At 56.4% G+C, this 112,593-nt stretch carries 105 protein-coding genes, 1 tRNA gene and 4 pseudogenes (1 of these 110 cut by a window edge); 57 read left to right on the forward strand and 53 right to left on the reverse strand.

Features of this window, described 5'->3' with window-relative positions; genetic code table 11:
* Together ACZ1G5_RS16725 and ACZ1G5_RS16730 are read left to right on the forward strand one after the other, a co-directional pair.
* On the forward strand, positions 1-120 hold the 3' portion of the coding sequence (locus ACZ1G5_RS16725; protein ID WP_472733919.1) for a twin-arginine translocation pathway signal. The gene continues 369 nt to the left of window position 1, outside the view; only the last 120 of its 489 coding nucleotides appear in the window; its start codon lies beyond the left edge, outside the window; its stop codon occupies positions 118-120.
* 20 nt (positions 121-140) lie between these two features.
* On the forward strand, positions 141-743 hold the full coding sequence (locus ACZ1G5_RS16730; protein WP_472733920.1) for a ferric reductase-like transmembrane domain-containing protein: 603 nt from the start codon (positions 141-143) through the stop codon (positions 741-743).
* Between the two features lie 39 nt (positions 744-782).
* Here the strand turns inward: ACZ1G5_RS16730 and ACZ1G5_RS16735 are convergent, their stop codons facing one another.
* Positions 783-1,550, reverse strand: coding sequence for an MBL fold metallo-hydrolase (locus ACZ1G5_RS16735; protein WP_472733921.1), 768 nt, complete (start codon positions 1,548-1,550; stop codon positions 783-785).
* Between the two features lie 142 nt (positions 1,551-1,692).
* On the opposite strand from ACZ1G5_RS16735, the gene ACZ1G5_RS16740 reads away from it, so the two are divergent.
* From ACZ1G5_RS16740 to ACZ1G5_RS16760, 5 genes are all read left to right on the forward strand, one after another.
* Positions 1,693-2,838: a pyridoxal phosphate-dependent aminotransferase gene (locus tag ACZ1G5_RS16740; protein WP_472734364.1), complete on the forward strand. Its 1,146-nt coding sequence runs from the start codon at positions 1,693-1,695 to the stop codon at positions 2,836-2,838.
* Positions 2,835-3,989, forward strand: a complete 1,155-nt coding sequence (locus ACZ1G5_RS16745; RefSeq protein WP_472733922.1) for an N-acetylmuramoyl-L-alanine amidase — start codon at positions 2,835-2,837, stop codon at positions 3,987-3,989. The genes ACZ1G5_RS16740 and ACZ1G5_RS16745 overlap by 4 nt, the downstream gene beginning before the upstream one ends.
* A 268-nt stretch (positions 3,990-4,257) precedes the next feature.
* Positions 4,258-4,572, forward strand: coding sequence for an ArsR/SmtB family transcription factor (locus ACZ1G5_RS16750; RefSeq protein ID WP_472733923.1), 315 nt, complete (start codon positions 4,258-4,260; stop codon positions 4,570-4,572).
* 55 nt (positions 4,573-4,627) lie between these two features.
* Positions 4,628-5,680: a permease gene (locus ACZ1G5_RS16755; RefSeq protein WP_472733924.1), complete on the forward strand. Its 1,053-nt coding sequence runs from the start codon at positions 4,628-4,630 to the stop codon at positions 5,678-5,680.
* A gap of 90 nt (positions 5,681-5,770) precedes the next feature.
* Complete coding sequence (locus ACZ1G5_RS16760; protein WP_472733925.1) at positions 5,771-6,763, forward strand: quinone oxidoreductase family protein; 993 nt, start codon at positions 5,771-5,773, stop codon at positions 6,761-6,763.
* A 112-nt stretch (positions 6,764-6,875) separates the two neighbouring features.
* Here ACZ1G5_RS16760 and ACZ1G5_RS16765 read toward each other — a convergent pair whose 3' ends face one another.
* From ACZ1G5_RS16765 to ACZ1G5_RS16775, 3 genes are all read right to left on the reverse strand, one after another.
* A complete protein-coding gene (locus ACZ1G5_RS16765; protein WP_472733926.1) occupies positions 6,876-7,040 on the reverse strand; it encodes a hypothetical protein in 165 nt (54 codons plus the stop codon).
* Complete coding sequence (locus tag ACZ1G5_RS16770; RefSeq protein WP_472733927.1) at positions 7,025-7,153, reverse strand: hypothetical protein; 129 nt, start codon at positions 7,151-7,153, stop codon at positions 7,025-7,027. Before ACZ1G5_RS16770 ends, ACZ1G5_RS16765 begins: the two co-directional genes overlap by 16 nt.
* Before the next feature lie 95 nt (positions 7,154-7,248).
* A complete protein-coding gene (locus tag ACZ1G5_RS16775) occupies positions 7,249-8,871 on the reverse strand; it encodes a sigma 54-interacting transcriptional regulator (protein WP_472733928.1) in 1,623 nt (540 codons plus the stop codon).
* 192 nt (positions 8,872-9,063) lie between these two features.
* Here ACZ1G5_RS16775 and ACZ1G5_RS16780 point away from each other — a divergent pair, with 192 nt between their 5' ends.
* From ACZ1G5_RS16780 to ACZ1G5_RS16830, 11 genes are read left to right on the forward strand one after another with little or no spacing between them, the layout of a single operon-like run.
* Positions 9,064-10,437, forward strand: coding sequence for a CmpA/NrtA family ABC transporter substrate-binding protein (locus tag ACZ1G5_RS16780; protein ID WP_472733929.1), 1,374 nt, complete (start codon positions 9,064-9,066; stop codon positions 10,435-10,437).
* Positions 10,434-11,270: a nitrate ABC transporter permease gene (gene ntrB, locus ACZ1G5_RS16785; protein WP_472733930.1), complete on the forward strand. Its 837-nt coding sequence runs from the start codon at positions 10,434-10,436 to the stop codon at positions 11,268-11,270. The genes ACZ1G5_RS16780 and ntrB overlap by 4 nt, the downstream gene beginning before the upstream one ends.
* 9 nt (positions 11,271-11,279) lie before the next feature.
* Complete coding sequence (locus ACZ1G5_RS16790) at positions 11,280-12,170, forward strand: ABC transporter ATP-binding protein (protein WP_472733931.1); 891 nt, start codon at positions 11,280-11,282, stop codon at positions 12,168-12,170.
* A 49-nt stretch (positions 12,171-12,219) separates the two neighbouring features.
* Positions 12,220-12,672 (forward strand): cyanase, encoded by a 453-nt coding sequence (cynS, locus tag ACZ1G5_RS16795; RefSeq protein WP_472733932.1) that lies wholly within the window; start codon positions 12,220-12,222, stop codon positions 12,670-12,672.
* Complete coding sequence (locus tag ACZ1G5_RS16800) at positions 12,653-13,498, forward strand: ABC transporter ATP-binding protein (protein ID WP_472733933.1); 846 nt, start codon at positions 12,653-12,655, stop codon at positions 13,496-13,498. The genes cynS and ACZ1G5_RS16800 overlap by 20 nt, the downstream gene beginning before the upstream one ends.
* A complete protein-coding gene (locus ACZ1G5_RS16805; protein WP_472733934.1) occupies positions 13,495-14,745 on the forward strand; it encodes an ABC transporter substrate-binding protein in 1,251 nt (416 codons plus the stop codon). Before ACZ1G5_RS16800 ends, ACZ1G5_RS16805 begins: the two co-directional genes overlap by 4 nt.
* Complete coding sequence (locus ACZ1G5_RS16810) at positions 14,742-15,590, forward strand: ABC transporter permease (RefSeq protein WP_472733935.1); 849 nt, start codon at positions 14,742-14,744, stop codon at positions 15,588-15,590. The genes ACZ1G5_RS16805 and ACZ1G5_RS16810 overlap by 4 nt, the downstream gene beginning before the upstream one ends.
* Positions 15,575-16,117 carry an OsmC family protein gene (locus ACZ1G5_RS16815; protein ID WP_472733936.1) on the forward strand — a complete coding sequence of 181 codons (543 nt, stop codon included), beginning with the start codon at positions 15,575-15,577 and terminating at the stop codon, positions 16,115-16,117. The genes ACZ1G5_RS16810 and ACZ1G5_RS16815 overlap by 16 nt, the downstream gene beginning before the upstream one ends.
* A 26-nt stretch (positions 16,118-16,143) precedes the next feature.
* The gene (locus ACZ1G5_RS16820; protein WP_472733937.1) at positions 16,144-17,247 is read left to right on the forward strand and encodes an acyl-CoA dehydrogenase family protein; all 1,104 of its coding nucleotides are present in this window, start codon (positions 16,144-16,146) and stop codon (positions 17,245-17,247) included.
* A 24-nt stretch (positions 17,248-17,271) separates the two neighbouring features.
* Complete coding sequence (locus ACZ1G5_RS16825; protein WP_472733938.1) at positions 17,272-18,120, forward strand: sulfurtransferase; 849 nt, start codon at positions 17,272-17,274, stop codon at positions 18,118-18,120.
* Positions 18,110-18,706 (forward strand): DsbA family protein, encoded by a 597-nt coding sequence (locus tag ACZ1G5_RS16830; RefSeq protein WP_472733939.1) that lies wholly within the window; start codon positions 18,110-18,112, stop codon positions 18,704-18,706. Before ACZ1G5_RS16825 ends, ACZ1G5_RS16830 begins: the two co-directional genes overlap by 11 nt.
* A 60-nt stretch (positions 18,707-18,766) precedes the next feature.
* Here the strand turns inward: ACZ1G5_RS16830 and ACZ1G5_RS16835 are convergent, their stop codons facing one another.
* Complete coding sequence (locus ACZ1G5_RS16835; protein ID WP_472733940.1) at positions 18,767-19,375, reverse strand: class I SAM-dependent methyltransferase; 609 nt, start codon at positions 19,373-19,375, stop codon at positions 18,767-18,769.
* A gap of 160 nt (positions 19,376-19,535) precedes the next feature.
* Here ACZ1G5_RS16835 and ACZ1G5_RS16840 point away from each other — a divergent pair, with 160 nt between their 5' ends.
* From ACZ1G5_RS16840 to ACZ1G5_RS16850, 3 genes are all read left to right on the forward strand, one after another.
* The gene (locus ACZ1G5_RS16840) at positions 19,536-22,064 is read left to right on the forward strand and encodes a penicillin-binding protein 1A (protein ID WP_472733941.1); all 2,529 of its coding nucleotides are present in this window, start codon (positions 19,536-19,538) and stop codon (positions 22,062-22,064) included.
* Between the two features lie 77 nt (positions 22,065-22,141).
* A complete protein-coding gene (prfB, locus tag ACZ1G5_RS16845; protein WP_472733942.1) occupies positions 22,142-23,266 on the forward strand; it encodes a peptide chain release factor 2 in 1,125 nt (374 codons plus the stop codon).
* A 202-nt stretch (positions 23,267-23,468) separates the two neighbouring features.
* The gene (locus ACZ1G5_RS16850) at positions 23,469-24,224 is read left to right on the forward strand and encodes a DUF2189 domain-containing protein (protein ID WP_472733943.1); all 756 of its coding nucleotides are present in this window, start codon (positions 23,469-23,471) and stop codon (positions 24,222-24,224) included.
* Positions 24,225-24,275: 51 nt separating this feature from the next.
* Here ACZ1G5_RS16850 and ACZ1G5_RS16855 read toward each other — a convergent pair whose 3' ends face one another.
* The 4 genes from ACZ1G5_RS16855 to bcp all read right to left on the reverse strand — a co-directional run bounded on the left by ACZ1G5_RS16855 (position 24,276) and on the right by bcp (position 27,494).
* Positions 24,276-24,749, reverse strand: coding sequence for a bactofilin family protein (locus tag ACZ1G5_RS16855; RefSeq protein ID WP_472733944.1), 474 nt, complete (start codon positions 24,747-24,749; stop codon positions 24,276-24,278).
* Positions 24,739-26,046, reverse strand: coding sequence for a DUF5930 domain-containing protein (locus tag ACZ1G5_RS16860; RefSeq protein ID WP_472733945.1), 1,308 nt, complete (start codon positions 26,044-26,046; stop codon positions 24,739-24,741). The genes ACZ1G5_RS16855 and ACZ1G5_RS16860 overlap by 11 nt, the downstream gene beginning before the upstream one ends.
* 180 nt (positions 26,047-26,226) lie before the next feature.
* Complete coding sequence (locus ACZ1G5_RS16865) at positions 26,227-27,015, reverse strand: ferritin-like domain-containing protein (protein ID WP_472734365.1); 789 nt, start codon at positions 27,013-27,015, stop codon at positions 26,227-26,229.
* Between the two features lie 11 nt (positions 27,016-27,026).
* On the reverse strand, positions 27,027-27,494 hold the full coding sequence (gene bcp / locus ACZ1G5_RS16870; protein ID WP_472733946.1) for a thioredoxin-dependent thiol peroxidase: 468 nt from the start codon (positions 27,492-27,494) through the stop codon (positions 27,027-27,029).
* 101 nt (positions 27,495-27,595) lie between these two features.
* Between bcp and ACZ1G5_RS16875 the strand changes: the two genes are divergently transcribed.
* The 7 genes from ACZ1G5_RS16875 to lpdA all read left to right on the forward strand — a co-directional run bounded on the left by ACZ1G5_RS16875 (position 27,596) and on the right by lpdA (position 35,499).
* Positions 27,596-28,858, forward strand: a complete 1,263-nt coding sequence (locus ACZ1G5_RS16875) for an AsmA family protein (protein ID WP_472733947.1) — start codon at positions 27,596-27,598, stop codon at positions 28,856-28,858.
* Entirely contained in the window at positions 28,855-30,741 is a 1,887-nt protein-coding gene (locus ACZ1G5_RS16880; protein WP_472733948.1) for a hypothetical protein, read from the forward strand. Before ACZ1G5_RS16875 ends, ACZ1G5_RS16880 begins: the two co-directional genes overlap by 4 nt.
* Positions 30,738-30,890 carry a hypothetical protein gene (locus tag ACZ1G5_RS16885; RefSeq protein WP_472733949.1) on the forward strand — a complete coding sequence of 51 codons (153 nt, stop codon included), beginning with the start codon at positions 30,738-30,740 and terminating at the stop codon, positions 30,888-30,890. The genes ACZ1G5_RS16880 and ACZ1G5_RS16885 overlap by 4 nt, the downstream gene beginning before the upstream one ends.
* Positions 30,887-31,939: a tRNA preQ1(34) S-adenosylmethionine ribosyltransferase-isomerase QueA gene (queA, locus tag ACZ1G5_RS16890; RefSeq protein WP_472733950.1), complete on the forward strand. Its 1,053-nt coding sequence runs from the start codon at positions 30,887-30,889 to the stop codon at positions 31,937-31,939. The genes ACZ1G5_RS16885 and queA overlap by 4 nt, the downstream gene beginning before the upstream one ends.
* 95 nt (positions 31,940-32,034) lie before the next feature.
* Positions 32,035-33,303, forward strand: coding sequence for an MFS transporter (locus tag ACZ1G5_RS16895; protein ID WP_472733951.1), 1,269 nt, complete (start codon positions 32,035-32,037; stop codon positions 33,301-33,303).
* A 115-nt stretch (positions 33,304-33,418) separates the two neighbouring features.
* On the forward strand, positions 33,419-34,000 hold the full coding sequence (locus ACZ1G5_RS16900; RefSeq protein WP_472733952.1) for a DUF924 family protein: 582 nt from the start codon (positions 33,419-33,421) through the stop codon (positions 33,998-34,000).
* A 104-nt stretch (positions 34,001-34,104) separates the two neighbouring features.
* Entirely contained in the window at positions 34,105-35,499 is a 1,395-nt protein-coding gene (gene lpdA / locus ACZ1G5_RS16905) for a dihydrolipoyl dehydrogenase (protein WP_472733953.1), read from the forward strand.
* Positions 35,500-35,565: 66 nt separating this feature from the next.
* Here lpdA and ACZ1G5_RS16910 read toward each other — a convergent pair whose 3' ends face one another.
* A complete protein-coding gene (locus ACZ1G5_RS16910) occupies positions 35,566-38,328 on the reverse strand; it encodes a vWA domain-containing protein (RefSeq protein WP_472733954.1) in 2,763 nt (920 codons plus the stop codon).
* A 225-nt stretch (positions 38,329-38,553) separates the two neighbouring features.
* Between ACZ1G5_RS16910 and uvrA the strand changes: the two genes are divergently transcribed.
* Positions 38,554-41,412, forward strand: coding sequence for an excinuclease ABC subunit UvrA (gene uvrA, locus ACZ1G5_RS16915; RefSeq protein ID WP_472733955.1), 2,859 nt, complete (start codon positions 38,554-38,556; stop codon positions 41,410-41,412).
* A 62-nt stretch (positions 41,413-41,474) separates the two neighbouring features.
* Here the strand turns inward: uvrA and mmsB are convergent, their stop codons facing one another.
* From mmsB to ACZ1G5_RS16930, 3 genes are read right to left on the reverse strand one after another with little or no spacing between them, the layout of a single operon-like run.
* The gene (gene mmsB, locus ACZ1G5_RS16920) at positions 41,475-42,341 is read right to left on the reverse strand and encodes a 3-hydroxyisobutyrate dehydrogenase (RefSeq protein ID WP_472733956.1); all 867 of its coding nucleotides are present in this window, start codon (positions 42,339-42,341) and stop codon (positions 41,475-41,477) included.
* Complete coding sequence (locus ACZ1G5_RS16925; RefSeq protein ID WP_472733957.1) at positions 42,338-43,381, reverse strand: enoyl-CoA hydratase/isomerase family protein; 1,044 nt, start codon at positions 43,379-43,381, stop codon at positions 42,338-42,340. Before ACZ1G5_RS16925 ends, mmsB begins: the two co-directional genes overlap by 4 nt.
* Positions 43,378-44,514 (reverse strand): acyl-CoA dehydrogenase family protein, encoded by a 1,137-nt coding sequence (locus ACZ1G5_RS16930; RefSeq protein WP_472733958.1) that lies wholly within the window; start codon positions 44,512-44,514, stop codon positions 43,378-43,380. The genes ACZ1G5_RS16925 and ACZ1G5_RS16930 overlap by 4 nt, the downstream gene beginning before the upstream one ends.
* A 106-nt stretch (positions 44,515-44,620) precedes the next feature.
* Between ACZ1G5_RS16930 and ACZ1G5_RS16935 the strand changes: the two genes are divergently transcribed.
* A complete protein-coding gene (locus ACZ1G5_RS16935; RefSeq protein ID WP_472733959.1) occupies positions 44,621-45,580 on the forward strand; it encodes a glycosyltransferase family A protein in 960 nt (319 codons plus the stop codon).
* Between the two features lie 19 nt (positions 45,581-45,599).
* Here the strand turns inward: ACZ1G5_RS16935 and ACZ1G5_RS16940 are convergent, their stop codons facing one another.
* On the reverse strand, positions 45,600-47,099 hold the full coding sequence (locus ACZ1G5_RS16940) for a CoA-acylating methylmalonate-semialdehyde dehydrogenase (protein ID WP_472733960.1): 1,500 nt from the start codon (positions 47,097-47,099) through the stop codon (positions 45,600-45,602).
* Positions 47,100-47,197: 98 nt separating this feature from the next.
* Here ACZ1G5_RS16940 and ACZ1G5_RS16945 point away from each other — a divergent pair, with 98 nt between their 5' ends.
* The 4 genes and pseudogenes from ACZ1G5_RS16945 to ACZ1G5_RS16960 all read left to right on the forward strand — a co-directional run bounded on the left by ACZ1G5_RS16945 (position 47,198) and on the right by ACZ1G5_RS16960 (position 49,898).
* Positions 47,198-48,100 carry a LysR family transcriptional regulator gene (locus ACZ1G5_RS16945; RefSeq protein WP_472733961.1) on the forward strand — a complete coding sequence of 301 codons (903 nt, stop codon included), beginning with the start codon at positions 47,198-47,200 and terminating at the stop codon, positions 48,098-48,100.
* 38 nt (positions 48,101-48,138) lie between these two features.
* Positions 48,139-48,573 carry a CBS domain-containing protein gene (locus ACZ1G5_RS16950; protein WP_472733962.1) on the forward strand — a complete coding sequence of 145 codons (435 nt, stop codon included), beginning with the start codon at positions 48,139-48,141 and terminating at the stop codon, positions 48,571-48,573.
* A gap of 67 nt (positions 48,574-48,640) precedes the next feature.
* A pseudogene (gene coaD, locus ACZ1G5_RS16955) lies at positions 48,641-49,134 on the forward strand (pantetheine-phosphate adenylyltransferase).
* Between the two features lie 11 nt (positions 49,135-49,145).
* Positions 49,146-49,898 carry an alpha/beta hydrolase gene (locus tag ACZ1G5_RS16960; protein ID WP_472733963.1) on the forward strand — a complete coding sequence of 251 codons (753 nt, stop codon included), beginning with the start codon at positions 49,146-49,148 and terminating at the stop codon, positions 49,896-49,898.
* A gap of 54 nt (positions 49,899-49,952) precedes the next feature.
* On the opposite strand, the gene ACZ1G5_RS16965 is transcribed toward ACZ1G5_RS16960, so the two are convergent.
* The 5 genes from ACZ1G5_RS16965 to gap (ACZ1G5_RS16985) all read right to left on the reverse strand — a co-directional run bounded on the left by ACZ1G5_RS16965 (position 49,953) and on the right by gap (ACZ1G5_RS16985) (position 54,600).
* Positions 49,953-50,111: a hypothetical protein gene (locus tag ACZ1G5_RS16965; protein WP_472733964.1), complete on the reverse strand. Its 159-nt coding sequence runs from the start codon at positions 50,109-50,111 to the stop codon at positions 49,953-49,955.
* Between the two features lie 139 nt (positions 50,112-50,250).
* On the reverse strand, positions 50,251-52,188 hold the full coding sequence (locus tag ACZ1G5_RS16970) for an acyltransferase family protein (protein ID WP_472733965.1): 1,938 nt from the start codon (positions 52,186-52,188) through the stop codon (positions 50,251-50,253).
* Positions 52,189-52,319: 131 nt separating this feature from the next.
* Positions 52,320-53,321: a type I glyceraldehyde-3-phosphate dehydrogenase gene (gene gap, locus ACZ1G5_RS16975; RefSeq protein ID WP_472733966.1), complete on the reverse strand. Its 1,002-nt coding sequence runs from the start codon at positions 53,319-53,321 to the stop codon at positions 52,320-52,322.
* Between the two features lie 73 nt (positions 53,322-53,394).
* Positions 53,395-53,538 (reverse strand): hypothetical protein, encoded by a 144-nt coding sequence (locus tag ACZ1G5_RS16980; protein WP_472733967.1) that lies wholly within the window; start codon positions 53,536-53,538, stop codon positions 53,395-53,397.
* Between the two features lie 60 nt (positions 53,539-53,598).
* Positions 53,599-54,600: a type I glyceraldehyde-3-phosphate dehydrogenase gene (gene gap / locus ACZ1G5_RS16985; RefSeq protein WP_472733968.1), complete on the reverse strand. Its 1,002-nt coding sequence runs from the start codon at positions 54,598-54,600 to the stop codon at positions 53,599-53,601.
* 217 nt (positions 54,601-54,817) lie between these two features.
* Here gap (ACZ1G5_RS16985) and ACZ1G5_RS16990 point away from each other — a divergent pair, with 217 nt between their 5' ends.
* On the forward strand, positions 54,818-55,612 hold the full coding sequence (locus ACZ1G5_RS16990) for a phytanoyl-CoA dioxygenase family protein (RefSeq protein WP_472733969.1): 795 nt from the start codon (positions 54,818-54,820) through the stop codon (positions 55,610-55,612).
* Positions 55,613-55,615: 3 nt separating this feature from the next.
* Here the strand turns inward: ACZ1G5_RS16990 and ACZ1G5_RS16995 are convergent, their stop codons facing one another.
* On the reverse strand, positions 55,616-56,182 hold the full coding sequence (locus ACZ1G5_RS16995; protein ID WP_472733970.1) for a DUF4329 domain-containing protein: 567 nt from the start codon (positions 56,180-56,182) through the stop codon (positions 55,616-55,618).
* Positions 56,183-56,185: 3 nt separating this feature from the next.
* The gene (gene tkt / locus ACZ1G5_RS17000; protein WP_472733971.1) at positions 56,186-58,204 is read right to left on the reverse strand and encodes a transketolase; all 2,019 of its coding nucleotides are present in this window, start codon (positions 58,202-58,204) and stop codon (positions 56,186-56,188) included.
* A 261-nt stretch (positions 58,205-58,465) separates the two neighbouring features.
* On the opposite strand from tkt, the gene ACZ1G5_RS17005 reads away from it, so the two are divergent.
* Together ACZ1G5_RS17005 and ACZ1G5_RS17010 are read left to right on the forward strand one after the other, a co-directional pair.
* A complete protein-coding gene (locus ACZ1G5_RS17005) occupies positions 58,466-58,936 on the forward strand; it encodes a hypothetical protein (RefSeq protein ID WP_472733972.1) in 471 nt (156 codons plus the stop codon).
* Positions 58,923-59,309 (forward strand): cell division protein ZapA, encoded by a 387-nt coding sequence (locus tag ACZ1G5_RS17010; RefSeq protein ID WP_472733973.1) that lies wholly within the window; start codon positions 58,923-58,925, stop codon positions 59,307-59,309. The genes ACZ1G5_RS17005 and ACZ1G5_RS17010 overlap by 14 nt, the downstream gene beginning before the upstream one ends.
* Positions 59,310-59,338: 29 nt before the next feature.
* Here the strand turns inward: ACZ1G5_RS17010 and grxD are convergent, their stop codons facing one another.
* The 7 genes and pseudogenes from grxD to ACZ1G5_RS17045 all read right to left on the reverse strand — a co-directional run bounded on the left by grxD (position 59,339) and on the right by ACZ1G5_RS17045 (position 65,880).
* Positions 59,339-59,698, reverse strand: a complete 360-nt coding sequence (gene grxD / locus ACZ1G5_RS17015; protein ID WP_472733974.1) for a Grx4 family monothiol glutaredoxin — start codon at positions 59,696-59,698, stop codon at positions 59,339-59,341.
* On the reverse strand, positions 59,695-59,934 hold the full coding sequence (locus ACZ1G5_RS17020) for a hypothetical protein (protein WP_472733975.1): 240 nt from the start codon (positions 59,932-59,934) through the stop codon (positions 59,695-59,697). Before ACZ1G5_RS17020 ends, grxD begins: the two co-directional genes overlap by 4 nt.
* 17 nt (positions 59,935-59,951) lie before the next feature.
* Positions 59,952-60,188 (reverse strand): BolA/IbaG family iron-sulfur metabolism protein, encoded by a 237-nt coding sequence (locus ACZ1G5_RS17025; RefSeq protein ID WP_472733976.1) that lies wholly within the window; start codon positions 60,186-60,188, stop codon positions 59,952-59,954.
* 97 nt (positions 60,189-60,285) lie between these two features.
* Positions 60,286-62,443, reverse strand: a pseudogene (gene purL / locus ACZ1G5_RS17030) (phosphoribosylformylglycinamidine synthase subunit PurL).
* A gap of 309 nt (positions 62,444-62,752) precedes the next feature.
* The gene (locus ACZ1G5_RS17035) at positions 62,753-64,423 is read right to left on the reverse strand and encodes a hypothetical protein (RefSeq protein ID WP_472733977.1); all 1,671 of its coding nucleotides are present in this window, start codon (positions 64,421-64,423) and stop codon (positions 62,753-62,755) included.
* Positions 64,424-64,443: 20 nt separating this feature from the next.
* Positions 64,444-64,851, reverse strand: a complete 408-nt coding sequence (locus ACZ1G5_RS17040) for a hypothetical protein (protein WP_472733978.1) — start codon at positions 64,849-64,851, stop codon at positions 64,444-64,446.
* Between the two features lie 123 nt (positions 64,852-64,974).
* The gene (locus ACZ1G5_RS17045) at positions 64,975-65,880 is read right to left on the reverse strand and encodes a LysR family transcriptional regulator (protein WP_472733979.1); all 906 of its coding nucleotides are present in this window, start codon (positions 65,878-65,880) and stop codon (positions 64,975-64,977) included.
* Between the two features lie 160 nt (positions 65,881-66,040).
* Here ACZ1G5_RS17045 and ACZ1G5_RS17050 point away from each other — a divergent pair.
* The 11 genes and pseudogenes from ACZ1G5_RS17050 to ACZ1G5_RS17100 all read left to right on the forward strand — a co-directional run bounded on the left by ACZ1G5_RS17050 (position 66,041) and on the right by ACZ1G5_RS17100 (position 77,431).
* A pseudogene (locus ACZ1G5_RS17050) lies at positions 66,041-69,456 on the forward strand (indolepyruvate ferredoxin oxidoreductase family protein).
* A 72-nt stretch (positions 69,457-69,528) separates the two neighbouring features.
* Positions 69,529-70,437, forward strand: a complete 909-nt coding sequence (locus ACZ1G5_RS17055; protein ID WP_472733980.1) for a lysophospholipid acyltransferase family protein — start codon at positions 69,529-69,531, stop codon at positions 70,435-70,437.
* Complete coding sequence (locus ACZ1G5_RS17060) at positions 70,415-71,227, forward strand: glutamate racemase (RefSeq protein ID WP_472733981.1); 813 nt, start codon at positions 70,415-70,417, stop codon at positions 71,225-71,227. The genes ACZ1G5_RS17055 and ACZ1G5_RS17060 overlap by 23 nt, the downstream gene beginning before the upstream one ends.
* Positions 71,228-71,264: 37 nt before the next feature.
* Positions 71,265-72,293, forward strand: a complete 1,029-nt coding sequence (gene argC, locus ACZ1G5_RS17065) for an N-acetyl-gamma-glutamyl-phosphate reductase (protein WP_472733982.1) — start codon at positions 71,265-71,267, stop codon at positions 72,291-72,293.
* Positions 72,290-72,757 (forward strand): cytochrome c maturation protein CcmE, encoded by a 468-nt coding sequence (ccmE, locus tag ACZ1G5_RS17070; RefSeq protein ID WP_472733983.1) that lies wholly within the window; start codon positions 72,290-72,292, stop codon positions 72,755-72,757. Before argC ends, ccmE begins: the two co-directional genes overlap by 4 nt.
* A gap of 45 nt (positions 72,758-72,802) precedes the next feature.
* On the forward strand, positions 72,803-73,414 hold the full coding sequence (locus ACZ1G5_RS17075; protein ID WP_472733984.1) for a holin-associated N-acetylmuramidase: 612 nt from the start codon (positions 72,803-72,805) through the stop codon (positions 73,412-73,414).
* Positions 73,405-73,905 (forward strand): holin family protein, encoded by a 501-nt coding sequence (locus tag ACZ1G5_RS17080; RefSeq protein ID WP_472733985.1) that lies wholly within the window; start codon positions 73,405-73,407, stop codon positions 73,903-73,905. The genes ACZ1G5_RS17075 and ACZ1G5_RS17080 overlap by 10 nt, the downstream gene beginning before the upstream one ends.
* Entirely contained in the window at positions 73,892-74,089 is a 198-nt protein-coding gene (locus ACZ1G5_RS17085) for a pseudouridine synthase (protein ID WP_472733986.1), read from the forward strand. Before ACZ1G5_RS17080 ends, ACZ1G5_RS17085 begins: the two co-directional genes overlap by 14 nt.
* A gap of 84 nt (positions 74,090-74,173) precedes the next feature.
* Positions 74,174-76,147, forward strand: coding sequence for a heme lyase CcmF/NrfE family subunit (locus ACZ1G5_RS17090; RefSeq protein WP_472733987.1), 1,974 nt, complete (start codon positions 74,174-74,176; stop codon positions 76,145-76,147).
* Positions 76,144-76,584: a cytochrome c-type biogenesis protein gene (locus ACZ1G5_RS17095; RefSeq protein WP_472733988.1), complete on the forward strand. Its 441-nt coding sequence runs from the start codon at positions 76,144-76,146 to the stop codon at positions 76,582-76,584. The genes ACZ1G5_RS17090 and ACZ1G5_RS17095 overlap by 4 nt, the downstream gene beginning before the upstream one ends.
* A 70-nt stretch (positions 76,585-76,654) precedes the next feature.
* On the forward strand, positions 76,655-77,431 hold the full coding sequence (locus ACZ1G5_RS17100; protein WP_472733989.1) for an enoyl-CoA hydratase-related protein: 777 nt from the start codon (positions 76,655-76,657) through the stop codon (positions 77,429-77,431).
* Here the strand turns inward: ACZ1G5_RS17100 and ACZ1G5_RS17105 are convergent.
* From ACZ1G5_RS17105 to gltX, 4 genes are all read right to left on the reverse strand, one after another.
* Positions 77,416-77,922: a DUF2087 domain-containing protein gene (locus ACZ1G5_RS17105; RefSeq protein ID WP_472733990.1), complete on the reverse strand. Its 507-nt coding sequence runs from the start codon at positions 77,920-77,922 to the stop codon at positions 77,416-77,418. The genes ACZ1G5_RS17100 and ACZ1G5_RS17105 overlap by 16 nt on opposite strands.
* A gap of 171 nt (positions 77,923-78,093) precedes the next feature.
* Complete coding sequence (locus ACZ1G5_RS17110) at positions 78,094-78,600, reverse strand: GNAT family N-acetyltransferase (protein WP_472733991.1); 507 nt, start codon at positions 78,598-78,600, stop codon at positions 78,094-78,096.
* Between the two features lie 36 nt (positions 78,601-78,636).
* Positions 78,637-79,932 (reverse strand): citrate synthase, encoded by a 1,296-nt coding sequence (locus ACZ1G5_RS17115; RefSeq protein WP_472733992.1) that lies wholly within the window; start codon positions 79,930-79,932, stop codon positions 78,637-78,639.
* A 94-nt stretch (positions 79,933-80,026) separates the two neighbouring features.
* The gene (gltX, locus tag ACZ1G5_RS17120) at positions 80,027-81,421 is read right to left on the reverse strand and encodes a glutamate--tRNA ligase (protein WP_472733993.1); all 1,395 of its coding nucleotides are present in this window, start codon (positions 81,419-81,421) and stop codon (positions 80,027-80,029) included.
* An 83-nt stretch (positions 81,422-81,504) separates the two neighbouring features.
* Here gltX and ACZ1G5_RS17125 point away from each other — a divergent pair, with 83 nt between their 5' ends.
* Positions 81,505-83,634, forward strand: a complete 2,130-nt coding sequence (locus ACZ1G5_RS17125; protein ID WP_472733994.1) for a ComEC/Rec2 family competence protein — start codon at positions 81,505-81,507, stop codon at positions 83,632-83,634.
* Here the strand turns inward: ACZ1G5_RS17125 and lexA are convergent.
* From lexA to ACZ1G5_RS17160, 7 genes and pseudogenes are all read right to left on the reverse strand, one after another.
* Entirely contained in the window at positions 83,628-84,314 is a 687-nt protein-coding gene (gene lexA / locus ACZ1G5_RS17130) for a transcriptional repressor LexA (RefSeq protein WP_472733995.1), read from the reverse strand. The genes ACZ1G5_RS17125 and lexA overlap by 7 nt on opposite strands.
* Before the next feature lie 85 nt (positions 84,315-84,399).
* Positions 84,400-85,572 (reverse strand): molybdopterin molybdotransferase MoeA, encoded by a 1,173-nt coding sequence (locus tag ACZ1G5_RS17135; protein ID WP_472733996.1) that lies wholly within the window; start codon positions 85,570-85,572, stop codon positions 84,400-84,402.
* The gene (moaC, locus tag ACZ1G5_RS17140) at positions 85,569-86,045 is read right to left on the reverse strand and encodes a cyclic pyranopterin monophosphate synthase MoaC (protein ID WP_472733997.1); all 477 of its coding nucleotides are present in this window, start codon (positions 86,043-86,045) and stop codon (positions 85,569-85,571) included. The genes ACZ1G5_RS17135 and moaC overlap by 4 nt, the downstream gene beginning before the upstream one ends.
* Positions 86,045-86,851: an indole-3-glycerol phosphate synthase TrpC gene (trpC, locus tag ACZ1G5_RS17145; protein ID WP_472733998.1), complete on the reverse strand. Its 807-nt coding sequence runs from the start codon at positions 86,849-86,851 to the stop codon at positions 86,045-86,047. Before trpC ends, moaC begins: the two co-directional genes overlap by 1 nt.
* Positions 86,848-87,491 (reverse strand): annotated as a pseudogene (locus ACZ1G5_RS17150) (uracil-DNA glycosylase). The gene trpC and the pseudogene ACZ1G5_RS17150 overlap by 4 nt, the downstream one beginning before the upstream one ends.
* Positions 87,488-88,504, reverse strand: coding sequence for an anthranilate phosphoribosyltransferase (gene trpD, locus ACZ1G5_RS17155; RefSeq protein WP_472733999.1), 1,017 nt, complete (start codon positions 88,502-88,504; stop codon positions 87,488-87,490). Before trpD ends, ACZ1G5_RS17150 begins: the two are co-directional and overlap by 4 nt.
* Positions 88,501-89,082: an anthranilate synthase component II gene (locus ACZ1G5_RS17160; RefSeq protein WP_472734000.1), complete on the reverse strand. Its 582-nt coding sequence runs from the start codon at positions 89,080-89,082 to the stop codon at positions 88,501-88,503. The genes trpD and ACZ1G5_RS17160 overlap by 4 nt, the downstream gene beginning before the upstream one ends.
* Before the next feature lie 123 nt (positions 89,083-89,205).
* On the opposite strand from ACZ1G5_RS17160, the gene ACZ1G5_RS17165 reads away from it, so the two are divergent.
* Positions 89,206-90,807, forward strand: coding sequence for a divergent polysaccharide deacetylase family protein (locus ACZ1G5_RS17165; protein ID WP_472734001.1), 1,602 nt, complete (start codon positions 89,206-89,208; stop codon positions 90,805-90,807).
* 10 nt (positions 90,808-90,817) lie between these two features.
* Here the strand turns inward: ACZ1G5_RS17165 and trpE are convergent, their stop codons facing one another.
* The 5 genes from trpE to fabI all read right to left on the reverse strand — a co-directional run bounded on the left by trpE (position 90,818) and on the right by fabI (position 96,822).
* Positions 90,818-92,326: an anthranilate synthase component I gene (gene trpE / locus ACZ1G5_RS17170; RefSeq protein WP_472734002.1), complete on the reverse strand. Its 1,509-nt coding sequence runs from the start codon at positions 92,324-92,326 to the stop codon at positions 90,818-90,820.
* Positions 92,327-92,333: 7 nt separating this feature from the next.
* Complete coding sequence (locus ACZ1G5_RS17175; RefSeq protein ID WP_472734003.1) at positions 92,334-94,172, reverse strand: peptidyl-prolyl cis-trans isomerase; 1,839 nt, start codon at positions 94,170-94,172, stop codon at positions 92,334-92,336.
* A 64-nt stretch (positions 94,173-94,236) separates the two neighbouring features.
* Positions 94,237-95,412, reverse strand: a complete 1,176-nt coding sequence (locus ACZ1G5_RS17180; protein ID WP_472734004.1) for an aminotransferase — start codon at positions 95,410-95,412, stop codon at positions 94,237-94,239.
* A gap of 88 nt (positions 95,413-95,500) precedes the next feature.
* On the reverse strand, positions 95,501-96,004 hold the full coding sequence (gene gpt, locus ACZ1G5_RS17185; RefSeq protein ID WP_472734005.1) for a xanthine phosphoribosyltransferase: 504 nt from the start codon (positions 96,002-96,004) through the stop codon (positions 95,501-95,503).
* An 11-nt stretch (positions 96,005-96,015) separates the two neighbouring features.
* Positions 96,016-96,822 (reverse strand): enoyl-ACP reductase FabI, encoded by an 807-nt coding sequence (gene fabI, locus ACZ1G5_RS17190; protein WP_472734006.1) that lies wholly within the window; start codon positions 96,820-96,822, stop codon positions 96,016-96,018.
* Between the two features lie 152 nt (positions 96,823-96,974).
* Here fabI and pdxH point away from each other — a divergent pair, with 152 nt between their 5' ends.
* From pdxH to ACZ1G5_RS17220, 6 genes are all read left to right on the forward strand, one after another.
* Positions 96,975-97,580 carry a pyridoxamine 5'-phosphate oxidase gene (gene pdxH, locus ACZ1G5_RS17195; protein ID WP_472734007.1) on the forward strand — a complete coding sequence of 202 codons (606 nt, stop codon included), beginning with the start codon at positions 96,975-96,977 and terminating at the stop codon, positions 97,578-97,580.
* A 115-nt stretch (positions 97,581-97,695) separates the two neighbouring features.
* Positions 97,696-98,223 carry a cold-shock protein gene (locus ACZ1G5_RS17200; RefSeq protein ID WP_472734366.1) on the forward strand — a complete coding sequence of 176 codons (528 nt, stop codon included), beginning with the start codon at positions 97,696-97,698 and terminating at the stop codon, positions 98,221-98,223.
* 47 nt (positions 98,224-98,270) lie between these two features.
* Positions 98,271-98,696: a DUF192 domain-containing protein gene (locus ACZ1G5_RS17205; RefSeq protein ID WP_472734008.1), complete on the forward strand. Its 426-nt coding sequence runs from the start codon at positions 98,271-98,273 to the stop codon at positions 98,694-98,696.
* A 44-nt stretch (positions 98,697-98,740) separates the two neighbouring features.
* A tRNA-Pro gene (locus tag ACZ1G5_RS17210) sits at positions 98,741-98,817 on the forward strand.
* Between the two features lie 570 nt (positions 98,818-99,387).
* On the forward strand, positions 99,388-103,035 hold the full coding sequence (locus ACZ1G5_RS17215) for a vitamin B12-dependent ribonucleotide reductase (protein WP_472734009.1): 3,648 nt from the start codon (positions 99,388-99,390) through the stop codon (positions 103,033-103,035).
* A 258-nt stretch (positions 103,036-103,293) separates the two neighbouring features.
* Positions 103,294-105,246, forward strand: coding sequence for a cation:proton antiporter domain-containing protein (locus ACZ1G5_RS17220; protein WP_472734010.1), 1,953 nt, complete (start codon positions 103,294-103,296; stop codon positions 105,244-105,246).
* Here the strand turns inward: ACZ1G5_RS17220 and ACZ1G5_RS17225 are convergent.
* Genes ACZ1G5_RS17225 through ACZ1G5_RS17260 form a run of 8 tightly spaced genes read right to left on the reverse strand, consistent with a single transcriptional unit; the run spans position 105,243 to position 111,128 of the window.
* Complete coding sequence (locus ACZ1G5_RS17225) at positions 105,243-105,662, reverse strand: cupin domain-containing protein (RefSeq protein WP_472734367.1); 420 nt, start codon at positions 105,660-105,662, stop codon at positions 105,243-105,245. The two genes, ACZ1G5_RS17220 and ACZ1G5_RS17225, sit on opposite strands and share 4 nt — an antisense overlap.
* Positions 105,659-106,252: a GNAT family N-acetyltransferase gene (locus ACZ1G5_RS17230; protein ID WP_472734011.1), complete on the reverse strand. Its 594-nt coding sequence runs from the start codon at positions 106,250-106,252 to the stop codon at positions 105,659-105,661. Before ACZ1G5_RS17230 ends, ACZ1G5_RS17225 begins: the two co-directional genes overlap by 4 nt.
* Positions 106,249-107,526 (reverse strand): phosphopyruvate hydratase, encoded by a 1,278-nt coding sequence (gene eno / locus ACZ1G5_RS17235; protein WP_472734012.1) that lies wholly within the window; start codon positions 107,524-107,526, stop codon positions 106,249-106,251. The genes ACZ1G5_RS17230 and eno overlap by 4 nt, the downstream gene beginning before the upstream one ends.
* A 43-nt stretch (positions 107,527-107,569) precedes the next feature.
* Positions 107,570-108,460, reverse strand: coding sequence for a DMT family transporter (locus ACZ1G5_RS17240; protein WP_472734013.1), 891 nt, complete (start codon positions 108,458-108,460; stop codon positions 107,570-107,572).
* 3 nt (positions 108,461-108,463) lie between these two features.
* On the reverse strand, positions 108,464-108,880 hold the full coding sequence (locus ACZ1G5_RS17245) for a Fur family transcriptional regulator (RefSeq protein WP_472734014.1): 417 nt from the start codon (positions 108,878-108,880) through the stop codon (positions 108,464-108,466).
* 59 nt (positions 108,881-108,939) lie between these two features.
* Positions 108,940-109,791 (reverse strand): PhzF family phenazine biosynthesis protein, encoded by an 852-nt coding sequence (locus ACZ1G5_RS17250; RefSeq protein WP_472734015.1) that lies wholly within the window; start codon positions 109,789-109,791, stop codon positions 108,940-108,942.
* Positions 109,792-109,800: 9 nt separating this feature from the next.
* Positions 109,801-110,334 carry a hypothetical protein gene (locus ACZ1G5_RS17255; protein ID WP_472734016.1) on the reverse strand — a complete coding sequence of 178 codons (534 nt, stop codon included), beginning with the start codon at positions 110,332-110,334 and terminating at the stop codon, positions 109,801-109,803.
* Positions 110,310-111,128, reverse strand: coding sequence for a GNAT family N-acetyltransferase (locus tag ACZ1G5_RS17260; RefSeq protein ID WP_472734017.1), 819 nt, complete (start codon positions 111,126-111,128; stop codon positions 110,310-110,312). Before ACZ1G5_RS17260 ends, ACZ1G5_RS17255 begins: the two co-directional genes overlap by 25 nt.
* 46 nt (positions 111,129-111,174) lie before the next feature.
* On the opposite strand from ACZ1G5_RS17260, the gene ACZ1G5_RS17265 reads away from it, so the two are divergent.
* Positions 111,175-111,315 carry a hypothetical protein gene (locus ACZ1G5_RS17265; RefSeq protein ID WP_472734018.1) on the forward strand — a complete coding sequence of 47 codons (141 nt, stop codon included), beginning with the start codon at positions 111,175-111,177 and terminating at the stop codon, positions 111,313-111,315.
* Here ACZ1G5_RS17265 and tyrS read toward each other — a convergent pair.
* Positions 111,312-112,562: a tyrosine--tRNA ligase gene (gene tyrS, locus ACZ1G5_RS17270; RefSeq protein WP_472734019.1), complete on the reverse strand. Its 1,251-nt coding sequence runs from the start codon at positions 112,560-112,562 to the stop codon at positions 111,312-111,314. The two genes, ACZ1G5_RS17265 and tyrS, sit on opposite strands and share 4 nt — an antisense overlap.
* Between the last annotated feature and the right edge of the window lie 31 nt (positions 112,563-112,593).

Raw genomic sequence — 112,593 nt, forward strand, 5'->3', positions numbered from 1 at the left:
CAACCTCACGGGCATCTTGCCTATGACGATGACGCGTTTGAGTCCGTGTTCCTGCGTCCGGTGATGGCAAGTGCCAATGATACGAGTCTCGAAGCGCATTTTGTTTTGCAGCCTTCATAGCCCTGAGAACTCCGTCGCAAATGAGCCGGACACGTATGGCCCTGATATGGACAATGCTCGCCCTGGTGGCCGTTGTCCCGCTTGTGCTGGCGGCTATCAGTCCTTTGTTGGCTTGGCGTGAGCCCATCTATATTGTAGCCGGCTTTGCCGGTATTATTGCAATGGTGCTGATGTCGTTTCAGCCCTTGCTGGCCATGGGTTCCGTGCCGGGTATCGAGCGCACCAAAGGTCGCCACATGCACAGACTTGTCGGGTTCGCACTGGTTCTTTTGGTGATCGTGCATGTTGCGGCGCTTTGGATGACCAGTCCGCCCGATGTGGTCGATGCACTTCTTTTTGTGTCACCGACGCCATTTTCGCTTTGGGGTGTAATTGCCATGTGGGCAGTGTTTGCATCGGCAGCCTTGGCAGTGCTGCGTTACCGGTTGCGTTGGCGTGTGTGGCGCATGGCGCATTTGGTGTTGGCTGTTGTGATCGTGGTAGGCACCGTTGTTCATGCCGTTCTGATCGAAGGCACAATGGAAACGATGTCAAAATTTGTGCTCTGTGGGGTCTTGCTTGGCGCAACTTTGTTTGCGCTTTTGCGCCTGCGTGGCAGAGCACCGATCGCACGTGGGCGCTAAATTGCGCCGCCCCATGCTGATCGGTTATCCCTTTCGACCTTAGCCGTACCAGGCCCCCATCTTCACTTCGATGTCGCCTTCGACCATCGCTGCAAATTCTGCGGGGTCTTGTGTGCCATTGTCGCGCCCGCGGTAGTGGTAGGGGTAGACGTAAGTTGGTGCAAATTCAGCAACTGCTGATGCCGCTGCTGCTGCGTCCATCGTGAAGGGCAGGTTCATGCAAACAAAGGCCAGATCGATGTTTTCGAGGGCGCGCATTTCGGGAATATCTTCGGTGTCACCAGAAATATAGACCCGCAGCCCATCCACGGTCACGACATATCCGTTGTCGCGCCCTTCTGGGTGGAAGTTCAAACGCTCTTGGGTCAAATTATAGGCTGGGATCGCCTCGATCGAGACGCCGCCGGCATTTGCCGTTTCGCCATTTGCGATCGCGCTCGCTACGGCCTGCATGTCAGCAGGCAGCATGTCATAGACGCCGGGATTTGTGATCATGATCGTGTTTTCGCCCATGATCCCGGCAAGGGTACCGGCATTAAAGTGATCGCCATGTTCATGGGTGATCAGGATCATGTCTGCGGGCGGCATGTCGCTGTACATGTCCGCTTCGCCAACCGGATCCACATATATGGTTCCAGCCGGGGTCTGCATGACGAATGACGCGTGATTTTTTGGTGTGACGATCACCTCGCCTGTGTCAGACGCGAAGGCGTCAGCGCCGTGCCCAGCGGCACTGAGTTTGTACGGCAGCAGTGTGATGCCTGATACGGCGGCGGCATTGGTAAGAAACTTGCGGCGGGTCTGCATCTGAATACTCCTGAGCTGTTGATGGCCTTGTTAGCACAGCTAGTGCGGCATTGCGTCGCGTCCAATCACGAAGGAGCCGCGCTTGCCCATTGACGCTCTGCGGTGCGATGGGCAAACAGATGGCAAATCAAAAGGGCAGGCGATGCGTTTATCGAACCGAGGTGATGTAGATCCGTTCATTGTCATGGACGTGATGGAAGCCGCCCGCAAGGCAGAGGCGGCTGGCCGTCACATCATCCACATGGAAGTGGGCCAGCCCGGTACCGGCGCGCCTGAGGCCGCGAAGGCCAAACTGATCGCCGATATGGCGGACCCTTTGGGCTATACCGTTGCTTTGGGCCTGCCAGAGCTGAAAGAGCGGATCGCGCAGCATTATGCGGACTGGTACGGGGTCACGCTTGATCCCGCGCGTGTCGTTATCACAAGCGGGGCGTCAGGCGCGTTTTTGTTGGCATTTTCAGCCCTGTTCGACAATGACGCGCGGGTCGGGTTGGGGACGCCGTGCTATCCATCCTACCGCCAGATATTGCGTGCTGTTGGTCTGAGCCCTGTGGATATCCCCACTTCATTGGCCCAGCGGTTCCAGCCTTTGCCTGCTGATGTTGCCACACATCGTTTGGATGGCCTGATTGTGGCCTCACCTGCGAACCCCACAGGCACGATGCTGGACCGCGAAGGTCTGGCCGCGTTAGCGGCGGCCTGTCAGGCGCAGGGGGCGGCGTTGATCTCGGATGAGATTTATCATGGGATTGACTATGACGCACCGCCGGTGAGTGCGCTGCAGGTCACTGATGATGTCTATGTTGTGAACTCTTTCTCAAAGTATTTCTCGATGACGGGATGGCGTGTGGGGTGGATGATAGTGCCTGAAGATCACGTGCGACAGGTCGAACGGTTGGCCCAGAATATGTTTATCTGCGCGCCGCACGCGGCCCAGCGGTTGGCATTGCACGCGATGGATTGCGGCGATGAGTTGGAGACCAACAAGCGTGTCTACAAAGCCAACCGTGACTTGATGATTGCGGGGCTGAAGGCCGCTGGCCTGACCCGGTTTGCCCCGCCGGATGGTGCGTTTTACGTCTATGTGGATGTGTCGGCCTATACGGATGACGCGCTGGGTTTTGCCGCCGAAATCCTTGAGCATGCGGGTGTCGCTGTGACCCCCGGTCTTGATTTTGATGCAACGCGCGGTCACCACTGGCTGCGGTTTTCATATGCGCGTTCCATTGCGGACATCACCGAAGGGTTGGACCGATTGGCTCGCTTTATGCAGGACCGTCAGGTATGATCCGTTGGGTGTTGGCATTTATTTTTACCGCCACTCTGGCCGCAGCCCAGGTGTCGGTTGATCCAGATCGCACGGCCGTCCGCGACGGTTGGTGGACGCTGGAAGTGGATGTCGGGCTCAGCCAGATTACACCTTACCGGGTGTTTGCGCTTGATGAGCCGCGCCGTTTGGTTGTGGATTTCGAAGGCGTGACCTTCGGTGCGATTGAGCCGCAGAATATTCTGTCCGGTGATCGCGCGACGGACGTACGTGTTGGTCCGTTGCGCCCCGGATGGTCGCGGATGGTGATTGATCTGGCGGAGCCCTTGGTGGTGGCGCAGGCAGGCATGGTCGCCGCCCCCGAAGGTGCCGATCTGAGCATTGTGCTGGAGCGTACAACCGCCGAAGAGTTCGCGGCCAGTGCCGGCGCGCCACCTGATCCGGGCTGGGAGATTGTAACGGGGTTTGATCCGCGCGAAGCCGCCCGATTGTCGGAGAGCGAGGACTTTGTCGTTGTCATTGATCCGGGTCACGGCGGTATTGATCCCGGAGCCAACCAAGGTGGGATCAAAGAGGCCGATCTGATGTTGGTGATGGCCGCTGAAACGGCTGTTCTGCTCAATAATTTGGACGGGGTGCGTGCCGTATTGACGCGTGACGCGGATACCTTTGTGCCGCTCTCTGCGCGGATGACGATTGCGCGGCAAGTTGGGGCGGATTTGTTTATCTCGCTCCATGCGGATGCTTTGGAAGAAGATGAAGCGCAGGGCGCATCGGTTTACACCCTGTCCGAAGGTGGGGGTTCGGCGGCTGCGCGCCGGATTGTTGAACGCCATGAACGCGGTGATTTGCTTGCCGGTGTCGATCTGAACGCGGCCGGTGATCGCGTGGCGACGGCACTGATGGATTTGGCGCGGGCGGAGACGGGCCCAGCGGGCCGTCGGTTTGCCGATGCTCTGGTGGCATCAATGCGCGCCGAGGGTGTGCGTTTGAATGTGCGACCGCGCAGGGAGGGACAGTTTGCGGTCCTGACGGCTGCGGATTTTCCAAGTGTGTTGATCGAGGTCGGGTTTTTGTCGAACGCCCAAGATCGGGCTGTTTTGGCGACGGGAGAGGGCCGTGCGCAGATCGCGCGAGCAATCCGGGACACTGTCGCGCTATTGGCCCGATAGGGGAAATGCGGGTTATTTTTTGCGGTGATGAGCAGCGGTGTGAAATCTATGGGGCGCCGCGCGCAGCGGTGATGATCCGGCCCAACGCTTGTTTGGGAAGCAAATAGGCACTTCGTCTCACGTTCGGCGCACGTTTGCTTTGTTGGTCAAACCGCGTCATATGAAGCGTCGTTTGAGACAGCTTGCTCATACCCCTTTAGATTAGGACTGACTTCAGCGAAACCAATGGGGTCTTGATAATAACTATATATCTAGTTATGTAGATGGAATGAATGATTCTGCTAAAACCACTTATGCGCTCGCCGCCCTGGGTCACGAAGCCCGCCTTGATGTGTTTCGCCTGCTGGTACGAGCAGGGAATGACGGGATGATCATTGGGGACATTGCTGCCCATACGGGTTTACCGTTATCGACGCTTTCGCATCACCTTCGTGCACTTGTGTCCGCGGACCTTGTATCTCAAGAACGCAGGGGGCGAGAGGTGGTAAACCGCGCGGATTTCGCAGCCATGACTGCGGCCCTGTCTTTTTTAACCGCTGAGTGTTGTATGGGGGTGTCTCTCGTTCGAAGTGATGCGGCATGACAGACGTTCACCCTTTCTTTTGACCTAAAATAACTACAAAACTGGATATGTAGACATGACGGATACAACACAATCTCCAATCTGGCGGGGAACAACGCTTGCCCGTAGCCTTTGGTCTGACCACCGTGTTTGGCTCTTCACAGCCGTTATTTTGGTTGCTTTAACTCTCTTTGATCCGGCGCAGGGCATGGCCAGCCTTGGCTTCACAACGCGGGCGCTCTTGGGGACGAGTCCATATCTTCTTCTGTCAATCGGGGTTGCCGCATATGCGAGCGCGACAGGCGCCGATGGCCTGATCGCACGGGCGTTTGCCGGGGCACCTGCATTGATGATCCTGGTTGCGGCAGCGGTCGGTGGCTTGTCACCATTTTGTTCGTGCGGGGTCATTCCTTTGATTGCCGCGCTTTTGGCGATGCGTGTTCCGCTGTCGGCGGTCATGGCATTTTGGCTCGCCTCACCGGTGATCGACCCATCTATGTTCGCCTTGACCGTCGGAGTGCTTGGCTATGAGTTCGCAATTGCAAAGACGATTGCGGCCATCGGATTGGGGGTCATGGGGGGCTATGTGACGCTGGCGCTCACTCGGTTCGGGGCATTCGCCGATCCGTTGCGCGATGGTGTTGGCAATGGCGGCTGTGGTGCCTCCAACATTCGCGATCCAAAGCCACCGGTGTGGGTGTTTTGGCGTGAGGACGCCCGGCGCGCAAAATTCATGCGCGAGTCCGTCTCAACGACACTTTTCCTTGCCAAGTGGCTGACGCTGGCCTTTGTGCTGGAATCCCTGATGATCGCCTTTGTACCTGCCGATTTTGTCGCCCAGGCGGTTGGCGGAAATGGCGTCGGCTCGATCTTGACGGCCACTTTGGTTGGCGTACCGGCATATTTGAACGGCTATGCGGCGCTTCCGTTGGTTTCTGGTCTCGTGGAACAGGGAATGGCACCGGGTGCGGGTTTGGCATTCCTCGTTGCAGGCGGGGTTACGTCATTGCCTGCAGCTATCGCTGTCTGGGCGCTCGCCAAGCGTTCCGTATTCGTCTTGTATGTTGCGCTTGCCCTGTCGGGATCACTTGCCTCGGGCCTGTTGTTTCAAACGTGGGTCGGATCCTGAGCGACGCCACCGGATCCGCCGTCTGATTGGTTTTGGATGGCGTATCCACATGCACGGCTATGCGGCCATCTTAACCAAAAGGAAAACCCGATGAGCCAAACAACAAGAGCGTTCCGATACCAAACACATGGCGGCCCAGACGTCCTTCAGTTTCAATCGACGGAGCTAGACCCGCCGGGACCGGATGACATTCAGCTACGACACACAGCGATAGGCGTGAATTTCCTCGACATTTATCAACGCCGTGGCGCTGATCCATCCCTTAAGCTCCCGTCTGCCATCGGCGTTGAAGGCGTCGGTATCGTCGAAGCTGTCGGCGTGCACAGCACAACATTCACTGCTGGAGACCGCGTTGCTTATGTCGGAGGTCCGCCGGGTGCTTACGCGCTCAAAAGAAACATTCCAGTGTCTCGGGTGGTCAAACTACCCGACACGATAGACGACCACACAGCTGCTGCACTGATTTTCAAAGGAATGACTGCTGAGTATCTGATCCATCGATGCTTTGCGGTTCAATCAGAACACGTTGTTGTCGTCCATGCGGCAGCTGGCGGCGTTGGTTCCATTGCTTGCCAGTGGCTTCAAGCCCTTGGTGCAATGGTCGTTGGGGTCGTCGGATCTGAGAACAAAATTGAGCAAGCGCAGGGAAATGGATGCAATCATGTACTGCTTTCCAACGATCCTGCATTAAGTTCAAAGGTGCATGCGCTTTCTGGTGGCGCGCATGTGGTCTACGATTCCGTTGGTCAGCATACCTTTGAGGCGTCTTTGGATTGCTTGCGACCGCGTGGCACCCTCGTCAGCTTTGGAGCATCGTCGGGTCCTCCTCCCAAGGTCAATGTTGGCGATCTGGCTCGTCGTGGATCGCTCTATCTGACCCGTCCTTCCATTGCGCATTACACGTCGGACCCAACCGAGTATCAGCGCGGTGTAGAACGCCTGTTCAAAGCAGTCGCTGTTGGCTTGATCAAGAAGCCACAAACGACTGTCATGAAACTATCTGATGCCCAGCGGGCGCACGAGCTAGTTGAGGGCCGCAAGACGATTGGTTCAACCATTCTTGTCCCTGATGCATCTGACTAGAACGCGCTGACAACTTGGGAGACACTTTTATTTCGGACAGGTTGGGTTCAGCCTTTGACGCCTCATCAATCGACATCCGTGATACTGGTCAGCCGGACACTCGGGCGCTGTTTTAGGCTGGCCATGACGCGATGGATGAGACCATTGCTGGTCCAGCCCCCTTGAAGTTCGCAATCAGTGGACTGTGTGAGGCAGACCACTGCCCGAATGCAGAGCCATATTGCGGCGCAGTTCCGGTTGCGGGGAAAACCGACAGGCCGGTTAAGCGGCGTTCCATTCACTTTCGGCGATGTTTAAGGCTTTCAGGCGTGAATAGACCGTTGTGGCGGGAAGTCCGAGAAGCTTTGCGGCCCCGCGCACGCCAGAAACCTTTCCCCCCGCGCGGCGCATACAGCGTATCAAGTTCTCTCGTTCAAGCGCTTTCAGGTCTTGCTGGGTCAATATCGCATCAGAGGAGGTTGTCGTGGCGTTCTGGAACTCAAAACTCAGCTTGCCCCCCGCGAAAGGATCGCGGCCCGTTCAATGACATTGTTCAATTCGCGAAGATTGCCGGGCCAATTATGCTGTTGCAATGCACTGACGTTGGCTTTGGACAATTTGACCGCAGGTAGCTTCAGCCGCTTTATCGCGTCATCCAGAAAATACTGGGCAAGATGAGGGATGTCCTGCGGGCGATCTTTGAGTGGTTCGCAACGCATCGGAAAGACGTTGAGCGCAAAGAACAGGTCTTGGCGGAACCGCCCGGCCTGAACCTCTGCGGCGAGGTCGCGGGTTGTGGTCGAGATGATCCGAAGAGAGACATCAACGGGCCGGTCATCGCCGATGCGGCGATAGCTGCCACTGTGGATAACGTCCAAAAGCTGTGCCTGAAAGTCGCGCGGCAGGTCGCTGACCTCATCCAGATGCAGGGTGCCTTTGGCAGCCAAAGCAATTTTCCCAACCGTGTCGCGCATGGCGCCTGGAAATGCGCCCTTGCGGTAGCCGAAAAAGTCCTGAGCGATGTGATTAGCGGATAGGTCCGAGCAATTGACGCGGATCAGGGGACGCTTTTGCCGGGCACTTCCTTCGTGCACAGCCTCTACCACCAGCGTTTTACCAGAGCCTGCCGGGCCAGAGACCAGAACATTGGTCTGCGTGTCAGCCACCAGTGCGATCTGCGCTTCGAGGTTGCGCGTGGGTGGTGAGGTCCCGATCAGCCCTGATCGTGACCGTGCGCCCTGAATTTCGGTGAGTAGATAGGCGTTTTCCTGCTCCAGCTCGCCTCTTAGTTTTTCCACTTCCGCGAGCGCTTCGCGGAGCTTCTTTTCATTCTCGCGACGCTCGGTGACATCACGAAAGATGATCACCGCACCAGCAAGCACCCCATGATCATAAATTGGCGTTGAGACATATTCGACCAGAATTGGCCGACCATCCTTGCGCCAAAAGGCATCATCATCCACCCGCATCGTCTTGTCGCGCCGGAACGTGTCGTAGATGGGGCAGGTGTGCGAAGGGAAGTGCGAGCCATCAAGATGGGTGTGGTGGATAATCTCATGCAGATTGCGTCCGATCAGATCATCCGCTTCCCAGCCCAACATCTCTTGTGCAGCGCGGTTCATGAATGTCGCTTTGCCTTCGGCGTTGATCCCGTAGATCCCTTCGCCAGCTGCTTCGAGGATCAGGTGATTGTTGGCTTCAAGCTCTTTGAAGAAACCGTAGATCCGTTGCCAATGCAGCAACCCTTCGCGGTGGTGGGCCTGTTCTTCGTAAAATGCGTTGCGGGCGCTCTGGGTGTCGAGATCAAGAAAGGAGAGCATGATCTGGTCACTGTCCGGCACCCGCGTCCCGAAGGTTTGCAGCCGCAATGATGCACCGGCTTCGGTGTGAAATTCCAAAAAGGCATCAATATAGCGCCCATAGTGCTGCACGGCTTCCAGAAATACAGCGAAGTCGGGCGCGGGGCTGGTCAGGATGTCCGCAATATCACGCCGGGTGAGTGCGGCTTGGCCGAAAAGCTTTTCCGCTTGTTCATTCCAGTCGCATAGCTGGCCTGAGCCAAGCGTTATCTGCAAGGCGGGCAAAGGGTTGGATGCGATGTGCAGGCGGGCGGTCGCAAACGGAATCATAATCCCTTGTAACTGATCCGCACGCGTTCACACGAATACGGAAAGTCGTAAATTACGATTTTCCGTAAGTGGCGCTGAAAAAATATGCAACATTTACAGAAGGTTATTAAAATTAAGGCAGTGTCAACGCCCCCTACATCCGGACGCTGCGATGCGGCAACCTTGTCGTCAGCGACAACAGGGGTGAAGTAAATGACAATCAAAAGCCTAGGAAACCCATTTTCGAAAGATAGCGATTTGCGCCATGGCGCGGGGTGTCCCTGTGAGCCGTGTCAGACTGCGAAGCGCGAACAAGCCGGGGCACCGATGTCGCGCGAGGACATGCTGGAGACTGCTGTTGAAAGTGCAATCGTCCGTGCGATCTTTGGCCATAGCGATGTCGGTCGCCGGTCCTTTATGGGAATGGTTGGTGGTACGACCGCAGCGGCTGCGTTGGCGTCTGTTTTCCCGCTGGATCAGGCCAAAGCCGCAGTCCTTGATGATCTTGGACCACCCGAGAAGACCGATCTGAACATCGGGTTTGTGCCGATCACATGTGCCACCCCAATCATCATGGCGCGGCCGCTGGGTTTTTACGAACGCTATGGATTGAACGCGCAGGTGATCAAAACTGCGGGTTGGGCCGTCGCCCGGGACAAATCTCTCTCTGGTGAATATGATGCATCTCACATGCTGACGCCCATGCCGCTTGCAATGACGCTGGGGGCAGGGTCTGTGGCCGAACCCTACATTATGCCCGCCGTTGAGAACATCAACGGGCAGGCGATTGTTTTGTCCAACGAACACCTCGACAAGCGCGACCCGAAGCAGTGGAAAGGCTTCACTTTCGGTGTGCCGTTTGAATATTCGATGCACAACTTTTTGCTGCGCTACTATGTAGCGGAATTTGGTCTCGACCCGGATGTCGATATCCAGATCCGCGTGGTTCCACCGCCTGAGATGGTCGCCAATCTGCGTGCTGGTAACCTTGACGGGTATCTTTCGCCGGATCCTTTCAATCAGCGTGCCGTCTATGAGGGCATCGGTTTCATTCATATTCTGACAAAAGAGATCTGGGAAGGTCATCCATGCTGTGCATTTGCTGCGCCATTGTCTTTCGCGACCGAATTGCCAAATACCTACGGCGCGCTTCTTAAGTCGATTATTGATGCGACGGCTTATGCCTCTGCTGCCGAGAACAGGGTGGAAATCGCCGAAGCGATCTCTCCGACCAACTATCTCAATCAGCCGGTGACCGTTGTGCAGCAAGTGCTCACCGGGACCTATGCTGATGGTTTGGGTGAGGTGCAGCGCGTGCCTGACCGTATCGATTTCGATCCTTTCCCCTGGCACTCTATGGGGGTGTGGATCCTGACGCAGATGAAGCGTTGGGGCTATCTTGAGGGGGATGTGGATTATAAGGCCGTGGCCGAGCAGGTCTACCTTGCCTCGGATGCGCGCAAAGTCATGACCGATCTGGGCTATGATGCGCCCGAGACCTCTTACAAGTCACATGTCATTATGGGTAAGACCTTTGATCCGGAGACGCCGGAGGCTTACGTCGATAGCTTTGCGATCAAGCAATGATGACAGGTCTGTCCGAAACCCAAAGGGCCGCTATCCTGTCGGTGTTGATCCTTGTGATTGGCTGCTTGATCTGGGAGGCGGTCATTCCGGCGCAAAAAGCCGCCGGGGAACTGACGGAATACGAATTGCTGACCGGTGGGGGGCAGCCGAAGGCGGGTGTGCCCCCACCAAGCCAGGTCCTTGCCAAAGCATGGGAGCAGTTGTCGAACCCGTTCTATGATGCAGGTCCCAATGATAAGGGCATCGGCATTCAGATCGGTTATTCGATTTACCGGGTTCTGACGGGCTATGCGCTTGCCGCATTGATTGCCATACCTCTTGGTTTTTTGATTGGCATGTCTTCGGTCGCTTACAAAACATTAAATCCCTTCATTCAGGTTTTGCGTCCTATCTCGCCCCTTGCGTGGATGCCGCTTGCCTTGTTCATCATCCAAGACAGCGAGGCGAGTGCGATTTTCGTGATCTTTATCTGCTCGATCTGGCCGATGCTTCTGAACACGGCGTTCGGCGTCGCGGCCGTACGCGAAGACTGGGTCAATGTGGCCCGCACACACGAGTTGGGTGCGCTGAAAACAGCGTTCACTGTGATCTTGCCTGCCGCCGCCCCAACAATTGTAACTGGCATGCGCATTTCCATCGGGATTGCATGGCTTGTGATCGTTGCGGCAGAGATGCTCGTCGGGGGGACTGGCATTGGCTACTACGTCTGGAACGAGTGGAACAACCTCGATCTGACCTCGGTGATCTTCTCTATCCTCATGATCGGCGTCGTGGGCATGCTGTTGGACTCAATGTTCGGCCTGCTGCAACGCGCCGTTGCCTACGAAGAATAGGGGACCGGAATGTCGACACCATTTCTAAGTATCGAATTGCTGACACAGCGTTATCCCGACGGGGCCGGCGGCGCGTTCACCGTCTTTGAAAATGCGAGTTTCGGGATCGAGAAGGGTGAGTTTGTCTGCATTCTTGGACATTCTGGCTGCGGCAAATCCACGATTATGAACATCCTCGCAGGGCTGTCAGATCCAACCTCTGGTGTGGTCAAGATGGACGGGTTTGCGGTGTCTGGCCCGTCGCTTGATCGGGGGGTGGTGTTTCAGAACTATTCTTTGCTGCCATGGCTCACCGCTTTGAAAAACGTCACATTCGGCGTTGCCGCGCGTTTCCCGGATTGGCGCAAGGACCGCGTGATTGAGCATTCCACCAGCTTTTTGGCAAAGGTTGGGTTGGAGGGCGATGCGATCCACCGAAAGCCAAGTCAGCTGTCTGGTGGGATGCGCCAGCGGGTTTCGATCGCGCGCGCCTTCGCCAATGAGCCAAAATTGCTGTTACTGGATGAACCTTTCGGTGCGCTTGATGCACTGACGCGCGGCACGATCCAAGACGAGTTGATCAAAGTGTGGAGCGGGACCGATCAAACGGTGTTCATGATCACCCATGACATTGATGAGGCGATCCTTCTGGCCGACCGCATCCTGCTGATGACCAACGGCCCGATGGCGCACGTTGCCGAAAGTGTCGAGATCACAATTCCACGTCCGCGCCACAGGACGCGCATTGTGGAGCATCCCAACTATTACGCGATCCGTAACCATCTGGTGCAGTTCCTGGGCCAGCGTTCTGCCGAGATGGCGGGGCAGGAAAACAGCGCAAGACGCCCGATTTCAGTTCGGATCGACAACATGGCACCAGACAAAAGCACTGACGATACCGCGCCGTTGCGCGCGGTCTAACCGGGGGCTGCCCCGAAGATGAAAAGACACGACAGAAAGGACAAAGTCGATGACTGAGATGCTCACCAAAGAGGATGTGACCGCAATGATCCTGTCGGCCAAGAGGACGGCCGGCATGACCTGGGAAGAGATCGCCGGGAAAATCGATATGTCACCTGTCTGGACCCACTCTGCGGCGATGGGCATGAATGCCTTTCCGCCCGAAAAGGCGGCCTTGATGACAAAGGTCATGGGACTGCCACAAGAGGCCGAAAGCGTCTTGGCGGAAAGCCCGACCAAGATTTGGGCGCAGGCCGTTCCGACAGACCCTTGTATCTACCGTTTTTACGAAATCGTCGGTGTATATGGCCCGACGCTGAAGGATCTCATCCAAGAGAAATTTGGCGACGGCATCATGTCAGCGATTGACTTCGATATGTCCATAACGCGTGTCGAGAACCCAAAGGGTGATCGGGTCAAGGTCGAGATGTCTGGCAAATTTCTTGGCTATAACAGCTGGTAGTCACCCGATGTATCCGCGTCCACCTGATCCTAGAGATGCACAACCCGCGCCGGCTTTGGCGCAGGCGGATTTGCGCATCGCCGGTGTTTGCCACACCTACAAGGCCGGCGACGGACCGGTGCTCTGTGGCATTGATCTGGACGTGGAGCCCGGTGAGGTTTTGGCCCTGATCGGACGGTCGGGATCGGGCAAGTCGACCCTGCTGCATATTATTGCCGGGCTGATCACGCCAAGCGCGGGCGCCGTGCATATCCGCGGGACGCGGGTCAACGGCCCAAGCCCAAGATGGGTGATGATGTTTCAGGCACCATCGCTTTTCCCATGGATGAGTGTGGCGCAGAATGCAGGGCTTGGCCTGCGCTATGCTGGCCAAGACAATGCAGCGCGAGTCGCTGAAGTGCTTGATTTGGTTGATCTTGCCGCCTTTGCGGACCGGAATGTGCAGGATCTGTCCGGCGGGCAGCAACAGCGCGTGGCACTGGCCCGTTCGCTGGCCCCCAGCCCGGAACTGCTGTTGCTTGACGAGCCGTTTTCAGCGCTCGACATGTTCACGCGCCAAGCCATGCAAACTGATGTGCGCGCCATTGCAAAGCGGCTTGGCCTGACCTTGGTTTTGGTGACGCATGATGTCTCGGAGGCTGTGCTGATGGCCGACCGGGCGGTGTTTTTAAAGTCCGGGTCGGGCGTAATTGAGGCGGATACCGTTATCGCACTTGGCGCTGACCAACGCCATGCGGCAGCGCCGGAATTCCACGCTGAGCTGGCGCGTCTCAACGACATATACACAGGCCTTCAGCGGCCGGATCACATAGGGGCCATCACATGACACAGGACAGTCAGGATCTACACGCCGCATGTTGCGGACATGACGGCGTTGACGCGCTGGACCACGACAAAAGACGCACGTTGGATACACTGGCAAGGGGCGGCCTGGCGGCAATGTTGGCCGGCAGCCTGCCGCAAATGGCGCAGGCGCAAGATGATGATGTTGTGCGTATTGGATACCTTCCGATCACGGACGCCACGCCGCTTTTGGTGGCTCATGCCAAAGGCTTTTTCGCCGATGAAGGTCTTGACGCCGAACGCCCCACACTGATCCGGGGCTGGGCACCGTTGATTGAGGGGTTTACGTCGAACAAGTTCAACCTTGTGCATTTTCTCAAGCCGATCCCGGTTTGGATGCGTTACAACAATGACTTTCCCGTAAAAATAATGGCTTGGGCGCATACCAATGGCTCGGCTCTGGTTGTTGGCGGACATACTGACATTGCTGATTTTTCAGGGCTTGGTGGCAAGCAAGTAGCGGTGCCGTTTTGGTACTCGATGCACAACATCGTTCTGCAATATGCGCTGCGTGCCTCGGGCATCAAACCGGTGATCAAACCACAAGGTGCGCCACTTGCAGCGGATGAGTGCAATCTTCAAGTTTTGCCGCCTCCGGATATGCCGCCGGCGCTCGCGGCGCGAAAGGTTGATGCCTATATCGTCGCAGAGCCGTTCAATGCTTTGGGCGAACTGCGTGCGGGCGCGCGGATGCTGCGTTTTACCGGTGACATCTGGAAGAACCACCCCTGTTGTGTGGTCTGCATGAATGAGCAGGTCACAACGGCAAAGCCCGAATGGACACAAAAGGTCATGAACGCAGTCGTAAAGGGTGCGATTTATGCCAGCCAGAATAAGGTGGAGGTCGCAGCTCTTCTGTCTAAAGACGGTGAGGGGTATCTGCCCGCGCCGGAGCAGGTCGTCACCCGGGCGATGACGCTTTATGAGCAGGATCAGGGCTATCTCGACAGTGGTGCAATCCAGAATCAGGCCGAATTTCAGAACGGCCGTATCGACTTTCAGCCATGGCCCTATCCAAGCGCCACGCGTCTTATCGTTGAGGCAATGACCGAGACGGTTGTCTCTGGCGATACAACTTTTCTGGCGGGGCTTGATCCCGATTTCGTCGCCGAAGATCTGGTTGATTATACCTTCGTCAAAAACGCCTTGGACGCAAACCCAAGCTGGCTGAACGATCCGTCCGTCAACCCCGGCGATCCCTTTGTGCGCGAGGAGGTGTTGAAGCTATGACCGCCCAAGCCGATCCTGTCAGCGCGTTCCCGGCGTTTTCCTTTGGTCGCTTTCGCGGTCTTTTAAACGCGGTGGTGGGTATGGGGCTGCTGCTGTCGCTGTGGTGGATCGGCGGCAGACTGGTGGCGAACAGTCCAGATTTGTTTGCGTTCTCGAGCTTTGCACCCGGCCCGACGCTGATGCGCCTTTGGGACATGATCGGTTCTGGCGAGGTGCTCGAGATGGCGGGTCCGTCGCTTTACCGTGTTGGGCTGGGTATGTTGATTGCCGCTGTCATTGGCGTGCCAATGGGCATTCTGGTTGGTCGCGTCGCGCACCTGCGTGAGATTACAAATATTCCCTTTCAGTTTCTGCGCATGATCTCACCTCTGAGTTGGATGCCAATTGCCGTTATGGCGTTTGACACATGGGATGGCGCGATCGTTTTCCTGATTGCTGTCGCGGCGGTCTGGCCCATTCTGTTTGCGACCGCCGCAGGTGTGCGACGCATTGATCCTGCCTGGATCAAGGTGGCGCGCAATCTGGGGGCCAGCCGCCGCCATATGCTGCAAACCGTGATTTTACCTGCGGTCGCTACGGATATTCTGACCGGGGTGCGTCTGGCGCTTGGGGTGGCGTGGGTCGTGCTGGTGCCGGCTGAATATCTGGGTGTCACCTCTGGGCTGGGCTACGCGATCAACGATGCGCGCGACACGCTGGACTACGACCGGCTGTCGGCCACTGTCGTGGTGATTGGCGTGATCGGCTTTGCGCTCGATCTCTATCTGCCAGAAGGCGATCAGTCGCCTCAACTGGACCCGTTCAACCTGACATCAATGGAGGAAACCAAATGTCTGAACCTGTAACCGCAATGACTGGCTGCCTTGCGCCAATCGACAAAGAGGGGCTCAATTCGCTGATCGAGACCGGCAAGGCCAACCCAGAGGTCATCAAGACGCTCAAGTGTAAAACCGTAGCCGAGGGCAAGTTTCGTCACGCCAACTATATCCGCAATCTGGAGCCCTACATCGTCGACGAGCCACCAGGTCTTTTGGGCGATGACACTGCGCCAAATCCGTCAGAGGCCTCTTTGGCCGCATTGGGCAGCTGCGTTGCTGTCGGCCTGCATGCCAACGCAGTTCACAAGGGGCTGACCGTTACCAAGCTTGAATTGCAGCTGGAAGGCGACCTTAACATCACCGCCGTTTGGGGCACAGGCGACCTGAACGACGCCAAGCCAATTGGTTTCACAGATGTCCGCATCAAGGTCGATATGGCGTGTGAAGATACGGCCCAATCAGAGATCGACGCGCTTGTCGCCCATGTCATCAAATATTCGCCGGTGTTCAACACCTTCTCGCGCCCGGTGAACATGGTTGCCGAAAGCGTCTGACCCATATCAAGCATAAGGACATCGCAATGACCCTACAGGAAAAGATCGCTGATCCCTTGGCCATGCTGACCCGCGTAGATGCGGTGGCCTCAAAACAACTGATGCCTTTGGCGCGCGAGATTGACGCGGGGCTTTACCCCGAAGAGATCATGCGCGCTTTGGGTGCGGCTGGCGCGTATGGTGCCCATGTGCAGTCCGAAGCGCTGGACATGGGCGCCACGATTGAGGCAATCGCGCGCAGCGGCGAGGAATGCATCTCTACTGCGTTTTGTATGTGGTGCCAGAATGCGCTGGCATGGTATGTCGCCTCCTCCGAGAATGAGACCTTGAAAGCGACCCTGTTACCAAAGGTGGCAAGCGGCAGGGTGCTTGGCGGTACCGGTCTGTCAAACCCGATGAAAACCTTCTTTGGTATCGAAAAGATGCGCCTGAAGGGAACGCGCGTCGCCGGTGGCTACACTGTGCGTGGGGCGCTGCCTTGGGTGTCCAACGTTGGCCAAGATGGATATTTTGGCATCGTTTTCTCGGTGACAGAGGGCGAGACAACCAAGAATATCATGGCAGTGGCGCGTGGTGATCAGCCGGGTGTCAAAACCGTTCTTGACCATGACTTTATGTCGATGGCGGGCACGGCGACCCGTGCGGTGCAATTCCGCGATGCCTTGATCGAAGATACCTTTGTTCTGGCTGATCCAATTGATGATTATCTGCGGCGCATTCGCCCGGGCTTTGTCCTGATGCAATGCGGTATGGCGTTGGGTATGATCCGCTCCTCCATCAAGTTGATGGAGCAGGTCAAGGACCAGCTGGGTCACGTGAATAAATACCTCGAAAAGCAGCCCGAAGACTTTGCGATGTTGCTGGCTGAGCTTGAGGCCGAAGTCATGAACCTCGCGCAGACACCCTACGATACGTCGATCCCGTTTTTCCGCCGTGTTATTGCGGCTCGCTTGCGCGGTGGTGAGGCTGCGGTCGATGCGGCACATTTTGCCATGCTCCATTGCGGTGCGCGCGGTTTTGTCAGCCAGGGTGCTGCCCAACGACGGTTGCGCGAGAGCTACTTTATCGCGGTCGTGACCCCCGCCACAAAACAACTCAGAAAAATGCTCGCTGAACTGCCTGTTGACTGAAACTCCCATATGAAAGGAATATTCATGACCTCCGTTCTCATATCTCCAGAAGAACTCCCTGCACTATCTGATGCGGTCATCATTGACACGCGCGCCCCCGAGGCCTTTGCCGCAGGACATATTCCTGATGCCGTGAACCTGCATGACATCTTCACATTTCTTGCGACATCAGACGCGGATGGTATGGCCGCGGTGACGGAGAAGTTCGCCGAAGCTTTTGGATCTGCCGGACTTGATGGATCCAAGACCGCTGTGATCTACGAACAGTCGATGAACACGGGGTTTGGTCAGTCCTGCCGTGGATATTTTTTGCTGAGCTATCTGGGTTATCCGTCAATCAAAGTGCTGCACGGTGGTATGGCCGCCTGGGAGGCCGCGGGTATGGTGGTGTCGACAAAAGCCAGCATGCCTGAACCTGCAACCTTCCCCGTTGATCCTGCCTCGGCCAGCCTGATGTTGACCGTTGATGACATGAAAGCGGCGCTTGGGTCGCCCGTTATCGCGCTGTTGGATGTCCGCGACGTTGATGAATGGGTGGCGACCAGCTCTTCACCCTATGGCGTGGATTTCTGCCCGCGCAAGGGCCGCATCCCCGGCGCAAAATGGATTGAATGGTATCGCATGATGAAGCCCGGTGCGGATGGTCCTGTCATGAAGTCCGCTGAAGAGGTTTTGGCCGAATGCGCTACCGTCGGCATCACACCAGATACGCCCACCTATATCTATTGCTTCAAAGGCGCGCGCGCATCCAACACGTTCCTTGCGCTGAAAGAAGCCGGTTTTAAGGATGTGCGCATCTATTTCGGCTCTTGGAACGAGTGGTCGCGCGACCCTAACCTGCCGATCGAGGAAGGTTTGCCCTATGCCGGGTAAACCGGCCATTGATTACTATTTCGCGCCGATGTCGGGATATGCCTATCTTGGTCATCAGCGCTTTATGGCTCTCGCCGATGCGGCGGGGGCTGTGGTGCGTTATCATCCGCTGGATATGTCGCAAGTGTTTGCAGCGGCTGGATCTTTTCCGCCCGCGAAATACCCAGAGGTCCGTCAGCGCCACCGCAAGGCAGATATGGCCCGTTGGGCAGAGAGGTTTGGCCTCCCGATCAATACGACACCTGCCTTCTGGCCGGTGCCGATGGGCTTGGCATGCCGTGTAATTGCTGCGTCAGGCGACGCTCGGGCCCATGTAACGCAGGCCATTCTGTCAGCCGTCTGGAAGTATGACCTGAACATCGCAGAGCCAGCCAACCTTCAGGTCGCTCTAACTCAGATCAACCTTGATGCTGCTGCGCTGCTAGAGGCGGCCGGCCTGCCTGAGACAGAAGCGCGTGCCAGTGACATCACGACCCGTGCCATTGACATGGGTATCTTCGGATCACCCACCTATGTTCATGCGGGCGCCTGGTATTTTGGACAAGACCGGCTTGATTTTCTAGAAGCAGCCTTGGTGGGCCAATGAACAAAGGCGGGTCCATTTTTGCCCTTTGGGACGATTGTTCCGACCTATCACCGCAGCAATCTAAGGACGGTATTGCGCGAGCCAAACAGTGTGCTGTCCGCAGTCAGGGTCTTCGGGGATGTAGTACAGGATTTTGAAGCCAGCGTCGGTCAGCAGGTCCCGGTATTCTGCAGGGTCAAGCGATGCATGATAAATCGGCGCATCACCGACAGATCCGATCGCTTCGCCGGCGATATGACCTGAGGTGAACATGAGCGCCGCGCGCGGGGCGGCGTGGGCGGCAAAGGTCGCGAACATGGGCCGCTGATCGTCTGCTGACAGATGGAAAAAGCTATTCCATGCTAAAATCGCGTCAAACTGGCGGTCGAGGGCAAGGCCGCGCATGTCGGCCTGCACGACTTCGGCCTTTGGCAGCGCTGTGCCATAGAGACCGACCATTGTTTTCGCCGCATCAACACCTGTGAGCCTTGCGCCGCGTTCGGTCAGATAGGTTGCCATCGGTTGCCCTGATCCACAGCCCAGATCCAGAACGCGCACCGCACCCGTGCTGCGTGGTGCTGTGGTCATGAACCGATCAAGCCACTGTTTTTCCATCAGATTACGATTGCGCCGCTTTGCCCAAATCTGGCCGACACGTTCGTAGGTGGGAATGACATCTTCTGCATGCATGCCGCCTGAATGGAGCGTCGTGATACCCTGCGCAAGACCTCATCAAAAAGTGACGACCCAAGCGGCATCATCTGGCCGAACGCGGCATTTGGCCTTTTGACGCTGGCACGTTGGGCGCGTATACCGTTCTTAAATAATCCAGGCTGGGGCCAGTTTTTCCGTGTTTCGTTTCATCATCTCATTTTTCGGCGGTCTTTTCACGCTGATGACACTTGGCCTGATCATGGTGGCGCTGGGGATTGGCGGTGTGCTGTTCCTCTATGGCCGTGATTTGCCAAGCTACGAAACACTGTCGCAGTACACGCCCAAAACCATCAGCCGGATTTATTCTGGCGAAGGCCAGATTATTGATGAGTTTGCTGTCGAGCGGCGTTTGTTCACGCCAGCCCCTGAGATCCCTGATATTGTAAAGCAGGCGTTTATTTCGGCGGAAGATAAGAACTTTTACGAGCATTCCGGTTTTGATGCGATGGGAATGGTTTCGGCCGTCGTTGATGCCGTGCAGTCACGCGGAGAAAACCTGCGCGGTGCGTCGACAATCACCCAGCAGGTGATGAAGAACTTCCTGTTGGATGGGTCGCGCAGCGGCGTTGCAGGCATTGAGCGTAAGATCAAAGAGTTGATCTTGTCGGTGCGTATTGAGGGCGTGATGTCGAAAGAGCGCATTCTAGAGCTCTATCTGAACGAGATTTTTCTGGGTCAGAACAGTTTTGGTGTAACGGCAGCGGCGCTGACCTACTTCAACAAACCGTTGACTGAGCTCACGGCGGGCGAGGCGGCCTATTTGGCGTCACTGCCCAAATCACCCAGTAATCGCCACCCGGTCCGGGATCGTGATGCGGCGATCTTTTGGCGTAACAACACGCTGCGCGAAATGTTTGAAAACGGCTATATTGATCAAGCTACGTATGATGGTGAACGTAATGCACCGCTGTTGTCAGTACAGGGCGGAGACTACCAAGATTTCCGCGATAGCCTGCCAGAGCGGGACTATTTCACCGATGAAATTCGCCGCCAGTTGAGCCAGAACTTTGGAGAAGAGGAATTCTTCTCGGGCGGTTTATCAATCCGGGCTACGGTCGATCAGGAATTGCAGGTCACCGCCCGCCATTCGTTGCAGCGCGCGCTGGAGAGTTATGACCGCGATCAGGGCATCTGGCGCGGAACAGAAAAGACAATCCCGGAAGAGACCTTGGGCGATGAAAGCCTGTGGCGGGCTGCGTTGTCGAACGTGACTGTCGCGCGTGATGTGGATTTCGGCGGGCAATGGTACCCTGCGGTTATTCGCGATGTAGCTGAAAATACGCTAACTATTGGGATCGAAGGTGTGCAGGAAACCGACGCCGAACCCTTCGTGGTGCCGCGCGAGGATATCCGTTGGTTGGTGGGTGATTTCTTTGACAACTTCACCCCCGGGGACGTGGTGCATGTCCGCCGTCTGCTGAATGACGAGGGCAATTTTGTGCGCTGGTCCTTGCGTCAGGTGCCCGAAGTGCAGGGCGGCTTTATGGCGATGGACGTCAACACAGGCCGCGTGATCGCGATGCAGGGCGGCTTTAGCTATCAACATTCCGTCTTTAACCGCGCGACGCAGGCGCAGCGTCAGCCCGGTTCGTCTTTCAAACCGTTTGTTTATGCGGCCGCACTCGATAGTGGGTATTCGCCCGCGACGATTATTGTGGATGCGCCGATTACGATCAATACGCCGCAGGGCACATGGCGTCCGCGCAATGCGTCGAACCAGTTCTATGGCCCGACACCGATGCGAACCGGGATCGAGCGGTCGCGGAACCTGATGACCATACGTCTGGCCCAAGAAATCAGCATTGATACTGTGGGTCGCTACGCCGAACGCTTTGGTGTGTATGAAAACATGAACCGCGTGCTGGCCGCCTCGCTGGGCTCGGATGAGACCACGCTGTTCAAGATGGTTGCGGCCTACGCGATGTTTGCCAATGGCGGCGAACGGGTAGAGCCGACTTTGGTCGACCGTGTGCAGGATCGTTATGGTCACACCGTTTATCGGCATGATCAGCGCAGTTGTCTGGATTGTAATCAAACAAACCTTCCTGAAGGTGACGCACCGCGCATCGTTACCAACCGTGACCGGGTCATGAACGAGATCACGGCTTATCAGCTGACTTCTATGATGAAAGGTGTTGTTGATCGCGGCACGGCGAGCAGTACGGTGAACCTGTCGGTGCCGATCGCGGGCAAGACGGGTACCACAAACGACGCCAAGGATGTATGGTTCGTTGGCTTCTCATCCAATATCGTTGCTGGTTGCTATATCGGGTATGATACGCCGCGCAGCCTTGGTCGTAGTGCCTCGGGTGGTGGTTTTTGTGGACCGGTCTTCAACAGCTTTATGCGTGAAGCGATTGATAAATATGGCTCTGGCCCGTTCCGCGCCCCTGCTGATTGTCAGTTTATCAACATCGACCGGTTCAGCGGCGCGCGCCTGCCCAACAGTGCCTCTGGCGACAATGTCGTCAGTGAGTGTTTCCGTCCCGGCGAAGAGCCTATTTTTGGCATCATGTTCGACGGTGGCTTTGCCATGGGGGCTGATCTGCCGCTTTTTGATGACGTGCCGCGCACGCAGCGTCAGGTCACCACATCGACCGGTGAAACCGCGACGGTCGGTGAGAAAGCAACCTTTGGAACGCTGTCCTCGGGTGGTCTTTACTGACCATGCGCTTGTGGCGCGCGGGGTGGCGCGCTAAGACCATCCAACACTGAATCCTCGACCATAAGACAGGTAGCCCCATGCGCGCGGAATTACAAAATACTGTAGAGGCGATTGAAAAGTCGCTTGCTCTGCTTGCCCAGCGAATGGACAGCGAAACGGCCCCGCATCGGTTGGAGGAATTCAACGCCCGCGTTGAAGATCCGACTTTGTGGGACGATCCTGAGGCAGCACAAAAACTGATGCGTGAACGTCAGCTCTTGGTTGATGCGATGGGCAACTATGACAGCATCAAACAGGACCTTGCGGACAATATCGAATTGATTGCATTGGGCGAGATGGAAGAAGACGCCGAGGTTGTCGCAGAGGCCGAGGCGGCCCTTATCAAGTTGGCAGACAAGGCGGCCAAGAAAGAGCTTGAGGCGTTGCTGGATGGTGAGGCCGACGGCAATGATACTTTTCTTGAGATTAACGCAGGGGCGGGTGGGACCGAGTCCTGCGACTGGGCCAATATGCTGGCACGCATGTATGTGCGATGGGCCGAAAAGAAGGGCTACAAGGTCGAATTGCAGGCCGAACAGGCCGGTGATGAAGCCGGGATCAAATCCGCGTCTTACAAGATCAGCGGGCATAATGCCTATGGGTGGTTGAAGTCTGAAAGCGGCGTGCATCGTCTGGTGCGGATTTCGCCGTTTGATAGTGCTGCCAAGCGCCATACGTCCTTTACATCCGTCAAGGTCTATCCGGTCGTTGATGACAACATCGAGATCGAGGTGAACCCCGCTGATATTCGGATTGATACGTACCGGTCGTCGGGGGCGGGCGGACAGCACGTGAACACGACAGACTCTGCCGTGCGCATCACGCACGCGCCGACGGGTATCGTCGTCACAAGCTCCGAGAAATCACAGCACCAGAACCGCGACATTGCCATGAAGGCCCTGAAGTCGCGCTTGTATCAGATCGAGTTGGATAAGCGCTCGGCCCTTGTCAACGAAGCGCATGAGAATGCGGGCGATGCCGGTTGGGGTAACCAGATCCGGTCTTATGTTTTGCAGCCCTATCAGATGGTCAAGGATCTGCGCACCAACTTTGAGACGTCAGATACCAAGGGCGTCCTGGACGGTGATCTGGATGGTTTGATGGCTGCGACTTTGGCGATGGATGTGTCGGGTAAAAGCCGCGCAGAGGCAAACGCAGAGTAGGGCGGGAATGTCGGTTTGCGGACCTTCCCATCGCTTATTTTGGTCTTTTCAGATGCTGCGCAGAACAACCGCCCGAACGCGACCTGCCTTATACTCTGGGTTCAAACATCTCCCAAACATTCCGCAGCCTCACCCTTATTGATCCAACGCAAGGACTCGGTGTTTCGTAGTGCGATAATCAGGCCAGCGGGGAGGGATCAGGATGATTGAGGCAAGCGACAAACCAGTGGTGCAGCGTTTGGTCCTTTCGGATGTTGCGGCCGTCTTGCGTGCCGGCCTTGGCGACTTTCGCCGCGCCCCGCAGTTTGGCCTCTTCTTTAGTGCGGTCTATGTAGGTGGCGGATTTTTGATGCTGTGGCTTGGGGCCGGGCATGTGACCTGGACCCTTGCGACATCGCTGGGTTTCCCCTTGATCGCACCATTTGCCGCCGCCGGTCTTTATGAAGTGAGCCGCCGGATGGAGAAAGGTGAACCGCTGGAATGGCGCCAGGTCTTGGGCATTGTCTGGAACGAGCGCACGCGGCAGTTGCCGTGGCTGGGGGCGATTATCGTTATCTACTTTTTGTTCTGGACCTTTCTGGCCCACATGATTTTCGCCTTGTTTATGGGGCTGTCGACGATGACGAATGTAGGTCAGAGCCTTGACGTGTTTCTGACACCAAACGGGTTGATGATGATCGCGGTTGAGTTGATTGTCGGTGCGGTTTTGGCCTTTTTGCTGTTTTCAATGACAGTCGTCAGCTTGCCGCTCGTGCTTCACCGTGAAGTGGATTTTGTGACTGCGATGCTGATCAGCATAAAAACGGTCCGGGCGAACCTGCTGGTGATGATGGTTTGGGCGTTGATCATTGCAGTGCTGTCGTTGCTCGCACTTTTGCCGTGGTTCTTGGGACTGATCGCCGTTTTGCCAATCCTGGGTCACGCGACCTGGCACCTGTACCGCCGTGCATTACAGTGAAACGAAAAAGGGCGCCCCGAGAGACGCCCAATTACGACAATGTCAAAAGGTTCAAACTTTCGGCTCTGTCGTTGGCATCTTTTTCGCGCCAGTTGCCAGCGGATCATCCTGACGCTGAACAGAGCCTTCGAAATGCGCACCGGACTCTATTGCGATTGTCTTGTGGATGATGTCACCCTCAACACGCGCAGTAGATGTCAGGCGGACCTTGAGGCCGCGAACACGGCCAACGATCCGGCCGTTGACAACAACATCGTCGGCAACAACTTCGCCTTTGACGGTCGCACCGTCGCCGACGGTCAGCATATGCGCACGGATATCGCCTTCGACCTGACCTTCAATCTTGATATCGCCAGAGGTTTTGACGTTACCAGTGATCAGCAGATCAGATGACAGCACAGAAGGAGACGGCTTTGCTTTTGGGCCTGTGGGCTTGTCGCCGCCCTTGGCAGCGTCGGCGGCTTTATTTGCATCAGCGTCGGACGCTTTCGGTCCGGGCTCATTGATTTTGGATTTAGAAAACATCTTGTCCAGCTCTTATATAAGTCATGGGGTTGACGGGGTTGCCGTTTACACGGACCTCGTAGTGAAGGTGGGGGCCAGTCGAGCGACCAGAATTCCCCATAGCACCAATTCGTTCGCCACGCGAGACTCTTTCCCCGACGGACACATCCATTGCGTTCAGGTGTGCGTATCTTGTCTCAATTCCAAACTCATGACGGATCTTGATCAGACGGCCATACCCCGACGACCAACCCGCATGTGTCACAACACCATCAGCTGTCGCGTAGATTGGCGTGCCAATCGGCCCAGCAAAATCAGTGCCGGCGTGCAACCGCCCCCAGCGTGGGCCAAAGCCTGATGTATACCGGAAGTTCGCCTTGACCGGAATTGAGAAGGGCGCTTTTTCAGCCGCAATCCGATACAGATTGATACGGTCCATCGCCGTCAGGATCGCGTTAGCGCGCAGTGCATCAGGGTCTGGATTCCCACCACGGGTCGAAAACTGGATCGGTGTCAACGGCCCGCCGGTGCCCGAGTAGCCGCGGCGCACCTGATCAATAAGGTTGTCAGGGTTCATGCCCGCGGCGCGAAACATTTCGTCCAGAGGTTCGACCGAGACCAGCATCGCCTCTTCAAGTTGACGGAAAATCTGGTCGTTGCGCTCTTGCAGAAGCCGCAACTCAAGCTGCATCTCTTGCGCCTGATCAATCGCGAATTCCGCGTCTGCTGCGATTTGGTCGCGTTCGGATGCCGTGTCTGCAAGCGCCGTTGCAAGCAAGCCCACAGTGCCTGCGGCGTCGTCGCTGATGGACGCTGTGCCTTCGTCCACATCGTCAGCGGACAGGGCGGCGACCTCGCGCCGGGCTTCTTCGCGGGCCCGCATCGTGTCGCGCAATGTGGCTTGCACAACTTCGAGACCGGTTTCCAGCTCGCGCCGCTTTTCTTCGGTGGCCAGCAGTTCGGACTGCATAATCGAAATTTGCCGCAATGCCGAATTGAACCGTTCTTGCGCGGCGAGGGCTTCCATCGCGCGCGCATCGCGTTCGGTCGACAAAGCGTTCAGGCGCTGTTCATAGGTCAGTTGATCACGCTGTGCTTGGGCGCGGAAGTTCCCTGCGCCAATGCTGTCCATCAACAAAATTGCGGTCGCGACAATGGTCCAGGCAACGACAATGATGCTGCCGGTCCAAGCCACCAACTGCGTTTCGGGCTTTAGTCTGATAAAACGCGTTTCAGTATCAGATCGCAGAAACAAACGTCTTTCCGGAAAGACGCGTTCCAGCATCATGTGGATGCGTGTTGTCAGTCGTGATCTCACGGTGGTGCCTGTCCTGTCCCGTTTGCTTATCGCCGGAGCCCACCCGGCAAGTCTTGAAACCGTTTAAATGCCTCATTGCGTCCCTGCAAGAATATTGCGCGCTTTTTGTGCAGAAAACCTTCGTTTATTGAGTGCTGGGCGGGGAATTGCCTATGGTTTGGTTGACCTATGGGCAGCTTGTCAGGTGCCCGAAAGCGGCCAGTAGAAGTCTGGTGGGATGCCGGCCTCTGCGCGTTTTTCTTCATTGAAGGGTGGTTTGAGCGGCCCGTGGAAATACTTGCGCACAAGGTCGTGGAATACGCCTGTCGGATCCAGATCATGCCGTCCGCATAGAAAGTGGAACCACTTGGATCCATAGGCGACGTGATGCACCTCTTCGGCGTATATCGTCTCGAGTGCCGCCACAGCATCGGTCAGTTTTGCCTGCTTGAAGATCTTGATCATTCCGGGTGTGACGTCCAGCCCCCGCGCTTCCAGCACCATAGGGACAACGGCCAGCCGCCCCATCAGATCGTCGGCAGTGTCTTCTGCGGCCCGCCACATACCAGCATGCGCAGGCAGTGCGCCATAGCGACTGTCCAAGGCTTCAAGACAGTCGCACATCAGATTGAAATGTTTTGATTCTTCGTCTGCGGCTTTGACCCAGTCATCGTAGTATCCGATGGGTAATTTGGTGTCGGAGAACCGCGCAATGATATCCCAATGCAGATCGACCGCATTCAGTTCGATATGCGCAACGGCGTGCAATAACGCGATGCGCCCGGCCTCTGTTCCCGGCTTGCGATGCGGGACGTCGCGCGGATTGAGCAGTTCCGGCTTGTCCGGACGGGCAGGCAGTCGCGGTGGTTTTGCGTTGCCTATTGCGATGTTTTCACCGGCTGCGCGTGCGGCTTGCCATTGCGCTGCGTATTGGCGCGAAAGGGCCGTTTTTGCCCGACCGTCCGCGGTCGTCAGAACCGCCACGGCCATTTCGGTCAGGGTCACAGGGCGCGGACCGCTTCAAGCACGGCATCGACATGGCCGGGTACGCGGACTTTGCGCCACGCTTGTGCGATCTTGCCGTCTGCGTCGATCAAATAGGTTGCCCGTTCTATGCCCATGTAGGTTTTGCCGTACATGCTCTTTTCAACCCATGTGCCATAGCGTTCGCAGACATCGCCGTCTTCGTCTGACAAGAGCGCGATCTTCAGCTCATGTTTGGCGACAAATTTGTCATGCTTTTTGACGCTGTCCTTTGATACGCCCAGGATCACGGTGTCGCGTGCGGCGAAGGCATCTACGGCTTCAGTGAAGCCGATCGCCTCTTTCGTGCAGCCGGGCGTGTCATCTTTTGGATAGAAATAGAGCACGACCTTCTTGCCTGCAAAGTCTGACAGCTTCACCATCTCGCCGCCATCACGGGGCAGGCTGATGTCTGGGGCTTTATCGCCGACGGAGGGCTGGGTCATGATATATCCTTTGCGTCGTGTTAACTTCTTGGTTTTGTTTTAGTCCGTGACAGGCAAAGATAAAGACCTGTGGCGCAATTGCCCCTAAAACTCGAGAGAAGATGGACCCGGCGACCCAAAAACAACGCGAAACCAAAGCTGAGCCGCAGCGCCCGAAGGGCATGCATCCTTGGGTATTTCGGCTGCGCGCCCTTTTTGTGGTTTGTTTGCTACCGCTCGTTTTTGCCGCTGCTGCTGCGGTGATGATCATCGACCGCGATATTACCGCCCCCAGTTGGATCACCGAACGAATTGAAGCCCGGGCGGAGACATTGCTGGATGATGCGACTTTAGACTTCGGGGCAATCACGATGCGGATTGGTTGGGATATGCACCCAACCGTGCGCATCGTTGATACGCGGTTGGTGGACCGCGGAGGTCTGACCCTGACCCGTGTACCAATAGTTGAGGGACTGATTTCGCCGCGCGGCCTGATCCTGCAACAAGACGTTCTGATGCAGGATGTTCGGTTGATCGGCGCGCAGGTAAATTTGCGACGTGCCAGAAGTGGCGAAGTCTCTTTTGCATTTAGTGCCGAGGGGACGGCCTTGGGTGAAGCGGCATCGCTGCCTGCATTGCTTGAACAATTTGATCAGGTCTTTGAACGTCCGGCTTTGGAAGCATTGGAAACCGTCCGGGCGGATGGGTTGGTTGTGAATTTTGATGATGCCCGGGCCGGCCGAAGCTGGATTGTTGATGGCGGTGTCGTGTCTCTCGATCTGCGTGGCGGAGAGACATCCATGCGCGGCAATTTTTCGCTTTTGTCGGGCCGGGCAGGGGTCACCAACGTGAGCCTGACCTATGCGAGCCCGCGCGGTCGTCGTTCTGCGGCAGTGAGCCTGACGCTTGATGATGCGGTCGCGACCGATATTGCCGCGCAATCGCCTGCGCTGAGTTGGTTGCGCGGCGTGGACGCACCGATTAGTGCTGCTTTGCGCACCGAATTGGATGAGGATGGCGCGTTGGGGCCGTTGAACGCCTCGCTTGAGATTGGCCGGGGCGTTTTGCAACCGAACCCGGCGACACAGCCAATCGCCTTTGATGATGCGCGCGCTTACTTCACCTACGACCCGGCGCGGGACCGGATCGCCTTTAGCGAAATAGCGCTGAAGACCGAGTGGGGCAGCTTGCGTGCAAGTGGTGATGCCTACCTGCGTGACTTCACTGATGGGTTGCCCCGCGCCCTGCTGGCACAGTTTCAGTTCAGCGATATTGCACTGAACCCACCGGGGTTTTCGAGACGCCACCTCAAATTCAGCAGGCGGCTGCGGATCTGCGCCTGCGCTTTGATCCGTTCACGGTTGAGATTGGCGAAATGGTTGTGATCGACGATGACACCCGCGTGCGCGGTAACGGCAGGATTGTTGCGACCGATACAGGCTGGGATCTTGCCTTTGATACGCAGATCAACCAGATCACGCCTGACAGGCTTTTGGCGTTCTGGCCTCTGACCATCAAGAGGGGCACGCGCGCCTGGGTGTCCAACAACCTAAGCGACGGTCAGTTGTTCAACCTGAACGCCGGTGTTCGGCGTGCCCCTGAACACGCAACGCAGGTGGCCCTTGGGTTTGAGTTTACGGGCACGACGGTGAAGTTTCTGGGCGACATTCCCCCTATCCGACAAGCAAAGGGTGTGGGTAGCGTTGAAAACAACAGCTTTGCCGTCACGATCGACGACGGGGTGTTGACTGCACCGCAAGGTGGTCCGATGCAGTTTGCGGGATCAAGCTTTACGATGGTCGATATGCGGTTAGACCCATCGCCTGCCATTGTGGACCTGAAGATTGACAGTTCGCTGACCGCGGGCCTGTCCGTGTTGAACCGACGTCCTTTCCAATTCATGGATAAGGCCAATTTGCCCGTAACGATTGCTGACGGGCGTGCCGCGATCCAGGGACAAGTGACATGGCCGTTGATGCCGCAACCTGATCCTGACAGTATTCTGTTTGAATTGACATCGCAGCTGCGCAATGTGCGCAGCCAAACACTGATGCCTGGCCGTACCTTTGCCGCACCGCGTCTTGAGGTTACAGCCAGCCGACGCGGGGTGAACATTGCCGGGCCCGCCCGGCTTGGCGACGTCGCGGCGGCTGGCGCGTGGGATCAGCGGTTTGGCGACCCGGATCGCCCCGGCAGCCAGTTGCGGGCGGACGTTGCTTTGTCACAGGCTTTTTTGGACGAGTTTGGCATTGCCTTGCCGCCCGGCAGTATCGCAGGCAATGGGTCTGGGACGTTGTCCGTTGATTTTCGGCAGGGCAGGCCACCGGCATTTCAATTGACCTCTGATCTGCGTGGTTTGACCGTCGGTATCCCGGCGGTGGGTTGGTCAAAAGGGCCGCGTACTGCTGGCAGCCTGACTGTCGCCGGTTCGTTAGGAGCGGCCCCAGCGATTGAAACCTTGGAAATCGCGGGTGGCGGCCTGCAAGCGCGGGGTCGGATTGATGTCAGTGCCACAGGCCAATTGGAGGCCGCACAGTTTTCGCAACTGCGTGTCGGCGATTGGTTTGATGCGCCACTCACTTTGCGTGGCCGCGGTGTGGGGCAACCTTTGGGCGTCGAAATCCGGGGTGGCTCGCTTGACTTGCGCAACGCGGAATTTGGTACCGGCCAAAGCAATGGTGGGCCTGTCAGCATCATCCTTGACAGGCTGCAGGTCACTGAAGGGATCGCGTTGACGAGGTTTCGTGGTGACTTTCGCAGTCAGGATGGGTTCCGCGGGCAGTTTACGGGTGCGCTGAATGGTGCTGCGACTGTTACAGGAACTGTCGCACCACGGGGTGGCCGTTCCGGCGTGCAATTGCGCAGTGACGATGCAGGTGCAGTGCTGCGTGCTGCCGGCCTGATGCGCAGTGCCATTGGGGGCACGGTCGACCTGACGCTTTTGCCAGAGGGCGCAGCGGGGACCTTTGATGGCACATTGCGTGTTCGTGACATCCGGGTACGGGATGCACCGGCTATGGCCGCCTTGTTGGATGCAATCAGCGTTGTGGGATTGCTGCAGCAGCTTGACGGGCAGGGACTGGCCTTTGATGAGGTCGATGCGCGGTTTCGACTGACGCCCGAGCGCGTGATTATCACCGAGGCAAGTGCTGTCGGCCCGGGGCTTGGCATTTCGATTGATGGGCTCTACACGCTCGCCAGCAAACAACTTGATCTGCAGGGCGTCGTGTCTCCATTTTTTTGGTCAACAGTATCGGATCTTTCTTGACCCGCCGGGGCGAAGGGCTGATTGGCTTTAACTACACTATCCGCGGCACATCGGATGCGCCGCAGGTTGGTGTAAACCCGCTGTCTGCACTGACGCCGGGCATGTTTCGCGAGATATTCCGCAGACCTGCGCCGGACATCCCCCAATGAAGCTGAGCGAATTTGACTTTGACCTGCCGGAGCGTTTGATCGCAACGCGCCCGGCCCGCCCACGATCTTCGGCGCGTCTTTTGCTGGCGCAGGGACGTGCGATCGAAGACCGCATTGTCAATCAATTGCCCGATATTTTGCAGCCCGGTGATCGTCTGATCCTGAATGATACCAAAGTAATCCCTGCACGCCTTTTTGGTTTGCGACACCGGTCGGGCGAGGCGGGTGACACTGCCGCCAAGATGGACGTCACGCTGCTGGAGCCGCGTCCTGATGGTGCTTGGTCGGCTTTGATCAAGCCACTGAAGAAGGTGCGGGATGGTGAGGTGATTGTCTTCTCTGATGACCTGAGCGCCGAAGTCGTAGGGCGCGGTGACGGGCAAGGCTACCTTGCGTTCAATCTGAAGGGCGACGACTTTGATGCGGCGTTGAACGCGGTGGGCGCAATGCCATTGCCACCCTATATTGCAGGCAAGCGTCCGGCGGATGAGGCGGATAAGGACGACTATCAGACCTATTGGGCACGCCATGCGGGTGCCGTCGCGGCACCAACAGCGTCACTACACTTTGATGGTCCGCTATTGGATGCCCTCGCAGCACGTGGCGTGCAGTTTACCCATGTGACGTTGCATGTGGGGGCGGGGACATTCCTGCCGGTCAAGGTTGACGATGTGCGCGATCACAAAATGCATGCCGAGTGGGGTGAGGTCACGCCGCAGGCCGCAGAAGAGATCAACGCAACCAAAGCTGCCGGCCACCGGGTGATCCCGGTGGGCACGACGGCGTTGCGGCTGATCGAAAGTGCAGCACGACATAACCTGATGCAGTCGTGGACAGGCCCCACGGATATTTTCATTACGCCGGGCTTTGCGTTTCAGATTGCCGACGGTCTGATGACCAACTTTCATTTGCCCAAATCCACATTGATGATGCTGGTATCGGCCCTGATGGGCACGGACACGATCCGGGCGATTTATGATCATGCCATAGCAGAAAATTATCGTTTCTTCTCTTATGGTGACAGCTCGTTGCTTTTGCCGAAGGGATAGGGCGCGAACGAGCGAGACCACGTCGCTATTGTGTGATGTTTTTGGTTTAGAATCGTGTGATAGGGCGGTTCTGCTTTGGCCGGAAAGGGCGCACGATGTTCCAAGTATTCACAGGCTCTTGGGCCTTGTTTGTCGGCATGTTCATGTTGATGGTTGGAAACGGCCTGCAAGGCACGCTGCTGGGTTTGCGCGGCGAGGCCGAAGGCTTTAGCACGCTGGCGCTGTCGATTGTGATGTCAGCGTACTTTCTGGGTTTTTTGTTCAGCTCGCGGTTCACACCTGAGTTGATCCGCAGGGTTGGGCATGTTCGTGTCTTTGCCGCTTTGGGATCAATGATATCCGCAGTTCTGATCGCATATCCGGTGCTGGTCGACCCGCTGCCTTGGGCGATTGGCCGCGTGATCATAGGGTTTTGCTTTTGTGGTGTTTATATCACCGCCGAAAGCTGGCTGAACGATGCCTCCAGCAATGAAAACCGCGGCAAGTCATTGTCGGTTTATATGATCGTGCAGATGGCAGGCATCGTCTTTGCCCAGTGGATCGTGACGACCGGCGACGTTGCAGGCTATGTGTTGTTTATTATCCCGTCTATTCTGGTGTCGCTGGCTTTTGCGCCAGTATTGCTGTCTGTCAAACCGATGCCCGCGTTTGAAACGACCAAGCCAATGCGGCTTCGCGATCTGATCAAGGCGTCGCCCTTGGCTTGCGTGGGGATGTTCATGCTGGGTGGCGTGTTCTCTGCACAGTTTGGCATGTCCGCGGTCTATGGCAGCCGTGTCGGGCTGAGCGTTGGTGAAATCTCGTTCTTTATTTCGGCGATTTATGTCGCCGCACTGGTTTTGCAATATCCCATTGGCTGGCTCTCAGATCGCATGGATCGGCGTATTCTGATTATCTGGGTGTCCCTCTTGGGGGCGGCCGGATCCATGATCGCATTCCTTGTGCCGGGGTATTTCTACCTGATCGTGCTGAGTGGCGCGATTGTCGGCGGCACGTCAAACCCGCTTTATGCGTTGTTGATCGCATACCTCAATGACTATCTGGAGAAAGAGGATATGGCGGCGGCATCTGGTGGGCTGTTGTTCATCAATGGGGTTGGCGCGATCTTAGGGCCGCTGACCGTGGGCCTGATGATGGATTTGATTGGTGACAACGGGTTCTGGCTGTTCACCGGGATATTGATGGCCGCAGTCGGCGGCTATGGTCTTTACCGTTCAACGCGACGTAGCCGTGATGACATTGAGACAGACTATGTCAGCTACGCGCCTGTGTCTGCGGCATCGACCCCGATTGCAGCGGAATGGGCCCAAGAATACTATATCGAGGAAGAAGCCGCGATGGAGGATGATACCGCACAGAACTGACGAAAGTGTCACTTCGAAAGATCAAGTGAACAGGGTCAGGATCAAAGGACTTGTCAGACGCAGATTTGTCTGTTTGCAATTGTAAAGAAATTGTAAACCACCAAGGAGCGGTGCTGTGGCAACCCCCGACGAGGTATTGGCGTTCTGGCTGGATGAGTGTTCACCAGCCGATTGGTATAAATCTGATCCTGAATTTGATAACGATATCAGGGAACGGTTTGGCGCTACATGGCAAGAGGCCGCTGAGGGCGCGCTTGGGCTTTGGCTGACATATCCTTCGGGGACACTGGCCTACATCATTCTCACTGACCAATTTCCGCGGAATATGTTTCGTGATAGCGGCGATGCTTTTGCGACGGATGATGTGGCGCGTGCTGCGGCCAAGATGGCGATTGACCGCAAATGGGACATGAAAATTGATGAACCTGCGCGCCAGTTTTTTTACCTGCCATTGATGCACGCCGAAAATCTTTGCGATCAGGATCGTGCTGTCCGACTAATCCATACCCGTATGCCAGAACATGGTGCCAACAACGTCGATCACGCCTGCGCGCACCGCGCCGTCATCCGCGATTTCGGGAGATTCCCCTATCGCAATGACGCTTTGGGACGCAAAACCACACCGGCTGAGCAAGTATTTTTGGATTCCGGCGGCTATGGTGCGGCAATTCGCGCGCAGCAATCATCAGCAAAATAAGGCGTCTTGCACCTATTGGGTAGCTGATATGACCTAAGGTCACTAGAGGTCGTGCGAAAAGTAGTTTAGTGTTCAACTAAATTTGGAACTGGAGGGCTACACGCATGGCAGCGCAGAACTTTGACCTGATCGTAATTGGTGCCGGACCGGGCGGCTATGTGGCTGCAATCCGGGGCGCGCAATTGGGGATGAAGGTCGCCATTGTGGAACGCGAACATCTGGGTGGCATCTGCCTGAACTGGGGCTGTATCCCGACAAAAGCGATGTTGCGGTCCTCGGAAGTATTCCACCTGATGCACCGCGCCAAGGAATTTGGCCTCAAGGCGACGGGTGTCGATTATGATCTGGACGCGGTCGTTAAGCGCAGCCGGGGTGTTGCGGGGCAACTGTCAGGCGGTATTGGCCATCTGATGAAGAAAAACAAAGTCACCGTCTTCATGGGCGAGGCGACGATCCCGGCGAAGGGCAAGGTGTCTGTCAAAGGCGAGAAGGGCACCGATACGTTGACCGCCAAGAACATCGTTCTGGCCACTGGCGCCCGTGCACGCGAATTGCCGGGGCTAGAGGCGGATGGCGATCTGGTTTGGACTTATAAGCACGCGCTTGAGCCCAAGAAGATGCCAAAGAAATTGCTGGTCATCGGCTCTGGTGCGATCGGGATCGAATTTGCCAGTTTCTACAACACACTGGGTGCTGACACGACTGTCGTTGAAGTTATGGACCGCGTGCTGCCCGTTGAAGACGCCGAGATTTCAGCATTCGCCAAAAAGCAGTTCGTCAAGCAAGGCATGAAGATCATGGAGAAATCTATGGTCAAGCAGTTGGACCGCGGCAAAGGCAAGGTGACCGCGCATATCGAGACAGGCGGCAAGACCGAGAAGATGGAGTTTGATACCGTCATCTCTGCTGTTGGGATTGTCGGCAATGTTGAGGGGCTGGGCCTGGAAGAGCTGGGCGTCAAAATCGACCGCACCCATGTTGTCACGGATGAGTTCTGCCGCACCGGTGTCGAAGGTCTTTATGCCATCGGCGATATCGCGGGTGCCCCGTGGTTGGCCCATAAAGCCAGCCACGAAGGTGTGATGGTTGCTGATCTGATTGCTGGCAAACATGCCCATCCGGTCAAACCAGAGAGCATTGCGGGCTGTACGTATTGCCATCCGCAGGTGGCCTCTGTTGGCTATTCGGAGGCGAAAGCCAAAGAACTGGGCTATGACGTCAAAGTGGGTCGTTTCCCCTTCATCGGCAACGGCAAGGCGATTGCTTTGGGCGAGCCTGAGGGCATGATCAAGACCGTCTTTGACGCCAAAACCGGTGAGTTGCTCGGCGCACATATGGTGGGTGCTGAGGTCACCGAGCTGATCCAAGGTTATGTTGTGGGTCGCCAACTCGAGACTACTGAGGAAGACCTGATGAACACAGTATTCCCGCACCCTACATTGTCAGAAATGATGCATGAAAGCGTGCTGGACGCCTATGACCGCGTCATCCACATGTGATGTGGGTCGCGACCATGGCTTAAGTGTCAAAGTGCCCGCCTTGGTTTGATCCGAGGCGGGCTTTTCTTATTCGATCACCAATGGGCGTGACCCGACTGATAACTCACCTTGCCCCGTGAAATATTGGATCAGATAGTCGCCCGGCTCCTCTGGCAGCGTCAGTGTGACCGGGTTTTCTGTGCCGTGATAGATATAGGTCTGCCACCGCGCGCTGCCTTCTGCGCCAACGGGGCCAACCCCGATATAGTCACCATCATAGCCCGGTCCGTCCCATCCGATTGTCAGGTCGCTGCCCGGTGCGGCGGTGTCAGGTGCGATCAGCTGAACCTCAAACCCCGTGACGGTGATGGCAGACGTTTGCAGGATCGACTGATCTTGGCCTGCGAAATACTGGATCAGGTAGTCGCCCGGCACGATGGGCACCAAAACATCCAGTGGGTTGCCATCGCGGGTATAGGTATAGTTTTCCCAACGCGCGGTGCCTTCTGCGCCGACCGGCCCGATCCCGACATAGTCACTGTCATAGTCGGGACCGTCATGGCCTATCTGTATCGTTGATCCGGCGACAGCGGTGTCAGGTGCGGTCAGGGTGACCTTGGCTGGTGTTACTGTCAAAGTCTCGGATGCGAGCACTTCCTGATCCTGGCCCAAAAAGTACTGCACCAGATAGTCGCCGGGGGTCACGGGCACCAATAGGTCCGACGGAGAGCCGTCTTCAAGGTAGAAAAAGTTGGTCCAGCGCGCCGTGCCTTCGGCGTTGGCCAACCCGATACCAACGTAGTCGCTGTCGTATGCAGGCCCGGACCAGTTGACCGATATCGTTGATCCTGCGACAGCTTCGGCAGGCAGGGTCAGGCTTGCGCCGACGGTCGTAGCCGTGAACGGGACTGAGGCCAGAACGCTGCGATCTTGCCCAAGGAAATATTGGATCAGGTAATCGCCGGGCTCTGTCGGCACGGTCAGTTCGGCTGGCGAACCGCCGTCAAAGTAGAAAAAATTTGTCCAACGCGCGCTACCTTCGGCGTCGGGCTTCCCAATGCCGATGTAATCGCCCTCATAGTTCGGTCCGGTCCAATCTATTGAAATAACAGAACCTGCCTCTGCCTCTGCGGGGGCCGTGATTGACGCGCGGGTTTCAGTTACTGTGAAGGGGACGGAGGTCAGAACGCTGCGGTCTTGCCCAAAGAAGTATGTGATCAGGTAGTCGCCGGGTTCTGTCGGCACTTCAAGTTGCGAGGGCGAGCCGCTTGCCACGTTAAAGTATTCGTCCCACTGCGCATTCCCTTCCGCGTCAGCGGCACCGATCCCGATATAATCGCCGGGGTAATTTGGCCCCTCCCATGCTACAGAAATCATGGAACCTGCTTGGCCTTCGGCGGGGGCATCGAGTGTGGCGCTTACCGCAAGGACCGATATCGGTACGCTCGTCAGGATGCTGCGGTCTTGGCCGAAGAAATAGCCGATGATGTAGTCACCCGGCGCGGTGGGCATTTCGAGCTTTTGAGGGCTTTTGCCGAGGGTGTAGTAGAAGTTGTCCCAACGGGCGCTGCCTTCTGCACCAACTTTTCCAATTCCAATATAGTCCCGGTTGTAGTCCGGCCCGGTCCAGCCAACAGTGATTTCGGAACCGGCCAAAGCCTCGGCAGAGGCGTCAATCGTGCCTTCGACCGGGGTGAGGGTGATGGCGGCCTCGCCAATCGCGGTGCGGCTATCGCCCAAGAAGTAAGTGATCAGATAGTCACCCGGTGTCATGGGCAACTCAAGCTCACTTGGATTGCCGGTGCGCGTAATGGTGGAGTTTTCCCAACGTGCGCTGCTTTCGGCATCAGCCAAGCCAATCCCGATGTAGTCGGACGCCATCGCGGGGCCTTCCCAGCCAACCTGAATAGTTGCGCCAACCGGTGCCGTTGCGGGCGCGATGATCCGCGCGGTCGGTAGCTTTTCTGCAAAGAACACTTCGACGGCTGTGCCACTGCTGACCACGACGAACTGTGCATCACCGGTGTCTTCGCCAGCGACGGAATATGCGCTGGCGGTGTAGGCACCCTCTGGCAGATCAAAGGTGAGGGGGTTGCCGATCGCATCTTCTGCGATCAGTCCATTGCCGTCATTGATGTCCCATAGGATCGGCGTGTCGATCAGCGCTTTGTCGTCACCGATGTAGGCTGTGAAAGTGACGGGAATTAAGACGGGTTCTGGTTCGGGTGCGGGCTCCATCACCATTGCGGTCATCGCAAGGTCAAGTTCATCGGCATTGGACGCCGTCAGGAACTGCCCGCCGGTTTCTTCTGCGATGCATTGCATTTGTGCCAGCGCTTCGGGGTCTGATACGTCAAAGCCTACGACATGGGCGGTAAAGTTGACGCCTGCCTCTTCCAATACGCGCGCGGCGGCGCATGGGTCGGGGTTGCAGGTCTCCACACCGTCAGACACCAGAATCACCGTCGCGCTGTCTTCTGTGTATCGCAGCGCTTCTGCTGCTGCGATCACGGCGTCTGTCATGGGCGTTTTGCCAAGCGGGCTGATACCGTTCACGGCTGTGACGATTTGATCGACTGTGCCGGGAACAGGGGCGACGATGGTTTCGATATCGGTGCAATTGCCCCGTTCGCGATGACCATAGACGGTCAGGCCAAGGCCTTGGTCGTCGGGGAAGTCTGCGAGCAGGCCGCCGACAACCTCTTGTGCGATTGTGATCTTTGCGGTGCCGTCAATCTGCCCCCACATCGACCCAGAGCCATCAATCACCAAAATTGTGTTGGGTTGGTCTTGGGCCGTTGCGGCCGTAGAGAGGCTTCCAAGTAAAATACAGGTGGGCAAAAACCGCATGAGAGCTCCTTGGGTAGATCATTTTCCCTCAGGAAAACATGCCGTCCAGAAGACCGCTAGAAGAATCGTGCGACAAGTCCGGAATTTCTGACCACTGACCCATGTCAGTTGGTGTCATGAGGGGGCGGCGAATAATTTTGCATATGTTCCTATTTTGTTCTAAATCTGGGGTGGCAGGTCTGCTTGGGCCTGCTATCTGATAGGGCAGAAGTCCTGGGGGTCGACATGGCTGAGCTGAAGAACATCGAAGTACGCGGCGCGCGCGAACATAACCTCAAAAACATCGACGTGGATATTCCGCGCGATCAGCTTGTGGTGATCACCGGGCTATCGGGATCGGGCAAGTCGTCGCTGGCCTTTGATACCATCTATGCCGAAGGGCAGCGGCGCTATGTGGAATCGCTGTCGGCCTATGCGCGCCAGTTTTTAGATATGATGGAAAAGCCGGATGTGGATCACATCTCTGGCCTGTCGCCTGCGATTTCAATTGAGCAAAAGACGACGTCCAAGAACCCCCGTTCGACCGTCGGCACGATCACTGAGATTTATGACTACTTGCGTTTGTTGTTCGCCCGCGCAGGTACGCCGTTCAGCCCGACCACCGGTTTGCCGATTGAAGCGCAACAGGTGCAGGACATGGTCGACCGTGTCATGGCACTGGAAGAAGGCACGCGCGGCTATCTACTGGCCCCAATCATCCGCGACCGCAAGGGCGAGTACCGCAAGGAATTTCTGGAACTGCGCAAGCAGGGTTTTCAACGGGTGAAGGTTGATGGTGAGTTCTATGAGTTGGATGAGCCGCCAACGCTGGACAAGAAGTTCCGCCATGACATTGATGTGGTCGTCGACCGGATTGTTGTGCGCGAAGGGCTAGAGACCCGGCTGGCCGATAGTTTCCGCACAGCACTCGACTTGGCCGATGGGATTGCCATTCTGGAAACGGCCCCGAAAGAGGGCGATCCAGAGCGCCTGACCTTTTCCGAGAATTTCGCCTGTCCGGTGTCCGGTTTCACGATCCCCGAGATTGAACCGCGCCTGTTTTCTTTCAACGCGCCCTTCGGGGCCTGTCCGTCATGTGATGGTTTGGGGGTGGAGTTGTTCTTTGATGAACAACTGGTCGTGCCCGATGTAACCCTAAAGATCGCCGATGGTGCTTTGGCCCCATGGCGTAAGGGCAAATCGCCCTATTTCTTGCAAACCATTGAGGCGATTGCCAAGCATTATGGTTTCAACAAGAACGCGCGCTGGAAGGATCTTGATCCGAAGGTGCAAGAGGTATTCCTGCGGGGGTCCGGCAAAGAAGAGATCAAGTTCCGTTATGACGAGGGCGGGCGCGTCTATCAGGTAGAGCGCGCGTTCGAGGGCGTGATCCCAAATATGGAACGCCGCTATCGCGAGACGGACAGCAACTGGATCCGCGAGGAGTTTGAGAATTTCCAGAACAACCGCAATTGCGGTACCTGCGGCGGCTACCGTTTGCGGGAAGAGGCTTTGGCGGTCAAGATCGGTGGACTACATGTCGGTCAGGTCGTGCAGATGTCCATCAAAGAGGCTTACGACTGGTGCCAAGAGGTGCCTGCTGCGCTGACCAAACAAAAGAACGAGATCGCTGCAGCGATTTTGAAGGAAATCCGTGAACGTCTGGGCTTTCTGAACAACGTTGGACTGGAGTATCTGACATTGTCGCGCAATTCCGGCACGCTGTCGGGTGGTGAAAGCCAGCGGATCAGATTGGCCAGTCAAATCGGTTCTGGCTTGCAGGGTGTTCTTTATGTGCTCGATGAGCCGTCGATTGGCCTGCACCAGCGCGATAACGACCGTCTTCTGACCACGCTGAAGAATCTGCGTGATCAGGGGAATACCGTGATTGTGGTCGAACATGATGAAGAGGCGATCCGCGAGGCTGATTATGTTTTCGATATTGGTCCGGGGGCTGGGGTTCATGGTGGTCAGGTGGTGGCCAAGGGCACCCCACAAGAGATTATGGCGACCGAGGGGTCGGTGACAGGGCAATATTTGATTGGTGCCCGCGAAATTGCGGTGCCGGCCAAGCGCCGAAAGCCGAAGGCCAAGAAGCTGAGCGTTGTGAAAGCGACGGGCAATAACCTGCAAAATGTGACGGTGGATTTTCCGCTTGGTGTTTTCACCTGTGTCACCGGCGTGTCTGGTGGCGGGAAGTCCACGCTGACGATTGAAACGCTGTTCAAGAACGCCTCGATGAAGCTGAATGGGGCCCGACAAACACCGGGGCCTTGCGAGACGATCAAGGGGTTTGAGCATCTCGATAAGGTCATCGACATTGATCAACGCCCCATCGGGCGCACACCGCGGTCGAACCCCGCGACCTATACCGGGGCTTTTACGCCGATCCGCGAATGGTTTGCAGGTATGCCAGAGGCGAAAGCTCGTGGCTACAAGCCCGGGCGGTTCAGTTTCAACGTCAAGGGTGGACGCTGCGAGGCCTGTCAGGGTGACGGTGTCATCAAGATCGAGATGCACTTTCTGCCGGACGTTTATGTGACCTGCGAAACCTGCAAGGGCGCGCGCTACAATCGCGAAACGCTTGAGATCAAGTTCAAAGGCAAATCTATTGCCGATGTGTTGGATATGACCGTTGAGGATGCGCAGACGTTCTTTACGGCCGTCCCGTCGATCCGGTCAAAGATGGATGCTTTGATGCGTGTTGGTCTGGGCTACATCAAGGTTGGTCAGCAGGCGACGACTTTGTCAGGTGGCGAGGCCCAACGGGTCAAGTTGAGTAAGGAATTGGCGCGGCAATCGACCGGGCGCACGCTTTATATTCTCGATGAGCCGACCACGGGTTTGCATTTTGAAGATGTGCGTAAGTTGTTGGAAGTGCTGCATGAACTGGTTGACCAGGGAAACTCTGTTATTGTGATCGAACATAATCTGGATGTGGTGAAGACAGCAGACCATATTATCGACATCGGCCCCGAAGGTGGGGACGGCGGCGGAAAGATCGTGGCGACCGGGACCCCGGAAAAGGTGGCGGGGGTCGCGGAGAGTCATACGGGGCGCTACCTTAAAGAAATGCTGAACGCGCAGAAGGTTGCGGCAGAGTAGGGCCCAAAAATTCTAGAATTTTGCGGGTGCCTCCCTTGGTCCGTTTGCCCGGACCAAGAAAGTCAGGGGCGTTTGCGTTTTTCGAACCTTGGCAGCATGGCTGAAAAGTCCTTACCTTCGCCGTCTTCGTCCTCCACAAATTGTGCATAGAGGTCGCGGGCGGCGCGGCCCATGGGTGTGTCCGCATCCACCGCAGCGGCGGCCATTTGCGACAGGTTGAGGTCTTTGAGCATCAACTCGGCTGCAAACCCCGGCTGATAGTCATTGTCGGCGGGGCTTTGCGGGCCAACGCCCGGGGCCGGGCAGTAGGCGTTCATCGACCAAGAATAACCTGATGAGGTGCTGACCACATCGAACATGGACTGCCGGTCCAGCCCCAGTTTGTCCGCGAGCACGAAGGCTTCGCTTGTCGCGATCATTGTGGCCCCGAGGATCATATTATTGCAGATTTTTGCAGCCTGACCGTTTCCGGCATCACCGCAATACACCGCCTTTTGCCCCATGATGTCGAGCAGGGGACCGACGGTCGCAAACGCCTCTGCCGGTCCACCGGCCATGAAAGTCAGTGTCCCATTTGTTGCCCCGCCAATGCCGCCTGACACCGGGGCGTCGATAGCCTGTAGTCCGGCGGACGCAGCTTGGGCGGCGACCACGCGCGCGCTTTCGACGTCAACGGTGGAGCAATCCATGTGGATGCTTCCTGTCGCCATGACAGCATGTATGTCCGCCGCGACACGGCGTAGAATTTCACCGTTGGGCAACATGGTGATGACGACGTCAGCATCTGTCGCAGCCTCTGCTGCACTATTTGCAAGCGTGAGGCCGGCAGGCTGAGCGACGGTGTCAAACCCAACGACCTGATGGGTTTTTGCAAGGTTGGCGGCCATCGGTCCGCCCATGTTCCCCAAGCCAATAAAACCGATTTTCATGATGCTGCCTTCCATTCCAATGCGTTGTCGCCCAAGTCATCGGTCATTTTTGCGATGTCTTCTGCGGAGACGTCCTTCCAATTCGCGTGTTGCCATTTCGGGGCACGGTCCCGGTCGATGATCGCCGCGCGAATGCCTTCAATAAAGTCGCCCTGAGCGACACAACGGTAGGTATAGCGAAACTCATGATCGAGGGCAGTTTCAATCCGGGGGTCTTTCCGGGCCTGTCTGATGACCTGCATGGCAACAGCCATTGCCAGTGGCGCGTTCCTGTCAATCAACTTGCGGACATGAGACGTTGCCGCGCTCTGCCAATCTGACACTGTGCGATAGATATCTGAGAGTGTTTGCCCGCCAAAACAATTGTCGATGTCTGCTTGCCACCCGTTGAGGCGCGCAATGGGCTGGGGTTCGCGCGCTTCTACGATGGTGTCCGTCGTGCCAGTCTCAATCAGGGCCGTCTTGAGGTCGTCCCATTTGTCTTGCGTGATGAAGTGATCCGCGAAGCCAGCGTAGATCGCATCCCCCGCATCCATGCGGTCCCCGCTCAGGCCAAGGAACTCACCGCAATGGCCGGGCGCGTTGGCAAGAAGGAGTGAGCCGCCAACATCGGGTATCAGACCGATGCTGCATTCCGGCATCGCGATTTGGCTGTTCTCGCACACGATACGGTGGGTTGCATGGCATCCCACACCGACCCCGCCGCCCATCGTAAAGCCTTGCAGGAAAGTAACTATGGGTTTTTCATAGTTGTGGATCTTTGCGTTCAGCCGATATTCATCCCGCCAGAAACGCCGTCCATAGTCGTAGTCGGACCGCTGCCCGGCGGCGTACATCTCAGCGATGTCGCCTCCTGAGCAGAAGGCTCTGTCGCCAGCGCCATCAATGATGATGAGGTCTACATCAGGATCGGCGCCCCACCCATCGAGCGCCGTCTCAATCGAGAGGCACATATCCCACGTCAGCGCATTAAGCGCTTGGGGACGGTTCAGCGTGATATGTCCGGCCCGGCCAGATTTGCGAATGATGATTTCGCTCATTTGATAAGGTCGCGCGCCGTGATCAGTCGCATGATTTCGTTAGTGCCCTCAAGGATTTGGTGAACGCGCAAATCACGGAGAATCTTTTCGACCCCATAGTCGGCCAGATATCCGTAACCACCATGCAGTTGCAGGCACTGATCTGCGACGTCGCTGCCAGCTTCGGTGCAAAGCTTCTTGGCCATTGCACAGAATTTGGTTGCATCACTTGCCCCTGTGTCGAGTTTCCATGCGGCTTGGCGCAAGAACGTGCGCGCGGACTGCAATGCGATTTCCATGTCAGCCAGCCTGAACTGGAGTCCTTGAAACTGGTCGATGGAGGTCCCGAACGCTTTGCGTTCGGACATATATATCAGCGTCTGGTCGAGGGCGGTTTGTGCTGCACCCAAAGAGCAAGCAGCGATGTTCAGGCGCCCACCGTCCAGACCAGCCATTGCGTATTTGAACCCCTTGCCCTCTTCGCCAAGCAGGTTCTCGGCCGGGGCCGGGCAGTTGTCCATTTGGACCTGCCGAGTGGGTTGCGACTTCCACCCCATTTTGTCTTCGAGACCGCCAAATGAAAGCCCCGACGCGCCATCTTCGACTAAAATCGCGCTGATCCCCTTGGGGCCGTCATCACTGGTACGCGCCATCACGATATAAGCATCGGAATATCCGCCCCCAGAGATGAATGCCTTGGTTCCTGTGAGTTGATATCCCTCGTTTGTCAGCGTTGCCTTTGTCCGAAGAGCCGCCGCATCTGATCCAGATCCCGGTTCAGTCAAACAATATGACAGAATTGTTTCCATCGTCATTACTTTTGGTAAGACGCGGGATTTTAGCGCGTCTGATCCGTAGGCGTCGATCATTTTGGCGCACATGTTATGGATTGACAAAAAGGCGGCAACAGACGCGCATGATTGGGACAACGCCTCAAACACCAGCGTTCCCTCAAGCCGTGATAAACCGGAACCACCACTCTCTTCTGATACGTAAAGACCGCCAAAACCCAACTCTGCCAATTTCGGCCAAAGATCCTTGGGAATGCTCCCATCGCTTTCCCAGGTGCGTGCATGGGGCGCTATGTGCTCTTGCCCAAAGCTCTGGGCCATTTCAAAAATTGCGGTCTGCTCTTCGCTTAGTCCAAAGTCCATTTTTCCTCACATCGTTTGAAAGTCTGCTTGTCCTGCGTGTCGATTTAATCATTCTTGTTTGCGGATAGTTACCCACCAGTCAGCCCATCGCAGGAGAAGCAATCTGATGACGACGCAACATGTGCGTATCGGTCTTGGGATCATCACTCATCAAAGGCCAGCCGGCCTTGCGCGTTTGATCCAAAGCTTTGCCAAATTGCGTGTCCCTGAGGGCGTTGAATGTGTGATCCTCATTGCAGAGAATGACGACGCGTCGACCCTTGACGCAATGATTGATGGGTGGCGCACCACGGTCCCCTTTGAGATTAGATACACGCTTGAAAGCGGGCGTGGCATCCCGCTGGCGCGCAACTGCGTGTTGGACATGGCCATTGCCGATGGGTGCGATTTTCTGACGTTTGTCGATGATGATCAGATTGTTCATCATGAATGGCTGCTGATGCTTTATGCCAGCATGTCGTTGCGAGGGCTCGATTTGTGTGGTGGCCCGCGCACCTATCTGGCCGATCCGGATGTGCCGCTGACGCGCGAAAATGAACTGGTTCTGCAACATCATATGACGATAATGAGTCGCGTGCATGGTGCGCGTGCGATGAAGACGATGACGGACCGCGAGGCCACCATAAGTGTCTATACCAACAACTGGATGCTGCGGCTTGCCCGTCAAAGAGAGTTGGGCGTGCGTTTTGATGAGAGTTACCGATTTACAGGTGGGTCGGACACCAAATTTTGGATGGATTTCCAGAGCGCTGGCGGCATCACTGGCTATGCCAGCGACGCGCGCACATATGAGATGTGGCCGCCGGACCGGTTGACGTTTTCCTATCTGTTTAGTCGGTCGCGCGATCAGTACGCGACCAGTCTGATGCGGTCTGGGCATGCACCCTCACAAATCAATGCGCTTTGGCGTTTGACGCGTAGTACACTTAAGGCGTCAATATTGCTGCTGCGCGCTCCGTTTAATGGCCGTAAGACTGTGCCGCTTGCGATGCGGATACTGGGCCGTGGTTTTGGTGTCTGGCGCGCAGCACGCGGTCAGAAAAGTAGCCTTTACCATCCAGACTAAGTGTGCTGCGGCCTTTGTGTTATTCCATCAGCGGGATGGAGAATTCGCCGCCTTCCTTAATCCCAGATGGCCAGCGTGATGTAATCGTCTTGGTCCGTGTGTAGAATTTGAACGCATCGGGGCCATGCTGGTTCAAGTCGCCAAACATGGATTTCTTCCAACCCCCAAATGTGTGGTAGGCCAGAGGAACGGGGATTGGGACGTTGATGCCGACCATCCCGATATTGATCCGTGAGGCGAAGTCGCGGGCCGTGTCGCCATCGCGGGTGAAGATCGCAGTGCCGTTGCCGTATTCGTGGTCCATCGCGAGGCCGATCGCTTCTTCATAGGACTGCGCGCGCATCGTGGACAGAACGGGGCCAAAGATTTCGGTTTTGTAGATGTCCATATCCTTGGTGACGTTGTCGAACAAATGCGCCCCGACAAAAAAACCATCTTCATAGCCCTGCAAGCTGAAATCCCGTCCGTCAACAACCAGCTTAGCGCCTTGATCGATACCGGATTGCACCAAACGACCGATATTTTCTTTGGCAGCAGCCGTCACCACCGGGCCATAGTCCACGTCATTGCCGGACGTGTAGGGCCCGACCTTCAGCGCCTCAACTTTTGGTACCAGTTTGTCGAGCAAACGATCTGCGGTGTCGTCGCCAACGGCAACCGCGACAGAGATGGCCATGCAGCGTTCACCAGCAGCACCGTAACCGGCCCCGACAAGTGCGTCGGCGGCTTGCTCCATATCGGCGTCGGGCATGATGATCATGTGGTTCTTTGCCCCGCCAAAGCACTGCACCCGCTTACCCTGCGCGCAGCCGGTGCCGTAGATATATTCGGCAATTGGCGTGGATCCAACGAAGCCAACGGATTGGATTGTGTCGTCATAAAGTATTGCATCAACCGCTTCCTTGTCGCCGTTGACTACCTGCAAGATGCCCTTTGGTAGCCCCGCCTCTTCCATGAGTTCGGCAAGCATCAAAGGCACGGAGGGATCGCGCTCTGATGGTTTGAGGATAAAAGCGTTGCCGCAGACGATGGCGGGGGCGAACATCCACATCGGGATCATCGCCGGGAAATTGAAGGGCGTAATGCCGGCGGTAACACCCAAGGCCTGTTTCATCGAATACATATCAATTCCGGGGCCCGCGCTGTCTGTGAATTCGCCCTTCAGCAATTGCGGCGCGCCGATGCAGTATTCCACAACTTCCAGACCGCGAATTACATCGCCTTTTGCGTCGGGCAGGGTTTTGCCATGTTCGCGGCTAAGAGCCTCGGCGAGTTTGTCCATGTCGCGGTTCAAAAGGCCGACAAAGGCCATCATGACCCGGGCACGACGTTGGGGGTTCACTGCGGCCCATGCGGGTTGGGCTTGTGCGGCGATGGCCACAGCTTTGGTCATTTCTTCGCCATTCGCCAGCGGAACCTTGGCCTGAACCTCGCCTGTTGCTGGGTTGAAGACGTCGGCAAAGCGGCCAGACGTGCCTTTGACGTGTTCGCCACCGATGTAGTGGGTCAGCTCTTGCATGGGATCCTCCGTTGCATGTTGTTTGCAGTATAGGCTTGCATTTTTGGCCGTAAAAGACAGATTATCTCAAAATCATTTTGCAAAAATATTGGTATTGAATGGATAATTGGGACGACATGCGCGTGTTTCTTGCCGTGGCGCGGGCTGAGGGTTTGTCAGGAGCAGCACCTGTTTTGAAAATGGATCCATCGACATTGGGGCGTCGGATTACAAGATTGGAGCGCAGTCTGGGCGCTGCGCTTTTTGTCAAATCACCGCAAGGTTATGCCCTGACCGATCTTGGTGAACGCATGCGGGATCGTGCGGCAGAGGCGGAAGTGTTGCTGAAGCGGGCGCGCGACGAAGGGCAGGGTGGGTCGGCGGCTTTGACGGGGCAGATCAGGATTGGTGCCCCCGACGGTGCCGCGAATTTTCTGTTGCCGCAGGTCTGTGCCGCAATCCAAAAGGACAACCCTGATCTGGAGGTGCAAATTCTAGCCTTGCCCCGCGTCGTCAATTTATCCCGGCGCGAAGCTGATATGGCCATCGCTGTCAGCAGGCCGGCAGCGGGACGTTTGAGTGTACAAAAAATAACGGACTACCATCTGCATCTTGCCATGCGCGCCGATGCGCCGCCACTGCATCAATTGACCGATCTGAAGGATCGTCAGATCGTTGGCTACATTCCTGACATGATCTTTGACAAAGAACTGGATTATCTGGGCGAGATCGGCGCATCAGGGGCGCGAATGGCATCGAACTCAGTTGCTGTTCAGTTGCAGATGATCCGGCAATCGGGCGTTGGTATCGTGCATGACTTCGCCCTTCCGTTTGCACCAGAACTGCAGATCGTCTTGACCGATCAGGTTGCCCTCACAAGATCATTCTACCTTGTCCGGCATACCTCTGACCGTCGCTCTGATCGGCTGTCACGCTTTGCAGATGCGCTGAAGCGAGGCATGCACGAGGAGGTCGCACGGCTTGAAGACACGGCAAGGTTGACAGAACGCCCTTCCATTTGAGACGCTAAAGACCCGGAGCAACACCAAGGAGCCCGCATATGCTTGTAGCCCAAATGCTGAAATCAAAGGCGACCGAGGGGGTGATTTCTGTCACGCCGACATCGACGGTGACGGATGCCGCCAAGCTATTGTCGCAACATCGTATTGGTACTGTGGTGGTTTCGGCGGATGGTGAAGCTTTGGACGGGATCCTGTCCGAACGCGATATTGTAGGTGAGCTGGGCAAGCGTGGACCCGCCTGCCTGAGCGATCCGGTGAGCGCCTTAATGACGTCAAAACTGATTACATGCAGTCCGTCCAATAACGCGTTGGAAGTATTGGAAATTATGACTGATGGTCGTTTCCGCCATTTGCCTGTGATGCAAGACGGCAAAATGCTGGGTCTGATTTCGATTGGTGATGCGGTGAAGGGCCGATTGGCCCAGCTGGCGATGGAAAAGGAGTCCCTTGAGGGGATGATCATGGGCCACTGAGCCGCGACTTGCTTTTTGATCTGCAATACTGTTGCTTGGCAAACACTTAAGACAAGACGAGGATGCCATGCGCGTAGGACTTTATCCCGGTACATTTGACCCGGTCACGCATGGCCATCTTGATATTATTGGGCGCGCCTGTTCGTTGGTTGACCGGCTGGTGATCGGTGTGGCGATCAATCGCGACAAGGGGCCGATGTTCACGCTCGAAGAACGCGTGGCGATGATAGAGGCAGAAGCGGGGCCACTGGGTATTGCCAAAGGCTGTGTGATTGATGTGCATCCCTTTGAGAACTTGCTGATTGATTGCGCGCGCGATGTTGGCGCGTCGATGATTATCCGCGGTCTGCGCGCGGTTGCGGATTTTGAGTATGAATATCAAATGGTTGGCATGAACCGTGTATTGGACAATTCGATTGAGACAGTCTTTCTGATGGCGGAGGCTGAGCATCAGGCGATTGCGTCCAAGCTGGTTAAGGAAATTGCGCGTCTGGGGGGGATGTGTCAAAATTTGTCACGCCGGCCGTCAATTCGGCCCTGAAAGAACGGTTTGGCGGTTGAATTGGGTCTGGATGCTGGCTGGAACCTACCTTCTTTATGCAACGATCATGGTGTTGGCGCATCCGCAGTTCTTGTATCCCTTTGGGCCTGATGAATTTGATAATCCCGACTACAGTCAGACGTTCGTATCCGACCGTAACGTCGCTATCGCGATTGCCGACGGCCCGGATGATCTGGCTGTGCTCTATTTCATGGGCAATGGGGGTGCGCTGAGCTACTTCAGTTTTTCCTTGGACGCGCATCAATCAGCAGGCCGCACCATAGCTGCCATGCAGTATCGCGGAGGTGGCGGCATTCCGGGAAAGCCGTCTGAGGTGGGGCTGAAAGCTGATGCGCTTGCCGCATATGACTGGCTTGCGGAGCGTCATGATGGGCCGATCGCCGTTCACGGGTTTTCGATGGGGACGGGTCTGGCCATTCACGTCGCTGCTGCGCGTCCGGTTGCGGCCATCATACTGGATGCACCCTATGTGAAAATGTGCGAGTTGATGACGAGAGCATCCTGGCTGCCTGCCTGTTATCTGCCCGGTGTCCAAAAGTGGAACTCTGCCGCAGAGGTGGACGCGCTTGGCGCGCCCGTTCTGATCCAGCATGGTGCCGCCGACCAATTGATCCCGATCAGGAATGGACAACGCATGTCAGACCGGATGAAGGCGGCTGGGCTGTCCGTGACATTTCATCGTGTTGAAGATGGCACACACAATAACCTTGCAGGCCAAGAGGGCTATGCCGGGCGGATTGATGCGTTCTTGGACGGTCTTTAGAAACAACGAAGCCGCCCCCGAAGGCGCGGCCGGTTTTCTTTCTACCTCAGTGGCTTAGCCGTAGATCGCCTTTGCTGCGACTTTGCTTGCGTCTTCGCGGAACATACCCAAGTCAATGGCTGTTTCAACGGGCATTGTTGCGAGCTCATGCTTGAGGCGGCTATAGGCCACGCGTTTCTGGACGGCGGTGCGAACTGTGTTCAATACGGTCATTTGCGTGCTCCTTTTAAGTCATCGCGTTTGCTTCGTACTCCACATCTAGCAATGCCGCAGCGCAGAACAACTGACAGTTGGGGCTAGCGGCTATGCAGAATACGCATGGCAATCTTCATAATTTGCTCAAGATTGTGACTTAGTTGCCGAAGGTTTTTTGAAGCTCTGGGTCGCTGGCAATGATGGTCTGCGTTGCTTCAACCGCGCCTTCAACGGACCAATGCGCGTGATCGACGATGAACAACTTATCATCCTTTGTCAGTGTCGGACATATCGGGTCACACAGCGCCTGTAAGCTTGATACGTAGTGGATAGCCGTGTCTGCAAAGTGGGTCTTTAGCCGGGCATCAAGTTGGAAATCAGCGCTGAAAGAGGCCTCGTCGTAGTAGGTGCGGACATCGTTCAGGTCATTGCTGCCCGCAATGGCCACATCAATGGTTGGTTCAAAGCCGGGTCTTGGCCCCCAAAAAATGAAGGGTATCTCCTGTACTTGGTACTGGCGTAAATTATCGGCCAAAAGGCGGATAAGCGTGGGGTTCGGGCGTTCGATGCCTCCTGCGACGGTCGACACCAGGGACCCGCCGCTTTGTGAGTAAACGATTGCATCTATGTTCTTGGCGTTCTCAACGATCCATGCCTGCCAGAACCGCATGAACGGCGCGCAGAATGACGTGCCATCCAGTGGCTTTGTCATGTTGCAGCCGTTCCCAGTCAACTGCACAATGTTGCGGTCAGGGTGGGCTGCATTCAACCCCATGAAAAGGTCGGCGGCATGGCTGTCGCCCAGCACCACGATGAGGTTGTCGGTTGCGTTTGGTAGGCAGTCGGCGAAGCCCTCAAAATACACACCCTGCGAATTTGTGGTCGCGTTGCAGGTGAATTCTCCTGTTGCTTGGGTGCGGGCGTCGATTGCTGTGTCCAGCTGTTCTAACAATGCGCGGATTTCAGGGGCGTAGCGACTTGGGACGCCCCGTTGGGTGTGAATTTGCCAGCTTGTCAGACCGATCATTAAGGCGCAGACGAGGCTGCCCCAGGCAAGCGCGTTTGGCGTCACCACAAACGCATCAGCGCGCTTGCGTCGGAAGGGGCTCTCAATGGCGTGATACATCAGTGCGCCTGCACCCAATGTTAGTGCCACAAGTCCAAGGATTTGCCCCGATGTCTTGGCCTGACCAAAAAGAAAGATATAATATACAATCAACGGCCAATGCAGCAAATACACAGAATAGCTGATCTTTCCAATATAGCGGATTGGGGGCAGGGCCAGCGCACGGTTCATCACAGCCGTTGGCCCTGCGTAAATCATCAAAGCGGTGGCAAAGGCGGGGATTGCGCTGTTGATGCCCGGAAATGGGTCCGTTTCATGCAAGTTGCCCGCGACGTAAAGTATGATGAGCAGTCCGCCCAAGGATGCAGCGTTCGCGGCGGCAGCATTGCGTGCTTCCCAGTTGGTCACGGCAAGGATCGCGCCCGCAGCGAAAGCGAAGATGCGAAAGGGAGTCAGATAGAAAGAAGCTGACGCGGAGGATGACAGCAAAGCTTGGCCCGCCGCTAGGCTGATTGCACTGCCGATCAAAATCGCAACTAGGACGCCGCGCTCGGAAAGCAGTCGCCACGCGATCAGCAAGGTTGCAGGCCATATCAGGTAGAACTGTTCTTCAACCGCAAGCGACCATGTATGCAGCAAGGGTTTATAAGCGGCCGCTGTATCAAAGTAACCTGTTTGCTGCCAAAATAGGACATTACTCACAGAAAGAAGCGTCGCAAGAGCCGCTTGCGCCGTTGTTTGGTACAGCGCTGGCGGCAAGATGAACCAACCGGCGGCAAGTGTCAGGGCCACAGTCACCAAGAGCGCCGGGCCCAGCCGGCGCAGTCGCCGCATATAGAATTGGCCAAATGAAAACCGCTCTTGCGCCAATTCTTTGCTGATCAGTTTAGTGATCAAAAAACCACTGATAACGAAGAACACATCCACGCCAACAAAACCGCCGGGGACGCTGGACAGTCTAACATGAAAGAACACGATTAGAATAACGGCGACAGCGCGTAGCCCATCAATATCATCTCTATATTGCACGCGTTTTGCCCTAGTGGTTCTCTGGTGGATCTGGCGTAGCACCCGCCACAATCTGCGACAAGGAAACTTGCAAACTGCACACAAAAAAGCCGGCCGAGTGAGGCCGGCCTTTAACCCGATCGTGCGGGGCTTTAGATCAGCTTACCCATTGCCACTGCAGTGTCGCTCATGCGGTTCGAGAAGCCCCATTCGTTGTCGTACCATGTCAGGATCCGCACCATGTTGCCGTCCAGCACTTTGGTTTGGTCAAGATGGAAGATCGAGGAATGCGGATCATGGTTGAAATCCGAACTGACCATTGGCAGGTCGGTGTAGGCCAACACGCCTTTCAGTGGGCCGTCAGCTGCTGCGACGATGGCACTGTTGACCTCTTCCACAGTTGTAGGGCGCGCGGCCTCAAATGTCAGATCGACAACGGACACATTCGGCGTTGGGACGCGGATCGCGACGCCGTCCAACTTGCCGTTCAGTTCTGGCAGAACCAGGCCGACCGCCTTCGCAGCACCCGTGGATGTCGGGATCATCGACAAAGCCGCGGCGCGCGCGCGGTAGAGGTCTTTGTGCATCGTATCAAGCGTGGGTTGGTCGCCTGTGTAGCTGTGAATTGTCGTCATAAAGCCTTTGGTGATGCCAACGGCGTCATTGAGGACCTTGGCAACAGGGGACAGGCAGTTCGTTGTGCAAGACGCGTTTGAGACGACAATATCGTCGCTGGTCAGCACATTGTCATTCACACCAAAGACAATCGTCTTGTCCGCATCCTTGCCCGGTGCCGAGATCAGCACCCGGCTGGAGCCATTATCAAGATGCGCTTGGCAGGCTTCTTTGCTGGTAAAAATGCCGGTACATTCTAAAACCACGTCAACGTCAGACCAAGGAAGTTCAGCAGGATTACGGATCGCTGTGACCTGCATCGGGCCACAGCCCACGTCGATGGTTGTTTCGGTCGTTGTGACAGTCGCCGGGAAACGACCATGGACGCTGTCGAAACGTAGCAGGTGTGCGTTTGTCTCAACCGGGCCAAGATCGTTGATTGCGACAACCTCAATATCCGTGCGACCGCTTTCGATGATGGCACGCAATACGTTGCGGCCAATACGGCCAAATCCGTTGATAGCTACTTTGACGGCCATGGTATTCTCCTCAGGGGCAGTGTTGGCGCTAACATTGCGATTTACGCGAAAAGGTCAACCGTTGATCATCGGTTTACCGCCAGAATGCCATCCATTCGATGAACGCAGTGGCCTTGCGCAGCAGAAAGATCGTGTTCTCCCAATCGTATTGAAAGCGATCAAAGGCCAATAGCCCGATGATGAGGAGAAACAGGATGATGGCAAGGCGATTTGTCATGCCAAATGCCTACCGCGCGTGCTCTAGAATGGCAAAGCCTGCATGTTGACGATTTGAGGTTTAGTGTAGCCGACCCATCGTCGCTGCCACATCAGCCATCCGCGCCGAGAAGCCCCACTCATTGTCGTACCACGCCAAGACACGGACGGTTTTGCCGCCAATGACTTTGGTTTGTTCGGGGGCAAAGATGCAGCTTTCGGTCGTATGGTTGAAGTCGATACTGACTTTCGCCTCGTCATCGTATGACATGACCATCCCCATATAGCCGCCCGCCGCTTCGGCCACCACGGCGTTCACGTCTTCAACGCTGACAGATTTCCCCGCCTCGAATGTCAAATCAACGGCGCTGACGTTTGGGGTCGGGACCCGCATTGCAGTACCGTCAAGTTTGCCCGCAAGCTCTGGCAATACCTCGCCCAAGGCTTTCGCGGCCCCGGTGGATGTCGGGATCATCGCCATTGCGGCCGCCCTTGCGCGGTAGAGGTCAGCGTGGCGGCGGTCGAGCGTCGGTTGATCGCCGGTGTAGCTGTGGATCGTCGTCATAATGCCGCGCTCAATCCCGATCGCGTCGTTGAGCACCTTGGCGAGAGGAGCGAGGCAGTTGGTCGTGCAGGACCCGTTTGAAACCATTCGTTCCGTCGTGCCCAATTCACGATGGTTCACACCGTAGACGACCGTGCGGTTCACATTCTTGGCCGGTGCAGATATCAGGACCTTTTTGGCGCCGCGATCCAGATGTACGCTGGATTTTTCGCCGTCGTTGAATTTGCCCGTGCATTCCAGAACGACATCAACGCCGTCCCAGTTCAGTTCTTGCGGATCATATGTCGACATCACGTCAATCGGTCCGCGTCCCAGATCAAGTGTGTTGTCTTTGACGGTCACAGGGCTCCCGAAACGGCCATGCACGCTGTCGTATTTGAGCAGATGGGCGTTGGTTTCAATCGGGCCGGTCGCGTTGATTTTGACGACTTGCACGTCATTGCGCGCGGCTTCGGTAATATGTGCCAAAGTACAGCGTCCGATGCGTCCAAAGCCGTTGATCCCGATCGTGACTGTCATGCCTGCCGTCCTTTGATGCGCGTTGTTCTTGAATTCGGTATACGGTGGTGCGCCGAGGCTGGGAAAGGAAAAATCGTTGATCTTCAATATGTTATCGTTAACAGCGCCCGTTAGCGATAACGAACTTCAGCGATTTCGGTGTGTTACCGCAAACAGTTTTCATAGCTGTCGAATCGCTACTTTGATTTGTAGGGTTACCGCAGCCAAAGGAGAGCGCATGCACCCTCTTATCACGCAAGATCATATCGCGACCTACCAACGTGACGGCGTTGTTTTGGTAAAGGGGCTGTTCGCAGAGTGGCTGGATGCGTTGCGCCAAGGCGTTGCCACGAACATGGCCAACCCGGGGCCCTATGCCGCCGAAAACCTGCATGACGGAGAGGCGGGGCGGTTCTTTGATGACTACTGCAACTGGAACCGGATTGCCCCGTTTGAGGATGCCGCGCGCCATTCCCCTGCAGCAGAGGTCGCGGCGGATTTGATGGGGTCGCAGACAACGCAGCTGTTCCATGACCATGTTTTGGTGAAAGAGCCGGGGACGTCGAAGCCCACGCCGTGGCATCAGGACAGCCCCTATTACTTTGTCGAGGGGGAGCAGACCGTCAGCTTTTGGTCGCCGCTTGATCCGGTGCGCGCCGCATCGCTGCGCTGTGTGGCAGGTTCGCACAAATGGCCTCGGGCTGTGTTGCCGACCCGGTGGTTGTCCGAGACAGATTTTTACCCTGACGATCAGGATTTTATGCCTGTTCCCGATCCGGATGCTGACGGCATGAAGATCGTCGAATATGAGATGGAGCCGGGCGATGCTGTGGCCTTTCACTACCGTACCTTGCATGGGGCACGCGGGAATGAAGCTGCGTCGCGCCGTCGTGCATTTTCATTGCGCCTGTTGGGGGATGATGCGCGCTATGTGGAACGACCGGGTCCGACATCGCCGCCGTTTCCCGGCCATGACATGCTGGCAGGGCAAAAGCTGCGGGAAGATTGGTTTCCTGTGGTGTTTCGGCGTTAAGCCTTATTCAAACCGCGCCTTGAGTTCTTCGAGAGTGAATGTCTGCGGCACAAAGCCTGCATCGGTCGGATCGTTCTCGGGGTCAGATGTCACGCAAAGCGCGTTGCAAAGCTGACGCGCGATTTGGGCGTCGTAGTCGATTAGCCAGACACGTCCACCCGGTGTGCTGACATAGCCGTCCGTGCCGGCCTCAAAATCACCGATCATGTCGTCGACTGAGGGGACTTCATTGTCGTAGAGATCGGAAAAGCCGCCGTGAGTGTGGTAGGAGGCCACGACATTGTCGCCGGGCCAGGGCAGGTCGCAGTAATCCTCACCGCCCGGCGCAGGTGCGGTGGCGAACAGGTTGCCTTGTTCAGAAGTCAGAATATAACCGCAGTACTCGCGCCCTTCCGCGATTGAGGTGGGCTGAATGTCATTGAGCACCTGCGTGGCAAATGCATCAATATCTGCGGTGTCTGCCCTGATCAGGGGGGCTTGGGCATTTTGGCTGCAACTGGCCAGAATAACCAAGCCTGCAAAGGCCACCACGCCGCCGATCTTGAGATATGTCATCGTGGTGGCCTTCATAGCTTATTTGATCAAGGATTTGACCTTGGCGACGGTGTCTTTGGCTGTGATCCCGAACTCTTCGTACAGACGCTCTGCCGGCGCCGACGCACCAAAGCCGTGCATGCCCACGAAACCGGACTTTTCACGCTTGCCGCGCTCGCCGAACAACCAACGGTCCCAGCCAAAGCGGATGCCGGCCTCGATTGCTACACGGACCGGGCCTGCGGGCAGAACGCGGCGGCGATATTTCTCGTCTTGTTCTTCGAACAGCTCCCAGCATGGCATGGACACGACGCGTGTGCCGATCCCTTCTGCCTGCAGCAGTTCGCGGGCTTCCATTGCGATACTGACCTCGGACCCAGTGGCCAGCAGGATCGCTTGGCGCTTGCCTTCGGCGTCGGCCAAAACATAGGCGCCTTGGGCGGTGAGGTTCTTGGTTTTGTGTTCGGTCCGCACGGTTGGCAGCCCTTGACGGGTCAGTGCCAAGACGCTGGGTGTCTTTTGTGACGTCAGCGCCAGTTCCCACGCTTCTGCCGTCTCAACCGTGTCGGCGGGGCGGAAGACGTTGGTGTTCGGTGTCGCGCGCAGCATGGCCAGATGTTCGACCGGCTGGTGCGTTGGTCCGTCTTCGCCAAGGCCGATGCTGTCGTGGGTCATCACGTAAGTTGTTGGGACACCCATCAACGCGGACAGGCGCATCGCACCGCGCGCGTAGTCGGTGAAACACATGAATGTGCCGCCATAGGGCCGCGCGCCGCCGTGCAGCGCCATGCCGTTCATCGCAGCCGCCATCCCGTGTTCGCGCACACCGTAGTAGATATAGCGGCCGTTGCGGGTGTCGGGGTGGAACACGCCCATGTCTTTGGTCAGCGTGTTGTTGGAGCCCGTCAGGTCGGCAGAACCGCCGATGGTTTCCTGCATAATCGGGTTGATCACCTGAAGCGTCATTTCCGAAGACTTGCGGGTCGCAACCTTGGGGGCGTCTTCGCTGATCTGCTTTTTCAGGGCGCGGATCGTGGCGGCAAGACGCTTGGGGGCTTCGCCGGCATAGGTGCGGTTGAATTCGGCCTGTTTGCTGGCCGACAGTGTTTCAAACCGGTCTTGCCACTCTTTGCGGGTGGCCGCACCGCGCGCGCCAATGGCTGCCCATTGCGCTTTGACGTCCGCGGCGACTTCGAAATCGCCTAGTGGTGCGCCGTAGGCTTCTTTTGCGGCCTTCAACTGGTGTGCATCGGTCAAGGCACCGTGGCCTTTGGATGTGTCCTGTGCCGCGTGCCCCAGAGCGATATGGGTTTTGCAGGCGATCATAGATGGACGCGGGTCTTTCTTGGCGGCGGCAATGGCTGCGTCGATGGCCTCTGGATCATGGCCGTCGATGGATTGGACGTGCCAGCCGCAAGCTTCAAATCGCATCGGTTGGTTTGTGATATCAGCGATATCGACGGTGCCGTCGATGGTGATGTTGTTGTTGTCCCAGAACACGATGAGATTGGACAGCTTTTGCATGCCCGCCAGCGCGATTGCCTCGTGGCTGACGCCTTCCATCAGGCAACCGTCACCAGCCATCACGTAAGTGTGGTGATTGATGATTTTCTTGCCCCATGTGGCACGCTGGATTTCTTCGGCGATTGCGAAACCAACCGAATTGGCGATGCCTTGGCCCAAGGGACCGGTCGTTGTCTCGATCCCGCGGGCATGGCCAAATTCCGGGTGTCCGGCAGTGCGTGCACCCCATTGGCGGAAGTCCTTGATCTGCTCCAGCGGCATATCTTCATAGCCGGTCAGGTACATCAGGGAATAAAGCAACATGGAGCCGTGACCTGCGGACAGGATGAATCGGTCGCGATCCGGCCAATGTGGCGCTTTGGGATCGAAATTCAGATGTTTTTCGAACAGTACCGTCGCAACATCCGCCATGCCCATTGGCATGCCAGAGTGTCCAGAGTTGGCTGCGGCAACCGCATCCAAAGTCAAAGTGCGGATGGCTGTGGCTTTCATCCAGTGGTCAGGGTGGGCGGTGCGCAGGGCTGCAATATCCAAGAGGGTCAGGTCCTATTTACGAAAAGTGAACATCAAGCGTCGCCTGCGTCATATCAGGCAGGCCCCCAAGATCAAGCGTGACGTCTAAGTCACTCATATTCTTGGGGCCCGGTGGTTTGCGGGCAGGGAGGGGATGTCTTACCCTCTGCTATCAGAGGCACGATTCGGCGCGACGCTGTCCCGCTGGGGGGCAAAAAAGCGGCGCGTGGCGTGGGTTATGGCAAAAGCAGAGGCAACTCTGTGCCACGAAAGGACGGGTGGATGAGTGATATCAGTGCATTGGAAAGTCGCATTACGGCGGCACTAGACCGGATAAGACAGGGTTTGGACGCGCCGCGTGCGCAAGTCCCCGCCGATACGGGATTACAATCAGCGCTGGACGACGAACGCGCGCAGAACGCGGAACTTGTTGAACGTGTCCGCATGCTCAAAGAGCGGCAGGATACGCAAGTGGCGCAACTGACCACGCGGGCCGAGACCCAAAGCAAGCATTTGATGAAACTGGACGAAGAGTTGCAGCAATTGCGCGCCTCGAATGTGCAATTGCGCGAGATGAACGCCAAGCTGCGGGAAGCCGTCACAACCGGCCTTGCGCCAGAACTGCATGATGCGGCAGTGGCCGCCGAGATCGAGGCGTTGAATGCGCAGCGGTCTGCGGATGCGGCAGAGGTTGATGCCATTTTGGCCGAACTCAAACCCCTGATCGAGGAGGCGTCCCATGCCGCAGGTTGAGATTACAATCGGAGGCCGCACGTTTGAAGTGGCCTGTCAGGACGGCGAAGAGCATTTCCTGCATTCAGCCGCCGCGATGTTGGATGCTGAGGCGGCCCATTTGGCCGATCAGATTGGCCGGATGCCTGAGGCGCGGATGCTGTTGATGGCGGGTTTAATGCTTGCCGACAGAACCGCCGGTCTTGAAGACAAAGTGCGCGAGTTGGAGGCCGAAGCCGCTAAGGTACGTGCGCAGGTTGAAACACTGCAATCGCAGCCAGCGCCTGATCCGATCCGTGTTGAGGTGCCTGTGGTGCCTGCGGCTGTGACAGATACATTGGCAGAGATCGCGGCGCGCGCTGAAGCTTTGGCCGCGCAAGTCGAGGCGCGGTAAGGGGAGGGCGCAAAGCCCTCCGCCCGGTGTTATGCGTTCGCTTCGCGGATCTTGTCAGCGGCGTCTTTGTCGTAGCTGACACCGTTTTCAGAAAACAGCGTGTCCAATTCACCTGAGAGCGTCATCTCTGTGATGATGTCGCAACCGCCGACGAATTCGCCTTTGACGTAAAGCTGTGGGATCGTCGGCCAATCGGAAAAGTCCTTGATGCCTTGGCGGATTGCGTCGTCGGCAAGTACATTCACGTCGCTGAATTCAACCCCCATGAAGTTTAGCACGCCTGCAACACGGGAAGAGAAGCCGCATTGCGGCATGCTCTTGGTGCCCTTCATAAAGAGTACGACATCGTTGGATGTGATGGTTTCTTTGATTTGTTCTTGAGCTGTCATTGTTTGCTATCCGTTTTTTGTGGGACAAAGAAGCGTGCGTATTCGTCGGGATCGCAAGGAACTTTGTATGTTGTGTGATGGCCAGAGATACCCGAGGAATACTCTGCATGAATGACGTGAAACCCGTCTTTGCGGTCCGAGCCGCGATTTCGGTCTGCGCCTTCTTTTCCGACAATCCGGAAAGCGCGCAAGACAAAGGCGGCCAGAACAAGACCGCAAAGCAAAGCTATGATCATGTTATATGTCACAGCGGCTATTCGGGTGCTTTCGTTGTTAGGGCCAGAGCGTGTAATTCGCCGTTGTTGCCGTCCATTTTGCCTTTCAGCGCGGCGTAGACAGCGCGTTGCTGCTGGACCCGGTTCTTGCCGCGAAAGCTCTCGTCGATCACCTCGGCGGCGAAATGCGCGCCATCATCACCTTGAACGGCAATTTGGGCGTCAGGGAAGCTTTCGCGCAGAAGCGTTTCGATTTCATGGGCGCTGATCGGCATTTTCGGTCCTTTTATTCGGTTGCGCTTAAGTTAGGTGCGCTTGTCCGCCGGGGCAAGGTCGGAGCCTCCGGCGGAAGTTTGATTGGACATAGAAAGACTAGGCAACAGTGCTTTCAAAGGACGTGCGGAACGTGTGGCTCAGCTCTGACAAGGGTGCGCTTTGGCTGCCGAAGGTGATTTGATCGCCGCCCGCCTTGCCAACTGTCTTCAGCGTTACACCCGCTTGAGTAGCGGCAATCATCAATGCTTCTGCTTGGTCGAAGTTACAAGCGATCAGGTAGCGCGCTTGATCTTCACCAAAGAGCGTTGGCGTATCTTCGACATCCAATGTGATGCCGACGTGTGCCGTTTCCGCCAGTTCAAATGCGGCAAGTGCAAGACCTCCGTCACTGAGGTCGGTGCAGGCTTTGATGAAGGCGTGATAGGTGCGGATAAAATCGCCGTTCGCTTTCTCGGCGGCCAGATCAACCGTTGGTGCGTCTCCTTCAGCACGGCCGTAGACTTCCGCGAGCAGTGCCGATTGGCCGAGGTGGCCTGTTGTTTCGCCCAGCAACAAAAGGACGTGGCCTTCGCGGACTTCGCCAGTGATCATCTGATCGGGGTTGTTGATGATACCGACCGCACCAATTGTCGGGGTCGGCAAGATGCCTGCACCGTCCGTTTCATTATAAAGTGAAACATTCCCCGAGACGATTGGCATATCAAGTGCTTTGACAGCTTCGCCAATCCCTTGGATGGCCCCAACAAACTGACCCATAATGCGTGGCTTTTCGGGGTTGCCGAAGTTCATATTGTCGGTTGTGGCAAGTGGCGTTGCCCCGACGGCCGTGAGGTTGCGGTAGGCTTCGGCTACGGCCTGTTTGCCGCCCTCGACGGGGTTCGCTTTGACATAGCGCGGCGTTACGTCGCTGGTGAAGGCCAGCGCCTTGTCGGTGCCATGCACCCGCACAATGCCTGCGCCTGCGCCGGGGTCCGTGCCGTATCGCCCATGACCTGTTGGTCATATTGTTCGTAGACCCATTGCTTACCGGCATAATTTGGACTGCTGATCAGCGCTTTGAGCCCGTCGATCGGATGAACGCCTGTGATTTCGCCCAAAGGTGCGGGGGCAGGGTTGGCTCCCAGGGCCGGTCATACTCGGGCGCGGAGCCGGATAGGGTGGCCAGTGGCAGATCGGCCATGACCTGGCCATTGTGTTCGACGATAAAGCGATCTTCGGCGATCGTTTCACCCACGATGGCAAAGTCGAGGTCCCATTTCTCAAACACCGCCCGCGCCTCAGCCTCAAGCTCGGGCTTGAGGACCATGAGCATGCGTTCTTGGCTTTCTGATAGCATCATCTCATAGGCGGTCATATTGTCTTCGCGCTGAGGGACAGCGTTGAGGTTCAGTTTGACGCCCAGCCCGCCTTTGTCGCCCATTTCCACCGCAGAACAGGTGAGGCCGGCGGCCCCCATATCCTGAATGGAAATCACGGCACCTGTTGCCATCAGTTCCAGCGTCGCTTCCATCAGGCGTTTTTCCGTAAAAGGATCGCCGACCTGAACGGTGGGTCGCTTTTCTTCGATTGTGTCGTCAAATTCGGCAGAGGCCATTGTTGCGCCGCCAACACCGTCGCGCCCGGTTTTGGCGCCAAGGTAGACGACGGGCATGCCGATGCCGGAGGCTGCCGAATAGAAAATTTTGTCCGCATCGGCGAGACCGGCGGCAAAGGCGTTCACAAGGCAGTTGCCGTTGTAGGCCGGATCAAAACGGACTTCACCGCCGACAGTTGGCACGCCAAAGCAGTTACCGTAGCCACCGACACCGGCGACGACGCCGTTGACCAGCTGGCGGGTTTTGGGGTGATCGGGTTCGCCGAAAGAGAGTGAGTTCATCGCCGCAATGGGGCGTGCGCCCATGGTAAAAACGTCCCGTAGAATGCCGCCGACACCCGTTGCCGCACCTTGATAGGGCTCAATGTAGCTTGGGTGGTTATGGCTTTCCATTTTGAAAACGACGGCTTGCCCGTCACCAATATCGACAACGCCCGCGTTTTCGCCGGGGCCGCAGATGACCTGGGGGCCTTCTGTGGGCAGGGTGCGCAGCCATTTCTTGGAGGATTTGTAGGAACAGTGCTCGTTCCACATCGCTGAAAAGATACCCAGTTCGGTGAAGCTTGGCTCACGTCCGATAATCTCGAGGATGCGCTGGTATTCGTCGGGGCTCAGCCCATGGGCTGCGATCAGGTCTTCGGTGATTGCTGGCTCTTGCATCTTGGTCCCCTTCGAGTCGCGCGTGTTTTACGGGGTTGTACCTAAGAGGGAAAGAGAGGTCTTTGCCTGAACGGTCTGATGTGGGGGTGCGCCCTGAGAATTGGCCGCCAACACGGGCTGCCATCCGGGTAAAAAAATGCCGGGCGCGAAGCCCGGCGAAGTCCAACAGGGAGGTGAAAGCGGTAAGTCGTAAAACTGCATCGCCTTCGAGGATTGAGATAGTGCGCGGTTTTTGACCATTCAAGAAAAAATGGTAAACTTTTTTGCAGACCCGCCATGCGCTGGGTGCATAGCCGGCCGGGTGTCCTTTTACTCTGCCTGTAGTCCGGCCAGAATTTCTTCTGCTTTTTCAAGAAGGTTGCCCTCTTCGAAGCGGTTCTCGACCGTGTAGACCGAGACGGAGCCAAATGTTCTGCTGTTGTCGCGATCTGTCAGAGTTTGCGCAGGTCTGTCCCCATGAAACCGCGCGGTGTCTATCAGGCAGTTCCCATATTCCTTGCGCAATTCGTCGCAGACCCGCCCCAGATCAGCCAAGAAGGCGCGTCTGTCTTCAGGGGACGCATTCGTGCGCCCTTCCTTTTGATCTGTCAGGCCAGCAGAAATAAACTCGCCATTTGAGATCCGGGTCACCTCGCCAATTGTATAGTTCGGGATGTAGGCAAAGTTAGCGCGTACCTCAAATTCCCCTAGAGCGCCGTCGCCGACGTTGCGCAAGCTGGCGCCATACATACGGCATCTGCTTGCAATCTCGACCAAGGTGTCGGTGCAGAAGTCCTGCATCAGTTTCGGCGCACGCAGCATTGCATAGATGTTTCGCAACTCCTCTGGTGGCGTGTCTTCGCCCTCGTTGAGAATGTCCGCAAGCGTCAGCCAGTAGGTGAAGATCGCCTTTCGGTGGCTATTGAGCTCCGTTAGGCTGACAACTTCCTCGACGACATTGTTGTTCATGATCATCTCACCGAAGTTGCGGCGCGCGCCGCCCACGGTTGCCGCCTCAGCCAGGGCACCGCCGAGATCCTGCGCGTCTGGAATGGTGCCACGATGATCGCCGCCAGCGGCTTGTGTGACGATGTCAGAGTAAATCTGGACCGTTTCAGCCTCGCGCGTGGCGGCGTCACCCAAAAGCGTGCGATCATGACGTTCCACAAAAAGCGTGTTGGTTGCATTCGGTGCGGCAAAAAGAGCCGACGGCAGCGCGCCAAGTAGCACGGTGCCGGCGCCTGCGACTGACACAAGGTTTTCGGAACTTGGAAGACCTAAGGTTTGCGTAAACCAATAGTCATACGCCTCTTGCCCATTGTCGCGCATGAACAACAGATTGCCGTCCATACTATTGCCGCCTTTCGCGCCAGCCCAGGCCCCCCAGCTTTCATCCGGTTTCCGGAAAGGGCGCGCCATACATTCAAGATCTTCAGGTTCTCCGCTAAAGCGGTAGAAATCCATCTGGTTGCCAAAGTCGCTGGCGCGGATTGCTTCGAAGGTAGCGTTCCCGATATTCCCTGTCAGTGCCGAACCACCATTTGCGACCATCGCGATATGTGCGATTTCGACGCCCGGTGCGGCGCGCACATTCCACACGATGTTACCGCCCAGTGTTTGGAGCACGACATAGAGCGGCCCACTGGTGTCTGTTATGATGACGTCGACGGCAGCCATGCCGCCACGGGCAACCGATAACATGCCCGGCGAATGGCCATCCTCAATTGCTTCCTCAATCGCGGTTTCCAATGATGATACGATGCCTGCTTCGTTCAGCAACTGCACCGGCGCTGTCTTGTGCGCATGTCCGACATTCAGGTTTATGAATGTCTCGTTTGCGCCGACAGGGCGCAAAGTGCACTCTTCGTTGTATTCAAAATAGGCAAGATCGCCAAACGCGCTATTGGGGCCGGTGGGTTCGAAACCCGCCATGATCGTATCAATTGCGATAGGCGTGCCGGATTGGGTCGCTGCATAACCCTTACCAACCACAAGACCCATGCGGTCGGTTGTAACCGGCTCTACCGGTATGGCACCCCGCTCTGTGGGGGGGCGATGAGGGTCCGCGCGCGGGCCTCTGCCTCGGCGGCAAGCCTTTCCTCGCGCTTTGCCATCTGCGATTCCATCGCTGACTCGAGTACGACCGCCTCGAAGCTTGGAAGGCCGCCAAAGTCTGGAGTGATTTTTGCGACCTGCGCGGAAATGACGTCTCTTATGCCACTGACGTTACCGCCGCGTTCTAGGAATATAATCCCGGCGACTGCTGCAAAAGTGGCCGTAACCAAAAGCGACATCATAATCGCGGGGCGGCGGTCGTTCCAGTTGCGTCGCTTTACAGTGCGTATTGGCGGTTCATAGTCAGCGACATGCTGTGGGCCCTTCCTGGCCTCAATCCGACGCAGCCTCTCGGAAAAGTTGTCTTGGGTCATGTTGTCTTTTGCTCCGACGCAAAGGATTTATCCTATTTTTGGCCGGTGATTGTTCTGTATTTTTGGCAAAAATATGGTGTTGCAGCGTCAAGAGTGCAAAGTGAGGCGCGACGTTAGGTTAGGCTAGCCTGCAGCCGTTTCGCGCATCTTCCGGCGATGTGCAAAAATCTCTTCCTGCACAAAATCACGAAATGCGCTGATCCTTTTGGATTGTCGCAACTCCTCGGGGTAGGCGAGGAAGACCGGCACCTCGCCGCTTTCAAGATCAGGCAGAACCCGCACAAGGTCAGGAAAGTCCTCTGTCACATAGTCAGGCAACACGCCAATCCCGATGTTATTCAGAACGCCCTGAAGCACGCCAAAGTAGTTGTTGACCGTAAACGTATTGGGAATGTCTGCCGTGATCAGGTGCTGCAGCAGCGTTGCTCCGGCCGCGACCTGTATTGAATTGAGGCTTTGACAGATCAGGCGATGTTTGCCCATGTCCTCAAGTTTTTCCGGCGTACTGTGCTTCGCAAGATATGCCGGAGTTGCGTAAAGCCGCATCCGCACGGACATCAGACGTTTGCGGATAAGATCGGCTTGGGACGGTTCTTTCATGCGGATCGCAACATCGGCTTCCCGCATGGGTAAGTCCAGCACGCGCTCTTCCAGCATCAAGTCGATTTTGAGGTCTGGATAAAGTTCGTAAAGCTTTGGGAGCCGCGGTGCGAGCCAGAGTGTGCCAAAACCCGTTGTTGTCGTAACGCGCAGTTCGCCAAAGACTTCTTCTTCGCTGTCCCGGATGCGTGCAGATGCGGCTTCGAGCCGCTTGTTCATGGATTTGGTCGCATCAAACAGCAATTCGCCCTGTTCAGTCAGGATCAATCCGCGCGCATGGCGGTGGAATAATGTGGTGTTAAGCGATTCTTCCAACGCCCGAATTTGCCGACTGACGGCCGACTGCGATAGATGCAGCGTATCACCTGCGTGGGTCAGCGAACCCGCATCAGCGACAGCGTGAAATATTCTTAGCTTATCCCAGTCCATAAAACCCTGTCAGCATCATTGTTATCGTTATCGGTTGGCGAACATTACGCGGAACCTGTGTTTTGATGCAAACGCCCATCGCATTTATTTTCTTCTTTGTAGGTCAGCTTTTATGACCTATAGTTTTTGACAAGTGATTTGTCGCGCAGGGAGGTGCGAAATGAGCCATCAGGATGTGTCCCTCAATGACCGCTACGACCTTGGCAAGAAGCAGATCTTGCTGAACGGCACACAGGCGCTGGTGCGATTAATGTTGATGCAGCGGGCGCGCGACAAGACAGCGGGGCTTGATACGGCGGGATATGTGACAGGCTATCGCGGGTCACCCCTTGGAGCGGTTGATATGCAAATGACCCGCGCCAAAGCCGTGTTGGAGCCGGCTCAGATCAAATTTCAACCGGGGCTGAACGAAGATTTGGCTGCGACGGCGCTTTGGGGCACCCAGCAGGCCGAATTGCGTGGTGAAGGCCGACATGATGGCGTTTTTGGTCTTTGGTACGGCAAGGGGCCCGGTGTGGACCGGTCCGGCGACGTGATGCGTCATGCCAATATGGCCGGCACATCCCCGCATGGCGGTGTCATCATGGCAATGGGCGATGATCACACGGGTGAAAGCTCGACCACCTTGCACCAGTCCGATTGGGCGATGATTGATGCCTATATGCCGATTGTGTCCCCTGCCGGTGTGCAGGAAATTCTAGATTACGGTCTCTACGCCTGGGAGCTGTCACGCTACGCTGGCGTCTGGGTTGGCCTTAAGACGATGAAGGACACGATTGAGGTCACCTCCGTGGTGGATGGATCACCTGATCGCATGTCGTTTGTGCGGCCTGATCTGGATCTGCCTGAGGGTGGTTTGAACATTCGTCTGATTGACACCCCACAGCTGCAAGAAGCGCGCATGATCGACCACAAACGCTTTGCCGCAGAGGCCTTTAGCCGGGCCAACAAGATGGATCAGCGCAAATGGGGCAAGCCGGGCGCCAAGATCGGTTTTGTCGCGGCGGGCAAGAACTGGCTGGATCTGCAGCATGCACTGTCACTGCTGAACATTAGCGAAGGCGACGCAGAGCGGTTGGGCATTACCACCTACAAGGTGGGTCAGGTTTGGCCCTTGGACATGGCGTCGTTCCACGAGTGGGCTGAGGGCCTTGATCTGATTGTTGTTGTGGAAGAAAAGCGCAAACTGATCGAAGTTCAGGTGAAAGAAGCCCTGTTCGATGATCGCAAGGGACGGCGTGTTTACGGGTGGCACAAGGGTGATGAGCATTCAGAGGGTCGCCGTGAAGAGGTGTTCCAGACCAAGGCTGACCTAAATCCCATTGTGATTGCTGAGAAACTGGGTGGCATTCTGACCGAAGAAGGCTGTTCATCGTCTGAGATTACTGCGGGTATGGCGGCCTTGGCGGACGCACGGCGCGCAGACAATGCGTCCGAGATTGCAGCGCGCTTGCCGTATTTTTGTTCTGGCTGCCCGCACAACTCATCCACAAAGGTCCCTGAGGGCGCGCGCGCCTACGCGGGCATTGGGTGTCATTACATGGTGCAGTGGATGGATCGTGATACGGTTGGCTTTACGCAAATGGGGGTGAGGGCGCAAACTGGGTGGGCGAAGCCCCGTTTTCGACCCGTGACCATGTCTTTCAGAACCTCGGCGATGGCACCTACAACCATTCGGGTGTTCAGGCTATTCGCTTTGCGTTGACGGCGGGCACGAATGTCACTTACAAAATTCTGTATAACGATGCCGTGGCCATGACAGGCGGCCAAGGCAATGATGGTGGCCTGACCGCAGATCAGATTTGCCGCGAAGTCATGGCGATGGGCGTGCAGAATGTCGCACTGGTTTATGACGAGAAAGAAATGGCGGATCTGTCGCAATTCCCTGCCGGTCTTGATGTGCATGGTCGTGACGAATTGCAAATTGTTCAGGAAAAATACAGCAAATACAAAGGTGTGTCTGTCATTGTGTATGTACAGACCTGTGCCGCCGAAAAGCGTCGCCGTCGCAAGCGTGGACAGTTCCCTGATCCGGACAAACGCGTCTTTATCAACACTGATATCTGTGAGGGGTGTGGCGATTGCGGTGTGCAATCAAACTGCGTATCGATTGTACCGGTTGAAACAGAATTGGGGCGCAAGCGTGCGATTGATCAATCTTCCTGCAACAAGGACTTTTCATGCGTGAAGGGTTTTTGCCCATCCTTTGTGACGATTGAGGGCGCGAAAATTCGCAAGGAAGCAACCGCGCAAATCGAATTGCCGGATATGGAAGAACCCGAGCTACCGGCCATTTCAGGTACCCATAACGTTGTGATAACTGGGGTCGGTGGAACTGGTGTCGTGACGATTGGTGCTGTTCTTGCGATGGCAGCGCATATTGATGGCAAGGGTGCAGGCATGATGGAGATGGCTGGGCTTGCCCAAAAAGGTGGGGCCGTTCACATCCATTGCAGAATTGCCGACAAACCCGGCGATATCAATGCGATCCGTGTAGCGACAGGTGAATGCGACGCGCTGATTGGTGGCGATTTGGTCGTGTCTGCCGGTGCAAAGACACTTGGTTTGATGAAGACCGGGCGGACAAAGGGTGTCGTGAACAGCCATCAAATCATCACCGGCGACTTCACCCGAGACACTGAATTCAAGTTGCCCGCCGATGAGCTTGAGGTCGCGTTGCAGGCTCGCGTTCGCGACGGGTTGGCCATGTTTGATGCCTCAGATCTGGCCAAGGCATTGCTGGGTGACAGCATCTATTCAAACATGATGGTGTTCGGCGCTGTGTGGCAAATGGGCGCAATTCCAGTGAGTTACGAGGCGATTCTCGGTGCAATTGAGCTGAACGGTGCTGCCATCAACAACAACATTCGCGCCTTTGAGTTGGGCCGCTGGGCCTATTTGAACCCCAAGGATGCGGCTAATGTTCTGGAACCGAACGTGATCAAGCTACCAGAAACGCTTGAGGATAAAATCGCATTTCGCGTCGCACATTTGACTGCCTATCAGGGCAAACGCCTGGCGGCCCGATATCGCAAGTTGGTCGATAGCGTAGAGGATGACGCGCTGCGCGAGGCGGTCGCAGCAGGATATCACAAGCTGCTGTCCTACAAGGATGAATATGAGGTTGCACGATTGTTGACCCAAACGCGCCAGAAGGCTGAAGCAGAGTTCGACGGTGATCTGAAATTGAGCTATCATCTGGCCCCGCCGCTATTGAGCAAAACCGGCCCGGATGGCCGACCGGCCAAGAGGACCTACGGGGCTGGTATGGCCTGGGCATTTCCAAAGTTGGCGAAGTTGAAGTGGCTGCGCGGTACTCCTTTTGATCCGTTCGGGCGGACGGCAGAACGCCGAATGGAACGCGCTTTGATCAAGGAATATGAGGCCGATATGGCTGAAGTTCTGCAGGTCATGCGCCCCGATACGCGGGATGCGGCCATTGCCTTGGCCAGTTTGCCACGCGATATCCGTGGCTTTGGCCCGGTGAAAGACGCGAATGCGCGCAAAGCAGCGAAGCGTCGCGAAGAATTGTTGGCCGTTTTGCGCGCTGCACCAATGCAACAGGCGGCCGAATGACATTCTATTGTCATAGGTTTGTTGTCTGACTGTGATATGCAATCAGAACGTGAACGACACAGGTTTGGTTTCATGGCACCGAAACTCCGCGAAGTTGCCCGCGATATTACTTATGCGTCTTCGGCCAAAGGTCGCAGTGGCCGCGCCGTGATCCGCGTGATGGAGAATGCAACGGGTCGGCTGCGCATGATCCGCAAAGCCAAGGGCTATGATCGTGAGGTCGCTGCCGGACAGGACTTTTGGCAGGTCATGGCGGAACGATATGGGCTGAAGTTGGATGTAGTCGGCGGGAGTCTTGACTATATCCCTCGGGACGGGTCGCTGATCGTCGTGTCCAATCACCCCTACGGCATTCTTGATGGTCTGATGATGGGGCGCATCCTGTCCGAACGACGCAATGGTGAGTTCCGCGTTTTGGCGCACCGTATTTTTCGGCGTGCGCCCGATCTGGAGCGCGTAATCCTGCCCATTTCGTTTGATGAAACCAAAGAGGCCGCCAAGCTAAATCTGCAAACTCGCACCGATGCGGTGGCCTACCTCAAAGGGGGTGGAGCGATCGGGATATTTCCTGGCGGTACTGTTTCGACATCGGCCAAGCCGTTTTCACAACCGATGGACCCCAGTTGGCGCACGTTCACCGCGAAGATGATCGCGAAGTCAGACGCGACGGTCGTCCCCATTTTCTTTGAGGGCCGCAACAGTCGTTTGTTCCAATTGGCCAGCCATCTGCACAGCACCTTGCGGACCGGCATGTTCATTCGTGAATTCAAGACCAAGATCAACAAACCTGTGCGCATTGTGGTTGGTGAGCCGATCTCTTCAGAGGTGTTGAGCACTTACAAAAAAGACCCCAAAGGGTGCATGGATTTCCTGCGCAAAGCCACGTATGAGTTGAGCCCAAGCCCGGTGGACCCAAGTTCGCTGGGTCATGAGTTTGAAGCGAAGTACAAGGCACGCAATGGCAGTGGGCATATTCGATAGCGGGCTAGGGGGGCTTACGGTGCTGGACTCCGTGGCGAAACGCCTGCCTGATCTTCCGCTCGTCTACATGGGTGACAGTGCGCATGCGCCATATGGCGTGCGCACTCCTGATGACATTTATGACCTGACGACGAAATCCACTCAGCGCTTGTTTGATGCTGGATGTGATCTGGTGATTTTGGCGTGCAACACGGCATCTGCGGCGGCGCTGCGGCGCATGCAAGAGGGATGGATCCCAGAGGGCAAACGCGTATTGGGTGTGTTTGTGCCGTTGATTGAGGCGCTCACAGAGCGGCAGTGGGGTGACAACTCGCCCCCGCGCGAGGTTGACGTGAAGCATGTGGCGCTTTTTGCGACACCTGCCACCGTATCAAGCCGGGCGTTCCAGCGTGAACTGGCCTTTCGTGCCATCGGCGTTGATGTTGAGGCGCAGGCCTGCGGTGGTGTCGTGGACGCCATCGAGGACGGCGATATGATTCTGGCCGAAGCTTTGGTGCGCAGCCATGTTGATGCGCTTAAGCGCAAGATGCCGGATCCTGATGCGGCGGTCTTGGGCTGTACCCATTATCCGCTTATGGCGAAGGAATTTCAGGCTGCGCTCGGCGCTGACGTTAAGGTATTCAGCCAAGCCGAATTGGTGGCCGAAAGCCTTGCCGACTATTTGCAGCGACGACCTGAAATGGTGGGGCCGGGAACGAAATCCGGTTTTCTGACGACGGGTGACCCCGATCAGGTATCGAGCCGCGCGACCCAGTTTTTGCGACGACAAATCACCTTTGACGCCGCCTGAACCCCATTTTCGAACATTCATCCTAAGGGATATTTTTATGACCTATAACGTCGCCATTCTAGGCGCTTCTGGTTACACTGGCGCCGAACTTGTACGCCTGATCGCAACGCACCCCAGCTTGACCATCACCGGGCTTTCGGGGAATTCCAAGGCCGGGATGGCCATGGCCGATGTGTTTCCACATCTGCGCCATCTGGACCTGCCGGTGCTGACAACCATCGAAGAAATGGATCTTAGCGCCGTTGATCTGGTGTTCTGCGCCTTGCCGCATGCCACGTCGCAGGCGGTGATTTCAAAGCTGCCCAAAACGCTGAAGATCGTAGACCTGTCAGCCGATTTCCGGTTACGTGACCCTGCGATGTATGAAAAATGGTATGGCAAGGGCCATGCGGCGACTGAGATGCAGGGCGAGGCAGTCTATGGCCTGACCGAATTCTATCGTCAACAGATCAAGGATGCACGGTTGGTCGCTGGCACCGGCTGCAATGCGGCCACGGGCCAATATGCGCTGCGGCCTTTGATTGAGGCAGGTGTTATTGATCTCGATCAGATCATTATCGACCTGAAATGTGCAGTATCAGGGGCAGGGCGCAGCCTGAAGGAGAACCTGTTGCACGCGGAATTGTCAGAAGGGGCGCACGCCTATGCGGTCGGTGGCACGCACCGGCATTTGGGCGAGTTTGATCAGGAATTCAGCGCCATTGCTGGCCGCCCTGTGCAAGTGCAGTTTACCCCGCACCTGATCCCAGCCAACCGCGGCATTTTGGCCACCACCTATGTGCAGGGCGATGCTGCGACTATATATGGCACGTTGAAGGCCGCGTATGCGGATGAGCCGTTTATTGAGGTGCTGCCGATGGGACAACATCCATCGATCAAACATATCCGGGCGTCGAACTTCTGCCATATCGGCGTGGCGGCGGACCGCGTGCCGGGACGGGCGATTGTGATTGCGGCCTTAGATAACCTGACCAAAGGGTCGTCGGGGCAGGCGCTGCAAAACGCCAACCTGATGTTAGGGCTGCCAGAGACGGAGGGGCTGATGCTGGCCCCTGTGTTCCCATGAGCGGTTTGAAAAGCCTGAAGAAACGCCGCCGCGTGCAGGTGATTTCTATCGCTGGGATCAGCATTGCGCTGGTCCTCGTGCTATTGTGGTTTCTGCCGGACGACAGCTTTCAGTTTTTCAGATCCCCGTCAGAGGTTGCAGAGGCACCGCCACCACCCAATGAGAGGTTTCGTATCGGCGGATTGGTTTCTGAGAACTCTATTGTGCGCGGGCAGGGTGAGCAGGTCAGCTTTTCCGTGACCGATGGAGGAGCCACGATTGAGGTGGTTTATACGGGTATCCTGCCTGACCTTTTTGAAGAGGGTCAGGGTATGGTTGCGCAGGGGAACTACATCAACGGCCGCTTTGAAGCCGTTGAAATTCTTGCAAAACACGATGAAACCTACATGCCGTCCGAAGTCATTGATGCGCTGAAGGATCAGGGTGTTTACGTGGACCCGGACGGTGCCGTCGCCACCAATTAACCTTTAAGACGCAGCATCTGCCCTGACCTGATGGAAGGGGCGAAGATGCAAACCGTAACTGAAATCGCACATGAAATTGTCTCCCGCGAGGGCGGGTATGTCAACGACCCGGATGATCCCGGCGGTGCCACGAACTATGGCGTGACAATCCATACTATGCGTCGGCTTGGCCTTGATTTGACCAAAGATGGACGGATTGACGAAAACGATGTGCGGGTGCTGACGCGGGCGCATGCGGTGTCCATTTTTGTCGAGCACTATTTTCGCGGACCACGCATTGACCGCTTACCGGCGGCCCTGCATGCCACTGTTTTTGACATGTATGTGAATTCTGGGGGCAATGCGGTTAAGATCCTCCAGCGCTTACTTGGCGACATGCGGATATCTGTCACGGTCGACGGTGTGATCGGTCCTAAGACCATCGCCGCTGTCAGGCAAGCGATGGACGCAGCGCCGACGCATTTGGTGGACGCCTACGGCATTGCTCGGCGCAACTACTACTATGATCTGGCTGACCGCCGACCGGCGAGCCGCAAATACGCGCGTCGCAGGGACGGTGGCAAAGGTGGCTGGATCAAGCGCGCAGAGGAATTCATCGCAGCGCGCTATCACCTCACAGATGCCCAGCACAAAGCGAGGGTTGCGCAATGGGTTTAATGACTGGTGTGATGACCTTTTTGTTTGGGGATGGCCGCAATGTGGTGGCGGAAACCGCAGAGGTATTTCGCGAAAACGCAGAGAATGGTGCGGTCCGCGCGGCCTCTGCGAGATCCGACAGCCTTGCGCAATTCGCGGCTGAGTTTGTTCATCCGCGTCGCGGCGTCTTTGACCGTGTTGTTGATGGGCTGAACCGTCTGCCGCGCCCGGCTTTGGCCTTGGGCACGATCTGGTTGTTCGTCATGGCGATGCAACGGCCGGAACAATTCATGAAGGGTATGGAAGGGCTGGCGATTGTCCCAGAGCCGCTTTGGTGGCTCATGGGGGCAATCGTCAGTTTCTATTTTGGCGCGCGCCATCAATTGAAAGCGCAGCAATTTCAAAAATCTGTCGCGATGAGCGTTGCCGTCGGTCAGACCATGAAACCTGCGCCACCCTCGCCGCCCACCAACGCGGCGTTGCAGGATTGGCTGGCCAATGATGCAGAGTGAAGGCGCAGGCCAACTGGAACGGCGGATCATTGCGCTGGAGATGCGCAACGCGGTGGATGAGGTCCACCGACTGAATGTATCGCGCCGACTTGGGGCGATTGAGGACACGCTGAAATGGCTTGTGCGGCTGATCATTGGTGGGATTTTGATGGCTGGACTGACCTATGCGATGCAGGGGGCTTGACCCCATAAGGGTGCGCCAAAATGTACCGCGCTTGTGACCTGCGGGGTATGTTGCCCGGCGATTGAATGAGCTAAGTACAGGTGCATGTTGATTGAACTTGGACACTTTGCTTTGATTCTCGCCTTTGGCATCGCCATTGTGCAGATGATTGTTCCGATGGTTGGCGCGCATCGCGGCAACGCAGGCTGGATGGCTTTGGCTGAACCAGCAGCGACGGCGCAGTTCATACTGACGGGCTTTGCCTTCGCGGTTCTGACGTGGGCCTTTGTGACTTCTGATTTCTCGCTGCAGCTCGTCTACCTGAATTCCCATACTGACAAGCCGATGATCTACAAAATCACCGGTGTGTGGGGAAACCACGAAGGGTCCATGTTGCTATGGATGGTGATCCTGACGCTTTTTGGCGCTTGTGCGGCTTGGTTCGGCGATGGTTTGCCGGCCCGGTTACGGGCGCGCGTTCTGGCCGTGCAGGCATCAATTGCTGTGGCGTTCTTTGCTTTTGTTCTGTTCACGTCCAACCCTTTCTTGCGGCTCGAAGTGCCACCGCTGAATGGCCGTGACCTTAACCCGCTTTTGCAAGACCCCGGTTTGGCGTTCCACCCACCGTTCCTGTATCTGGGCTATGTGGGTCTTAGCATGTCATTCTCATTTGCCATCGCTGCCTTGATCGAAGGCCGCGTTGATGCGGCTTGGGGGCGTTGGGTCAGGCCTTGGACGCTGGCCGCGTGGATGTTCCTGACGGTCGGCATCGCACTTGGTTCATGGTGGGCTTATTACGAATTAGGCTGGGGTGGATTCTGGTTCTGGGACCCGGTTGAAAATGCATCCTTCATGCCGTGGCTGATTGCAGCGGCGTTGCTTCATTCGGCCATCGTTGTCGAGAAGCGCGAGGCGTTGAAAAGCTGGACAATCCTGCTGGCAATCCTGGCGTTCGGGTTTTCTCTTCTGGGAGCGTTTATCGTGCGTTCTGGTGTGCTGACGTCTGTGCATGCCTTTGCCAATGACCCTGAGCGTGGCATGCTTATCCTCATCATCCTTGCGATTTTCCTTGGCGGTGCATTGACGCTATTTGCGTTCCGCGCTGGGGCGATGGAGTCCAAAGGTGTATTTTCAACGGTCAGCCGCGAGAGCGCGCTGATCCTCAACAACATCCTTTTATCTGTCAGCTGTTTTGTGGTTTTCATCGGCACGATCTGGCCACTGGTTGCTGAGCTGTTGTTCGATCGCACCCTATCAGTCGGCCCGCCCTTCTTTGACGCCGCCTTCACGCCCTTTATGGTAGCGCTTGCGATCGTTCTGCCACTTGGGTCCATCCTTGCGTGGAAACGGGGAACATTGGCGCGGGCCTCTCGGTCTGTTGTAGGATGGCTGGTGCTGGCCGTCGCTATGGCTGGGCTGGCTTATGCCATCCAAAGTGGAAACTCTGCACTTGGACCGATTGGCGTGGCCTTGGGGGTTTGGGTTGTCGGCGGTGCAATCGCCGATCTGTGGATGCGCAGTGGCCGCGATACCTGGTCGGAGCGTCTGCGCCGGATCACACGGCTGCCGCGCGCGGACTGGGGTAAGGCCACGGCCCATATTGGCATGGGTGTCACGATCTTTGGTATCGCTGCCATGCTGGCGTGGGAACAAGAAGACATTCGTGTCGCCCAGATCGGTGATGCATGGGAGGTTGGCCAGTTTGAATTCCGGCTTGATGACGTCGCTCAGGAACAGGGGCCGAATTATCTTACGACCATTGCCGATATTTCTGTTTGGCGCGGAGACCGGCAAATCGGTGATCTGCACCCGGAAAAACGGTTCTACCCCGTTGCAAATATGCCCACGACCGAGGCTGCGATCATGAATGGTGTTATTCGCGATATCTATGTCGTTGTTGGCGATCCTCAGGAAAACGGTGGTTGGGCCGTGCGCATCTACCTCAAGCCATTTGCCAACTGGATTTGGGGCGGTGCTATTTTGATGGCGTTGGGTGGGCTGTTTTCATTGTCCGACAGGCGTTTGCGGGTTGGTGCCGCATCAGCCAAGAAGACGCCAAAAGCGGTGCCTGCGGAATGAAGCGGTTCGTTGTCATCCTGATGCTGTTGGCGTCGCCGCTTTGGGCCGTTGATCCCAACGAGATGTTGGATGATCCCGCTTTGGAAGCGCGCGCACGCGCCTTGTCGCAGGAGCTTAGATGCCCCGTTTGCCGCAATGAAAGCATCGACGAAAGCAACGCGACCTTGGCGCGCGACCTTCGCATCGTCCTGCGCGAACGGCTTGTTGCGGGCGACACCGATCAGGAAGCGTTGGACTTCATGGTGGCACGCTACGGCGAATTTGTCTTGCTCCGCCCCAATGCGCGCGGTGCGAATTTGATTTTGTGGCTTGCGGCACCCGCTTTGCTGCTGATTGCCCTTGGCATTGGTTGGTCCACAATCCGGGCGAAACGCACGGTAGCAGACAGTTTGACCGACGCCGAAAAGGCCGAATTGGAAAAAATATTGGGGTCGTGACGCGCCGTAGGGCTTTCCTAAACTGATCAGTTCATTACCTTAGGGGAAACTTTGCAAAAGGATCACCCGCATGGACTATCAGGCCATCACACTTGTCATTCGCAATTCTGTCGCGGTGATCACCCTTAATCGTCCGGACATGATGAATGCCCTCAATACACAGATGCGGGCCGAGATTACCCATGCGGTCACAGCGGCCGAAAAAGAGGCACGGGTTATTGTGCTGACAGGTGCGGGCAAGGCTTTTTGTTCTGGCCAAGACCTTGGCGATGGTGGGAACGCCGCTGCGATGGATCTGGAACGCACCTTGCGTGACGAATATGTACCAATGCTGAAGGCGATCTTTGACTGCCGTGTGCCAACGATTTCCGCGGTCAATGGCCCGGCTGCCGGGGCAGGGGCGAACCTTGCGTTGGCGGCGGACGTGGTCATCGCCTCGGACGAGGCCTATTTCATTCAGGCCTTCACCCGCATTGGCCTGATCCCTGATGCCGGTGGCACCTATTGGTTGCCACGTCAAATGGGTGCGGCCAAGGCAATGGGTGCCGCACTTTTTGCAGATAAAATCACTGCATCTCAAGCGGAACAGTGGGGTATGATCTATGAAACTGCGCCTGCGGCCACGTTCCTTGAACATGTACAGGGGCGCGCTGCCCATCTGGCGCAAGGCCCAACCGTCGCTTATCGCCAGCTGAAAAAGGCGATCCGCGGGTCGTTTGAGAATTCTTTGGATGATCAACTGGCGCTGGAAGCGAAACTGCAAGGGCGCTGTGGCAAGACACGCGACTTTCAGGAAGGTGTTGTGGCCTTCCTTGAAAAGCGCAAGGCGGTTTATGAGGGACGTTGAGCGGCAATAAGAGTTACCGCGTCCGCCGGTGGGGCCCTCTCAACCCTACGGTAAACACTGCCATCAGTTGTGCGTTGCAGCAAACCATGTTCGATCAAAGAACGCCGTAGGATTGCTTGATCACCAAAAGCGTGCCTTGCGTTCAACACGTCATTGACTTGGCGTTCCGTCATATCTTGCCGCGCAGGAAGCGCCGCCCAGAACACCCAAAGACACAGGCCCTGAACAGAGGTTTGTTTGGGCCAGCGCGTCATTACGCCATCCTGCCAGACGCGTAGTGCACGCTCCAGGCGTTTGTCGGGTGTTGGCCCTTCGCTGGTTGGTTTGGCTGCTTTCAGATGCTGATAATTGTCGTACCCGGCCGCTTTGGCGACAAGGCCCAGCATAACTGCATGGCTGGGCAGTCCGTCATGCTGTTGCAGCGTCTGCCTGAGCGACTTTGTGAATGTGGACAGATCGTCAATGGTCAATGAGATGCTTTCGCGCGCCATGGCGTTGGCCTTTCTTAGCTTTGGCCGATCCCGCCTGTGTTGCGGGGTGATGGTCGCCCTTATCGTCCGGCCCTAGGAAAAGGTCAGCGATCTGCAAATGCCAATGTCAGGTTTAGCGTATCCCCGATATTGGGACGGCGACGCCTTGGTGAACTGATGACCAATTATACACTAGCGCGGCGGCGCAGGCCGGGGCAAGGCAAAGTAGACACTGTCTGACCATTCGCCATTGATGCAAAAAGTGTTCTTGGCGCTATGAGTTTCTTGAAACCCGAGTGATTTGAGAATGCCGACCGAGGCCGCGTTCCGCGGATCCGCATCGGCGGTCAGTTGCGCGTGATCGGTTACGTCAAAAAGGTAGGGGATGATGGTATTCATCGCCTCTGACACAATCCCTTGCCGCCAATAGTCAGGGTGGAGAAGAAAACCGACTTCATCGGTCTTGTGCATCCCTGCGGTACCGATGGCGCGACCATCCTTCTCAATCACGAAATAGGTCAACTGCTGGTCGGCGGAGGTGATCAGACGGTCAAGGTTTTCTTGCGTTCGTTCGGGGCTTTCATGCGGCGGGGTAGACCAATAGCGCATGGCGCGCGGATCGCGGAAAATCGCGTACAGGTCCATCAAGTCGCTTTGCACGGCGGCGCGCAGGATCAGGCGTTCGGTTTTCAGGATCATCAAAGAAAAGGGCCACCCGAAGGCAGCCCTGTATTCCTAGCGCTTTTCGATATCGACATAGTCGCGCTGCAGCTCACCCAGATAAAGCTGACGCGGACGGCCAATCCGAAGTTGTGGATCAGCCAACTGTTCTGACCATTGCGAAATCCAACCCACAGTCCGTGCCAACGCAAAGATCGGTGTGAACATCGAAGTTGGGAAGCCCATCGCCTCTAGAATAATGCCGGAATAGAAATCCACATTCGGGAATAGTTTCTTCTCGGCAAAATACGGATCGGCCAGCGCCTGTTTCTCAAGCTCTTTGGCGACTTGCAGGATTGGGTTGTTTTCAACGCCCAGCAGGTCAAGCACCTCATCCGCGCTTTCCTTCATCACCGTCGCACGGGGGTCGAAGTTTTTGTAGACGCGGTGACCAAAGCCCATCAGGCGATAGCTGTCGTTCTTGTCCTTGGCACGGGCAATAAACTCTGGAATGCGGTCAACGGTGCCGATTTCCTTGAGCATTTCAAGGCAGGCTTGGTTCGCACCGCCATGGGCTGGGCCCCAAAGGCAGGCGATACCAGCGGCGATACAGGCGAACGGGTTGGCCCCCGACGACGACGCCAGTCGCACGGTGGAGGTTGACGCGTTTTGTTCGTGATCGGCATGCAGCGTGAAAATTCGGTCCATCGCACGGCTCAGGATCGGGTTCACATTGTAGGTTTCCGCCGGAACGGAAAAACACATGTGCAAGAAGTTCGCTGCATAGTCGAGGTCGTTGCGTGGATAGATGAACGGCTGCCCGATAGAGTACTTGTAGGCCATTGCGGCAACGGTCGGCATCTTGGCGATAAGCCGGATTGTTGCGACTTCGCGCTGGTGCGGGTCGTTGATATCGGTGGAATCGTGATAAAATGCGGACATCGCACCCACAACGCCGACCATGGTCGCCATTGGGTGGGCATCGCGGCGGAAACCACGGAAGAAGTTGTGCATCTGTTCGTGGATCATCGTGTGATTGGTCACGAGGGATTCGAACTTTTCGAGCTTTTCAGCTGATGGCAACTCACCATAGAGCAGCAAATAGCAGACTTCGAGGTAGTGCGATTTGCCTGCCAGCTGATCGATTGGATAGCCGCGGTGCAGCAACACACCTTTTTCGCCATCAATGAATGTGATGGTGCTGTCGCAGGCCGCGGTCGAGGTGAAACCAGGGTCATAGGTAAAGACGTCTGCCTGCCCATAAAGCTTGCGAATATCGATGACATCAGGTCCAGCAGTCGGGGAGTGTACGGGCAATTCGTAGGTCTTGCCCTTGAGCGTCAGCTTTGCGGTATCGGTGTTTTCGGCCATATTTTAGTTCCCCTCTCGGTCCCGCGCCTGGTGAAAACGCAGCGGCATCATTCTTGTTGGTATCCGGTTAACTGCTATTCGTAACGAATAGGTTTCAGCGTGCGGCATCCTCTAGGCGGGCGATGGTTTCATCTCGCCCCAGGACCAACATCATATCGAACACACTGGGTGATACCGCGCGTCCAGCGAGAGCCGCGCGTAAAGGCCCGGCCAGCTTGCCTAGTTTCATGTCATGAGCTTCGGCAGTGGATGCGACGACCCCTTCCAGGATGTCTCGGGACCAGCTAGCATTTTGCAACTGCGGCGTCAATTCCGCCAGTATACCACGGGATACATCTGTAAGCTGAGATGTGGCCTTTTCATCGGGCGCTATCGGGCGAGATGTCAAAATAAAACGCGCTTTTTCAATGAGTTCCGGGAATGTCTTTGCCCGCTCTTTCAGGCAGTACATCGCCCTCACCATTCCGTCAGCCTGCGTTTCAGTCAAGGTATCGGCACCCGTTGCCGCAAGGTAATCCTGCATTTCTTGCAGCAGTGCAGCATCGCTCGCGACAGCGATATGCTGGCCGCAGATGTTTTCCAGTTTTTTGAAGTCAAATCTGGCCGGTGACTTGCCGATCCCGCTCAGATCAAACCATTCTTTGGCCTGCGCATCCGAAAAGAATTCATCATCACCATGGCTCCAACCCAGCCGGGTCAGATAGTTTCGCATGCCTGCCGCCGGATAACCGAGGGCCTGATATTCCGCGGCACCGGTCGCGCCATGCCGTTTTGACAGCTTTTTGCCGTCCGGGCCAAAGATAAGTGGAATGTGCGCCAAGGTCGGTTTCTTCCACCCCATTGCTTCGTAGATCAGGTTTTGGCGAAAGGCATTGGCAAGGTGATCGTCACCGCGCACAACATGGGTGACACCCATATCGTGATCATCAACAACGACAGCCAACATATAGACAGGCGTTCCGTCCGAACGCAGCAGGATCATGTCGTCAAGTTGATCGTTGGACCACGTCACATCGCCCTGTACCTCGTCATGCAGGGTTGTTTGACCATCTCTTGGGGCTTTGATGCGGATGACATACGGCGCATCGGGATGTTGAGTTTCGGCCGCATCGCGCCACGGAGAACGAAACAGGGTCGAGGTTTTCTCAGCCCGCGCTTTTTCGCGAAATGCTTCAATGTCTTCTTGTGTGCTGAAACACTTGTAAGCATGGCCTTTTGCCAACAGATCATGGGCGATTTCGGCATGACGCGCTGCATTTGCTGCCTGGCTTGAGGGTTCCCCGTCCCAGTCCAGCCCAAGCCATGTCAGACCATCAAGGATCGCCTGACGGTTTTCATCCGTTGAGCGCGCCTTATCCGTATCTTCGATACGCAAAAGAAACTTGCCACCGCGTCCACGTGCAAAGAGCCAGTTAAATAAGGCGGTACGGGCGCCGCCGATATGCAGGGCGCCGGTCGGAGACGGCGCAAAACGTGTGACGACTGACATGGGGTTGTTAACCTTTCGCTAACCAGCTTTCCGGTAGGGTTCCGGCTTGGGGGTGGGATACGAAACTGCGGGGTGAAGGACAAGTGCAGGCGCAGCTTGAAAGCGCGCTTCTGGCGCAACGTGGCGGGCTGATTGGCTGGGTTCCGGTCTGTTTGGGCATCGGTGTGGGCACGTACTTCAGCCTGAGTAACGAACCTGACATTGTTGTTTTGTCATGCGCTGCTGTGGTCGGCCTGGTGTGTCTGATCGGGGCCCGATTGGTGCCGGTCGCCTATGCCCCTATTTGCATGGCCATTGTGCTTGTTCTGGCAGGGCTTGGGCTGGCCAAGGCCCGGGTCTCTTTGCTGGATGCACCTATCCTGACCTTTCGCTACTATGGCCCTATTGAGGGGCGTGTTGTGAATATTGACCGCTCTGCCAGTGATGCGGTGCGACTAACCCTTGATCGGGTCGTGCTTGCGCGCATGGCGCCTGATCGGACGCCAGCGCGGGTACGCGTCTCTCTGCATGCGGATCAACCGTTGCAGGTCTTTACCCCCGGCGACGTCGTCATCCTTACGGGGCATCTGTCGCCACCCGCCGGGCCGGCCGAACCCGGTGGGTTCGATTTCCAACGGCATGCCTGGTTTTTGCAGATCGGTGCTGTCGGTTATTCGCGGACACCTGTCCTGCGGTTCAGCGTCCCGGACAAACCCGCGCTGGCAACGCAGATATTCGGGATGCGCATGGCGATTTCACGCGCGGTCCAAGAAGCGATGCCGGGCGAGCCGGGGGCCTTTGCCGCGGCGATCATGACAGGTGATCGTTCGGGGATGGGACAGGAGACGTTGACGGCACTCCGGGCGTCAAATCTTGCCCATTTGCTGGCTATATCGGGCTTGCATATGGGGTTGTTGACCGGGTTTATCTTTGCAGTAGTACGCTATGGCTTGGCCGTGATCCCGGGTGTTGCTTTGCGTTGGCCAACCAAAAAAATCGCAGCCATCTGCGCCTTATGTGTCGGTGCATTTTATCTGGCCCTTTCGGGCGGCAATGTCGCGACAGAGCGCGCCTTTATTATGGTGGCCGTGATGTTTGTCGCGATCTTGCTGGGGCGGCGCGCGCTGACGCTACGTGCCGTCGCGATGGCTGCGATGGTTGTGTTGATTTGGCAACCAGAGGCCTTGATCGGGCCCGGCTTTCAAATGTCGTTTGCCGCAACAACAGCTTTGGTCGCCGTGTTTGGAGCTTTGCGTCGGTTTGATCTGACGCGGCTGCCAAAATGGAGTCGTCCGATTTTATCGGTCGTTTTGTCATCCTTCATCGCAGGGTTGGCGACCGCGCCCTTTGCCGCCGCACATTTCAACCAGATTGCGCACTATGGATTGATCGCCAATGTGGTGAGCGTGCCGCTGATGGGTGCGCTCGTCATGCCTGCGGCAGTCCTCGCTGTGTGCCTTGCGCCCTTTGGGTTGTGGGAAATCGGCCTTTGGTTGATGGAAATTGGCCTGCGTTGGATCCTGTTTGTTGCCGGGTCGGTCGCAGGGCGCGACGGCGCGCTTAGTCATATTTGGGCGCCGGATTGGTTTGTCCTGCCTTTGTTATCTTTGGGCCTGCTGTGGATTATTCTGGTGCAGGGGCGCGGGCGGTACGCGGGGGCTGCGGCCGTGATAGGTGCTGCAATTCTGTGGCAGCAAACAGACCGTCCGTTGCTGTTAGTGGCTGATAGTGGATCGCTGATCGGTTTGAACAGCGCGGAAGGGCGGGTTTTGTCCAAGCCAAAGGGCAGCGGGTTTGTCGCCGGGATATGGCTTGAAAACGATGGCGGTCCGGTGTCGCAAGAGCAAGCGGCGTCAAGGGTGGGCCTTGCGCACGTAGGACGTATCACGCAAGCGAAATTGGGTGAGTGGATAGTTCTGCAAGTTTCTGGAAAAACCGCACTCGCGGGCATTGCGGGATGCGGCGGAGCAGATGTGCTGATCAGCAATCAGACCGATGAAATCGCCAGACCTTGCCAAGTCTACGATATTCGTCGGCTGCGCAACACCGGTGCGTTGGCGCTTGATCTGACCAAAAACGGCGATTTGTTGATCGAAACAGCCCATCGTGTGGCTGGCCAACGGCCTTGGAACATGCATCAAGGACCGCGGCCTGATCCGCAGACCTTGTCACTTGCGCAAAGAAAAAGGGCCGCCGAAGTGACCCTTTTCATACAGACCCGGTTGGATCAATAGGTACGGATCAGACCGACCAACCGTCCTTGGACCTTGACCTGATCATCGCGAAAGACGCGTGTTTCATAGGCCGGGTTGGCCGCTTCCAGTGCGATCGCGCTGCCGTTCTTGCGGAACCGTTTGAGCGTAGCTTCATGACCTTCGACCAACGCGACAACGATATCACCATTGTCAGCGACGCTGGTTTCCCGGATGACGACGACATCACCATCGTTGATGCCAGCATCAATCATCGAGTCGCCTTTGACCTCTAGTGCATAGTGATCACCAGCCCCAACCATGGACTGCGGCACTGACACATTGCGAGACGCCTCGCTGATCGCCTCAATCGGAACGCCCGCAGCGATGCGGCCCATCATGGGCAAGTCAACCGAGCCATTGTCAACCGGAAGAGCCGTAACAGGCGTGCTGTCTGGTTTATCACCGTCAATGACACGCGGCGTGAACCCGGTTTTTCCCTGCATCGCATCAGGCAGCTTGACAATTTCCAGTGCGCGGGCACGATGCGCAAGTCGACGAATAAAGCCGCGCTCTTCCAGTGCCGTGATCAGGCGGTGAATGCCGGATTTTGAGCGCAGATCAAGCGCCTCTTTCATTTCATCGAAGCTGGGCGGGACGCCATCACGTTGCACCCGCTTGTGGATAAACTCTAACAGATCGAGCTGTTTCTTCGTCAACATATGGCTGCTCCGTTGTCACGTTTTGCATATGTTCTATGCATGTTCTTGTTTTGTGTCAACAATACACTTGATAGGTGCGGCGCAGTTAAATGCGAATGATCTCGATCGTGTCACCGGCATCACGCGCCGGGTCGCCAACAGGACGTATGGCAAGACAGTTGGCGTCGGACAAAACAGTCAGCAGCGCGCTGTCCTGTCTGTCAAAGACGGTGACACCCTGTGGCCCAGCGTACGCGCGCATGTAGTGTTCCCGCGGCCCGTTGGCGGCAATAGGCTTTGCCAGTTGTCGCATTTCACGGGGTGCCGCGGCTTCACCAAGGCCAAGCATCTTTCGGATGACCGGAGCGAGGAATATGGTTCCACACACCATTGCCGAGACTGGATTGCCGGGCAAGCCGATCATCGTGGCGTGGTTCATACGACCCGCCATCAACGGTTTTCCGGGGCGCATGGCCACTTTGTAAAAAGATCGTTCCAGACCCACAGAGGTTGCGACATCTGCCACAATATCATGATCGCCAACCGACGCGCCGCCGATTGTCACAATGACATCCGCATCTGCAGCCAGCGCAAAAGACAACTCCAACGAGGCTTTGTTGTCGCGTGCGATGGGCAGGAGCCGCGCGTCCGCCCCAAGAGCTTCGATCAGGGACGCAAGCCCGTAACTGTTCGAGGCGACAATCTGGTCATCAGCCGGCGTTTCGCCGGGCTGCACCAATTCATCACCGGTTGCGATGATCGCGACAACCGGCCTGCGGGTGACGGGTACAGTTGCAATATTCATCGCAGCAAGAAGTGCGATATCCGCATGTCCAAGCAAGCGTGGTGCCTGAATAACATCGCCGATGGCGAAATCAGCGGCGGCTGGCCGCACATGTGATTGCTCATTCGGACTTTCATCAAGCGTGATCATCATGCCGGAACGGGTGACATTTTCCTGAATAATCACATGATCGGTGCCATCGGGCAGGGGCGCGCCTGTAAAGATCCGTACTGCCTGTCCTTGTGCCACACGTCCCGGCCACAGATGGCCCGCTGCGGCTTCGCCGACAACATCAAATGTTTGGCCGGGTCTGACCGCCGTGGCATGTACCGCATAGCCATCCATCGCGGATGCCGCGAAGGGTGGCTGATTGCGGGTTGCCGTGACGGCTTGTGCCAGAACGCGTCCATGGGCACCGATCAGTGGCACGTTTTCAGCTTCAAGGGGCGCAACAAGCGCAAAAAGATTGGCGAGTGCGGTCTCAACCGAGATCATGGATTTTCAAACCGGCCCGACTTACCGCCATCCTTGAAGGTCAACTTTATACCGCTGATTTCCATGTCCTTTTGCACCGCTTTGACCATGTCATAGACCGTCAGGGCGGCGGTGCTTACGGCGGTCAGCGCTTCCATCTCTACGCCTGTTTGACCACCGGTTTTGACCGTAGCGGCGATGCGCACGCCGGGCAACGTAGTGTCCGGGGTCAGGTCCAACGCAACCTTGGTGATGGGCAGCGGGTGGCATAATGGGATCAGATCGGCAGTTTTCTTCGCCCCCATGATACCTGCAATCCGCGCGATCCCCAGTACATCGCCTTTGTCAGCGCGACCTTCTGTAATCAACAAGAGCGTCGCTGAGGTCATCCTGATGAAACCTTCCGCAACCGCGATGCGTGCAGTTACCGGTTTGTCGGAGACGTCAACCATATGCGCCTTACCCTCGCTGTCAAAGTGCGACAGGCCGGCCATTACAGTGTGCCCGTGGCGGGGTTTGCAAGAAGCGTCCGCGTGGCTGTTGCCACATCATCTTGTCGCATGAGGCTTTCGCCGATCAGGAATGTCCGCGCCCCGTAGCGCGCCATGTCAGCCAGTTCATCCGGTGTGTTCAATCCGCTTTCGCAGACGATCATACGATCTGTGGGCACAAGCTTGGATAGGGTGCGTGTGGTGTCCAGCGTCGTCTCAAACGTCTTGAGGTTGCGGTTGTTAATCCCCATGAGCGGTGATTTGAGTGCTGTCGCCCGTTCCAGCTCTGGCGCATCATGGACTTCGATCAGCACATCCATGCCCCAGCTGAACGCCGCCTCTTCCAGTTCCTGCGCCTGAGCGTCGCTGACGCTGGCCATGATGATGAGGATGCAATCTGCGTGCAGCGCACGGGCCTCGGCCACCTGATAGGTGTCATACATGAAATCTTTGCGCAGGGCGGGCAAATCGACAGCACTGCGCGCAGCGGTCAGATAGCTGTCGTCGCCTTGAAACGATGGCCCGTCGGTCAAAACAGACAGACAGGTCGCGCCGCCTTCGGCATAGGCTTGCGCCAACGCTGGTGGATCAAAGTCAGCGCGGATCAAACCTTTGGACGGACTTGCCTTCTTGATTTCAGCAATCAGGCCATACCCCTCACGCGCCGCGTTGGCGAGGTTGTCGGCAAAACCACGGGTCGGCGGGGCCTCTTTTGCGCGGGCTTCGACCTCGTCCAATGGCACGGCGGCTTTGCGCGCTGCGATCTCTTCCAGCTTATAGATTTTGATCTTTTGAAGGATGTCGCTCATGGGTCCGCCCAGTTGATTGGCTCTTGGCCATGATCAATAAGCCACTGGTTCACCTTTGAAAATGGGCGAGAGCCGAAAAACCCCGGTAGGCCGACAGCGGGGACGGATGGGCAGATTGAATGACCAGATGATGCGCTGACAGGTATTTGGCGTAGGACTGCGCCGGAGCCCCCCACAGAATGAAGGCGCGGGGCCGGGCGTCGAGCCGATCCAGAATCTCAACAACCAAGTCCTGCCATCCCAGCTTTGCGTGCGCCTTTGGCTTGCCGGGCGGCACTGTCAGCGCCGTGTTGAGTAGCAATACTCCTTGGTCTGCCCAGTCATGCAAAGAGGTTTTGCGCCGAACTTCTGAGGTATCATCATGAATTTCCTTGAATATATTGCCGAGGCTGTCCAGCCGCCCACCAAAATCAGTTGGGATCGAAAAGGCCAGCCCGTCGGCTTTTCCGGGGGAATGATAGGGGTCTTGCCCAAGGATTACGACGCGCGTGTCATCAGGTTGCGTGCATGCGAGCGCTGCAAACGTCAGGGCGGGCGGCGGCAGGAATTTTTGGCCAACCTTGCTGGCAATCGCCGGAAGGTTATCGGCGAAAAACGGCAAATCTGCCCAAGCACCCAATCCCGTCAGATCAAAAGTCACGCCGCCGATGTGATGCGGGCAAGCGCTTCAACCGCCTGTTTGGCTTTGCCTGCATCGATACTATCTTTCGCCCGTTCCACCCCGTCTTTGAGGTTGCTAACCTTATCCGCGACGACCAATGCGGCAGCGGCGTTCAGCAAGACAGCATCGCGGTATGCGCCCGCTTTGCCATCAAGCAGAGCAGACATGGCAGCTGCATTCTCTTGCGGTGTGCCGCCAAGGATATCGCGGAAATTGTGGACCGGCAGACCCGCATCTTCTGGATGGATTTCACGAGATGTGATCTTGCCATCTTCAAGGGCAGCCACTGACGTTGGTCCGCAGATCGTGATCTCATCTGTGCCGTCACTGCCGTGGACCAGCCATGCCTTTTCCGTGCCGAGCTGTTGCAGCGTTTCGGCCATCGGAAAGATCAGATCAGGGGCAAAGGCACCAGTAAGTTGACGCTTCACGCCTGCCGGATTTGTTAATGGTCCCAATATGTTAAAGATCGTTTTTGACCCCAATTCGACGCGAACGGGTCCCACGTGTTTCATGGCAGGATGGTGCATCGGCGCCATCATGAAGCCGATGCCAGCCTCTGCGATGGCTTTCTCAACAATCTCTGGTCCCACCATTACGTTGATGCCGAGTGCGCCCTGAACATCAGCTGTACCTGATTTCGAGGATAAATTGCGATTGCCGTGTTTCGCGACTGGCACGCCAGCACCGGCGACAACAAAGGCTGTTGCTGTTGAAATATTTAACGTGTGTTTGCCATCGCCGCCGGTCCCGACAATATCCATTGCCCCGTCGGGTGCTTTTACCGGCACGCAATGGGCACGCATCACCGCCGCCGCTGCGGCATATTCGGCCACGGATTCGCCGCGTGCACGCAAAGCCATCAAAAACCCTCCGATCTGCGCAGGGGTTGCCGTCCCTTCAAACAGATAGCCGAATGCTTCCTCCGCTTGGGCGCGCGATAGCGGGCCTTCGGAGGCCGCAAATATCAGCGGCTTCATTGCATCGCTCATGCCGCCACCTTGATCGTCTTGAGGAAGTTTTGAAGCATATGATGACCGTGCTCGGAGCGGATACTTTCAGGATGGAATTGCACGCCGTGAATGGGCAACTCTCGGTGCTGGACACCCATGATCGTACCATCTTGTAGAGCGGCTGTGATTTCGAGGCTTGCGGGCAGGGTATCGCGGTCGATGACCAGAGAATGATATCTTGTCGCCTCAAATCCGTTGGGCAGGTCCGCAAACAAACCTTTTCCCGTGTGCTGCATCGTTCCCATCTTGCCATGTACGATTTCGTGGCAGCGGGTGATTTTGCCGCCAAAGGCCTCGCCGATCGCCTGATGACCAAGGCAGACACCGATTAATGGTGTTTTTGTCTCTGCGGCGGCATGCACCATAGCTAAACAAATGCCTGCATCGGCTGGTGTGCCCGGTCCAGGCGACAACATAATCGCCTCTGGCTGCATGCCCATTGCCTCTTGCACATTGAGCACATCATTGCGTTTCACCACGACGTCCGCACCCAATTCGCCCAAGTAATGGACCAAATTATATGTGAAGCTGTCGTAGTTATCGATCAAAAGCAGCATGGTAAAATCCCGCGCAGGTGGAAATAGGGGCTACCGCAGCCCCGGTAAGAGGCGATATAACCAAATTAATACATGGGCCGGGACGTGAGGTGGCGTCAAGGTCGAACAAAGGGTGTGGGCAGAATGCGAAGCTTCATTCAGGGCAGTCTATGGGGGCTGGTTGTTGGCGGCGTGGGACTGAGTTTTGTCTCGCTTGTGAATGAGCAGCCAAACCTAGCATCGGGCCCGCCAGCGCCACAGTTGGCCGTACCCGAGCTGGAGGTCGTTGACGAGGGTCCGACGGTGGCCTTGCAGGCACCTGTTGAAGAGACGCCAACATTTGCGCCTGTCGCACCATTAGAGGATGTTGCCGAAGCCACGGATGCAAACCCGCAAGTGGACACGGCACCTGCCGCTTTGCCACAAACCGCTGATGTCGACGCGGCGATTGCTGCACCCACAACAGGATCCGAGCCCGCGTTGCAAAGCGATGCTGATGCGCCAATCGTGGCCCAAGATGAGGCAGAGCAGGTGGTCGCAGCGCCGCAAAGCGATGCGCTTGTGATCGATACAGCACCAGCTGCCCCACGTCCGCAAGACGACCCACCCGAGGTGATTGTCATCGAACTTGGCGTACCCGAGCAAGATGATACGCCAGTAACAGAGACACCAGCCGAACCGCTGATCACGATTGCGGATGAACCTGAGGCGCCTGCAGTTACCATTGAAAATGAGACTGACAGCGCAGCGCCGGTAGAAGAGAACGAGACCGACGTTGCGGCTGCCGAAGGTGAGATAGGCAACCCAGAGACCGAGGTCGCGCCTGAAGCCGTGCCAGAGACACCAGTCGAGGAGATTGAGGCACCAACCGTCGAAGATGAGGTCGTCGTCGCACCTGAGCCTGAGGAGGGCACGCCCGATCAACCGGCGCAAGTTGCTGATGCGGGTGAACCTGTCACTGTTACGCCTGCCTTGCCCCAAACTGATACACGGGTCCGGATCAATCGACCTGACGAGGAAACCGAGGATGCGGACGCGGTCCCATCTGAAGAGGTGTTGCCTGTTGATGTTCCTGCGGTTGAACGCTATGCGGCGGCATTTGAGAACCCCAATGATCTGCCAATGATTGCGATCATCTTGTTGGATGTTGGCGCGGATGCGTCGGTGACCGATGCGGTGTCTGACTTGGGGTTCACACCGACAATCGTGGTTGATGCACTTGCTGCCGACGCCGCCAAGACGATGGCTGCCTACCGTGCAGCCGGTATCGAAGTTGCGATGCAGGCAGACCTGCCGGATGGGGCGCAGCCCGTTGATGTCGAGGTGGCTTTTGAAGCTGCATTTGCGCAGTTGCCAGAGGTGGCGATGTTGTTCTCAAACGGGGAAGGTGCGTTACAGGATCGCGCCGTGACCACCCAGATTATGGAAATTCTTGCGGCGGATGGGCGCGGGTTTGTCACGGTTCAACGCGGGCTCGGCAATGCGGCCCGTATTGCTGCGCAAGAAGGTGTAACGGCTGCGACGGTCTTGCGGGATCTGGACGGTGGCGGTGAGGATGGCGGTGCGATTACCCGCGCGCTTGATCAGGCGGCATTCCGTGCACGGCAGTCTGGCGATGCTGTTTTGCTGGGGCGCATGACGCCACAAACCTTGGATGCGTTGCGTGACTGGGCCGCGGAGCTGGATCAAGAGACGCTGGCGATTGCGCCGGTATCTGCGGTGTTGCTGGGCCAGACGGAGCAGTAGGTAAAGGGCTTTAGTTGCCGCTGCTGCGAAACATCGTAGCGTCTGCCGCTGCTTTGCGAATGGCATTCGATTTGTGCACGGTTTCTTGATATTCGGCCTCTGGGTCGCTGTCATAGACAACACCACCACCAGCCTGAATATAGAGCTTTTCATCCTGCAAAACTGCCGTCCGCAAGGCGATGCACATGTCCATATCGCCGTTGGCGCTGAAGTACCCGCAACCGCCGCCGTAAACGCCGCGCTTCTCGGGCTCAAGTTCGTCGATAATTTCCATTGCACGAACTTTCGGGGCACCGGATACAGTACCAGCGGGCATGCCAGCAAAGAATGCGCTCAGCGCATCCTGATCATCCGCTAATTCGCCCACGACATTCGACACGATGTGCATGACATGGCTGTAGCGCTCCACGATAAACTGCTCGGTTGGACGCACGGTGCCGATCTTGCTGACTTTGCCGGTATCATTGCGACCCAGATCAAGCAGCATCAGATGTTCGGCCAGCTCTTTTTTGTCGGCCATCAAATCGGCCTCATGTGCGGCGTCCTCTGCCGGGGTCGCCCCGCGCGGTCGGGTGCCTGCGATCGGTCTTATTGTGACCTCCTTCCCGAAGACACGGACCAGTATTTCCGGACTGGCCCCAATGACCTGAAACCCACCAAAGTTGAAAAAGAACATGAAGGGTGATGGGTTTGTGCGGCGCAACGAACGATAAAGCGCAAAGGGTGGTTCGCGAAATTCTTGCGTCCAGCGCTGTGACGGGACCACCTGAAAGATATCGCCCGCTTTGATATAGTCTTTCGCCTTGTCAACAGCCGCAAGATAGGCGTCATGCGCAAAGTTTGAGACAGGCGGTGCCACGGGTGCTGGCTCGGCCAGATCGCGCGCTTCGCTGGGCATCGGTCGTTCAAGGCTGCGCTGCGCATCCATGACGCGTTCTGCTGCTTGCGCATAGGCCGCGCGCGCAGACAGTCCGGAATTGACATAAGCTGGGGCCACAAGGATCACATCACCTTTGACGCCGTCCAGCACCGCAACGATGGAAGGTCGCAGCATCATCGCGTCCGGCAGCCCAAGGGGGTCTGGGTTCACGTCAGGCAGATGTTCAACCAACCGGATCATGTCATATCCAAGATATCCAAATAGCCCCGCAGATGCCGCCGGTAAACCTTGTGGCAGTTCAATCCGCGATTCCGCGAGCAGGGCGCGCAAAGCCGAGAGAGGATCATCCTCGATGGGTGTGAACGCTGTCTCATCAAACCGGGCAGAGCGGTTCACCCGCGATGCCGTGCCGCGACATTCCCAAATCAAATCTGGGTTCATCCCCACAATCGAGTAACGCCCCCGAACTTCGCCGCCGGTGACGCTTTCCAGCATGAAGGCATTTTTGCCTGCGCCGGATAGTTTCAACATCAGCGACACCGGGGTGTCCAAGTCGGCGGCAATACGGGTGTAGACGACTTGATTGTCGCCCGCCTCGTATCCTTTTGCAAAAATTTCGTAGTCGGGCAGAAGTGCCATCGTCAGCCTATTGGAACTGTGCGTTGATCGCGTTGATCGTCTGTTGATTCAGTGCTTGTTCGGTTCGCTGGCGAACCGACGTGGCATAGGCGTCAAAGATATCCTGTGCGATGCCAGAGCGGGCATTCTCCGCGACTGCTTCGCGTTGGGCAATCACGGCCTCGTCGGTCAGGTCCGGTGCCGCAACAGTATCAAGGCGCACAATGATGGCGCGGTCTTCAGCATCAACAACGCGGACCTCTCCGATCGCCATTTCAAAAAGTTGATCGTTGAAGTCAGGTGGCGTGCCTTCAACGAAAGCACGGCGTGTCAGGTTTTCCTCGACCAACGGTTCCAGTCCGAGCGTGTCAAATCCGGTCAAAGGCAAAATGTCTGCAGCGATTTCTTCGGCTTTTGCAATTACGGCATTCTGCTGTGCTTGGGCCTGCCAAGCAGCAGAGACTTCTTCGCGAACATCGTCGAGCGGTTGAAGCGTGGGCGGGGTGATACCGTCAAGCCGCAGCGCAAAGATACCACCATCGGCAAGATCATGAATTTCCGCGAATTGACCTTCCTGCACCGCACCAGCTTCGCGGCGGAACGCGTCGTAAGCGGCGATGCCGTCGGTATTGTCGGGGGTCCAGTTGATTGTTCCGAGGCGCAGATCCGTGCGCTCTGCCAGATCTTCCATTGTTGCCCCACCGGCGAGCAGGTCGACGATGGGGTCCGCGTTATCATTGATGAATTCCCGGGCCGCTTCTGTCGCGAGTTCATCACGCAGTGCTGGCGCGGCTTCTTCCAGTGGTGTTTCCTGAGCCGACAGAACAGCATTCATCCTGAACAGGGCGGGGCCCAAGGGGGAATTGAATGGCCCGACCACCTCACCCGCCTCGGCGGCGAATACGGCGTCACCGGCGCTGCGCAAATCTTCTTTGCTGACGTCGCCCAAATCAATGTCGGCAAGCGTCAGGCCACGCTCGGCCACAAGGTCTTCAAAGGTCGTCTCACCGGCGTCAAGACGTCCCAAGGCTTCGTCGGCACGTTCTTGGTTCAGATAAACCAGTCGTTCAACCAAACGACGTTCTGGCTGAATGAATTCGTCGCGTCGCTGATCATACAGGCCAGAAACCGCCTCGTCAGTGACCACCATATCGTCAAGAATCATATTCGGTGTCAGCCAGACGTAGGTGATGTTGCGGCTCTCGGGCAGGGTAAACGCGGCAGGGTTTGTGTCGTAGTATTCCTGCTGTACTTCAGGCGTTGCGCCGGGAACAGGGGCCGTTAGATCCTCTGCATCGACGACAGCCCATGTAATGCTGCGTGTTTCTGAGATGTATTGCACCAACGCGTCGGCATAGGCGTCGGGCGCAGGAATGCCGCTCACCACGGCACCTTGCAAAAGGGTCCGCGCTGTTTCTTCGCGCAGACCCGTTTCAAATTCGGCGGCGGTCTGGCCCGATTGCTGCAATGCCAGGCGGTAGGTTTCGCGGTTGAAACCACCGGCACCCTGAAAGGCGGGGATTGCTTGCAGACGCTCAAAGACGCGCTCATCGCCGACGGAAACGCCCAGTTCGCTGGCCTCATTGTCTAAGGTGCGCAAAAGAACCACTTGGTTGAGTGCGACCTGATCAATGCCAAAAGCCTGCGCCTGTTGGAAAGTAATCTGCTGGCCAAACTGCGCAGAAAGCGCACGAATTTGTTCGTTCAGCGCGCGTTGGTAGGACGTCACTGACACTTCTTTGTCTCCGACCGTGCCAATGCTGCGGATGTTCCCGCTGAGCCCGCCCGTGCCAAACCCGGCGAGACCCAATAGGATGACGCCAACGATGATCCATGCACCGTACCGAGGTTTGTTTTTCTGTGCCATTGTCCCGACTGCTCCACCCGCTGGTTTGCGTCTGAATAAGGGCGGCAGGCCGGGGGTGCAAGCCTTAGAAATGCAGTTCAGACAGCCTGTTGAAAAGGGTTTCGACCCCAGACCGGTCGATGTTGGCAAAAGCGATGCGCAGCTGGCTTTCGCCGCCGGGTACGTGGTCTGGCATAAACATCGTGCCGGGCAGCAGCAAAACGCTTGCCTCTTTGACCAAAAGCGGTGCCAAATCCGCCGATGAGATGGCAAACGGATGCTGGACGTAGGCGAAGTAGGCACCACATCCCAGAAGCCGCCAATCCTTGTCAGCAAGCAGATGGAAATGGTCGTTAATCGCGGCACGGCGGTCGAGAATTTCCAACCTCTCACCAGCAAGCCAATCGCCCAGGTTCTGCATGCCCCAAAGTGCCGCGTGCTGACCCAATTGGTTGGGGCAGATGGTGACAGTATCGAGAAATTTTTCGATTTCGGACAGACGGGCTGTGCTGGCGACCACGGCACCAACCCGGTGGCCGGTAAGCCGGTAAGCCTTTGAAAAGGAATAAAGGTGAATCAGCGTTTCGTCCCATTGCGGGTCTGCGAACAGGGTGTGCGGCTCCCCGCTGCGGCTGTCAAAATCGCGGTATGTCTCGTCCACGATCAAGGTGATGCCATGGCCGCGTGCGAGGTCACGGAACGCGGTCAGTGTTGCGGCTGGATATTCGACGCCGCAAGGGTTGTTTGGGCTGACCAGTGCGATTGCACGCGTTTTTGCGGTGATCAGTTTGGCGGCGTCCGCGGCGGATGGTACCATGTCATCGCCCGTCATCAGCGGTACGGTTTTGACACCGGACATATCCAGCCACATGCGATGATTGAAGTAGTAGGGGACAGGAACGATGACCTCATCCCCTTCGCTGCACAATGTGGCAATAGATGCCGCGAAAGCCTGATTGCAGCCAGATGTGATGGCCACCTGGTCTGATGTGATGGTGCCACCGTAGTTTGTGCTCCACTGTGCCGCAACTTCTGCGCGTAGCGCTGGCAGGCCAAGGACGGGGCCATAAAGATGGGCTTCGGGTTCGTTCAAAACGATATGGGCCATCGCTTCTCGCAAAGGGGCGGGTGGCGGATCAACGGGGGCTGCCTGGCTGACGTTGAGCAATGGACGATCCGCGGAATGTGTCACTCCGGCAAGCCAACGCCGCGCCTCCATCACGGGTGGGGCAAAGGTCGCGTTCGTGCGTGATTGGGTCATAGCGTTATCCAAAAGGAGCGGCTGCGCCGCACGATATTATGAGGTGCCTCCGGCGGGAATTTCTTTGGCAAGATGATATGGCGGGGCCTTAGTCTTTGCCCCGGTAGGGTTCGACATATTGTAGCGCCATGTCCCATGGGAAAAAGATCCATGTGTCCTGACTGACCTCAGTAATAAACGTGTCGACCTGCGGGCGTCCTTTCGGCTTGGCATAAACGGTCGCGAAATGGGCGTTTGGGTAGAGTTTTCGCACCAATTCGAGCGTTTTTCCACTGTCCACAAGGTCGTCGATGATCAAGATACCTGTGCCGTCGCCCATCAGATCCTTGTCCGGTGCCTTGAGGACTTCTGCCGCGGATTGATCTTGATGGTCATAGCTTTTGACGCTGATTGTATCGACCGTGCGAATGTCCAACTCGCGCGCCGCAATCATGGCCGGGGCCATGCCGCCCCGTGTGATAGCAACAACGGCCCGCCACGCGCCATCGTCGGGCCCTTTCCCGTCCAACCGCCACGCAAGCGCGCGGCTGTCGCGGTGGATTTGATCCCAGCTGATGTGAAATCCTTTTTCATGGGGCAGGCGGTCAGTCATCGGATGAAATCCTATTCTTTGGTGATGTCGGGTGCATCGACGGCCTTCATGCCGATCACGTGATAGCCGGCGTCAACATGCAAGACCTCACCCGTGACGGCGCTGCCTAGGTCAGACAGCAGATAGAGTGCCGAATTTCCGACTTCTTCTTGGGTGACAGTACGTCGCAGTGGCGCGTTATATTCGTTCCATTTCATGATGAGGCGGAAGTCACCGATGCCCGATGCTGCGAGCGTTTTGATGGTGCCTGCACTGATCGCATTCACGCGGATTTTATCCTTGCCAAGATCCTCTGCGAGATAGCGGACAGATGCTTCGAGGGCAGCTTTGGCAACGCCCATCACGTTGTAGTGGGGCATCACTTTTTCGGCCCCGTAGTATGTCAGCGTCAGACAAGAGCCACCGTCTGTCATTAACTTTTCGGCGCGCTGAACAACGGCTGTGAATGAGTAAACCGAGATATCCATCGACGTCAGAAAATTGCTGCGACTGGTTTCAACATAGCGACCACGAAGTTCACTTTTGTCTGAAAAACCAATGGCATGTACGACAAAGTCCAACTTTCCCCAACGCGTTTCGAGCGCCGAGAAGAGTGCGTCAATCGATGCTTCGTCACCGACGTCGCAGGGCAGCACGATATCGGACCCGACGGATGCTGCGAGTGGCCCCACACGTTTTTTGAGCGCTTCACCCTGATATGAAAATGCGAGCTCGGCACCAGCGTCGGCACAGGCCTTGGCGATGCCCCACGCGATTGATTTGTCGTTGGCTAGCCCCATGATCAGGCCTCTTTTGCCCTGCATCAGTCCAGAAGTCATCGCGATCGTCCTTTGTTATTTGCCCGTTGGCTTATACGTCGTTTAGGGGATTGCAAGCGGTCCAGCAAGTATCTGAACAATGGCGCAAAAAGCTTGCTACTGTTCCCGATTGCTCTTAAGCCTACGGATGGGGGTTTTGTTAGGGATCAGCTATGTCTGACCGGGACGGCATTTTTGCGGGACCAGACCCGTTCGCCATTGCGCGGCAGTGGCTTGATGCTGCCAGCGAGACAGAGCCCAATGATCCCAATGCAATAGCTCTTTCGACTGTTGATGCTGATGGCTTGCCGAATGTACGTATGGTTCTTTTGAAAGACATCGAATTGGATGCATTTGTGTTCTACACGAACTATGACAGTCGCAAAGGGCAAGAAATTGCCCAATCTGGCAAAGCCGCGTTCGTTCTGCATTGGAAATCACTCGCAAGGCAGATACGTGTGCGGGGGGTCGCTTCGAAAGAAGATGGTCCCATCGCTGATGACTACTACAAGTCGCGCTCAATTAAGAGCCGGCTAGGTGCTTGGGCATCAAAGCAGTCGCAGCCGTTGACGTCACGTGCCGCTTTAATGGCAGATGTGGCGAAGGTAACAGTGCAAAAAGGTTCGGACCCGGAACGGCCGCCTTTTTGGGGTGGTTTCCGGATTGTGCCTCTGGAAATTGAGTTTTGGTCTGATGGTGCATTTCGATTGCATGACCGGTTTCGGTGGTCACGCAGTGGAGTCGATCAGGATTGGGAGATAACGCGACTTTCTCCTTAACTGTCACAATTTGTGACAGAGTGGGATGTAAGAAATGGTTCTTCGATCAGGATTAAATGAAGAGACAAATATGGATAGCGGCGGGGACGACGCCGCTGTTCAAAAGGAAGACACGATGGAAACGCACGACACCGGGACACAACGTCAGGTGCAAGGACAGGTAAAGTGGTTTGATCCCACAAAGGGGTTTGGCTTCGTCATTTCGGACGAAGGTGGGCCAGATATTCTATTGCATGCAAACGTTCTGCGTAATTTTGGGCAGGGCTCCGTCGTTGACGGATCAATTATTTCAATCGTTGTACAGGATACCCAGCGCGGCCTGCAGGCGACAGAGGTGCTTTCTATTACGCCGCCGCAGGCTGAAGAATCGCTGCCTTTGCGTGACATGGTCGAATTCACACCCGAAGACATTGCCAAGCGGCCGATTGAGCCCGCGCGCGTTAAGTGGTTCGACAAGGCCAAGGGTTTTGGGTTCGCAAATGTATTTGGTAACAACGATGACGTTTTCGTCCATGTAGAAGTCCTGCGTCGATCGGGCCTGTCTGACCTGCAATCGGGCGAAGCGATTGGCTTGCGTATGGTCGATGGCGAGAGAGGCCGCATGGCCATCGAGGTGATCGGTTGGGAGGTCGCTGCCAAGTGAGGCTTTTCACTGTCGTTTGTAGTTTGGCTGCGTTTGCGCAACCCGTTTTGGCAGAGTGTACCGATGATCGCATCACCGTCGCGGGTGATTTTGGGCAGGCCACTTTTTCAATTGATGTGGCCGACGACTATGAAGAGCGTGCGCAGGGGCTGATGTTTGTCGAAGACATGCCGATGCTGTCCGGCATGCTTTTCATCTACGAGCGGCCTCAGAATGTCAGCTTCTGGATGAAGAACACTTTGATCCCCTTGGACATGCTATTTGTCAGTCCAGAGGGTGAAATCCTCAATATCCACGAAAATGCCGTTCCCGGTGACCTAACGCCGATTCCCGGTGGTGATGGTGTCCAGATGGTGCTTGAGATTAATGGGGGCCTTTCCTCTCGTCTTGGCATCGAAACGGGCGATCTGATGCAACATCCAAGCTTTGGTCCGGACGCAATTTTGCCTTGTGGCGAAAAGACTGAAGGTTAGGGCTTTTCAAATCAGTTTCGTGGGGCTAAAGACACGCCATGGTTCGGGGCGTAGCGCAGCCTGGTAGCGCATCTGTTTTGGGAACAGAGGGTCGGGAGTTCGAATCTCTCCGCCCCGACCACTTCACTAACACCACGTGATTGACATAGTGATGCGCCGCAGAATGTGCGGTGTTTCGGTTGTCTGCGACGGGTTATTTGGTGGCAAATGTGCCATTCATTATTTGTTAATACTGGTTAACCTCGCAGTGGGCGCTGCGTGCCCAACTTCACAAGATGTCTGAAGAGATTTGTCTAAGTCTGCCGACTGAAAGGGTTTCTGGATTTTGAGGTTGGGGACCCGGATGTGGACAATCTTGTGCATGAATCACTTCCTCGTGACCCGCCCAGTTTGACGCTAGGTCGTCAACTCAATAAATCCGTATTTTGTGTTAAAAATTCGTTGACCCACTAGGGCTAGATGCGTCACCTTGTGCGAGCCGACCGAAGCCACACTAGATGTGGTGTTGGCACGGGGACAGCTTAGCAGGCGGGTGTAGAACTCTAGCACCGCAAAGACGTTATCCTGATCGTTGATCAGGCCAAGACGCTTATCGCCAATGCATACTGTGTTCGCATGTAGTTTTGGCCGCGATTGCGGCGATGTTGAGAATAATGCCGCAACGACGGCGCACAGGATATGGGGCAGACCAATGAAAATTGACCGTAATTTCACGAAAGCAAAAACAGGCGCTTACGGCGAACTCGAATTCAAGACAGCGACCTCCGAAATTCGTAATCCTGATGGTACAATTGTGTTCAAGCTGGATGATTGCGAAATCCCGGCAGGATGGTCGCAGGTTGCATCCGACGTCATTGCGCAGAAGTACTTCCGTAAGGCTGGTGTGCCGTCCGAACTCAAGCGGGTGAAAGAAAAAGGCGTACCTAAGTTCCTGTGGCGGTCGGTGCCAGCCAAAGGCGCAACATTTGGGGGCGAGACGTCAGCCAAGCAAGTTTTTGACCGACTGGCCGGTGCCTGGACCTATTGGGGCTGGAAGGGCGGTTACTTTTCTTCAGAAGATGATGCGCGCGCCTATTTTGACGAGATGCGGTATATGTTGGCGACACAGCGTGCAGCTCCCAACAGCCCGCAGTGGTTCAACACTGGTCTGCACTGGGCCTACGGCATTGATGGTCCCGCGCAAGGGCACCACTATGTGGACTATCAGACGGGTGAGTTGACAAAGTCTGAATCCTCTTACGAGCACCCGCAGCCGCACGCCTGCTTTATCCAATCTGTCGGCGATGATCTGGTGAATGAAGGCGGCATCATGGACCTGTGGGTCCGCGAGGCGCGCCTGTTTAAGTATGGCTCGGGCACTGGCACGAACTTCTCGTCCCTGCGCGGTGATGGAGAAGCATTGTCCGGTGGTGGCAAATCATCCGGCCTGATGGGTTTCCTGAAAATCGGTGACCGCGCTGCGGGTGCGATCAAGTCAGGTGGCACAACACGTCGTGCGGCCAAGATGGTCATTGTTGATGCCGATCATCCCGATATCGAAGAGTTCATCAATTGGAAGGTCATTGAAGAGCAGAAAGTGGCGTCGATCGTTGCTGGCTCCAAAATGCATGCCCGTTATCTGAACGCGATCTTTGCAGCGATCAAGTCGTGGGACGGGCAGGAAGTCTCGGCTTACGATCCGAAGACAAACGACACATTGGCCGCTGCCGTCAAAGACGCGAAAAAGTCCGCTATTCCAGAAACATACATCAAACGCGTGCTGGACTATGCAAAGCAGGGCTATACCAGCATTGAATTCCCAACCTATGACACCGACTGGGATTCAGAAGCCTATTCCTCGGTCTCGGGCCAGAACTCTAACAATTCCATCCGCGTCACCGACGCCTTCCTCAAGGCAGTGGAAGACGACGCCGACTGGAAACTAATAAACCGCCGCAACGGCGAGGTCGCCAAGATCATCAAAGCACGCGAATTGTGGGAGCAAGTCGGGCACGCCGCATGGGCCTGTGCCGATCCGGGTATCCAGTATCATGACACGGTGAACGCGTGGCACACATGCCCCGAAGACGGAGAGATTCGCGGCTCAAACCCTTGTTCTGAATACATGTTCCTTGACGACACGGCATGCAACCTTGCGTCTATGAACTTGCTGACTTTCTACAAGGATGGGCAGTTTCAAGCCGAAGACTACATGCACGCCACACGCCTGTGGACCGTGACATTGGAAATCTCGGTCATGATGGCGCAGTTCCCGTCGAAGGAGATCGCGCAACGGTCTTATGACTTCCGCACCTTGGGTTTGGGCTATGCCAACATCGGTGGTCTGCTGATGAACATGGGCCTCGGCTATGACAGCGACGAAGGCCGTGCGATGGGCGCTGCCCTGACGGCGATCATGTCGGGTGTGTCTTATGCGACCTCTGCCGAAATGGCGAGTGAGCTGGGTGCGTTCCCCGGCTACAAGAAAAACAGCAAGCATATGCTGCGGGTGATCAAGAACCACCGGCAGGCGGCGTTGGGAAAGGTCGACGGTTACGACAACCTCGACGTGAAGCCTGTGCCGCTCGACCACGCCAACTGTCCTGATCAGCGCCTGATCGAATTGGCCGTTGGCAGCTGGGACGAAGCGTTGAAGCTGGGCAAGAAGCACGGCTATCGCAATGCGCAGGTGTCTGTCATCGCGCCGACCGGCACGATTGGTCTGGTCATGGATTGCGACACGACCGGGATTGAGCCAGACTTTGCACTGGTGAAATTCAAGAAACTGGCTGGTGGTGGCTACTTCAAGATCATCAACCAGTCTGTGCCCGCAGCCCTTGAAAAGCTGGGCTATGGTTCTGCGCAGATTGAAGAGATCATCGCTTATGCGGTGGGCCACGGGTCCATTGGGCAGGCGCCTGCGATCAATCACACCTCGCTGATCGGGCATGGGTTCGGGCAGGCCGAACTGGACAAGATTGAGGGCGCACTCGCATCCGCTTTTGATATTCGCTTTGTCTTCAACCAGTGGACGCTGGGCGAAGAATTCTGCACGAAGTCGCTGGGTATCCCAGCCGAAAAGCTGAACGATCCAACTTTCGATCTTTTGCGCCACCTTGGGTATTCCAAGCAGGACATTGACGCGGCCAACGATCACGTCTGCGGAACGATGACGCTGGAAGGCGCGCCTTTCCTGAAGGAAGAGCACCTCACAGTGTTCGATTGCGCAAACCCATGCGGCAAAAAAGGCCAACGTTATCTGAGCGTAGACAGCCACATCTACATGATGGCTGCGGCGCAGTCGTTCATCTCGGGCGCGATCTCTAAGACGATCAACATGCCAAATGATGCGACGATTGAGGACTGTCAGAAGGCCTATGAGCTGTCCTGGTCTTTGGGGGTAAAAGCCAACGCGCTGTACCGTGACGGCTCCAAACTGTCCCAGCCGCTGGCCGCTGCTTTGGTTGAGGATGACGAGGACGCGCAGGAAACGCTGGAAAGCGGCAACCACCACGAAAAGGCGGCTGTTCTGGCCGAAAAGATCGTTGAAAAGATCATCGTACAGGAAGTGCGCAATCGTGAGCGTGAAAAGATGCCACAGCGTCGGAAGGGTTACACCCAGAAGGCCATCGTTGGCGGGCACAAAGTCTACCTGCGCACTGGTGAGTATGAAGACGGCCAGTTGGGCGAGATCTTCATCGACATGCACAAAGAAGGCGCGGGTTTCCGTGCGATGATGAACAACTTTGCCATCGCCGTATCGGTGGGCCTGCAATACGGTGTGCCGTTGGAAGAGTTCGTGGATGCCTTCACATTCACCAAATTCGAACCAGCGGGCATGGTGCAAGGCAACGACAGCATTAAGAACGCAACGTCCGTTCTCGACTACATCTTCCGCGAGCTTGCCGTCAGTTACCTCGACCGCACCGATCTGGCGCATGTGAAGCCGGAAGGCGCATCGTTTGACGATATCGGTCGGGGCGAAGAAGAAGGCGTGTCAAACATTCAGGCACCAACTGAAAACACGGCATCGCGGTCGTTGGAAGTGCTCAAGCAAATCTCGTCCACCGGCTACCTGCGCAAGCGGATGCCGCAGGACCTGGTGGTGCTGCAGGGCGGCATGGGGGCGACGGCACTGGCGACCGGAACAGATGCGGCAGCGGCATTGCAAACTCTTGTGCCAGAAGTCAGCGAAGGCGTTGTGGCGACAGGTGCCGCCACCACAATCTCGGCCCGTGATAAGGCTAAGATGCAGGGCTATGAGGGTGAGGCCTGTGGTGAATGTGGCAACTACACGTTGGTGCGCAACGGGACATGCATGAAATGTAATACCTGCGGCGGGACGTCTGGATGTAGCTAAGATTTTTGTCGAAAAATCTTATGCACAGAAGGAATTTCCAGAAATTCCTTCGCTGATAACAGAGCTTCAAAGCAGGTACGCTTGCTTTGACGCGGATCGAGCCGCAGGCAAATAAACCGAGCGGTACATAATGAGTGAGCTTGATCAGCGAAACTCAGGGAGGGCCTAGGCCCTCCCTTTTTTATGCCTAACCACAAAGCGGCCCTTTTCAATGCGTCCAACACATGCGCATCATTTTCGAAACGTGGGGACATGCTGATGACCGATTTTCTACTGCTTGCCTTTATTTTTCTCATCGCTGGAGTCGTCGCAGTTCCGATTGCCACGCGATTGGGGTTGGGCTCGGTGCTCGGCTATCTGATTGCAGGCATTGTCATCAGCCCGGTTCTGGCGCTGCTGAATGTCGACGTCATCTCGATCCAGCATTTTGCAGAGTTCGGCGTTGTGATGATGCTGTTCCTTGTTGGGTTGGAGTTGGAACCGAAACGGCTTTGGGCCATGCGGGGCCAATTGGTTGGCTTGGGTGGCGGACAGATTGGGCTGACGGCGGCGGTGATTATGGGGATTGGGCTGGCGTTTGGGCTGAGCTGGAGTTTGGCCCTTGCCGTAGGTTTGATCGCAGCATTAAGTTCAACAGCCATCGTGCTGCAAACATTGAATGAAAAAGGATTGATGAAAAGTGACGGTGGGCAGTCCAGCTTCTCAGTCCTTCTTGCGCAAGACATCGCTGTGATCCCGATGCTTGCGCTGATGCCGCTATTGGCCATGCCTGAATTGCTGGACTTGGCAAGTGACGCTGCACATGGTTCTGAGGCCGCACATAGTACCGATGCGGCACATGGAAATGATGATCATGGCGGAGACGACCACGGGGCGGGCATGAGCCTTGTTGCGGGCCTGAGCGGATGGCAAACCGCGCTCGTCAATGTCGTTGCCATTGCTGCGGTCGTGGGGGCGGGTAGCTTCCTGACCCGCCCGATCTTTCGCTTCATTGCAGGGGCAAACCTGCGTGAGCTATTTACCGCAACCGCGCTGATGATGGTCATCGGCATTGCGTTGCTGATGACGCTGGTTGGTTTGTCACCCGCACTGGGCACGTTTCTTGCGGGTGTTGTCCTCGCGAACAGCGAATATCGGCATGAATTGGAGTCTGACATCGACCCTTTCAAAGGGCTGTTGCTGGGTCTTTTCTTCATGACCGTCGGCGCCGCGATCAACTTCACATTGCTCGCGGACAACTTGGCATTGATCCTTGGCCTGACGGTCTTGTTGATTGCGGTAAAGGCCGGTGTGCTTGCGGTTCTGGCCCTTGTGTTCAAGTTGCGTGGTGCCGATCGCTGGCTGCTTGCACTCAGTCTTGCGCAGGCCGGCGAGTTTGGCTTTGTCCTGCTGTCTTTCTCAGTTAGCAATGCGATCTTGCCGCAACTGCTGGCCGATCAATTGCTGCTGGTCGTTGCGATTTCGATGATGCTGACGCCATTACTGTTCATTTTCTATGATCGCGTAATCGTGCCGCGTTACGCGGCAGCAGACGAAGGCAGAGCGGACCAAATCGAAGAGCAAGGCGAGGTTATTATTGCAGGGGCGGGGCGTGTCGGCGGCATTGTGCGGCGTATCCTGAGCGCTGTGGGCTACAGTCTCACCGTCATTGACTACAACGCGCAACACCTTGAAAATATGCGTCGTTTCGGGGCGCGCATCTACTATGGCGATGCGACACGGCCGGATCTGCTCCATGCTGCCGGACTACATAGCGCGAAGGTTTTTGTCGCGGCAATTGATGACAAGGAAAAGCTCACCGAATTGGTGCGCTATGTCCACAAAAACGCTCCGAACGTCCATATCATCGCGCGCGCCGTCGACCGACACCATGTGTATGAACTTTGGTCGGCTGGCTGCCGCGATATCATCCGTGACACCTATGACAGTTCTTTGCGTATGGGGCGGTCATCGCTTCAAGCTCTGGATATCCCACAAGATCGCGCACAGATGATGGTCGATGCGTTTAACCGTGCGGATCGGTCTTCGATGATTTCACTGGCTGATGCTTATGATCCGAATATCCCTGTGATGGAGAATGAGGCCTATATCACCCGCGTGCAAGAAATCCTTGGCCCGCGCGAGGCGGCGATGAACGCAGAGATGATGCATATTCTGGATACCGGCCAGATGCCGGAGGAAGATGAGTTTCTGGAAGGGCCCAGCGGTTAACGCGGGATATCCACCCCCGGGTCCGCCAATGTGAACCCGTCGAATTGGAAGCCGGGTGAAACGGTGCAGCCAACAAGCGTCCAATCGCCGGTTGTTGCGGCCTTTTGCCAATGGCCTTCGGGTACGATGCTTTGCGGTAATTCATCGTTTGCAAGGTCGGGGCCAAGCATGATGTCATGCGCGGGCCCATCTAAAGAGGGGGCTAATGACAGGATCAACGGTGCCCCTGCATAAAAATGCCAAATCTCAACCGCATCGACGGCATGCCAATGGCTTTCTTGCCCTGCTTTCAGCAGGAAATAGATGCAAGTCCCCGTCGCGCGCCCCGCGTTTTCGGCGATCCAAGTCTGGCGATAGTACCCGCCCTCAGGATGGGGGGCGAGGTTCAACTGAGCGATGATATCGTCTGCGGTCATTTCAGGCATGGGATCTGCGGTGCTGTGTCCAGCGCATGGTGACCGCTCAGGCGGGGGTCGGGAAAGACTTCTACGGTGCGTTTGACCGGCGTGAAGCCGGCCTTGAGGTAGAAGGGCAATGCTTGGGGTGAATCAAGGTGGCAGGTGCAGACGTGAAAGCGGGTGATATTGCGCGCGAACGCCTCTGACTGTGCCAGTGCCATCATGGGCTGCCCCAGCCCTTGGCCTGTGGCCTCGGGCACCATGCCGAACAGGATAAGCTCACAAGCACTTTTTTCGCGAAAGTCGAGCTCGATCAAGCCGATGGCGTCCTGATCTTGATAGATCACCCAATAGTTCACATTCGGATCCGTCAGGATTGCGGTCATCTCCACATCGGGGTTCGATAGGCCAGAGGTCCACAGCCACGGGCTGCCCACTTTGCGAAACAGTGCGCGAAACTCTTCCAGCCCAAGGTCTTCCTTGCGCGCGCTAAAGCCCTCCGGGAACGGCAAGCGCGCAGGCATGGTTGGCGCGGTCATCTCCAGCGTCGTGATGACCGTCACCACCTGATCAGCGGGCACATCATATTTGCCCGTCGTCAGGGTCATGCTTTTAGGATGCTCCGGCCCGCGTAAACGGCTGTTTCACCCAGCAATTCTTCAATGCGGATCAATTGGTTATACTTCGCCAGACGGTCGGAACGTGACAGCGAACCGGTCTTGATTTGCCCGCAGTTTGTAGCCACGGCAAGGTCTGCAATCGTCGCATCCTCCGTTTCGCCGGAACGGTGTGACATGACGTTTGTGAACTGCGCGCGGTGCGCCATATCGACGGCCTGCAACGTCTCGGTCAATGTGCCGATCTGGTTGACCTTGACCAGCATCGAATTGGCGGAACCCTTGATGATCCCGTCAGCCAAACGTGTCGGGTTGGTCACAAACAGATCGTCACCGACCAATTGCACCTTGTCGCCGATCATATCTGTCAGGGTTTTCCAGCCATCCCAGTCATCCTCGGACATGCCGTCTTCGATGCTGATGATCGGGTAGTCCTCAGCCAATTTAGCCAGATAGGCTGCGTTTTCTTCCGATGTCAGCGACACGCCTTCGCCAACCATCTCATACTTGCCGCCTTTGTAGTATTCGGTCGCGGCACAATCGAGGGCAAGGTAGATGTCTTTGCCGGGCTCATAGCCTGCCTTTTTGATCGAGGTCATGATGAAATCAAGCGCGTCACGTGTGCTGGCAAGCTTGGGGGCAAAACCACCTTCGTCGCCGATGCCGGTGTTGTGACCTGCTGCGCTCAGTTCTTTCTTCAGCGTGTGAAATACTTCGGATCCCATGCGCACAGCCTCGCGGATGTTTTCCGCGCTGACTGGCATGATCATGAATTCTTGGATGTCGATGGGGTTATCGGCATGTTCGCCACCGTTGATGATGTTCATCATCGGTACGGGCAGGGTGCGTGCGGATGTACCGCCGATGTAGCGGAACAGGGGTTGTGCTGTGAAATCTGCGGCCGCTTTGGCCACCGCCATGGACACGCCAAGGATCGCGTTTGCACCCAACCGACCCTTGTTAGGCGTGCCGTCGAGTTCAATCATTGCCATGTCGATGGCCACTTGCTCGGTGGCGTCAAAGCCGAGGATGGTTTCGGCGATTTCACCGTTGACGGCAGCGACAGCTTCCAGCACGCCTTTGCCCATATAACGGCCTTTGTCGCCATCGCGCTTTTCAACGGCCTCATGCGCGCCCGTCGACGCACCCGATGGCACAGCAGCGCGGCCCATTGTGCCGTCTTCCAAGATCACATCAACCTCAACTGTGGGGTTGCCTCGGCTGTCAAGAATTTCGCGGGCGTGGATGTCGATGATCGTGCTCATTGGCTCGGTTCCTTTGGGGGGTCTGTTAGCGATATCAGCGCTTCTATAGCGCGGGATTTTCCGTAAGGGAAGCGCGGCGCAAACGTGCCTCGCGCCACAAGGTGAAGATGCCAGAGGCAATGACAACGGCCGCCCCAATCAAGGTGGCCGCGTCAGGGATTTCTCTGAATGCGATGTAGCCGACGATCAGTGCAAAAACCATGCGGCTATAGCGGAAAGAAGAGATGATCCCGGCATTGCCCTGACGCGTGGCCGTAATGATCGCCAGATAGGCCAGCATCGCGACGGCGATACCGGCGGCAAGCAGCGCCCATTGCGGTGCGGTTGGCATGACAAAGGACTGGCCTTGCAAGACAACCAATAGAAATGCCGCAGGTGTCACCATGCCGAAGGCATGAATGCCCAGTTGCGGCCCGGTCAAGTCAACCGTCAGACTGCGGGTGATCAGGTCGCGGGCAGCAAGGCCCAGCATACCGCCCACCGCCAGCAAAGTCGCCGGAACAAAGCCATCCATGCCGGGTCTGATGATGATCAACACGCCGACAAACCCCACGACAATTGCAATCCAGCGGCGCCAACCGATGCTTTGGCCCAGAAACAGCGCCGCCCCCATTGCCACCACCAATGGTGTCGCCTGGATCACGGCGGAAGCAGTGGTCAGCGGGATCAGTGCGAGTGCGGAGACGAAAAAGCACGATCCGACGACCTCGCACGCGCTGCGGATGATGACTTTGGGGTTCAGATAGGCCGTTTGCCAAAGCTGCTGGCCCTGGGTTGCAGACCAGACCAGAAAGGCCGCAAACCCACCAAAGCAGATAATACCGAGTACTTGCCCCGCAGGAAGAGCGCCGGCCAATGCTTTGATCAACGCATCTTCCACCGCAAAGCAGAACATCGCAAAGACCATAAAGGCCGCACCACGGATATTGTCCAAAGATCAGTCGTCCTTGTTGGTCAGAGGGACGGCATAGAGTTCCAACCGGTGTCCCATCAGGCGATACCCAAGTTTGGCCGCGATACGTTCTTGCAGTGCCTCGATTTCAGGGTCAACGAACTCGATCACCTCTCCTGAATGTACATCGATCAGATGGTCATGGTGGTCGCGGTCAGCCGCTTCATAGCGGGCGCGCCCGTCGCCGAATTCATGCTTCTCCAGAATGCCTGTCTCTTCAAAAAGCTTGACCGTTCTGTACACCGTCGCCAATGAGATTTTTGGATCCACTGCGGCGGCACGATTATAAAGTTCCTCGACGTCCGGATGATCGGCGGCATCTTGCAAAACAGATGCAATCGTACGCCGCTGATCGGTCATACGCAGTCCGTTTGCTTCGCAGCGTTCAAGAATGGTCGTCATACAGGCCTCGTCATAGCATATGTCCGTGATAACGGCGCATGCGGCTGGTTTCCAGTGGGTCAGATCAGAAGAGTGCCCTGCATTGTCCGCACGGCCTTTCCACTGATGGTGACGGCGATGGATTTTCCCTGCTTGGTGGCTGCGAAAATATGTGACGGACGGCCCATTGCTTCGCCCTGTAGGATGCGAAGGGTCAGGTCTTGGTTCAACGTATCGGTCAGCAGGGCGGCAAGCGCGGCAGATGCGCTTCCGGTTGCGGGGTCTTCGGGGATGTTGCCAAGTGGTGCAAACATCCGCGCCTCAATGTTGTTACCATCTCTGATATAAGCAAAAACCGCAAAGCTGATCCCGGCAGACAGGTGTTTAGCGCCTTCGCGCATTACGTCGATGACCGGAGCACAAGCGTTCAGCTGACTTTTGTCATGCAGTTCAGCAATGACAAAAGGCAACCCAACGCTTGCTTGCACGGGTGCGTGCGTATCAGACTTGATCGCTGCAGGCTGGAGCCCCAATGCAGCAGCAATCACCGCAGGATCGGGCGTTGCCAATCGCTCCAACGGGGCAGCTACGGTAAATGACGCAATGTCGTCTGCAAATTTGCAGGGAATGGGCCCAACACCAAGTTCCAAAACCATATCGCCGACATGCCCTTCGTCGCGCAACGCAATTGCTGTGCCAACCGTTGGGTGCCCGGCAAAGGGCAGTTCCTGCGTGGGCGTGAAGATCCGCACTTTTGCGGTATGGGCGGGATCCTCGGGTGGATAGACAAAGGTCACTTCCGAAAAGTTGAACTCGCGCGCGATCATTTGGAGTTGGTCCTCTTGCAACTTGGTTGCATCGGGGATCACGGCAAGTTGGTTGCCACCAAACGCGCTGTCGGTGAAGACGTCATAGACAAAGTAGTTGGTCATTGGTTTTCCTTAAGATGCGGTCTTGGGTTTGGCGCTGTTGGCGACGGTTAGGCCTGTCGCAAAACCGCGGAACGGACGCAAACCTAAAATGGGAACGGCGACAGCGGCCAGTCGCGCAGCCAAAGCAAAGGCGATGCTGACTTTCGCCATCAAAGCGAGCACAACCCATTCACGATTGAGATCCGACGATTTGACGTACAGTGCGCCAGCAAACAACAACAGGCCTATCATTGCTCCGAACGGTGCATTTGAGAACACGATGTTAAGGACAGTTGCAGGCAAAACATCTGCTACCCCAAGCATGGCGACTACACAATCAGGCAGCATCACCGCAAAAGAGCCCACAAGCGAGACAACCACGATGCCAATGGCGGACGGCACCGTCAAAAATATATGGTTGATTGCGCCAAAGCCCCCGGCGAGCACGGTAAGAAGCGAGGTAATCTGGAGAAGCGTCATACTTTGGCTTTCGCTCGGTGTTGGCTTTGGCTTAGCACCCCTGTCAATGCGGGCCAGTGTTAGCGACCGGGCAGTCGCATCCATGTCCCGCCCAGCGCGCGCACGCGCGCGCCTGTGCCAATCTTAAAACGGGCGAGGCCGGGCGCATTTTCGGTATCAATGGTGCCAAGGTCCAGGCGATGAAACCCTTGTTGCCAGAGTATTTTTGTGGCTTCGATGATCATGCGGTGGTGTGCGCCAAGCGTGCGGCCACGTGGTGTGGTCCAACCGACATGATAGGTCACAACCGGGTCATGCAACAAAAACAACATGGCAGCGATGGGCAAGCCGCCTTCGGTGGCGGTGAGAACGCTGACATGATTGGGATGACAGTCTGCATAGGCTGTGATGAGCGCATGGGGTAGAGCCCGGAACCCTTTGGCTCGTTGCTGCGCGATGTCCGCCTTTAGAAGCCACGCATGCGCAATCGGGTCAAATGTTGTCTGACTGATCTTGAATGGCGCGTCTTGTGCTTTGCGCCAGATGTTACGCCATTTGGGTTTCATCATGGCGATGAGATCGCTGTCTGTCCCTTGCAGATCAAGTTCTGCCACGAACCCATTGGTCATCAGACGCCGGAACCCTGCGGCGCGCAGTGCCAGATCATCGGGCGTGTTGGCATTAATGATCCGCAGGCCTGACCTGGCAAGCCCAGTCGTATGAGCCGCAGTATCCTGCCAAACCGGACCACGAGAGGCCATGAGCTGTCCAAATTGCCGCACGGCCAGCACAGGTGCGGCACCCGCAATGTCAACCAGTTGCACCTGCCGCCCCATGCGTCGCAGTGCCGTGGCAAAATATTGGTGCTGCTGAAAAGGGAGGGTCGGCTCAGCTATCATGCCGGTTGTTAAGCCATTTGAAACCTAAGCTGTGGTTAACGGGGGCATGACAAAAAAGACGAAACCTGTTTCCGGTGTGCACGCGCCTGCTGCAAAACCGACGATCCTGGGTGCCGCGGTACTGGCGGCACTTATTACTTTTCCAATCGCGGTGACGATCCTTTTTGTAGACTTACTGCTGCTTTAGCCAAGTTGGACCAGAGCGTGGCGCTTCTTGCCAGCGCTTAGCTTGATGGGCTGTGCAAGGGCGTCGATATCAAGGATAAGCCCCGCTTCGGTCAAAGCGGCGTCATTCATCTTGGCCCCATTTTCTTTGATCAGGCGTTTGGCGTCCTTGCCGCTTTTGGCAAGGCCCGACTTTACGATCAGCTGCACAATAGAGATGCCATCGCCCACCTCATCCGCCGAAAGGGTAAGTGTCGGCAGGTCATCCCCAACACCGCCTTTTTCAAAGACTTCGCGGGATGTTGCTTCGGCCGCCTGAGCAGCCTCGGCACCATGCAAAAGCGTTGTCACCTCATTGGCGAGGATGATTTTCGCTGCGTTGATGTCAGACCCTTCCAAAGCGCCAAGTCGGTCGCATTCTTCAACAGGTAACTCAGTGTAGAGTTTGAGGAACCGGCCTGTATCTGCATCAGTCGTGTTACGCCAGAACTGCCAGAATTCGTAAGGGCTGCACATGTCAGCGTTCAACCAAACGGCACCGGATTGGGATTTGCCCATCTTCTTGCCGTCACTGGTGGTCAGGAGGGGCGACGTGAGACCAAAAATCTCTTGGTCAAGCACCCGGCGCGTCAGGTCGATCCCATTGACGATATTACCCCATTGGTCCGACCCACCCATCTGCAACAGACAGCCATAGCGGCGGTTGAGCTCCAAAAAGTCATAGGCCTGCAAAATCATGTAGTTGAACTCAAGAAACGACAGTGATTGTTCCCGGTCCAGCCGCGACTTTACGCTCTCAAACGACAGCATGCGATTGATCGAAAAATGCCGCCCGATGTCGCGCAGAAAGTCGAGGTAGTTAAGACCATCCAACCACTCCGCGTTGTTGATCATCATCGCATCTGTCGGGGCATCGCCATAGTTCAAGTAGGCGGCAAAGACTTGCTTGATGCCTGCTATATTGTCGTCAATCTGATCGGGGCCCAGCAAAGGACGTTCATCCGCACGGAACGATGGATCGCCCACTTTTGTTGTGCCACCACCCATCAGGGTGATTGGCTTATGTCCGGTTTTTTGCAACCAGCGCATCATCATGATCTGGATCAGTGACCCAACGTGCAGTGACTTTGCCGTTGCATCGAAACCAATGTAGGCAGGGACAACACCTTTGCTCAGCGCCTCATCCAGTCCCTGATAATCCGTGCAATCGGCCAGAAAGCCGCGCGTCATCATGACATTCATGAAATCGGATTTGGGATGGTAGGTCATTGGCTTGTTCCTGCGTCTGTCTTAAGTGCAC

It is taken from the genome of Yoonia sp. JB2-21, from assembly GCF_055693545.1.

Excerpts from the sequence above, each read along its gene's own strand:
- ACZ1G5_RS17005 (WP_472733972.1), top strand. The coding sequence starts at position 58,466 with ATGAGTGATATCAGTGCATTGGAAAGTCGCATTACGGCGGCACTAGAC.
- ACZ1G5_RS16960 (WP_472733963.1), top strand. The coding sequence starts at position 49,146 with ATGCTGGCTGGAACCTACCTTCTTTATGCAACGATCATGGTGTTGGCG.
- ACZ1G5_RS16935 (WP_472733959.1), top strand. The coding sequence starts at position 44,621 with ATGACGACGCAACATGTGCGTATCGGTCTTGGGATCATCACTCATCAA.
- ACZ1G5_RS17055 (WP_472733980.1), top strand. The coding sequence starts at position 69,529 with ATGGCACCGAAACTCCGCGAAGTTGCCCGCGATATTACTTATGCGTCT.
- trpD (WP_472733999.1), bottom strand. The coding sequence starts at position 88,504 with ATGAGCGATGCAATGAAGCCGCTGATATTTGCGGCCTCCGAAGGCCCG.
- bcp (WP_472733946.1), bottom strand. The coding sequence starts at position 27,494 with ATGACCCAGCCCTCCGTCGGCGATAAAGCCCCAGACATCAGCCTGCCC.
- ACZ1G5_RS17100 (WP_472733989.1), top strand. The coding sequence starts at position 76,655 with ATGGACTATCAGGCCATCACACTTGTCATTCGCAATTCTGTCGCGGTG.
- eno (WP_472734012.1), bottom strand. The coding sequence starts at position 107,526 with ATGAGCACGATCATCGACATCCACGCCCGCGAAATTCTTGACAGCCGA.
- ACZ1G5_RS17035 (WP_472733977.1), bottom strand. The coding sequence starts at position 64,423 with ATGGGTCTTGTGGTTGGTAAGGGTTATGCAGCGACCCAATCCGGCACG.
- ACZ1G5_RS16995 (WP_472733970.1), bottom strand. The coding sequence starts at position 56,182 with ATGAAGGCCACCACGATGACATATCTCAAGATCGGCGGCGTGGTGGCC.
- ACZ1G5_RS16730 (WP_472733920.1), top strand. The coding sequence starts at position 141 with ATGAGCCGGACACGTATGGCCCTGATATGGACAATGCTCGCCCTGGTG.
- queA (WP_472733950.1), top strand. The coding sequence starts at position 30,887 with ATGAAGCTGAGCGAATTTGACTTTGACCTGCCGGAGCGTTTGATCGCA.
- lpdA (WP_472733953.1), top strand. The coding sequence starts at position 34,105 with ATGGCAGCGCAGAACTTTGACCTGATCGTAATTGGTGCCGGACCGGGC.
- ACZ1G5_RS17250 (WP_472734015.1), bottom strand. The coding sequence starts at position 109,791 with ATGACCAACTACTTTGTCTATGACGTCTTCACCGACAGCGCGTTTGGT.
- ACZ1G5_RS17265 (WP_472734018.1), top strand. The coding sequence starts at position 111,175 with ATGACAAAAAAGACGAAACCTGTTTCCGGTGTGCACGCGCCTGCTGCA.
- ACZ1G5_RS17105 (WP_472733990.1), bottom strand. The coding sequence starts at position 77,922 with ATGGCGCGCGAAAGCATCTCATTGACCATTGACGATCTGTCCACATTC.
- ACZ1G5_RS17095 (WP_472733988.1), top strand. The coding sequence starts at position 76,144 with ATGAAGCGGTTCGTTGTCATCCTGATGCTGTTGGCGTCGCCGCTTTGG.
- ACZ1G5_RS16980 (WP_472733967.1), bottom strand. The coding sequence starts at position 53,538 with ATGACAAATCGCCTTGCCATCATCCTGTTTCTCCTCATCATCGGGCTA.
- ACZ1G5_RS16735 (WP_472733921.1), bottom strand. The coding sequence starts at position 1,550 with ATGCAGACCCGCCGCAAGTTTCTTACCAATGCCGCCGCCGTATCAGGC.
- gap (WP_472733968.1), bottom strand. The coding sequence starts at position 54,600 with ATGACAGTCACGATCGGGATCAACGGCTTTGGACGCATCGGACGCTGT.
- gap (WP_472733966.1), bottom strand. The coding sequence starts at position 53,321 with ATGGCCGTCAAAGTAGCTATCAACGGATTTGGCCGTATTGGCCGCAAC.
- ACZ1G5_RS17110 (WP_472733991.1), bottom strand. The coding sequence starts at position 78,600 with ATGATCCTGAAAACCGAACGCCTGATCCTGCGCGCCGCCGTGCAAAGC.
- ACZ1G5_RS17165 (WP_472734001.1), top strand. The coding sequence starts at position 89,206 with ATGCGAAGCTTCATTCAGGGCAGTCTATGGGGGCTGGTTGTTGGCGGC.
- ACZ1G5_RS16770 (WP_472733927.1), bottom strand. The coding sequence starts at position 7,153 with ATGCGCCGCGCGGGGGGAAAGGTTTCTGGCGTGCGCGGGGCCGCAAAG.
- ACZ1G5_RS16790 (WP_472733931.1), top strand. The coding sequence starts at position 11,280 with ATGTCGACACCATTTCTAAGTATCGAATTGCTGACACAGCGTTATCCC.
- fabI (WP_472734006.1), bottom strand. The coding sequence starts at position 96,822 with ATGACTTCTGGACTGATGCAGGGCAAAAGAGGCCTGATCATGGGGCTA.
- ACZ1G5_RS16875 (WP_472733947.1), top strand. The coding sequence starts at position 27,596 with ATGGACCCGGCGACCCAAAAACAACGCGAAACCAAAGCTGAGCCGCAG.
- ACZ1G5_RS17220 (WP_472734010.1), top strand. The coding sequence starts at position 103,294 with ATGACCGATTTTCTACTGCTTGCCTTTATTTTTCTCATCGCTGGAGTC.
- ACZ1G5_RS16925 (WP_472733957.1), bottom strand. The coding sequence starts at position 43,381 with ATGAGCGAAATCATCATTCGCAAATCTGGCCGGGCCGGACATATCACG.
- ACZ1G5_RS16855 (WP_472733944.1), bottom strand. The coding sequence starts at position 24,749 with ATGTTTTCTAAATCCAAAATCAATGAGCCCGGACCGAAAGCGTCCGAC.
- ACZ1G5_RS17215 (WP_472734009.1), top strand. The coding sequence starts at position 99,388 with ATGAAAATTGACCGTAATTTCACGAAAGCAAAAACAGGCGCTTACGGC.
- ACZ1G5_RS16775 (WP_472733928.1), bottom strand. The coding sequence starts at position 8,871 with ATGATTCCGTTTGCGACCGCCCGCCTGCACATCGCATCCAACCCTTTG.
- ACZ1G5_RS17025 (WP_472733976.1), bottom strand. The coding sequence starts at position 60,188 with ATGCCGATCAGCGCCCATGAAATCGAAACGCTTCTGCGCGAAAGCTTC.
- ACZ1G5_RS17175 (WP_472734003.1), bottom strand. The coding sequence starts at position 94,172 with ATGGCACAGAAAAACAAACCTCGGTACGGTGCATGGATCATCGTTGGC.
- ACZ1G5_RS17090 (WP_472733987.1), top strand. The coding sequence starts at position 74,174 with ATGTTGATTGAACTTGGACACTTTGCTTTGATTCTCGCCTTTGGCATC.
- ACZ1G5_RS17230 (WP_472734011.1), bottom strand. The coding sequence starts at position 106,252 with ATGACCCTGACGACGGGCAAATATGATGTGCCCGCTGATCAGGTGGTG.
- ACZ1G5_RS16750 (WP_472733923.1), top strand. The coding sequence starts at position 4,258 with ATGAATGATTCTGCTAAAACCACTTATGCGCTCGCCGCCCTGGGTCAC.
- ACZ1G5_RS17115 (WP_472733992.1), bottom strand. The coding sequence starts at position 79,932 with ATGGCCGAAAACACCGATACCGCAAAGCTGACGCTCAAGGGCAAGACC.
- ACZ1G5_RS17060 (WP_472733981.1), top strand. The coding sequence starts at position 70,415 with ATGGCAGTGGGCATATTCGATAGCGGGCTAGGGGGGCTTACGGTGCTG.
- ACZ1G5_RS17160 (WP_472734000.1), bottom strand. The coding sequence starts at position 89,082 with ATGCTGCTTTTGATCGATAACTACGACAGCTTCACATATAATTTGGTC.
- ACZ1G5_RS16910 (WP_472733954.1), bottom strand. The coding sequence starts at position 38,328 with ATGCGGTTTTTGCCCACCTGTATTTTACTTGGAAGCCTCTCTACGGCC.
- ACZ1G5_RS16820 (WP_472733937.1), top strand. The coding sequence starts at position 16,144 with ATGACCCTACAGGAAAAGATCGCTGATCCCTTGGCCATGCTGACCCGC.
- ACZ1G5_RS17010 (WP_472733973.1), top strand. The coding sequence starts at position 58,923 with ATGCCGCAGGTTGAGATTACAATCGGAGGCCGCACGTTTGAAGTGGCC.
- argC (WP_472733982.1), top strand. The coding sequence starts at position 71,265 with ATGACCTATAACGTCGCCATTCTAGGCGCTTCTGGTTACACTGGCGCC.
- ACZ1G5_RS16865 (WP_472734365.1), bottom strand. The coding sequence starts at position 27,015 with ATGGCCGTGGCGGTTCTGACGACCGCGGACGGTCGGGCAAAAACGGCC.
- ACZ1G5_RS16950 (WP_472733962.1), top strand. The coding sequence starts at position 48,139 with ATGCTTGTAGCCCAAATGCTGAAATCAAAGGCGACCGAGGGGGTGATT.
- trpC (WP_472733998.1), bottom strand. The coding sequence starts at position 86,851 with ATGAGCGACATCCTTCAAAAGATCAAAATCTATAAGCTGGAAGAGATC.
- ACZ1G5_RS17075 (WP_472733984.1), top strand. The coding sequence starts at position 72,803 with ATGCAAACCGTAACTGAAATCGCACATGAAATTGTCTCCCGCGAGGGC.
- ACZ1G5_RS16895 (WP_472733951.1), top strand. The coding sequence starts at position 32,035 with ATGTTCCAAGTATTCACAGGCTCTTGGGCCTTGTTTGTCGGCATGTTC.
- ACZ1G5_RS17040 (WP_472733978.1), bottom strand. The coding sequence starts at position 64,851 with ATGACCCAAGACAACTTTTCCGAGAGGCTGCGTCGGATTGAGGCCAGG.
- mmsB (WP_472733956.1), bottom strand. The coding sequence starts at position 42,341 with ATGAAAATCGGTTTTATTGGCTTGGGGAACATGGGCGGACCGATGGCC.
- ACZ1G5_RS16850 (WP_472733943.1), top strand. The coding sequence starts at position 23,469 with ATGATTGAGGCAAGCGACAAACCAGTGGTGCAGCGTTTGGTCCTTTCG.
- ACZ1G5_RS16815 (WP_472733936.1), top strand. The coding sequence starts at position 15,575 with ATGTCTGAACCTGTAACCGCAATGACTGGCTGCCTTGCGCCAATCGAC.
- ACZ1G5_RS17255 (WP_472734016.1), bottom strand. The coding sequence starts at position 110,334 with ATGGATGCGACTGCCCGGTCGCTAACACTGGCCCGCATTGACAGGGGT.
- moaC (WP_472733997.1), bottom strand. The coding sequence starts at position 86,045 with ATGGCCGGCCTGTCGCACTTTGACAGCGAGGGTAAGGCGCATATGGTT.
- ACZ1G5_RS16755 (WP_472733924.1), top strand. The coding sequence starts at position 4,628 with ATGACGGATACAACACAATCTCCAATCTGGCGGGGAACAACGCTTGCC.
- grxD (WP_472733974.1), bottom strand. The coding sequence starts at position 59,698 with ATGACAGCTCAAGAACAAATCAAAGAAACCATCACATCCAACGATGTC.
- ACZ1G5_RS16825 (WP_472733938.1), top strand. The coding sequence starts at position 17,272 with ATGACCTCCGTTCTCATATCTCCAGAAGAACTCCCTGCACTATCTGAT.
- ACZ1G5_RS17085 (WP_472733986.1), top strand. The coding sequence starts at position 73,892 with ATGATGCAGAGTGAAGGCGCAGGCCAACTGGAACGGCGGATCATTGCG.
- ACZ1G5_RS16945 (WP_472733961.1), top strand. The coding sequence starts at position 47,198 with ATGGATAATTGGGACGACATGCGCGTGTTTCTTGCCGTGGCGCGGGCT.
- ACZ1G5_RS16745 (WP_472733922.1), top strand. The coding sequence starts at position 2,835 with ATGATCCGTTGGGTGTTGGCATTTATTTTTACCGCCACTCTGGCCGCA.
- ACZ1G5_RS16765 (WP_472733926.1), bottom strand. The coding sequence starts at position 7,040 with ATGGAACGCCGCTTAACCGGCCTGTCGGTTTTCCCCGCAACCGGAACT.
- ACZ1G5_RS16740 (WP_472734364.1), top strand. The coding sequence starts at position 1,693 with ATGCGTTTATCGAACCGAGGTGATGTAGATCCGTTCATTGTCATGGAC.
- ACZ1G5_RS16830 (WP_472733939.1), top strand. The coding sequence starts at position 18,110 with ATGCCGGGTAAACCGGCCATTGATTACTATTTCGCGCCGATGTCGGGA.
- ACZ1G5_RS17080 (WP_472733985.1), top strand. The coding sequence starts at position 73,405 with ATGGGTTTAATGACTGGTGTGATGACCTTTTTGTTTGGGGATGGCCGC.
- uvrA (WP_472733955.1), top strand. The coding sequence starts at position 38,554 with ATGGCTGAGCTGAAGAACATCGAAGTACGCGGCGCGCGCGAACATAAC.
- ACZ1G5_RS16760 (WP_472733925.1), top strand. The coding sequence starts at position 5,771 with ATGAGCCAAACAACAAGAGCGTTCCGATACCAAACACATGGCGGCCCA.
- ACZ1G5_RS17225 (WP_472734367.1), bottom strand. The coding sequence starts at position 105,662 with ATGACCGCAGACGATATCATCGCTCAGTTGAACCTCGCCCCCCATCCT.
- gltX (WP_472733993.1), bottom strand. The coding sequence starts at position 81,421 with ATGTCAGTCGTCACACGTTTTGCGCCGTCTCCGACCGGCGCCCTGCAT.
- ccmE (WP_472733983.1), top strand. The coding sequence starts at position 72,290 with ATGAGCGGTTTGAAAAGCCTGAAGAAACGCCGCCGCGTGCAGGTGATT.
- cynS (WP_472733932.1), top strand. The coding sequence starts at position 12,220 with ATGACTGAGATGCTCACCAAAGAGGATGTGACCGCAATGATCCTGTCG.
- ACZ1G5_RS16780 (WP_472733929.1), top strand. The coding sequence starts at position 9,064 with ATGACAATCAAAAGCCTAGGAAACCCATTTTCGAAAGATAGCGATTTG.
- pdxH (WP_472734007.1), top strand. The coding sequence starts at position 96,975 with ATGTCTGACCGGGACGGCATTTTTGCGGGACCAGACCCGTTCGCCATT.
- lexA (WP_472733995.1), bottom strand. The coding sequence starts at position 84,314 with ATGTTGACGAAGAAACAGCTCGATCTGTTAGAGTTTATCCACAAGCGG.
- trpE (WP_472734002.1), bottom strand. The coding sequence starts at position 92,326 with ATGGCACTTCTGCCCGACTACGAAATTTTTGCAAAAGGATACGAGGCG.
- ACZ1G5_RS16835 (WP_472733940.1), bottom strand. The coding sequence starts at position 19,375 with ATGCATGCAGAAGATGTCATTCCCACCTACGAACGTGTCGGCCAGATT.
- ACZ1G5_RS17135 (WP_472733996.1), bottom strand. The coding sequence starts at position 85,572 with ATGATCTCGGTTGAGACCGCACTCGCCAATCTTTTTGCGCTTGTTGCG.
- ACZ1G5_RS16930 (WP_472733958.1), bottom strand. The coding sequence starts at position 44,514 with ATGGACTTTGGACTAAGCGAAGAGCAGACCGCAATTTTTGAAATGGCC.
- ACZ1G5_RS17180 (WP_472734004.1), bottom strand. The coding sequence starts at position 95,412 with ATGACCCAATCACGCACGAACGCGACCTTTGCCCCACCCGTGATGGAG.
- ACZ1G5_RS16990 (WP_472733969.1), top strand. The coding sequence starts at position 54,818 with ATGCACCCTCTTATCACGCAAGATCATATCGCGACCTACCAACGTGAC.
- ntrB (WP_472733930.1), top strand. The coding sequence starts at position 10,434 with ATGATGACAGGTCTGTCCGAAACCCAAAGGGCCGCTATCCTGTCGGTG.
- ACZ1G5_RS16965 (WP_472733964.1), bottom strand. The coding sequence starts at position 50,111 with ATGACCGTATTGAACACAGTTCGCACCGCCGTCCAGAAACGCGTGGCC.
- ACZ1G5_RS17020 (WP_472733975.1), bottom strand. The coding sequence starts at position 59,934 with ATGATCATAGCTTTGCTTTGCGGTCTTGTTCTGGCCGCCTTTGTCTTG.
- tyrS (WP_472734019.1), bottom strand. The coding sequence starts at position 112,562 with ATGACCTACCATCCCAAATCCGATTTCATGAATGTCATGATGACGCGC.
- ACZ1G5_RS17045 (WP_472733979.1), bottom strand. The coding sequence starts at position 65,880 with ATGGACTGGGATAAGCTAAGAATATTTCACGCTGTCGCTGATGCGGGT.
- ACZ1G5_RS16805 (WP_472733934.1), top strand. The coding sequence starts at position 13,495 with ATGACACAGGACAGTCAGGATCTACACGCCGCATGTTGCGGACATGAC.
- ACZ1G5_RS17245 (WP_472734014.1), bottom strand. The coding sequence starts at position 108,880 with ATGACGACCATTCTTGAACGCTGCGAAGCAAACGGACTGCGTATGACC.
- ACZ1G5_RS16810 (WP_472733935.1), top strand. The coding sequence starts at position 14,742 with ATGACCGCCCAAGCCGATCCTGTCAGCGCGTTCCCGGCGTTTTCCTTT.
- prfB (WP_472733942.1), top strand. The coding sequence starts at position 22,142 with ATGCGCGCGGAATTACAAAATACTGTAGAGGCGATTGAAAAGTCGCTT.
- ACZ1G5_RS16940 (WP_472733960.1), bottom strand. The coding sequence starts at position 47,099 with ATGCAAGAGCTGACCCACTACATCGGTGGCGAACACGTCAAAGGCACG.
- gpt (WP_472734005.1), bottom strand. The coding sequence starts at position 96,004 with ATGACTGACCGCCTGCCCCATGAAAAAGGATTTCACATCAGCTGGGAT.
- ACZ1G5_RS17200 (WP_472734366.1), top strand. The coding sequence starts at position 97,696 with ATGGAAACGCACGACACCGGGACACAACGTCAGGTGCAAGGACAGGTA.
- ACZ1G5_RS17260 (WP_472734017.1), bottom strand. The coding sequence starts at position 111,128 with ATGATAGCTGAGCCGACCCTCCCTTTTCAGCAGCACCAATATTTTGCC.